Source organism: Streptomyces sp. NPDC048270, assembly GCF_040652335.1.
GTDB lineage: Bacteria > Actinomycetota > Actinomycetes > Streptomycetales > Streptomycetaceae > Streptomyces.
Window position 1 is genome coordinate 107,963 of sequence record NZ_JBEZLV010000007.1, and the last position, 115,343, is coordinate 223,305.

The 115,343-nt window shown below is 74.6% G+C and carries 80 protein-coding genes, 2 tRNA genes and 1 riboswitch (1 of these 83 cut by a window edge); of the genes, 27 read left to right on the forward strand and 55 right to left on the reverse strand.

What is annotated here, in order from left to right; translation table 11 throughout:
* Positions 1-265 precede the first annotated feature (265 nt).
* The 9 genes from AB0D66_RS09360 to AB0D66_RS09400 all read left to right on the forward strand — a co-directional run bounded on the left by AB0D66_RS09360 (position 266) and on the right by AB0D66_RS09400 (position 11,080).
* Positions 266-2,119, forward strand: coding sequence for a 4'-phosphopantetheinyl transferase superfamily protein (locus AB0D66_RS09360; protein WP_362299099.1), 1,854 nt, complete (start codon positions 266-268; stop codon positions 2,117-2,119).
* On the forward strand, positions 2,109-2,426 hold the full coding sequence (locus AB0D66_RS09365; RefSeq protein ID WP_362299102.1) for an acyl carrier protein: 318 nt from the start codon (positions 2,109-2,111) through the stop codon (positions 2,424-2,426). Before AB0D66_RS09360 ends, AB0D66_RS09365 begins: the two co-directional genes overlap by 11 nt.
* Positions 2,427-2,433: 7 nt before the next feature.
* Positions 2,434-3,288, forward strand: a complete 855-nt coding sequence (locus AB0D66_RS09370) for an alpha/beta hydrolase (protein ID WP_362299105.1) — start codon at positions 2,434-2,436, stop codon at positions 3,286-3,288.
* On the forward strand, positions 3,285-4,448 hold the full coding sequence (locus tag AB0D66_RS09375; RefSeq protein WP_362299108.1) for a nucleotide disphospho-sugar-binding domain-containing protein: 1,164 nt from the start codon (positions 3,285-3,287) through the stop codon (positions 4,446-4,448). Before AB0D66_RS09370 ends, AB0D66_RS09375 begins: the two co-directional genes overlap by 4 nt.
* Positions 4,445-6,328 (forward strand): class I SAM-dependent methyltransferase, encoded by a 1,884-nt coding sequence (locus AB0D66_RS09380; RefSeq protein WP_362299111.1) that lies wholly within the window; start codon positions 4,445-4,447, stop codon positions 6,326-6,328. Before AB0D66_RS09375 ends, AB0D66_RS09380 begins: the two co-directional genes overlap by 4 nt.
* A 344-nt stretch (positions 6,329-6,672) precedes the next feature.
* Positions 6,673-7,593, forward strand: a complete 921-nt coding sequence (locus AB0D66_RS09385; RefSeq protein WP_362299114.1) for a galactokinase — start codon at positions 6,673-6,675, stop codon at positions 7,591-7,593.
* A gap of 49 nt (positions 7,594-7,642) precedes the next feature.
* A complete protein-coding gene (locus AB0D66_RS09390; protein ID WP_362299117.1) occupies positions 7,643-8,878 on the forward strand; it encodes an alkaline phosphatase family protein in 1,236 nt (411 codons plus the stop codon).
* A gap of 20 nt (positions 8,879-8,898) precedes the next feature.
* Positions 8,899-10,146 carry an MFS transporter gene (locus AB0D66_RS09395; RefSeq protein ID WP_362299121.1) on the forward strand — a complete coding sequence of 416 codons (1,248 nt, stop codon included), beginning with the start codon at positions 8,899-8,901 and terminating at the stop codon, positions 10,144-10,146.
* Positions 10,147-10,156: 10 nt separating this feature from the next.
* Entirely contained in the window at positions 10,157-11,080 is a 924-nt protein-coding gene (locus AB0D66_RS09400; protein ID WP_362299124.1) for an SDR family oxidoreductase, read from the forward strand.
* Between the two features lie 42 nt (positions 11,081-11,122).
* Here the strand turns inward: AB0D66_RS09400 and AB0D66_RS09405 are convergent, their stop codons facing one another.
* Positions 11,123-11,890, reverse strand: a complete 768-nt coding sequence (locus tag AB0D66_RS09405; protein WP_362299127.1) for a TetR/AcrR family transcriptional regulator — start codon at positions 11,888-11,890, stop codon at positions 11,123-11,125.
* A 98-nt stretch (positions 11,891-11,988) separates the two neighbouring features.
* On the opposite strand from AB0D66_RS09405, the gene AB0D66_RS09410 reads away from it, so the two are divergent.
* Positions 11,989-14,250, forward strand: a complete 2,262-nt coding sequence (locus AB0D66_RS09410) for an excinuclease ABC subunit UvrA (protein WP_362299130.1) — start codon at positions 11,989-11,991, stop codon at positions 14,248-14,250.
* A 21-nt stretch (positions 14,251-14,271) separates the two neighbouring features.
* Here AB0D66_RS09410 and AB0D66_RS09415 read toward each other — a convergent pair whose 3' ends face one another.
* A complete protein-coding gene (locus tag AB0D66_RS09415; protein WP_362299133.1) occupies positions 14,272-15,312 on the reverse strand; it encodes an enoyl-CoA hydratase/isomerase family protein in 1,041 nt (346 codons plus the stop codon).
* A gap of 191 nt (positions 15,313-15,503) precedes the next feature.
* Here AB0D66_RS09415 and AB0D66_RS09420 point away from each other — a divergent pair, with 191 nt between their 5' ends.
* Positions 15,504-16,094 carry a hydrolase gene (locus AB0D66_RS09420; RefSeq protein WP_362299136.1) on the forward strand — a complete coding sequence of 197 codons (591 nt, stop codon included), beginning with the start codon at positions 15,504-15,506 and terminating at the stop codon, positions 16,092-16,094.
* Here AB0D66_RS09420 and AB0D66_RS09425 read toward each other — a convergent pair.
* The 3 genes from AB0D66_RS09425 to AB0D66_RS09435 all read right to left on the reverse strand — a co-directional run bounded on the left by AB0D66_RS09425 (position 16,072) and on the right by AB0D66_RS09435 (position 17,250).
* Entirely contained in the window at positions 16,072-16,527 is a 456-nt protein-coding gene (locus tag AB0D66_RS09425; protein WP_362299139.1) for an ATP-binding protein, read from the reverse strand. The genes AB0D66_RS09420 and AB0D66_RS09425 overlap by 23 nt on opposite strands.
* A gap of 79 nt (positions 16,528-16,606) precedes the next feature.
* Positions 16,607-16,978, reverse strand: coding sequence for an STAS domain-containing protein (locus AB0D66_RS09430; protein WP_362299142.1), 372 nt, complete (start codon positions 16,976-16,978; stop codon positions 16,607-16,609).
* 198 nt (positions 16,979-17,176) lie between these two features.
* Positions 17,177-17,250, reverse strand: a tRNA-Pro gene (locus tag AB0D66_RS09435).
* Between the two features lie 105 nt (positions 17,251-17,355).
* Here AB0D66_RS09435 and AB0D66_RS09440 point away from each other — a divergent pair.
* Positions 17,356-17,898 (forward strand): DUF309 domain-containing protein, encoded by a 543-nt coding sequence (locus AB0D66_RS09440; protein ID WP_362299144.1) that lies wholly within the window; start codon positions 17,356-17,358, stop codon positions 17,896-17,898.
* Here AB0D66_RS09440 and AB0D66_RS09445 read toward each other — a convergent pair.
* From AB0D66_RS09445 to AB0D66_RS09460, 4 genes are read right to left on the reverse strand one after another with little or no spacing between them, the layout of a single operon-like run.
* Positions 17,895-18,284, reverse strand: coding sequence for a VOC family protein (locus AB0D66_RS09445; protein WP_362299147.1), 390 nt, complete (start codon positions 18,282-18,284; stop codon positions 17,895-17,897). The genes AB0D66_RS09440 and AB0D66_RS09445 overlap by 4 nt on opposite strands.
* Before the next feature lie 4 nt (positions 18,285-18,288).
* Positions 18,289-18,927: an LUD domain-containing protein gene (locus tag AB0D66_RS09450; protein WP_362299149.1), complete on the reverse strand. Its 639-nt coding sequence runs from the start codon at positions 18,925-18,927 to the stop codon at positions 18,289-18,291.
* Positions 18,924-20,393 carry a lactate utilization protein B gene (locus AB0D66_RS09455; RefSeq protein WP_362299152.1) on the reverse strand — a complete coding sequence of 490 codons (1,470 nt, stop codon included), beginning with the start codon at positions 20,391-20,393 and terminating at the stop codon, positions 18,924-18,926. The genes AB0D66_RS09450 and AB0D66_RS09455 overlap by 4 nt, the downstream gene beginning before the upstream one ends.
* Positions 20,390-21,145, reverse strand: a complete 756-nt coding sequence (locus AB0D66_RS09460; protein WP_362299155.1) for a (Fe-S)-binding protein — start codon at positions 21,143-21,145, stop codon at positions 20,390-20,392. Before AB0D66_RS09460 ends, AB0D66_RS09455 begins: the two co-directional genes overlap by 4 nt.
* Before the next feature lie 18 nt (positions 21,146-21,163).
* Here AB0D66_RS09460 and cobF point away from each other — a divergent pair, with 18 nt between their 5' ends.
* Positions 21,164-21,916: a precorrin-6A synthase (deacetylating) gene (gene cobF, locus AB0D66_RS09465; protein ID WP_362299158.1), complete on the forward strand. Its 753-nt coding sequence runs from the start codon at positions 21,164-21,166 to the stop codon at positions 21,914-21,916.
* 75 nt (positions 21,917-21,991) lie between these two features.
* Here the strand turns inward: cobF and AB0D66_RS09470 are convergent, their stop codons facing one another.
* From AB0D66_RS09470 to AB0D66_RS09480, 3 genes are all read right to left on the reverse strand, one after another.
* A complete protein-coding gene (locus AB0D66_RS09470) occupies positions 21,992-23,137 on the reverse strand; it encodes an aminotransferase class V-fold PLP-dependent enzyme (RefSeq protein ID WP_362299161.1) in 1,146 nt (381 codons plus the stop codon).
* Between the two features lie 125 nt (positions 23,138-23,262).
* Positions 23,263-24,978 carry a glycoside hydrolase family 71 protein gene (locus AB0D66_RS09475; protein ID WP_362299164.1) on the reverse strand — a complete coding sequence of 572 codons (1,716 nt, stop codon included), beginning with the start codon at positions 24,976-24,978 and terminating at the stop codon, positions 23,263-23,265.
* A 131-nt stretch (positions 24,979-25,109) separates the two neighbouring features.
* Positions 25,110-26,525, reverse strand: coding sequence for a family 2B encapsulin nanocompartment shell protein (locus AB0D66_RS09480; RefSeq protein ID WP_362299167.1), 1,416 nt, complete (start codon positions 26,523-26,525; stop codon positions 25,110-25,112).
* Between the two features lie 271 nt (positions 26,526-26,796).
* Here AB0D66_RS09480 and AB0D66_RS09485 point away from each other — a divergent pair, with 271 nt between their 5' ends.
* Positions 26,797-28,044, forward strand: a complete 1,248-nt coding sequence (locus tag AB0D66_RS09485; protein ID WP_362299170.1) for a family 2 encapsulin nanocompartment cargo protein terpene cyclase — start codon at positions 26,797-26,799, stop codon at positions 28,042-28,044.
* 28 nt (positions 28,045-28,072) lie between these two features.
* Here AB0D66_RS09485 and AB0D66_RS09490 read toward each other — a convergent pair whose 3' ends face one another.
* A complete protein-coding gene (locus AB0D66_RS09490) occupies positions 28,073-29,371 on the reverse strand; it encodes a tetratricopeptide repeat protein (RefSeq protein ID WP_362299173.1) in 1,299 nt (432 codons plus the stop codon).
* A 255-nt stretch (positions 29,372-29,626) separates the two neighbouring features.
* Here AB0D66_RS09490 and AB0D66_RS09495 point away from each other — a divergent pair, with 255 nt between their 5' ends.
* The 4 genes from AB0D66_RS09495 (at position 29,627) to AB0D66_RS09510 (ending at position 35,190) form a co-directional block, all read left to right on the forward strand.
* On the forward strand, positions 29,627-30,733 hold the full coding sequence (locus AB0D66_RS09495; RefSeq protein ID WP_362299176.1) for a polyprenyl synthetase family protein: 1,107 nt from the start codon (positions 29,627-29,629) through the stop codon (positions 30,731-30,733).
* A 75-nt stretch (positions 30,734-30,808) separates the two neighbouring features.
* Positions 30,809-32,218, forward strand: a complete 1,410-nt coding sequence (locus AB0D66_RS09500) for a family 2B encapsulin nanocompartment shell protein (protein ID WP_362299179.1) — start codon at positions 30,809-30,811, stop codon at positions 32,216-32,218.
* A 65-nt stretch (positions 32,219-32,283) separates the two neighbouring features.
* Positions 32,284-34,596, forward strand: a complete 2,313-nt coding sequence (locus AB0D66_RS09505) for a germacradienol/geosmin synthase (RefSeq protein WP_362299182.1) — start codon at positions 32,284-32,286, stop codon at positions 34,594-34,596.
* Between the two features lie 135 nt (positions 34,597-34,731).
* Complete coding sequence (locus tag AB0D66_RS09510) at positions 34,732-35,190, forward strand: hypothetical protein (protein WP_362299185.1); 459 nt, start codon at positions 34,732-34,734, stop codon at positions 35,188-35,190.
* An 87-nt stretch (positions 35,191-35,277) separates the two neighbouring features.
* On the opposite strand, the gene AB0D66_RS09515 is transcribed toward AB0D66_RS09510, so the two are convergent.
* The 6 genes from AB0D66_RS09515 to AB0D66_RS09540 all read right to left on the reverse strand — a co-directional run bounded on the left by AB0D66_RS09515 (position 35,278) and on the right by AB0D66_RS09540 (position 41,859).
* Positions 35,278-37,497 carry an NADP-dependent isocitrate dehydrogenase gene (locus tag AB0D66_RS09515; RefSeq protein WP_362299188.1) on the reverse strand — a complete coding sequence of 740 codons (2,220 nt, stop codon included), beginning with the start codon at positions 37,495-37,497 and terminating at the stop codon, positions 35,278-35,280.
* Between the two features lie 212 nt (positions 37,498-37,709).
* A complete protein-coding gene (locus AB0D66_RS09520; RefSeq protein ID WP_362299191.1) occupies positions 37,710-38,063 on the reverse strand; it encodes a DUF805 domain-containing protein in 354 nt (117 codons plus the stop codon).
* Positions 38,064-38,370: 307 nt separating this feature from the next.
* Positions 38,371-39,213 carry a chitosanase gene (locus AB0D66_RS09525; RefSeq protein WP_362299194.1) on the reverse strand — a complete coding sequence of 281 codons (843 nt, stop codon included), beginning with the start codon at positions 39,211-39,213 and terminating at the stop codon, positions 38,371-38,373.
* 101 nt (positions 39,214-39,314) lie between these two features.
* Complete coding sequence (gene corA / locus AB0D66_RS09530) at positions 39,315-40,397, reverse strand: magnesium/cobalt transporter CorA (RefSeq protein ID WP_362299197.1); 1,083 nt, start codon at positions 40,395-40,397, stop codon at positions 39,315-39,317.
* Positions 40,398-40,514: 117 nt separating this feature from the next.
* The gene (locus AB0D66_RS09535; protein WP_362299200.1) at positions 40,515-40,907 is read right to left on the reverse strand and encodes a TOBE domain-containing protein; all 393 of its coding nucleotides are present in this window, start codon (positions 40,905-40,907) and stop codon (positions 40,515-40,517) included.
* 10 nt (positions 40,908-40,917) lie between these two features.
* The gene (locus AB0D66_RS09540) at positions 40,918-41,859 is read right to left on the reverse strand and encodes a LysR family transcriptional regulator ArgP (protein ID WP_362299331.1); all 942 of its coding nucleotides are present in this window, start codon (positions 41,857-41,859) and stop codon (positions 40,918-40,920) included.
* Positions 41,860-41,928: 69 nt separating this feature from the next.
* Here AB0D66_RS09540 and AB0D66_RS09545 point away from each other — a divergent pair, with 69 nt between their 5' ends.
* Together AB0D66_RS09545 and AB0D66_RS09550 are read left to right on the forward strand one after the other, a co-directional pair.
* Positions 41,929-42,552, forward strand: a complete 624-nt coding sequence (locus tag AB0D66_RS09545; RefSeq protein WP_362299203.1) for a LysE/ArgO family amino acid transporter — start codon at positions 41,929-41,931, stop codon at positions 42,550-42,552.
* Between the two features lie 64 nt (positions 42,553-42,616).
* Entirely contained in the window at positions 42,617-43,660 is a 1,044-nt protein-coding gene (locus AB0D66_RS09550; protein ID WP_362299206.1) for an NUDIX hydrolase, read from the forward strand.
* A 15-nt stretch (positions 43,661-43,675) separates the two neighbouring features.
* On the opposite strand, the gene AB0D66_RS09555 is transcribed toward AB0D66_RS09550, so the two are convergent.
* On the reverse strand, positions 43,676-45,496 hold the full coding sequence (locus AB0D66_RS09555) for an ABC transporter ATP-binding protein (RefSeq protein ID WP_362299209.1): 1,821 nt from the start codon (positions 45,494-45,496) through the stop codon (positions 43,676-43,678).
* Positions 45,497-45,766: 270 nt separating this feature from the next.
* Here AB0D66_RS09555 and AB0D66_RS09560 point away from each other — a divergent pair, with 270 nt between their 5' ends.
* Positions 45,767-46,300, forward strand: coding sequence for a hypothetical protein (locus AB0D66_RS09560; protein WP_362299212.1), 534 nt, complete (start codon positions 45,767-45,769; stop codon positions 46,298-46,300).
* A 92-nt stretch (positions 46,301-46,392) separates the two neighbouring features.
* Here the strand turns inward: AB0D66_RS09560 and AB0D66_RS09565 are convergent, their stop codons facing one another.
* A complete protein-coding gene (locus tag AB0D66_RS09565; RefSeq protein ID WP_362299215.1) occupies positions 46,393-46,971 on the reverse strand; it encodes a hypothetical protein in 579 nt (192 codons plus the stop codon).
* Between the two features lie 276 nt (positions 46,972-47,247).
* Positions 47,248-48,570 carry a cytochrome P450 gene (locus AB0D66_RS09570; RefSeq protein ID WP_362299218.1) on the reverse strand — a complete coding sequence of 441 codons (1,323 nt, stop codon included), beginning with the start codon at positions 48,568-48,570 and terminating at the stop codon, positions 47,248-47,250.
* A gap of 259 nt (positions 48,571-48,829) precedes the next feature.
* Between AB0D66_RS09570 and AB0D66_RS09575 the strand changes: the two genes are divergently transcribed.
* Positions 48,830-50,896: a phosphocholine-specific phospholipase C gene (locus AB0D66_RS09575; protein WP_362299221.1), complete on the forward strand. Its 2,067-nt coding sequence runs from the start codon at positions 48,830-48,832 to the stop codon at positions 50,894-50,896.
* Between the two features lie 88 nt (positions 50,897-50,984).
* Here AB0D66_RS09575 and AB0D66_RS09580 read toward each other — a convergent pair whose 3' ends face one another.
* Positions 50,985-52,022: a hypothetical protein gene (locus AB0D66_RS09580; protein WP_362299223.1), complete on the reverse strand. Its 1,038-nt coding sequence runs from the start codon at positions 52,020-52,022 to the stop codon at positions 50,985-50,987.
* Between the two features lie 284 nt (positions 52,023-52,306).
* Here AB0D66_RS09580 and AB0D66_RS09585 point away from each other — a divergent pair, with 284 nt between their 5' ends.
* Entirely contained in the window at positions 52,307-55,477 is a 3,171-nt protein-coding gene (locus AB0D66_RS09585; RefSeq protein ID WP_362299225.1) for a BTAD domain-containing putative transcriptional regulator, read from the forward strand.
* A gap of 68 nt (positions 55,478-55,545) precedes the next feature.
* Here the strand turns inward: AB0D66_RS09585 and AB0D66_RS09590 are convergent, their stop codons facing one another.
* The 16 genes from AB0D66_RS09590 to AB0D66_RS09665 all read right to left on the reverse strand — a co-directional run bounded on the left by AB0D66_RS09590 (position 55,546) and on the right by AB0D66_RS09665 (position 94,691).
* Complete coding sequence (locus AB0D66_RS09590) at positions 55,546-55,767, reverse strand: hypothetical protein (RefSeq protein WP_362299228.1); 222 nt, start codon at positions 55,765-55,767, stop codon at positions 55,546-55,548.
* 328 nt (positions 55,768-56,095) lie between these two features.
* Positions 56,096-56,908 (reverse strand): dimethylargininase, encoded by an 813-nt coding sequence (gene ddaH, locus AB0D66_RS09595; protein ID WP_362299230.1) that lies wholly within the window; start codon positions 56,906-56,908, stop codon positions 56,096-56,098.
* Positions 56,909-57,092: 184 nt separating this feature from the next.
* Entirely contained in the window at positions 57,093-58,397 is a 1,305-nt protein-coding gene (locus tag AB0D66_RS09600) for an MFS transporter (RefSeq protein ID WP_362299233.1), read from the reverse strand.
* Between the two features lie 6 nt (positions 58,398-58,403).
* Positions 58,404-71,891, reverse strand: a complete 13,488-nt coding sequence (locus AB0D66_RS09605) for an amino acid adenylation domain-containing protein (RefSeq protein WP_362299236.1) — start codon at positions 71,889-71,891, stop codon at positions 58,404-58,406.
* A 46-nt stretch (positions 71,892-71,937) separates the two neighbouring features.
* The gene (locus tag AB0D66_RS09610; RefSeq protein WP_362299334.1) at positions 71,938-72,936 is read right to left on the reverse strand and encodes a TauD/TfdA family dioxygenase; all 999 of its coding nucleotides are present in this window, start codon (positions 72,934-72,936) and stop codon (positions 71,938-71,940) included.
* Positions 72,937-72,944: 8 nt separating this feature from the next.
* Positions 72,945-73,157, reverse strand: a complete 213-nt coding sequence (locus tag AB0D66_RS09615; protein WP_362299238.1) for an MbtH family protein — start codon at positions 73,155-73,157, stop codon at positions 72,945-72,947.
* Between the two features lie 175 nt (positions 73,158-73,332).
* A complete protein-coding gene (locus tag AB0D66_RS09620) occupies positions 73,333-74,544 on the reverse strand; it encodes a cytochrome P450 (protein WP_362299240.1) in 1,212 nt (403 codons plus the stop codon).
* The gene (locus tag AB0D66_RS09625; RefSeq protein ID WP_362299243.1) at positions 74,544-75,419 is read right to left on the reverse strand and encodes a thioesterase domain-containing protein; all 876 of its coding nucleotides are present in this window, start codon (positions 75,417-75,419) and stop codon (positions 74,544-74,546) included. The genes AB0D66_RS09620 and AB0D66_RS09625 overlap by 1 nt, the downstream gene beginning before the upstream one ends.
* Positions 75,416-77,257: a non-ribosomal peptide synthetase gene (locus AB0D66_RS09630; RefSeq protein ID WP_362299245.1), complete on the reverse strand. Its 1,842-nt coding sequence runs from the start codon at positions 77,255-77,257 to the stop codon at positions 75,416-75,418. Before AB0D66_RS09630 ends, AB0D66_RS09625 begins: the two co-directional genes overlap by 4 nt.
* 1,887 nt (positions 77,258-79,144) lie before the next feature.
* Positions 79,145-83,827 (reverse strand): amino acid adenylation domain-containing protein, encoded by a 4,683-nt coding sequence (locus tag AB0D66_RS09635; protein ID WP_362299248.1) that lies wholly within the window; start codon positions 83,825-83,827, stop codon positions 79,145-79,147.
* Positions 83,828-83,883: 56 nt separating this feature from the next.
* On the reverse strand, positions 83,884-88,605 hold the full coding sequence (locus AB0D66_RS09640) for an amino acid adenylation domain-containing protein (protein ID WP_362299251.1): 4,722 nt from the start codon (positions 88,603-88,605) through the stop codon (positions 83,884-83,886).
* 212 nt (positions 88,606-88,817) lie between these two features.
* Entirely contained in the window at positions 88,818-90,092 is a 1,275-nt protein-coding gene (locus AB0D66_RS09645) for a glutamate synthase-related protein (protein WP_362299253.1), read from the reverse strand.
* Positions 90,089-91,090 carry an asparagine synthetase A gene (locus AB0D66_RS09650; protein ID WP_362299256.1) on the reverse strand — a complete coding sequence of 334 codons (1,002 nt, stop codon included), beginning with the start codon at positions 91,088-91,090 and terminating at the stop codon, positions 90,089-90,091. Before AB0D66_RS09650 ends, AB0D66_RS09645 begins: the two co-directional genes overlap by 4 nt.
* Positions 91,087-92,679, reverse strand: coding sequence for a methylaspartate mutase (locus AB0D66_RS09655; RefSeq protein WP_362299258.1), 1,593 nt, complete (start codon positions 92,677-92,679; stop codon positions 91,087-91,089). Before AB0D66_RS09655 ends, AB0D66_RS09650 begins: the two co-directional genes overlap by 4 nt.
* On the reverse strand, positions 92,676-93,227 hold the full coding sequence (locus AB0D66_RS09660) for a cobalamin B12-binding domain-containing protein (RefSeq protein WP_362299261.1): 552 nt from the start codon (positions 93,225-93,227) through the stop codon (positions 92,676-92,678). Before AB0D66_RS09660 ends, AB0D66_RS09655 begins: the two co-directional genes overlap by 4 nt.
* Positions 93,228-93,434: 207 nt before the next feature.
* Positions 93,435-94,691 carry a helix-turn-helix domain-containing protein gene (locus tag AB0D66_RS09665; RefSeq protein WP_362299264.1) on the reverse strand — a complete coding sequence of 419 codons (1,257 nt, stop codon included), beginning with the start codon at positions 94,689-94,691 and terminating at the stop codon, positions 93,435-93,437.
* 324 nt (positions 94,692-95,015) lie between these two features.
* Between AB0D66_RS09665 and AB0D66_RS09670 the strand changes: the two genes are divergently transcribed.
* Complete coding sequence (locus AB0D66_RS09670) at positions 95,016-96,551, forward strand: fused MFS/spermidine synthase (protein ID WP_362299267.1); 1,536 nt, start codon at positions 95,016-95,018, stop codon at positions 96,549-96,551.
* Between the two features lie 63 nt (positions 96,552-96,614).
* On the opposite strand, the gene AB0D66_RS09675 is transcribed toward AB0D66_RS09670, so the two are convergent.
* Positions 96,615-96,691: transfer RNA gene (locus AB0D66_RS09675), tRNA-Pro, on the reverse strand.
* Between the two features lie 147 nt (positions 96,692-96,838).
* On the opposite strand from AB0D66_RS09675, the gene AB0D66_RS09680 reads away from it, so the two are divergent.
* Together AB0D66_RS09680 and AB0D66_RS09685 are read left to right on the forward strand one after the other, a co-directional pair.
* A complete protein-coding gene (locus AB0D66_RS09680) occupies positions 96,839-97,540 on the forward strand; it encodes a transketolase (protein ID WP_362299270.1) in 702 nt (233 codons plus the stop codon).
* Positions 97,541-97,556: 16 nt separating this feature from the next.
* Positions 97,557-98,468: a transketolase C-terminal domain-containing protein gene (locus AB0D66_RS09685; RefSeq protein ID WP_362299272.1), complete on the forward strand. Its 912-nt coding sequence runs from the start codon at positions 97,557-97,559 to the stop codon at positions 98,466-98,468.
* Between the two features lie 241 nt (positions 98,469-98,709).
* Here AB0D66_RS09685 and AB0D66_RS09690 read toward each other — a convergent pair whose 3' ends face one another.
* The 9 genes from AB0D66_RS09690 to AB0D66_RS09730 all read right to left on the reverse strand — a co-directional run bounded on the left by AB0D66_RS09690 (position 98,710) and on the right by AB0D66_RS09730 (position 106,791).
* Complete coding sequence (locus AB0D66_RS09690) at positions 98,710-99,120, reverse strand: MmcQ/YjbR family DNA-binding protein (protein WP_362299275.1); 411 nt, start codon at positions 99,118-99,120, stop codon at positions 98,710-98,712.
* 63 nt (positions 99,121-99,183) lie between these two features.
* Positions 99,184-99,735, reverse strand: coding sequence for a GAF domain-containing protein (locus tag AB0D66_RS09695; RefSeq protein ID WP_362299278.1), 552 nt, complete (start codon positions 99,733-99,735; stop codon positions 99,184-99,186).
* Entirely contained in the window at positions 99,732-100,361 is a 630-nt protein-coding gene (locus AB0D66_RS09700; protein WP_362299281.1) for an ATP/GTP-binding protein, read from the reverse strand. The genes AB0D66_RS09695 and AB0D66_RS09700 overlap by 4 nt, the downstream gene beginning before the upstream one ends.
* Positions 100,339-100,752 (reverse strand): DUF742 domain-containing protein, encoded by a 414-nt coding sequence (locus tag AB0D66_RS09705; protein ID WP_362299283.1) that lies wholly within the window; start codon positions 100,750-100,752, stop codon positions 100,339-100,341. Before AB0D66_RS09705 ends, AB0D66_RS09700 begins: the two co-directional genes overlap by 23 nt.
* Complete coding sequence (locus tag AB0D66_RS09710) at positions 100,749-101,183, reverse strand: roadblock/LC7 domain-containing protein (protein ID WP_362299337.1); 435 nt, start codon at positions 101,181-101,183, stop codon at positions 100,749-100,751. The genes AB0D66_RS09705 and AB0D66_RS09710 overlap by 4 nt, the downstream gene beginning before the upstream one ends.
* A 35-nt stretch (positions 101,184-101,218) precedes the next feature.
* The gene (locus AB0D66_RS09715) at positions 101,219-103,282 is read right to left on the reverse strand and encodes an ATP-binding protein (RefSeq protein ID WP_362299286.1); all 2,064 of its coding nucleotides are present in this window, start codon (positions 103,280-103,282) and stop codon (positions 101,219-101,221) included.
* 279 nt (positions 103,283-103,561) lie between these two features.
* A complete protein-coding gene (locus tag AB0D66_RS09720; protein WP_362299289.1) occupies positions 103,562-104,770 on the reverse strand; it encodes an MBL fold metallo-hydrolase in 1,209 nt (402 codons plus the stop codon).
* Positions 104,771-104,882: 112 nt separating this feature from the next.
* Positions 104,883-105,668 (reverse strand): SGNH/GDSL hydrolase family protein, encoded by a 786-nt coding sequence (locus AB0D66_RS09725; RefSeq protein WP_362299291.1) that lies wholly within the window; start codon positions 105,666-105,668, stop codon positions 104,883-104,885.
* Between the two features lie 163 nt (positions 105,669-105,831).
* Positions 105,832-106,791, reverse strand: a complete 960-nt coding sequence (locus AB0D66_RS09730; protein ID WP_362299294.1) for a LysM peptidoglycan-binding domain-containing M23 family metallopeptidase — start codon at positions 106,789-106,791, stop codon at positions 105,832-105,834.
* A gap of 4 nt (positions 106,792-106,795) precedes the next feature.
* Positions 106,796-106,993: riboswitch (cyclic di-AMP (ydaO/yuaA leader) on the reverse strand.
* Between the two features lie 293 nt (positions 106,994-107,286).
* Here AB0D66_RS09730 and AB0D66_RS09735 point away from each other — a divergent pair.
* Positions 107,287-108,078: a tyrosine-protein phosphatase gene (locus tag AB0D66_RS09735; protein ID WP_362299296.1), complete on the forward strand. Its 792-nt coding sequence runs from the start codon at positions 107,287-107,289 to the stop codon at positions 108,076-108,078.
* Between the two features lie 33 nt (positions 108,079-108,111).
* On the opposite strand, the gene AB0D66_RS09740 is transcribed toward AB0D66_RS09735, so the two are convergent.
* The 6 genes from AB0D66_RS09740 to hpnE all read right to left on the reverse strand — a co-directional run.
* A complete protein-coding gene (locus tag AB0D66_RS09740; RefSeq protein ID WP_362299299.1) occupies positions 108,112-109,527 on the reverse strand; it encodes an aspartate aminotransferase family protein in 1,416 nt (471 codons plus the stop codon).
* Positions 109,524-110,564, reverse strand: coding sequence for an adenosyl-hopene transferase HpnH (hpnH, locus tag AB0D66_RS09745; RefSeq protein WP_362299302.1), 1,041 nt, complete (start codon positions 110,562-110,564; stop codon positions 109,524-109,526). Before hpnH ends, AB0D66_RS09740 begins: the two co-directional genes overlap by 4 nt.
* A gap of 5 nt (positions 110,565-110,569) precedes the next feature.
* Positions 110,570-111,232 (reverse strand): 1-hydroxy-2-methyl-2-butenyl 4-diphosphate reductase, encoded by a 663-nt coding sequence (locus AB0D66_RS09750; protein ID WP_362299305.1) that lies wholly within the window; start codon positions 111,230-111,232, stop codon positions 110,570-110,572.
* A complete protein-coding gene (shc, locus tag AB0D66_RS09755; protein ID WP_362299307.1) occupies positions 111,232-113,523 on the reverse strand; it encodes a squalene--hopene cyclase in 2,292 nt (763 codons plus the stop codon). The genes AB0D66_RS09750 and shc overlap by 1 nt, the downstream gene beginning before the upstream one ends.
* Positions 113,524-113,648: 125 nt before the next feature.
* Positions 113,649-114,812, reverse strand: coding sequence for a polyprenyl synthetase family protein (locus AB0D66_RS09760; RefSeq protein ID WP_362299309.1), 1,164 nt, complete (start codon positions 114,810-114,812; stop codon positions 113,649-113,651).
* Positions 114,809-115,343: the 3' portion of a hydroxysqualene dehydroxylase HpnE gene (hpnE, locus tag AB0D66_RS09765; protein WP_362299312.1), read on the reverse strand. It continues 845 nt past the right edge of the window; 535 of the gene's 1,380 nt are visible here — the last part of the coding sequence; its start codon lies beyond the right edge, outside the window — the gene reads right to left on this strand; the stop codon is at positions 114,809-114,811. Before hpnE ends, AB0D66_RS09760 begins: the two co-directional genes overlap by 4 nt.

A 115,343-nucleotide genomic window follows, 5' to 3' on the forward strand; every position in this document is an offset into this window, starting at 1 on the left:
GTACGTAGGCCCGGCAGACGCCGGGTCCAGCTCGGCGGAAACCGGAGCGGGCCCGGCAGACGCCGGGTCCAGCTCGGCTAGAGCCGGCAGGGGCCTGGCAGACGCCGGCTCCGGCACAGCGCAAGCCGGTTCCGGCACGGCGCAAGCCGGTTCCGGCACGGCCGCCGGGCGGCCGGGCCGTTCCCGGGCGGCCGCCGACCGCGAAGGCGGCACCGGCAGTGGGCCCGGCACCGGCATCGCCAGCGGGCCCGGCTCCGGGCGGAGCGTGCCGCTGGATCTCGGGTCTCCGCTGGTCCGGCTCGGCGAGGCGGCGCGGGCCGCCCTGGGCGGGCTGCTGGCGGCGGGGACGGCGCCGGCGGAGCCGCCCGCGCCCCGCCCGGTCCTGCTGTCCGCCCTGGACGCGGTGCTGGCCGACACCGGCGCGGCCGCCCGGAGCGTCACCGACGCCTGGTCGGCCGTACGGGCGGCGGAGATGGCGGACGCGCCGGCCTCGGCATCGGCCCCACGGCCGGCCCCGGCCCCCGCGCCGGATCCCGGTCGTGCCGGTTCGGGGCGGCCCGCCGGCACGGAACGCCTGCGGCTCTCCCTGGCCGCGCTGCCCTACGTACGGGACCACTGCGTGTACCTCCAGCCCGACGGCTGGCCCGAGGACTCCGACCGGTTCCCCGTCGTGCCCATGACCACCATGCTGGAGCTGGCCGCCGAGGCCGCGCTGCGGCACGCCCCGCCCGGCCTCCGCGTCGTCGGCTACGAGGACGTACGGGCGCTGCGCTGGCTCGCCGTGGAACCGGCCGTCGACGTCGAGGTCGCCGTCCGAGGCGACGGGCCCGGCCGGGCCCGCGTCACCCTGGGCGCGTACGCCTCGGTGGTCGTGCTGCTCGGCGAGCGGTACGGGCGGCCGCCCGCGCCCGACACCACACCGCTGCGCGATCCCCGGCCGGCCCCGGTCAGCGCCGAGGCCCTCTACCGCGACCGGTGGATGTTCCACGGCCCGCGCTTCGCCGCAGTGCACGAGGTGCGGACCGTCGCCTCGGACGGCATCGAAGGGGTCCTGCGGGCCCTCCCCGACCCCGGCGCCCTGCTCGACGCCGCCGGGCAGCTCTTCGGCCACTGGATGCAACTGCGGCTTCCGGTGGACCGGTTGGTGTTCCCCGCCACCGTGGACCGGATCCGCTTCTGCGGGCCCGCGCCCGCCCCGCAGGACCTGGTCGCCGCCACGGCCCGGATCCGCGAGGTGCGCGACACCACCGTGCGCGGCGACCTCGAACTGCGCCGCTCCGGCGGCGAGGTGTGGGCCCGGATCGAGGGGTGGACGTACCGCCGGTTCGGCGCCGACGAGCGGGTCTGGCCGATGAAGTTCACCCCGGAGGTGTGCGGCATCGGCGAGCCCCGGCCCGAGGGCTGGTGCCTGGCCCGGCGCCGCTGGACCGATCCCGCCTCCCAGGAGCTGGTGATGCGCCGCTACCTCGGCGCCGCCGAGCGCACGGCGTACGAGCGGCTGTCGCCGCGCGCCCGGGCGCCCTGGCTGCTGGGTCGGATCGCCGCCAAGGACGCGCTGCGGCAGCTGCTGTGGGACGGCGGGGCCGGACCGGTGTTCCCGGCGGAGGTGCCCATCGGCAACGACCCGGCCGGCCGGCCGCTCGCCGAAGGACCGCTCACCCGGGGCCTGCGGCTGTCGATCGCCCACAAGGACCGGATCGCGGTCGCCCTCGCCCACCCCGGCAGTGCGGTCGGCATCGACGTCGAGCAGGTGAGCGCCGACCCGGACGCGCTGGTCCGGATCGCCCTCGGACCGCAGGAGGTCCGGCTCGCCGAGCGGCTGGCCGCCTGTGAGGGCACCGGCCTGCCGGCCGCCCTGACCGCGGTGTGGTGTGCCAAGGAGGCCGCCGCCAAGGCCGAGGGCAGCGGGCTCGGCGGCCGCCCGCGGGACTGGCGGGTGTCCGAGGACCCGGACTCTGGCGCGCTGCTGGTGCGCTCCCCCGACGGGCACCCGTACCCGGTCCGCACCACCCTGCTCGCCACCGATCCGCTCGACCACGTCGTCGCCTGGACCGCTCACGGAGCGGCGGCGCCGTCCCCCGTCCCCTTCCACCTCACGGAGACCCGTCATGGCACCTGACATCCTCGCCGAGATCACCGCAATGCTCGTGGAGATCGTCGGCGACGAGTACCTGCTCGCCGAGGAGGTCACGATGAAGACGACGTTCAACGAGGACCTGGCGCTGGAGAGCGTCGAGTTCGTCGCCCTCGCCGAGCTGCTCCACCACCGCTACGGCGCCGAGGTGGACCTGATGGAGTTCCTGGCGGAGAAGGACATGGACGCCATCCTCGCCATGTCGGTGGGCGACCTCGTCACGCACATAGGCCGGATCACCCATGCCTCCCTCGCCCGCTCCGGGGCCTCCCCGGCCGGCTCCGCGGGCTGAGCCGGCCATGGCCTTCGTCCTCGCCAACTCGCTGCGCTTCCACGTCCAGCGGCTGCCGGCCACCGCGGAAGCCGCCCGCCCCGACCGGCCCGTGGTGGTCTTCCTGCACGGCCTGGCCGTCGACAACCTGTCCTCCTTCTACTGCCCGCTGGCGGTGCCGGTGGCCCGGGCCGGACACGAGGCGGTCCTGTACGACCTGCGCGGCCACGGCCGCACCGAGCGGCCGGCCGACGGCTACGACAGCCGAACCGCCGTACGGGACCTGTTCGAGCTGCTCGGCGCGCTGGGCCTCGGCGACCGGCCGGTCCACCTGGTCGGCAACAGCTACGGGGGCACGCTCGCCCTGCACGCGGCGCTGGCCCGGCCCGCCCTCGTCGCGGGGCTGACCCTGCTGGAGCCCCCGCTGAGCGGGGCCTGGGTGGAGAACATGGTGGACACCCTGTCGGCCGCCGCGCTCAGCCTGGAGGACAGTCCGGTCCCGGCCGAACTGCGCACCCTGCGGCTGCGCAAGGCCGCGAACCTCACCGCGATCGCCGACGAGCTGCTCAACCGCACCACCCTCATCGACGACATGGCGGCGGGCCGCACCTTCACCGCGGCCGACTACGCGCGGCTGCGCTGCCCCCTGCTGATCGTGTGCGGGGAGCACTCCGAACTGGTGCCGGGAGCACGGGAGCTGGCCCTGCACGCACCGGAAGGGGTCCTGCGGATCCTGCCGGGGCTGGGGCACGACGTGCTCAAGGAGACCAGCGGGGCGCTGCGGGAAGCCGTACTGGCCCATCTCGACGCGGCAGCGGGCCGGTCGGCGGCGCGGGCGGCACGGGAGACGCCCGGGACCCGGGTGGGAGCGCTGGTCCCATGAGGGTGCTGTTCACCGTTCCGCCGCTGGCGGGACACGTCAATCCGACGGTGGCCGTCGGGGCCGAACTGGCCGCCCGCGGCCACGAGATCGCCTGGGCCGGGCCCTCCGCGGTGCTGGCCCGGATGCTGCCCGCGCAGGCCCGGATCCTGCCGGCCGGGGAGGAGGCGGGCGGCGGCTACACCGCGCTGCACGCGCGCTGGCGCGACCTGCGCGGGGTCGCGGCGCTGCGGTTCCTGTGGGAGGAGGCGCTGGTGCCGCTCGCACGGGCGATGGTGCCGGGGGTGGCCGATGCCGTCCGCGCCTTCGAGCCGGACGTGCTGGTCGCCGACCAGCAGGCCCTGGCCGGACCGCTGGTGGCCGAGCGGCTCGGGATCCCGTGGGCCACCTCCGCCAGCACCTCCGCCGAACTCACCCGGCCCTTCGCGGACTTCCCGAAGGTCGGGGAGTGGGTTGCGGAGCGGATCCGCGGACTGGTCGCCGAGTTCGGCCCGGTGTCCCCCGGCTGGGATCCGCGCTTCTCCGACCGGCTCGTCCTGGTCTTCTCCACCCCCGAACTCGTCGGTCCGGAGCAGGAGTTCCCGCCGCACCACGCCTTCGTCGGACCGGCTTTCGGAGCCCGCCCGGCCGCTCCCGGATTCCCCTGGCAGCGGCTCGACCCGGCGCGCCGCCGGGTGCTGGTGTCGCTGGGCACCCTCAACCAGGAGGCCGGCGGCCGCTTCTACCGGGCGGTGCTCGGGGCCGCCGAACACCTCGCGGAGGACGTGCAGCTGGTGCTCGCGGCACCGGCCGCACTCATCGGTTCCGTGCCGGACCACCTGCTGTCGCAGGAGCGCGTTCCGCAGCTGGAGCTGCTGCCCCACCTGGACGCCGTGGTCTGCCACGGCGGCCACAACACCGTCTGCGAGGCCCTCGCGTTCGGGCTGCCGCTGGTGGTCGCGCCGATCCGCGACGACCAGCCGATCGTGGCCCGCCAGGTCGTGGACGCCGGGGCCGGGGTGCGGCTTCGGTTCGGCCGGACCCGCGCCGAGGAACTGCGCGACGCCCTCACGGCCGTGCTGGACGAGCCCGGCCCCCGCCGGTCCGCCCGGCGCATCCAGGCCTCATTCGCCGCGGCGGGCGGAGCCGCCGCCGCGGCCGACCGGTTGGAGAAGCTGCGATGACGCCACTCCCGATCCCCCGGGTCCCGTGGACCTCGGCGGTGCTGCTGGCCGCGCTCGGCGCCGGCACCGTCCGGGCCGGCCGCAGGCTGCGGGCGGTGCCGGTGCTGCCGGCCGCCCCGCCCGCGGCGACCGGCGTACCGCGGGCCGCCGGGTGGCGGCTGCTCACCGCCCGGGGGGTCGAGGCGGACGCGGCCACCTTCCTCTCCGCCTGCGCGCACGCCGAACGGGAGGGGCTGCGGGTCCTGGACCTGCTGCCGGCGGACCTGCCCGCCGAGCGGGCCCTGGGGCTGCTGCGATTGGTAAACCCCGCCCGCTACCAGGCGGACCGGCTCGGGGAGGGGCGCGGCGCCGGGTTCGCCGTGCTGGCCGCCGAGGAGGTCCTCGCGCGGGCCGGGGTGGATCCGGACGGGCCGCGGCCGGGGCCGGTGGAACTCCTCGCGCTCACCCGCCGCCTGAAGGAGTACGCGGCCGGCGCCACGGGCCTGGCGATCGCGCCCGCCCTGAGCTGCGGACCGCCGCCCGGGGCGACCGGTCCCGGGCGGGCCGCCGAACTGCGGGCGCAGGGGCTGCCGCCGGGGGCACTGGCCGCGGCCCAGCTCGCCGGGCTGGCGCTGCTGGCGGGCGTCGCCGTACGCCAGGGCCGGTGGGGGGCCGCCGCGGCCGGGCTGTACTGGCTCCAGCCGTACCTGGTCCTCGGCGGGCCGCGTTCCCCGCTGCGCCCGGCCGATCTGGCCCGGGCCACCGCCGCCCGGCCGGTACGGTCCCTCGGCGCGGCCGTGCGGACGGCCGCGGCGGCCCGCCGGGGCGGGGGCGGGGAGCCGGCGTCCGGCCCGGCCGCCGCCTACCGGGCCGCCGCCTACCGGGCCGACCTGGCCGAAGGGACGGACCGCTTCTTCGAGGCCCGCCGCCCGGACTGCCCGTGGTGCGGGAGCGGGCGGCTCGCCGTCCGGGTCCGGGTGCCGGACCTGCTCCAGGGCAAGCCCGGCCGGTTCACGCTGGAACGCTGCGAGGACTGCGGGCACGTCTTCCAGAACCCCCGGCTGAGCCCGGAGGGGCTGGAGTTCTACTACCGCGACTTCTACGACGGGCGGGGCGGCGAGGGCGCGGGCACGGTCTTCGGACGGCTCGGCCCCTCCTACCGGGCGCGCGCCGAGATGCTCCGCGGGCATGCGGGCGGGTCCGGCCCGGAGTCCTGGCTCGACGTGGGCACCGGACACGGGCACTTCTGCAACGCGGCGCGCGAGGTCTGGCCGGGGACCCGGTTCGACGGGCTGGACATGGGCGACGGGATCCTCGGGGCGGAGCGCCGCGGGTGGGTGGAGACCGGATACCAGGGCCAGTTCCCGGAGTTCGCCTCGAAGCTGGCGGGCCGGTACGGCGTGGTCAGCATGTACCACTACCTGGAGCACACCCGGGATCCGCAGGCGGAGCTGGACACGGCGGCCGCCGTCCTGGCCCCGGGCGGGTTCCTGACCATCGAGGTGCCCGACCCGGAGTCCCGCATGGCCGACCTGCTGGGCGGGGCATGGCTGCCGTGGTTCCAGCCGCAGCACCAGCACCTGGTTCCGGCCGCGAACCTGCGCGAGGCGCTGGCGGACCGGGGGTTCACCGTGCTGGTCGAGGAGCACGGGCCCGCCCACCAGGGCAACGACTTCTTCGGCGCGGTGGCCCTGACCGCCGCGCGGCTGGCCCCGGATCCGGACCGCCCGTGGGGCCCGCCGCCCACGCCCGGCGCCCGGGCCCGCGCGGGCCTCGTCCGCACGGCGGCACTGCCGTGCTTCGCGGGCGCGGCCGCACTCGACGCCCTGCGCTCGGCCGCCGCCCGCATCACGGACGGCGGAAACGCCTACCGTCTCCTGGCCCGCAAGGACACCCCGTGACCAAACCCACCACCCCCGCAACCCCTCCCCCGGCCGTGACACCCCCCGCCCCCGCCCGACCCGTCTTCGGGCAGCCCGCCGGGAGCCCCGGCCCCGCCGCGGTCACGGCCCGCACGAACACAACCGGCACCGCCCCGGCCCCGGCCCGCACGAGCGCAACCGGCACCACCGCAGCCTCGGCGGGCACAGGCGCAAGCAGCACCGCCGCAGCCGCCGCGGGCACAGGCGCAACCGGCACCGCCCCGACCCCGGCAGGCACGAACGCGACCGGCACCGGCGCAGACCGGTCGGGCACGAGCGCAACCGGCACCGCCCCGGGCCGGGCGGGCGCGGGCGCAGTCGGCATGGGCTCAGCCGGGTGGGGGGAGCGCGCCGGAGGGGACCTGGCTCGGCGGGCCACCGCCGATCCGCTCTTCCGGCTCGTCGCCTACGCGCTGGAGGCCGCGCACGGCCGGCCGCCCGCCGCCGTGTGGAGCGCGCCGTACGCCTTCCACCTCGGCTCCCCCGGGCTGGCCGCCGCGGCCGGCTGGCCGACCGCCGCCGCGGCGGCCCCGCGCACCGACGGCATGGTCCGGCTCAGCTCGCTCGGGCACCCGGCGGACAGCTGCGATCTGCCGCTGACCCTGTCGGGGCCGCTGCCCGCCGCCCCCGCCTGGGCGGTGCGGCCGTACACCGTGCTGCGGGCGCTGGCCCGGGCCGGCCTCGGCCGCGGCGGGACGGACCTGCACGTGCAGGGCTCGCTCACGGCGGCCGCCGGGCTGGCCACCGCGGAGCCGGCCGACTGCGCCGTGGCCCTGGCGGTGGCCGATGTGCACACGGACCCCGGTGAACTGCCGGACCGCGCGCACCTGGCCCGGCTGCTGGCCGCGGCGCTGCCGGACGGGGACGACACCCTGCGCCGCGCGGTGCTCTTCGCCCGGCAGGGCAAGGCCCTGCTGCTGGGCGCGGAGCCCCGGCGGCGGCAGCGGTACGTCCCCTTCGACCCGGCGTCTTCCGGTGCACGGCTGGTGCTGGTGGCCGTGCGCGGCGAGGCCGGGGACCGCCCGGCGGAGCTGGAGCGGGCCGTGGCCTGCGCCCGCCGGGCCGGAGCCCTGAGCGCCTGGCCTCCCGGGCAGGAGCCGGGGCGCAGCGCCCTGGTGCTGCTGCCCGGGGCGCGGCTGGCGGCCGTGCGCGCCGCGGTCGCGGAGGACTTCCGCGACCGGCGGCGGCCCGTGCCGCGCTTCTTGAACATCTCCGTCGCCGGCGCGGCCCGGCGCGAGGAATGACCATCCGGCCCGCTCGCACCACATCCGCTGAACCCAAGGAGGATCCGCCATGCCCATCCCCTCACCCAGGGCCGACGCGAGACGCCGGGCCCGGTGGTCCGCGCTCGTCGCCGGACTCGGCGCCCTCGGCCTGCTGGGCGCCTTCACCGTCGCCAACTCCCAGGCGGCGGAGACCGGTTCCACCGCCACCGCGGCGGCCGCGGCCGCGCTGCCCTCGTACGACCACGTGGTGGTCGTCGTGTACGAGAACAAGCAGTACGGGGAGATCATCGGCAGCTCGAACGCCCCGTACATCAACCAGTTGGCGAACGGCGGCGCCAGCCTGACCGGCATGAAGGCGCTGACCCACCCCAGCCAGCCCAACTACTTCAACCTCTTCTCCGGTGCCACGCAGGGCATCACGGGCGACGGCTGCTACGTCCCGCAGTCGATGACCGCGCCGAACCTCGGCCAGGAGCTGATCGCGGCCGGCAAGACCTTCGCGACGTACAACGAGGACCTGCCGAGCGAGGGGTCCACGGCCTGCACGAACGGCCAGTACGCGCAGAAGCACAACCCGTGGTTCGCCTTCAAGAACGTGCCGCTGAACACCGGCAAGACCTGGGCGCAGTTCCCGCAGAACAACTTCGCGGCGCTGCCGCACCTGTCGTTCGTGGTGCCGAACCAGTGCAACGACATGCACTCCTGCCCGGTCGCCACGGGCGACACCTGGACGAAGAACAACATCGACGCGTACGCCCAGTGGGCGAAGGCCAACAACAGCCTGCTGGTGCTGACCTGGGACGAGGACAACTACCTGGGGTCGAACCAGATCGCCACCGTCTTCTACGGCGCGCACGTGAAGACGGGCAGGTACGCGACCCCCTTCAACCACCACCACCTGCTGCGGACCTTCGAGGACCTCTTCGGTACGACGCACGCGGGCAACGCGGCCAACGTCCAGCCGATCAGCGAGGTGTTCGGCGGCTCGACGCCCACCCCCACTCCCACCCCCACCTCACCGACCCCCACCCCGACCGCGGGTGACCTGAAGCTCGCCGATCCGGGGCCGCAGACCTGCAAGTTCAACCAGTCCTGCACCATCCAGCTCAGCGCCACCGGCGGCAAGCCCCCCGTCCGCTACGCGGCCACCGGTCTGCCCTGGGGTCTGACCGTCGACCCCGGCACCGGCCGGATCAGCGGCAAGCCCTGGGCCAGCGGCACCCTCCAGATCACCGCCACGGCCACCGATTCCACGGGCGCGACCGTCACCGCCGGGTTCCCGCTCACCGTCAACTGGTTCTAGTCGCCTTCTGGGAGGCATCCGTGTACCTGTCGACCAGCCGGGCCGCGGACGCGGCCGGGAACACCCCGGTCCCGAGCGGCCCCCTGCGGGCCGTGCCCGGCACGGTGTTCGCGCTCGGCCTGGTCAGTCTGATCACGGATGTCTCGGCCGAGATGGTCACGGCCGTGCTGCCGCTGTACCTGGTCGCCGGGCTCGGCATGTCCCCGCTCGCCTTCGGCGCCCTGGACGGGCTCCACCAGGGCGCCACGGCGCTGCTGCGCCTGGCGGGCGGCCGGATCTCCGACCGCACGCACCGCCGCAAACTCGTGGCGGGCTTGGGCTACGCGCTCTCCGCCGGGTGCAAGGCGGCCCTGCTCGCGGTCACCACCCCCTGGTCGGTGGCGGCGGTGCTCGCCGCCGACCGGACCGGCAAGGGCCTGCGCACCGCCCCCCGCGACGCGCTGATCTCGCTGTCCTGCCCGCCGCAGGAGCAGGGCCGCGCCTTCGGGGTGCACCGCGCGCTGGACACGGCGGGCGCCCTGCTGGGGCCGCTGGCCGCCTTCGCCGTGCTGTGGGTGGTGGCGGACGGCTACGCGGCCGTGTTCACGGTCAGCTGCTGCTTCGCGGTGCTGGGGGTGGTGGTGCTGGTCCTGTTCGTACGGGAGGCCCCCGCGCCCGCCGCCGCCGCACGCACCCCGCTGCCCCCGGTGCGCACGCTCGTACGGATCCCGGGTCTGCGGCGGCTGTGCGCGACCGCCGCCGTGCTCGGCCTGTTCACCGTCGGCGACGCCTTCCTCTACCTGCTGCTCCAGCGCCGGCTCGAGCTGCCGGCGGCGTACTTCCCGCTGCTTCCCGTCGGTACGGCGGCGGTGTTCCTGCTGGCCGCGCTGCCCGCCGGGCGGGCCGCGGACCGGCTGGGCCGGCGCCGGGTGTTCCTGGGCGGGCACGTGCTGCTGCTCGGCGCCTGCCTGCTGCTGCTCGCTCCGGTGCCGGCGGGGCCGCTTCTCGTGCTCGGGGTCCTCGGGCTGCTCGGCCTGTTCTACGCGGCCACGGACGGGGTGCTGATGGCCGCGGCCGGGCCGCTGCTCCCGGCCGGGCTGCGCACCACGGGCCTCGCGGTGCTCCAGACGGCCCAGGCGCTGGCCCGGTTCGCCGGGTCCCTGCTGTTCGGCGCGGCCTGGACGCTGTGGGGGCCGGGCCCGGCCCTCGGCATGGCGGCCGGGGGGCTCGTCCTGTCGCTGGCGGCGCTCGCCGTGTTCGGCGGGCGGGAGCGGGGCGGGCCGTCGTAGGGTCGGGCCCATGGCTGAAGCACAGCGCACACTCGAAGGCAAGGTCGCCCTGGTGGCCGGGGCTACGCGGGGCGCGGGCCGGGGCACCGCGGTCCAGCTGGGCGCGCAGGGCGCGACCGTGTACGTGTCGGGGCGCAGCTCCCGCAGGGGACGCTCGGAGTACGACCGGCCGGAGACGATCGAGGAGACGGCCGAGCTGGTGACGGCGGCGGGCGGCCGCGGTGTCGCGGTGGTCGCCGACCACCTGGAGCGGGCCGAGGTCGAGGCCCTGGTGGGGCGGATCGACCGCGAGCAGGGGCGCCTGGACGTCCTGGTCAACGACATCTGGGGCGGGGAGCACCTCTTCGAGTGGGACAGCACGGTCTGGGAGCACGACCTGGACAAGGGCCTGCGGCTGCTGCGGCTCGCGGTCGAGACCCATGCCGTCACCAGCCACTTCGCGATGCCCCTGCTGCTGCGCCGGCCGGGCGGGCTGGTGGTGGAGATGACGGACGGCACCGCCGAGTACAACGCCGCCCACTACCGGGTGTCGTTCTTCTACGACATCGCCAAGTCCGCCGTGCTGCGGATGGCGTTCGCGCTGGGGCACGAGCTGGGGCCGCGCGGGGCCACGGCGGTGGCGCTGACCCCGGGGTGGCTGCGTTCGGAGATGATGCTCGACAACTTCGGTGTGGCCGAGGAGAACTGGCGGGACGCGCTGGACAAGGTCCCGCACTTCGCCATCTCCGAGACCCCCTCGTACGTGGGCCGGGCGGTCGCGGCGCTCGCCGCGGACCCGGAACGGGCGCGCTGGAACGGGCAGTCCCTGTCCAGCGGGCAGCTCGCCGGGGTGTACGGGTTCACGGATCTCGACGGCAGCCGTCCGGACTGCTGGCGGTACATGGTGGAGGTCCAGGACCCGGGCCGCCCGGCGGACACCACCGGCTACCGCTAGGGGGCGATGGCCGGGCGCCCCGCCGGACGCCGTTGCAGCGCCTCAGGACCCGGGCCTCGACTCGATGAGGCGGGCCAGTCCGTCCAGGACGCAGCGCAGGCCGAAGGCCCAGACCGTCTGCGGGTCATAGGCGCCGACCGCGCTGCCGACCCGGCCGGCGAGCGGGTAGCGCGCGGGGTCGAGGACCCGCTCCAGCAGGGGTGCGACGACCGACCACCACTCCTCGTCGCTCTGGCGGCTGTTGTGCTCGGCGGCGTCGGCGGCGGCCAGCGCCTCGGCGTGGACGAAGGCGAGGAGGTGGGTCAGGGCGGCGTCCATCTCGACGTCGGTGAGCCCGATGCCGTCGAAGGCCGCCAGTTCGTACTCGTACTTGGCGATCACGCCGGGGCCCAGCGGCGGGCGGACGGCGGACAGGTCCGCGATCCAGGGGTGGCGGGTGAGCAGGGCCCGGTTGTCCTCGGCGACGCGGGTCACCCGCGTCCGCCAGGGTTCCGGCGCGTCCGGCCGCGGCCGGGCGCGGTCCATGGTCCGGTAGGCGTCGTCCAGCATGAGGTCGAGCAGCTCGGCCTTCCCCGGCACGTACGTGTAGAGGGTCATCGGCGTCACTCCGAGGCGCTGGGCCAGCGCCCGCATGGTCACCGCGGTCAGGCCCTCCGCGTCGGCGAGGGCGATCGCGGCGTGGACCACGGCGTCCACGCTGAGTCCCTGCCGCGGACCGCGCCGCCCGGCGTGCGCCTCCTGGCCGGGCCCGCGCCACAGCAGCTCCAGCGTCCGGACGGGATCCCCCGTACCACTGCGGTCCCTCGCCATCCCGGCCCTCCCGCTCTCGGCAGAAAAATACACTACAGCGTATAGAGTACAGTGTATAAAATAAGCCGAGACACCATCACGCCACCGCGAGGAGTTCCGTGCACATCGCCGCCGACAGCCACCAGGTCATCCGGGTCCGCGGAGCGCGGGAGAACAACCTCGCCGACATCTCCCTGGACATCCCCAAGCGCCGGCTCACCGTGTTCACCGGCGTCTCCGGCTCCGGGAAGTCCTCCCTCGTGTTCGGCACCATCGCCGCCGAGTCCCAGCGCATGATCAACGAGACGTACACCGCCTTCATCCAGTCCTTCATGCCGAGCCTGGGCCGGCCGGACGTGGACGGGCTGCACAACCTGAGCGCGGCCATCGTCGTCGACCAGGAGCGCATGGGCGCGAACTCCCGCTCCACGGTCGGCACCGCCACCGACGCCTACACCATGCTGCGGATCGTCTTCTCGCGCCTCGGCGCCCCCCACATCGGCACGTCCACCGCCTTCAGCTTCAACACCCCGGACGGCATGTGCCAGCGGTGCGAGGGCATCGGCCAGGTCTCGGACATAGCCGTGGACCAGCTGGTCGACCGCGAGCTCTCCCTCAGGGAGGGCGCCATCACCGTGCCGGGCTTCGCCGTCGACTCCTGGTACTGGCAGGTCATGGCGAACTGCGGCTTCTACTCCCCCGACACCAAGCTGAAGGACTTCACCGAGCAGGAGTGGGCCGACTTCCTGCACAAGGAGCCGGTGAAGGTGAAGGTCGGGCCGAACAACTTCACCTACGAGGGCCTGATCACCAAGATCCAGCGGACGTACCTGGCCAAGGACCGCGAGTCCATGCAGCCCCACATCCGGTCCTTCGTGGACCGGGCCGTGGTCTTCGCCGACTGCCCCGACTGCGGCGGCACCCGGCTGTCCGCGGCCGCCCTCTCCTCGCGCGTCCACGGAGTGAACATCGCCGAGTGCTCGGCGATGCAGATCAGCGACCTGGCCGCGTTCGTCCGGCGGATCGACGACCCCGGGGTGGCTCCGCTGCTCGCGAGCCTGCGGGACCTGCTGGACTCCCTCGTCGAGATCGGCCTCGGCTACCTCAGCCTGGACCGCCAGTCGGCCACCCTCTCCGGCGGCGAGGCCCAGCGCGTGAAGATGGTCCGCCACCTCGGCTCCTCGCTCACCGACATCACGTACGTCTTCGACGAGCCGACCACCGGCCTGCACCCGCACGACATCCGCCGCATGAACGACCTGCTGCTGAGGCTGCGCGACAAGGGCAACACCGTGCTCGTCGTCGAGCACAAGCCCGAGGTCATCGCCATCGCGGACCACGTCGTGGACCTGGGCCCCGGGGCGGGCACGGCGGGCGGGCAGCTCTGCTACAGCGGGGACGTGGACGGGCTGCGCGCCTCCGGGACCCTGACCGGGCGCCACCTCGGGCACCGGGCGCGGCTGCGGGAGCGGGTGCGCACCCCGCGCGGCCACCTCTCGGTCAAGGGCGCCGACCTGCACAACCTGAAGGACGTCAGCGTGGAGGTGCCGCTGGGGGTGCTGGCCGTGGTGACCGGCGTGGCCGGCTCCGGGAAGAGTTCGCTGATCCACGGGTACCTCGCCGGGCGGGACGGGGTGGTGGTGGCCGACCAGTCGCCCATCCGCGGCTCGCGCCGGTCCAACCCGGCGACCTACACGGGGCTGCTGAACCCGGTCCGGACGGCGTTCGCCAAGGCCAACGGGGTCAAGGCGGCCCTCTTCAGCGCCAATTCGGAGGGCGCCTGCCCCAAGTGCAACGGCATCGGGCTGGTCTACACGGACCTCGCCATGATGGCCGGGGTGGCCTCGGTCTGCGAGGAGTGCGAGGGGCGCCGGTTCACCCCGGAGGTGCTCACGTACACCCTGCGCGGCAAGAACATCAGCGAGGTCCTCGACATGCCGGTGGCGGAGGCCTACGAGTTCTTCACCACCGGCCAGGCCCGGACGATCCTGGGCCGGCTCGCCGACGTGGGGCTGGGCTACCTGCGGCTCGGCCAGCCGCTCAACACCCTGTCGGGCGGCGAGCGGCAGCGGCTCAAGCTGGCCATCAACATGGCCGAGAAGTCCTCGACCTACATCCTCGACGAGCCGACGACCGGGCTGCACATGGCCGACGTGGACAAGCTCCTCGCCCTGCTGGACCGGCTCGTCGACCACGGGAACTCGGTGATCGTCATCGAGCACCACCAGGCGGTGATGGCGCACGCCGACTGGCTGATCGACATCGGCCCGGGCGGCGGCCACGCCGGCGGCGAGGTCGTCTTCGAGGGGACCCCGGCCGCCCTGGTGGCCGGAGCCGACACACTGACCGCGCGCCACCTGCGCGAGTACGTCGGCTCGTAGGCCGGGCCGGGCGGCCCGGGGTCACAGCACCAGGTCGCCGCCCGCGAGCGGTGCGAAGTGCCGCTCCACGTCCGCGCCGGTCACCTCCATCAAGGCGGGCGGGGACCAGCGCGGACGGCGGTCCTTGTCCACGACCTGGGCGCGGATGCCCTCCACCAGGTCGGGCGAGGCCAGGGCGTTGCACGAGACCCGGAACTCCTGGACGAGCGCCTCCTCCAGCGAGCCGAGGGCGGCGGCCCGGCGCAGCGCAGCGAGGGTGACCTTCAGTGCCGTCGGGGACTTGGCCAGGACGGTCTCGGCGGCTTCCTTGGCGGCCGGGTCCCCGTCGGCGAGCAGCCGCTCGACGATCTCCTCGACGGTGTCCGCTGCGTAGCAGCGGTCGATCCAGGGCCGCCGGGCGGCGAGTTCACCGGGCGGGGGCGCGGCCGTGTGGCGCGGCAGCACCTCGTGGACGGGGGCCGAGGCGAGGGCTGCGGCCAGCTCCGGCAGCCGAGCGGCGGGGACGAAGTGGTCGGCGAGGCCGCAGAGCAGGGCGTCGGCTGCGCCCACGGCCGCGCCGGTGAGGGCGAGATGGGTGCCGAGCCGGCCGGGCGCGCGGGCGAGCAGCCAGGTCCCGCCGACGTCGGGGACGAAGCCGATGCCGGTCTCGGGCATGGCGACGCGGGAGCGCTCGGTGACGATGCGGACGCCGCCGTGGGCCGAGACGCCGACCCCGCCGCCCATGACGATGCCGTCCATGAGGGCGACGTACGGCTTGGGGTAGCGGGCGATGCGGGCGTTGAGACGGTACTCGTCGCGCCAGAACTCAGCGGAGGCGGTGGTCCCGGCCTTGGCGTCGTCGTGGATGGCCCGGATGTCCCCGCCCGCGCACAGCCCGCGCTCCCCGGCGCCGCGCACGAGCACCTGCTGGACGGCGGGGTCCCGCTCCCAGGCCGCCAGGGCTGCGGCCATGCGCCGCACCATGGGGTGGGTGAGTGCGTTGAGGGACTTGGGGCGGTTGAGGGTGATCACCGCGGTCCGGCCCTCGACGTCGAACAGGACGGTGTCGTCTTCGGTCTTCACACCGGCCAGTATGGAACTCGGCCGCCGGGGCGGACCCGGCGGGTCGGGCCCGCTCCGGTCGGAGCCGGGGTCGGGGCAGACAGGGACGCCCTCGCTCCGCACGCGTGTTCCCATTCCGGGGAGGTCGGTGATCGGTAAGGTCGCCGTGCAGCGCCGGCACCATGTCCGCATTCCTCCCGAAGGAGCCCCTCATGGCCGATCCGACCGCCGACCCGACCCGCCTCGCCCTCGGGGAGGACACCGCCCTCGTCCTCATCGATTTGCAGACCGGCATCCTGGGCCTGCCCACGGCCAGGCCCTCCGACGGCATCCTGAAGCACGGGATCGCCCTCGCGGAGGCCTTCCGCGCCCGCCGGCTGCCCGTGGTCCTGGTCAAGGTCGCCTGGTCCCCCGACAGCGGCGACCTGCCCACGGCCAATGTGGACCGCCCGGGGCCGGCCGCCGCCCCGCCGCCCGCGTTCTCGGAGATCCCGGCCGAGCTCGCCGCGCTCGGGGACGTGGTCGTCACCAAGCGCCACTGGGGTGCCTTCACCGGCACCGAGCTGGACCTCCAGCTGCGCCGGCGGGGCATCCACCGCATCGTCCTGGCGGGGATCTCCACCAGCGCCGGGGTCGAGTCCACCGCCCGTACGGCCTGGGAGCTGAGCTACGACCTGGTGTTCGCGGAGGACGCGACCGCCGACCTGGACGCCGACTCGCACGCCCACACCTTCGGCAAGATCTTCCCGCGCATCGGCAGGGTCGCCACCACCGAGCAGATCATCGCGGCTCTGGATTCCTGACGCCGGCGGGCGCGGCCACCTCGAGCCACACGCACTTGCCGTGCGGCCCGGGCCTGGTGCCCCACCTGCGGGCCAGCCGGTCCATGATCAGCAGCCCGTGCCCGCCGGGCTGCCCGCGCCGCGTCCCCGGCCCCGCCCGCACCGGGACCGGCGGCGCCGGATTCCCGTCGGTCACCTCGATGCGCAGCCGCTCCGCGTCGCAGTCCAGCAGCAGCGCAGTCGGCCCGCCGCCGTGCAGACAGGCGTTGGCCACCACCTCGGAGACCAGCAGCAGCACGTCGTCGGCCGCGTCCCGCTCCTCCTGCGTCGCGGCCGGCAGCCAGTGCCACGCGGCCAGTGCGCGGCGCGCGAAGTCCCGGCTGCGCGTCACGACATCGGTGGCCCCGTCCAGTACCAGGTACCAGGTCCGGTCGGGTGACCCCCGCTGTTCCATGACGCTCCGACTCCTCGGTGTCGACGTGCAGTAGTCGTACTGACCTGTGGCCGGACCCGACCACCCGGGCGCGGTGGTACTAGGCCGGCGGGCCGTTCGTGCCGGTCATCGCCTGGGCCACATCGGCGTACACGGGGAAGATCCCGTCGGCGCCGGTGATGCGGAACATCCGGGCCACGGAGCCCTGCAGTCCGGCCAGCTCCACGCTGCCGCCGGCCTCCAGGGCCGAGAGCCTGCCGTGCAGCAGCACGTTCAGCCCGGTGGAGTCGCAGAACCCCAGGCCCGTCAGGTCCACCAGCAGCCGACCGCCGTGGGCGACCGCCGCGTCGAGGGCCTCCCGCAGGGGCTGGGCCGTGTCGTGGTCCAGCTCTCCCGCCAGCTCGATGACGACGGCTCCGTCCACATGCTGGACCGCGACGGTGAAGCGCTCGTTGTCCGCTCCCGGAACCATCCCATCACCCTTCCGTCCTGTCCTTGCACCTTCCCAGAAGCCGCGCGGATACGCCTCCGACGGTGACGGCGGCGAGGGCGGGCGGGCAGGCCGGGCGCGGGCTGCGGCGGGCGGGGCCCCCGGCCGTTGAACCGGAAACGACCGAGGGGCCGTTTCGGATTGCTCCGAAACGGCCCCTCGACCTGCGACTTCGAAAAGTCGGGACGACAGGATTTGAACCTGCGACCCCTTGACCCCCAGTCAAGTGCGCTACCAAGCTGCGCCACGTCCCGTTGTGCCTGCGACCTGGGGTTTCCCCCTTCTCGGCGGCACATGCAGAACATTACCCCACGCCGAGGGGTGTTCATGCACCGGTAATCGGCGACGGCGAAGATGAGGTGGTGAACGCAACGGACGAGGACCGCGACAGGGACAGGGCCAGGGACCGGGACGCCGAGGGGCGGGCGCGCAGTGCGCGGCCCCGGGACGGGCTGGGGCGGCCGCTGCCGTACGGGGCGGCCGGGGTCGAGCGGCAGCCCGAGGGAGTGGTCCGCACCCCCGCGCGGACGCTCGCGGAGGCGCAGCGGCTGCTGGACGCCGGGATGCCCTTCCACGCCCACGAGGTGTTCGAGGACGCCTGGAAGTCGGGGCCCGAGGAGGCGGCTCCGCTCTGGCGCGGCCTCGCGCAGCTCGCGGTGGGGCTGACGCACGCCGCACGCGGCAACGCGGTCGGCGGGGCGCGGCTGCTGCGCCGCGGGGCGGACGCCCTGGCCGGCCAGGAGGACTCCTACGGGATCGACGTGGCGGGGCTGGTCATGTGGGCCCGGGCGCTGGCCGGGCGGGTGGCGGCCGGGGAGCCCGTCGACGCGGCGGCCGAGGCTCCCGGGCTCGCCGGCCGCCCGGGAGCCCCCGGCGGGCCGACTGCGAAAGGGGCGTCCTAGGCGGGCTGCAGCAGGTCCCAGCGGTTTCCGTACAGGTCCTCGAAGACGGCGACGCAGCCGTACGCCTCGTGGCGGGGCTCCTCCAGGAAGCGGACGCCCTCGGCGGTCATCCGGGCGTGGTCGCGCGCGAAGTCGTCGGTGTGGAGGAAGAAGCCGACGCGGCCGCCGGTCTGGTCGCCGACGCGGGCGCGCTGGGCCTCGTCCTTGGCGCGGGCCAGCAGCAGGGCCGCCTCCTTGGCACCGGGCGGGCGGACCACGACCCACCGGGAGCGGTCGGGGCGGGCGGTGTCCTCGACGAGGTCGAAGCCGAGCGCGCGGGTGTAGAAGTCGATGGCCTCGTCGTAGTCGCGGACCACGAGGGCGGTGAGGGCGATGTGGGATGACATGCCCTCATTGTGCGCCGAGCAGGACCACCTCCAGGGTGCGGGGGCCGTGTACGCCCTCCACCCGGTCGAGTTCGATGTCGCTGGTGGCGGAGGGGCCGGAGATCCAGGTCAGGGGGCGTACCGGATCGAGGCGTTCGAGCGCCTGCGGTACGGAGTCCACCACCTGGTCCGGCACGCGGACCACGCAGATGTGGTGGTCCGGGATCAGGGTGATGCGGCGCCGGCCCTGGTCGGGCCCGCCGTCGAGGACGATCGTGCCGGTTTCGGCGACGGCCAGGGCGCAGCCGGTCACGACGCTGTCCACGCGGTCGAGTTCGGACGGGGTGGACGCGGCCCGGTCGGGGACCCGGACCGGGTCCGCCGCCGCCAGCCAGTGCGGGGGCAGGGCGGGCGGGACGAGGACCGTGCGGGAACCGCGCTCGGCGAGGAGCCGCATCAGCAGCAGCGGCAGTCCGTCCTCGTCGGTGCGGTGGACCTTCGCCCGGTACTCGGCGAGGTGGGCGGCGAGCAGGTCGGCGCTCTCGGCGGGCGTGCGCACGCCGTGGACGCGCAGGTAGTCGCGGGCGATCTCCGGATCCGGATCCGGCCCCCGCTCCCCCACGGCCCGCCGGACGCGGGCCAGGATGCGGTCCCTGCTGCTCATCGGGAGGCCTCCCGTTCCCGGGCCCACCAGTCGCGGAAGGACTCCGCGGGGACGGCGGGCAGTTCGCGGCTGTCGGTCCAGGCCCGCCCGGGCCCCGGCAGGCGGCGCGGGCGCAGCCGGCGGGCGCGGGCCAGCAGGCGCTCGCCCGCGCCGAGGGCCCCCGGACGGTCCAGCAGCAGCCGGGCGGCCCGCATGGCGGCCCGTTCCGCGGTGTGGCCGTGGGCCGGGCGGATCCGTACGCGGATGCCGTCGCGGGTCACGGGGCCGCCCTGGGCCACCCGTTCGCGCAGGTGGACGAGGACCTCGGGGATGTCGATGGCGACGGGGCAGACCTCGTAGCAGGCGCCGCACAGGGTGGAGGCAAAGGGCAGCGAGGCGTCGATCCCGCTTGCGGTGCCGCGCAGTTGGGGGCTGAGGATCGCGCCGATGGGGCCGGGGTAGACGGATCCGTAGGCGTGGCCGCCGGCGCGTTCGTAGACCGGGCACACGTTGAGGCAGGCGGAGCAGCGGATGCAGCGCAGGGCCTGGCGGCCCACTTCGTCGGCGAGGGTGTCGGTGCGTCCGTTGTCGAGCAGGACGAGGTGGAAGGCGGCCGGTCCGTCGCCGTCCGTGGTGCCCGTCCACATCGTCGTGTACGGGTTCATCCGCTCGGCCGTCGAGGAGCGGGGCAGCGTCTGGAGGAAGATCTCCAGGTCGCGGAAGGTGGGGACGACCTTCTCCACGCCGACGACGGAGATGAGCGTTTCGGGCAGGGTCAGGCACATCCGGCCGTTGCCCTCGGATTCCAGGACGACGAGGGTGCCGGTCTCGGCGACCATGAAGTTGGCGCCGGACACGGCGACTTTGGCCCGCAGGAACTTCTCGCGCAGGTGCAGGCGGGCCGCCTCGGCGAGTTCGCGCGGGTCGTCGCCGAGCGGTTCGGGGGCCGGCCGGCCCCAGCGGCCCATCTCGGTACGGAAGATGTCGCGGATCTCGGCGCGGTTGCGGTGGATCGCCGGGACCAGGATGTGCGAGGGCCGGTCGCGGCCGAGCTGGACGATCAGCTCGGCGAGGTCGGTCTCGTACGCGGCGATCCCGGCGGCCTCGAGCGCCTCGTTCAGCCCGATCTCCTGGGTGGCCATGGACTTGACCTTGACCACCTCCCGCTCGCCGGTGGCGAGCACCAGCTGCGTCACGATGCGGTTCGCCTCCCCGGCGTCGGCCGCCCAGTGGACCGTGCCGCCCGCGGCGGTCACGGCCTCCTCCAGCTGGAGGAGGTAGCGGTCGAGGTGGCGCAGGGTGTGGTCCTTGACCGCCTGGCCGACGGCGCGCAGCCGGTCCCAGTCCGCCAGTTCGGCGACCGCCCGGGCGCGCTTGTCGCGGATGGTGCGGGTGGCGTGGCGGAGGTTGGCCCGCAGCACGTCGTCCCGCACGGCCGCGCGGGCCGCCTCGGGGAACGCGGGCATGCCGAGGAACGTGCCGCTCATGACAGGGGTTCCTCCTCGGTGGCGGCCAGGATCTCGGCGAGGTGCAGGGTCCGCAGCGGGGACCGGGCCCGGCGCAGCAGGCCGTCGAGGTGGGCCAGGCAGGAGTTGTCGGCGCCGCACAGCACCTGCGCGCCGGTGGCGGCCGCGGCGGCGGTCTTGTCGGTGCCCATGGCGGCCGACACGTCCGGGTTCTTGACGGCGAAGGTGCCGCCGAAGCCGCAGCACTCCTCGGCGCCCGGCAGCTCGACCAGCTCCAGGCCCTTGACGGCCGCCAGCAGGCGGCGCGGCCGGTCGCCCAGCCCGAGACCGCGCAGGCCGTGGCAGGAGGGGTGGTAGGTGACGGTGTGCGGGAAGTACGCGCCGACGTCGATCACGCCGAGCACGTCGATGAGGAACTCGGTCAGCTCGTACACGCGCGGCGCCAGCTCCTGCGCGAGCGCGGCGAGCTCGCCGCCGCGCCCCTCCGCCGCCGCCCGCCGGCCGATGCGCGGGTAGTGCTCGCGGACCATCGCGGCGCAGGACCCGGAGGGGGTGACCACGTACGGGTGCCCGGCGAAGGCCTCGGCCGTGCGCCGCACGAGCGGTTCGGCCTCGTGCCGGTAGCCGGTGTTGTACTGCGGCTGCCCGCAGCAGGTCTGGGCCGCCGGGAAGTCCACGGTGACGCCGAGCCGCTCCAGGAGGCGTACGACGGCGATGCCCGTACGCGGGTAGAGCGCGTCGTTGACGCAGGTGACGAACAGGGCGGCTCGCATGACGGGCAGAATAGCGGCGTGAAGAAGTTCTCAGTGATCGGCATAGGCGCGGGCGACCCGGACCATCTGACCCTCCAGGCGGTCAGGGCGATCGGCGCGGCGGACGCATTCCTCATCCTGGAGAAGGGCGAGGAGAAGGCGGACCTGACCGGGCTGCGGCGGGCGATGCTCGACGAGCACGCCCGTCCCGGCCACCGGCTGGTGGAGGGCCGCGACCCGGACCGGGACCGCACCCCGGCCGACTACGCGCCGACGGTGGACGGCTGGCGCAGCGCGCGGGCCGAGATCTTCGAGCGGTTCATCGCGGAGGATCTGGCGGAGGGCGAGACCGGGGCGTTCCTGGTGTGGGGCGACCCCTCGCTGTACGACTCCACGCTCGCGATCCTCGACGAGGTGCAGGAGCGGGGCCGGGTGGCCTTCGAGCACGAGGTGGTCCCGGGCATCAGCAGTGTCTCGGCGCTGCTGGCCCGGCACCGGACCAACCTGAACCGGGTCGGGCGCCCCGTCCAGATCACCACCGGGCGCCGGCTGGCCGAGGGCTGGCCGGACGGCGTGGACGACGTGGTGGTGATGCTGGACGCGCGGCACGCCTTCACCGCACATCTGGACCAGGACCTGTTCATCTACTGGGGGGCCTACGTCGGCACCCCGGACGAGATCCTGGTCTCGGGGAAGCTGGCGGAGGTCGCCGGGCGGATCGAGGAGCTGCGCACCGAGGCCCGGGCCCGCAAGGGCTGGATCATGGACACGTACCTGCTCCGGCGCGACTGAGCCGCGTCACCGCCCACCGCGCCACGACTCACCGCGCCACCGCTCCCCGCGTCTCCGCGCCTCCGCGTCTTCGTGTCACCGTGCCAGGAAGGCGGGCAGGGCCGCGGCGAGGCGCTCGTACTCCTCGGGGCGGTTGTAGACCTGCCCGCAGACGCGCAGGCCCCCGCCGCCCGGCCGGGGCCAGACCAGGACCCGGATACGGAGCTTCGCCGCGAGTTCCTCGCGCAGGGCGGCGGCGGACTCCCGGGTCTCGGCGGTGCCGGGCGGCAGCAGCACGGACCGCATCGGGAGGCCCGGGGTGTGCGGGAGCGCGGTGAAGCCGGGGAGCCTGGCGAGCAGCTCCGCCCCGTAGGCGGCGAGCGCGCTGTTGTGGGCCCGCACCCGGGCGGCGCCCAGGCGTTCGAGCAGGTCGAGCCCCTCAGGGGCGGCGAGCCAGCCGGTGTAGTCGGCGGTGGCCCGGTATTCAACCGAGCGGGGAAAGCCCCGGTGGTCCTCCCACGAGGGCACCAGCGCCCTGACGCGGGCCCGGTGGGCGGGGGCCACGGCGAGCAGGGCGCTGCCGGACGGGGCGTAGCCCCACTTGTGCAGGTTCCCGAACCAGAAGTCGGCGCCGGCGGCGACCGGTCCGGCCAGCGTGCCGGGGGTGTGGGCGCCGTCGACGACGGTGGTGATCCCGCGCGCGGCGAGGTCCGCGAGGAGCCGGGGTCCCGCGACGAGGCGGGCGGTGGGCGAGCTGACGTGGTCGAGCAGGGCCACCTTGGTGCGGGGCGTGAGCGCCGCCAGCACGGCCTCGCGCACGGCGTCCTCGTCGGGCAGGTGCGGGTCCAGGGCGACCGTGGTGACGGGCGCGCGGCGGGCGGCCGCCGCGGTGACGGTGCCGTAGCCGTGGTCGGTGACCAGGATCTCGTCGCCCTCGGCGAGCGGGACGGCGTCGAGGGCGAGGTTGGCGCCCTCGGTGGCGTTGGAGATGAAGGCGATCCCCTCGGGGTCCGCGCCGAGGCGGGCCGCGATCCGGCTCCGGGCCCCGTCCAGCCGGCCCGCGACCCCGTTGAAGAAGGCGTCGGGGTCGGCGTGGGCCTCGGCGCGCAGCGCCTGCTGGGCTTCCTGGACGGGGACGGGCACCGCACCGTAGGAGCCGTGGTTGAGGTGGGCGACGCCCGGGTCCAGCCGGAAGAGGGCGTCGCCGCCGGGGAAGGCGGTCGGGGTGGCGGGCTCGGTCACGGTACCTCCGGGTGACGGGTTCGGCGGGGCTGCCGCTTGCGGATCATGCAAGGCGCGGCGCCCGGCCCGACAAGGCCAATCGCGACAGGGTGGCCTGCTCCCCCGCCGCGTTCGCCCTCTCCCCTCTACCGCCCGCTGGTCGCCGCGTAGTACTGGAGGTCCTGGACCTCCACCGTACGGTCCACCGCGTACGGCAGCCGCACCTGCGCGCCGGTCTTCCCGCCGCGGACCACCGCGGCCGAGGCGGTGCCCGGCTTCAGCGGCAGCAGCTCGGAGTGCACCCCCGCGGGGGCCTCGTGGGTGTCCTGCGCGGATCCGACGGCCGTACGGACGACCGCGGGGCCGGCGAGGAAGCTCAGCACCTCCACCGTGTCCCGGGGCGCGGCGGTGCCCTTGCGCGGGGCCATCAGCAGCGACTGGCCGCCCGTCGGGTCGGCGGACGCGAACTGGGTGCGGGCGGTGAGGTACAGCGTGTCCCGGACGATCTCCGGCCAGCTGCCCGTCTTGAAGCGGGTGAGGTAGTAGGACGTCAGGTCCAGGTAGGCGTATCCGTTGTGCAGGGAGGGCGCGAACTGGGTGCCCTCCGAGTAGTCGTTCCAGGTGGTGAGCTGGACCCAGTCGGCCCCGTCCTCGATGGCGTGCGTCCAGGTGGAGCGCAGGGTCGCGGTGTTGCCGGCCTCGTCGTAGACGCCCTGGTTGGGCCGCGCGTCCTGGATCGAGACGGGCTGCATCCAGACCTTGCCCATGCCGTGCGCCCGCCGGACGTCACGGGTGTTGCCCTCCTGGCCGACGTAACTGCGGCTGCCCCACTCGGAGAAGCCGTGGCTGATGGGGGCGAAGGCGTCGGCGTGGGCGGCGAAGTCGAGGAAGAGGGGGACGAACGCGGTCTGGACGCCGTGCTCGGAGCGCAGGACCTCCAGGACCCGGGTCCACCACGCGGCGCTCTTCTCCTCCGCCTTGAAGGGGGAGACGACGAGCCGGCCGTCGGGGAGGCGGTGGGCGGCCGGGGCGTCGCCGAGCCTGGCGATCGCCTCGGCGAGTACGGCCGGGTCGTCGGTCTTCAGCGAGGTCATGTCGGGCATCAGCATGATCTTGAAGGCGGGATCGACCGAACGGGCCGCCGCCATCAGGAGGTTGCAGCGGTCCCAGTTCCGGCCGGAGAAGGAGAGCATGTCGAGGGTGAACCCGTCGATGCCCGCCGCGCGGGCCGTGCGCACCTCCTGCTGGAGGTTGGCGTACTCCCAGTCGCCGGACTTCGGTTCGACGGGCAGCGGCCGGTCGCGCAGCAGTCCGCCGTATCTCCCGTGCTTGCCGCTCTCGCCGTCCGGGTTCAGGTAGTGGCGGGTGTAGTAGTCGCCGTCCGCGCGCGCGTTGTCGAGGGAGAGCGGGTAGGGGGTGAAGTAGTGGGCGAAGACCAGCTTCCGGCCCGCCGCGCCGGAGCGCAGGGCGGCGGGCTGCGGCAGGTCGAAGGGCAGGGCCCCGGGGCGCGCGGCCCCGGTGTCCGTCGCGCCCCCGGGGTTGCCCTGGGCGGCCGCGCCCTTGGTCGGTGCCGGGCTCCCGGCGGACGGCGCGGCGGCCGTGCCGGGGTCCGCGGGTGCGGGGGTGGCGCCGGTTCCGGCGGTCCACGGGGCGCCGATCCGGGGTGCCGTACCGGCTTGTGCGGAGGGGGTGTTGAAGGGGTCCCAGGCGATGCCGGCGGCCGCGCAGGCCCCGACGAGGAGGAAGGCGGCCATCAGCAGGGTCAGCAGCGGCCTGCGGCCGCGCCATCCCGTCCGGCGCCGGTGCGACACCGGCCGGTGCGCCCGCTCCGGCCGCCATCCTGTCCGCCGGTCCGCTCTCATCCTGGTCCCTCCCCGCCCGCGCCCCCGGTGCGGGGGCTGCACAGCAGTAGAGCCCATGACCGGCCTGCGGACAACCGGTCCCGGGATCGGGGCCGGTCGGGGGCCTGATCGGCAAGGCGCGCGGACGCCCGCTAGCCGCGGGTGGCGGCGATATCGGCGTTCTCGAGGATTCCGATGGCGTCGGGGACGAGGATCGCCGCCGAGTAGTAGGAGCTGACCAGGTAGGACATGACCGACTTCTGATCGATGCCCATGCAGCGGACGTTGAGGCCGGGTTCGATCTGCTCCGGGATCGCGGCCGGGCGCAGACCGATGACGCCTCCGTCCTCCTCGCCCGTGCGCAGGGCCAGGATCGAGCTGGTGTGGCCGCCGACGACGGGGATCTTTCCGCAGGGCAGCAGCGGGACGCCCCGCCACGAGGGCACCTGCCTGCCGTGGACCTCCACGGTGTCCAGGGCGAGGCCGCGCTTGTTGCACTCGCGGAAGAAGGCGGCGACGGCCTTGGGGTGCGCGAGGAAGAACTTCGTGCCGCGGCGCATGCTGAGCAGGTCGTCCATGTCGTCGGGGGTGGGCGGACCGGACCAGGTGCTGATGCGCTGCCCGTAGTCGGCGTTGTGCAGCAGGCCGAAGTCGCGGTTGTTGAGGAGCTCGGACTCCTGGCGTTCGCGCATCGCCTCGACCGTCAGGCGCAGTTGCTGCTCGAACTGGTTCATCGGGTCGTTGTAGAGGTCGGCGACGCGGGTGTGGATCTGCAGCACGGTCTGGGCGAGGCTCAGCTCGTACTCGCGCGGCCGCAGCTCGTAGTCGACGAAGGTCGCGGGCAGCCGCGCCTCGCCGGCGTGGCCCGAGGCGAGCTCGATGTCGGCCTCGCCGCGCCGGTTGACGGGCCGGCGCCCGTTCGCGACGTACTGCTCCAGGTGCGTGCGCAGGCCGGCCGCACGGCCGAGCACCTCCTGGAAGGAGCTCCAGCGCAGCACCATGACGGTCCCGGCGGTCGCGGCGCGTACCCCGTAGCCCCACCGCGGGTCGGTCTGGCCGAGCGCGTCGTCGCCGAGCTGGTCGCCGTCGGCCACCACGCCGAGGAGTTCGGCGCCGCCATACTTGCCCTCGGCCCTCTTCTCGAAGCGGCCGTGGGCGACGAGGAACACCTCGTCGACGGGGGCGTCCGCCTCCACGAGCACGTCGCCGCGGCGCAGGTCGCGCTTGACGAAGCGCAGGGCCAGCTCCTCCAGGACGGCGGCGTCCTCGTAGCCCTTGAGGGTGGGCAGCTCGGTGAGGGTGGGCGCGAGGACGCGCACGTCGTCCGCGCCGGCCTGGACGAAGGAGACCCGGCCGCGCCCCACGGCATGGGTGAGGCGGCGGTTGACGCGGTAGGTGCCGGCGCCGAGGTCCACCCAGGGCAGCATGCGCAGCAGCCAGCGGGAGCTGATGCCCTGCATCTGGGGGACGGACTTGGTGGTCGTCGCGAGATTGCGGGCGGCGGCGGTGCTCAGGCTCAGCTGCCGGTCGTCGGCGGGGGTCAGGGGTGGCTGCGCCTCTGCGGTCATGCGGGGTTCCTCCCTGCGTCGGTCGCGCGGAGCGGGCTGCACGCCCACGGTGGGGCGCCGGGTGACCGGTGCGGTAGCCGCACCGGTCCGGGCGTCTGTTGAAAATCCCGGCCGGTTGAAGCCCTGCACGCCTGTACGACCCGTGGCGGGGGTGCGGCGTGCGGGCTTTCAACACGGCCGGATCCTCAACAGGCCCAAGGCCCCTCGGGGGTACCGGAGCCGGGACGGGGCCGCGCTCCATGGCGGGGTGTGCCGACCCCCAGGAGGATCCATGGACCGCGCCCCCGCCCCCGCCCCCGCCCGGGTGGCCGCAGCCGATCCGGCGGAGGTCCTGCGCCGGCTGCTCGGCGGCCGCAGCGGACTGGGCACGTCACCGCCGCGCGCCGCGCCCGCGGCGGGCGCCCGCACGCGTGCCGATGCCGCCCCGGGCGCCCGCCCGCCCACCGGGCCCGCGGCCGGTCCGCCCGCGGCGGCCGGCACGCGCGGCGCCACGGCTCCCGGGACCGGCCCCGGGCCCGCACCCGCCGCCGGACCGGCCCCGGACAGTGCCACCGGCACCGGCACCGGCATCGTGATCCCTCCGCTGTACTGCCCCGACGCCGTTCGCGACGATCCGGCGCTGGCCGACGTCGTCAACGACCGGCTCGTGCTGTGGGCCGCCGAAACGGGGATCTACGCGGGCCGCCTGGACGCCCTGCGCTCCTGCCACTTCGGCCGGCTGATGATGCTCGCGCACCCGGACTGCGACGACCCGGACCGGCTGCTCGCGGCCGCCAAGTGCGCGCTGTGCGAATGGTCCGTAGACGACCACTGGGCGGATGCGGGCGAGGACGCCGATCCCGGGCTGCTCGGCCTGCGGACGGCGCTTGCGCAGGCCGTGGTGGACCCCGTGCGCCTGCCGGCCGGCTACGAGCGGCAGTTCGAGGAGCGGGTGGCGGCCGAGCCGGTGCTGCGCGCCTTCCGCTCCGGCCTGGAGCACCTCTCCGCGTTCGCCTCCCCGACGCAGGTGACCCGCCTGCGCCACCAGCTGGCCGTGATGTTCGTCGGGTACAACCACGAGGCCGAGTGGCGCAGGTCCGGCCGCCGGCCCCCGGTCTGGGAGTACCTGGTGCACCGGTACGAGAACGGCTTCTTCCCCTGCATGGTGCTGACCGATCCGGTCGGCGGCTACGAGGTGCCCGCGCCGGAGTTCGCGGACGTCCGGGTCCGGCGCACGTACATGTACGCGGGCGTCGCCACCTGCCTGCTCAACGACCTGTACTCGATGGGCCGGGAGGATCCCGGCGACGCCAACCTCCCCCGCCTGATCGCGGCCGAGGAGCACTGCTCCCTCCAGGAGGCGGTGAACCGCACGGCCGCCGTCCACGACGAGGTGGTGCGCACGGTCGAGGCGGAGTCGGCCGCGCTGGCCGCCCTCGGCTCACCCGCGCTGGGCCGCTTCCTGGAGGGGGTCTGGAACTGGATGGGCGGCGCGAAGGAGTGGCACGCCACGACCCCCCGCTACCACGGGCCTTCCTGAGGCGCGGGCCGGTGCCGGCCCGGTCACGTCACCGGGTGAGCGCGCAGGCGCGGGCCAGCAGGGCCCGCGCCGTGTGGTTGCCGCGGACCGGCTGGAGGCGGCCGCGCAGCCGGCGCACGGCGTCGTCCACGCGCGCGGAGTCCAGCTGAGGCACCGCGTCCAGCATCTCGTGCCACGAGGCGCAGGCCCGTTCCACATGGCCCTGGTTCAGGTGGAGTTCGGCGAGCCGGGCCAGGGTGACGGCTCGCGCCCGCCTCTCGCCCGGCGGCCTGCGGCGCAGTGAGGTGCCGAGTGCCGCGATCGCGCCCCGTACGTCCCCGAGTGCGGCCAGTGCCTCGGCCTGCTGATGGGCGAGCGCCGAGTGGTGGTAGTCGCCGATGGCCGTCCGCTGTCCGTCCGACCGCTCCAACAGCCGTTCCGCCTCGGCCAGATGGGCCACCGCGGCCCGCCGGTCTCCGCAGGCGGCCTCCGCGACGGCCAGCTGTCCGGTGACGAAGGCGGCCTGGAGGGAGGGCAGCCGCCCCGCCTCGCGTGCGGCCGCCTCCGCCAGCTCCCACGCCTGCCTGCGGTGGCCCAGGTGGTGGGCCTGCACGCTCATGGCGCGCAGGACGGGCGCCCAGCAGCCGGGATCGCCCGCCTCCTGGCCGAGCCGCAGCCCGGCCCGGTAGTACGCCTGGGCCACGCCCTGCTGGTTGCCGTCGAAGCACAGGAACCCGGCCGTGTAGGCGAGCCGCGCGGCGCAGCCCAGCAGCCGGTGCCGTACCGCGGGCGCGGCGCCCGCGCGCAGCCAGGGGGTCACGGTGGTGGCGAGGTAGCGGGTCAGGGCGGGCCGGGCCAGGCCACTGCCGAACATCATGTCGGCGCTCCGGAAGACCGGCAGGACGGCCTCGGCGGCCGCCACGTGGTCCGGCCCGATCCGCCCGGACGGCCGCCCGGGAGTCCCGGTGCCGTCCGGCGGCGGCCAGCCCGGGGGCCGCCAGGCCGAGGAGTAGACGGGGACCTCGCCCAGCAGGGCGAGGACGTCCGCGCCGTCCGGTCCGGCGTCGGGCCGGTCCGGGGCCCGGACCCCCGCGGGCCGGGCGAGCCCGGTCTCGGCCGGGCTGATCCGCCGCCCGGTGCGGCGGCTGAGCGCCTCGGCGGCGAGGGCGACGACGTGCGCGGGCGGGCGGGTGCCGGCCAGCCAGTGCGAGATCGAGGTCCGGTCGTAACGCAGGGTGAGGCCGGCCTCGGCCGCCACCCCGTTGACGGCGCGCGCGAAGTCCTGCCCGCTCCAGCGCGCATCGGTGAGGAGGGTGCGGAGTCGTCCGTTGGGTTCACGCTTGGCCATCAGAAACCGCCCAGCTCGTACACGTGTCCATCCATTCAACGCGGTCGGACATTCAACACGGTGGGGCGGGGACGGATGTACCGGGTGCGGCCGTCCTGCCCCTAACTAAGACGTGTGCGCCCGGCAGCACACGATCACACCGCGTGGCCGTGGCGTACGGGAGCACGGCAGATCACTCGGAGCGGGACGGTTCCTCACGGTCACTCCCGCACGCCGCCCCGCACTCGGCCCGCCGCGCAGGAGGTGCGCACCCCCATGACCCCGCACGTGAAGCCCGCCCGTTCCGCCGAGCCCGTGACACCCCTGACACCCCTGACGCCCCTGGGCGCCGAGCCCTGCGAGGACGTCCGTCACGCGCGGAACGCCCTCGCCGCCCCCGCCGCCCTCGGCCGCGGCCGGGCGGCCGTGGAGCCCCTGCTGCGCACGGCGGTGCGCTCGCTGCCCGGCGGCGTGCGGGCGGTGGCCGAGTACCACCTGGGCTGGCGCGACCCCACCGGCGCCCCGGCCGCCGCCCGGGCGGGCAAGGCGATACGCCCCGCCCTGGTGCTGGCCGCGGCGCGGGCGGTCGGCGGCCGCGAGGAGGACGCCCTCGGCGCGGCCGCGGCCGCCGAACTCGTGCACGACTTCACGCTGCTGCACGACGACGTCATCGACCGGGATGCCACGCGCCGCCACCGCCCCACGGCCTGGACCGTGTTCGGCAGCGCCCAGGCCATCGTCGCGGGCGACGCGATGGCCGCGCTCGCGGTCCGGCTGGTCGCCGACCGGACCGAGGCGGTGCTGCGGCTGTCGGACTGCGTGGCCGAGCTGTGCGAGGGCCAGTACCAGGACTGCTCCTTCGAGGCGCGCGCCACGGTGACCCTGGCCGAGGCGACGGCCATGGCGGAGGCCAAGACGGGTGCACTGCTGGGCGCCGCCTGCGCCCTCGGCGGGCTGTACGGGGGCGCGGCGCCGGAGGTCACGTCCGCCCTCGACTCCTTCGGCCGCGGCATCGGGACCGCCTTCCAGCTGATCGACGACCTGCTCGGCATCTGGGGCGACCCGGAGATCACCGGGAAGCCGGTGGGCGCCGACCTCGCCGCCCGCAAGAAGTCCCTGCCGGTGGTGGCGGCCCTGCTGTCGGGCACCGGCGCAGGCGACGAACTCGCCGTCCTGTACGCCGGGGGCGGCCCGCTCGGTGCAGCCGGGATCGCCCGTGCGACGGCTCTGGTCGAAGCCGCCGGCGGGCGGGACTGGGCGCGGCAGGAGGCCTCCGTACGGGCCGGGCGGGCGCTGGAGTGCCTGGCCCGGGCCGTCCCCGACCCGGCCGCGACCGCCGAGCTGGTGTCGCTGTGCGAGCTGATCACCCGAAGGGAGCACTGACCGGCAGGACGCGCCCGGCCCCGGGCCCGGGGTCCGCGCAGCTCCCAGGAAGACCGACCGAGAGGAAGGCCCGCCATGTCCGTCGACCCCAGCGCCGAAGTGGGCGCCGAGCACCTGACCGCCGCCGCCCGGCAGAGCCTGAGCACCGAGGCCGCCCGGAACCTGGCCACGACGACCAAGTCCGCGCCGCAGATGCAGGGGATCAGCTCGCGCTGGCTGCTGCGGATCCTGCCGTGGGTCCAGACGGGCGGCGGCACGTACCGGGTGAACCGGACGGTCAGCTACACCCTCGGCGACGGCCGCATCACCTTCGTGAAGACCGGCTCCGAACTGCGGGTCATCCCGGCCATGCTGCGCGAGCTCGGCATGCTCCGGAACTTCCCCGACGACCAGGTGGTCCGGGCCATCGCCGACCGGTTCGTCAAGGAGGAGTTCCGCAGGGGCGACGTCATCGTGCGGCGCGGCGAACCCGTCGACAAGATCTTCCTGATCGCCCATGGCCGCATCGAGCGGCTGAGCGTCGGCGCGTACGGGGACGAGGCCAGCCTGGGCGTGCTCAGCGACGGCGACCACTTCGGCCACCACCCGCTGCCCGACGCACGCTGGGAGTTCACCGCCCGGGCCCAGACCGACGTGGTGACGATGACCTTCAACCGCGGCGACTGGGACGCGGCCCTGAACGGCTCGGCCGCCCTGCGCCGGCACGCCGAGGCCTATCTGGAAGCCGAGCGCGTCGGGCGCCGGGGCAGCGACGCCGTGGACCTGTCCGCCGGGCACACCGGCGAGGTGATGCTGCCCGGCACGTACGTCGACTACGACCTCAGCCCGCGCGAGTACGAGCTGAGCGTCGCGCAGACGGTCCTGCGCGTGCACTCCCGGGTCGCCGACCTCTACAACCAGCCGATGAACCAGTCCGAGCAGCAACTGAGGCTGACCATCGAGGCGTTGAAGGAGCGCCAGGAGAGCGAGCTGGTCAACAACGCGGAGTTCGGGCTGCTGCACAACGCCGACTACGAGCAGCGGATCTACGCCCGCACCGGCCCGCCGACCCCCGACGACATGGACGAGCTGCTCAGCCGCCGGCGCGGGTCCCAGTACTTCCTGGCCCATCCGCGGACGATCGCCGCCTTCGGCCGGGAGTGCAGCAGGCGCGGCCTGTACCCGGACAGCGCGGACTTCCAGGGCCATCGGGTGCCGTCCTGGCGGGGGGTGCCGCTGCTGCCGTGCAACAAGATCCCGGTGACGCCGGAGCGGACCAGCTCGATCCTGGTCCTGCGCACCGGCGAGGACAACGACGGGGTCGTCGGGCTGCACCCGGTGGCGCTGCCGGACGAGTACCAGCCGGGCCTGTCCGTCCGTTTCATGAACATCAACGAGCAGGCGATCATCTCCTACCTGGTCACGGCCTACTACTCGGCGGCGATCCTCGTGCCCGACGCCGTCGGGGTGCTGGAGAACGTGGAGATCTCCCGATTCGACGACTGAGGTCCGGGGGCCGGGGGACCGGAACGAGGACTGACCGAGGATCGAGGACCGAGGGGGTCCAGGACATGACCGCTCCGCAGGAGAACGCCTCCCGGCAGCCCTTCGAGCTGCCCGAGTTCTACCTCCCGCATCCCGCCCGCCTCAACCCCCACCTGGAGGAGGCCCGTTCGCACACCCGCGCGTGGGCCGCGCAGCTGGGCATGCTGGAGGGCTCGGGCGTCTGGGGCCCGGCCGACCTGGAGGCGCACGACTACGCGCTGCTGTGCGCCTACACCCACCCCGAGTGCGACGGGCCCATGCTCTCGCTCGTCACCGACTGGTACGTGTGGGTGTTCTTCTTCGACGACTGGTTCCTGGAGCGGTTCAAGCGCTCCGGCGACCGGGCCGCCGGGCGGGAGGCGCTGGACCGGCTGGCGCCGTTCATGCCGGCCGACCCGCACGCGCCGATGCCCGAGCCGGCCAATCCGGTGGAGGCGGGCCTGGCCGACCTGTGGCGGCGTACGGTGCCGGGGCACTCGGCGGACTGGACCGCGCGCTTCACCCTCAGCACCCGCAACCTGCTCCACGAGTCGCTGTGGGAGCTCGACAACATCGGCATCGGCCGGGTGTCCAACCCGGTGGAGTACGTCGAACAGCGCCGCAAGGTGGGCGGTGCGCCCTGGTCGGCGGGGATCGTCGAGCACGCGGTGGGCATGGAGGTGCCCCCGGCCGTCTCCGGGGAGCGGGCGCTGCGCGTGCTGCGCGACTGCTTCGCCGACGCGGTGCACTTCCGCAACGACCTGTTCTCCTACGAGCGGGAGATCGGGAAGGAGGGCGAGCTCAGCAACGGGGTGCTGGTCCTGGAGCGGTTCTTCGGCTGCACCGCGCAGGAGGCCGCCGACCAGCTGAACCACATGATCACCTCGCGGCTCCAGCAGTTCGAGAGCACCTTCTTCACCGAACTGCCGGCGCTGTTCGCGGAGAAGGGCCTGGACCCGGCCGGGATCCTCGCCGTCCTCACCTACGCCCGCGGGCTCCAGGACTGGCAGTCCGGCGGCCACGAGTGGCACATGCGCTCCAGCCGGTACATGAACTCCCGCCCGGCCCGGAGCGGGTCGGGACGGCGGGACGGCGCGGGCCTGCCGGCCGCGGGGACGCCGGGATGGCTGCGCGGTCCGACCGGGCTCGGGACCACCGGCGCCAACATCAGGGCGCTGCTGGGCCTGACCGGCGGCGCGCGGCGGATCCGCCGGCACGGCAACGTCCCCCGCCGGGTGGGGCCTTCGGTGATCCCGGAGTTCTTCATGCCGTACCGCAACGTCCTCAACCCGCACCTGGCCGGCGCCCGGGAGCGGCTCATCGAGTGGGACCGCGCGATGGGGATCCTGGACGAGGGCGTCTGGTGGGAGGACAAGGCCCGCGGGTACGACTTCGCGCTGTGCTCGGCGGGCATCGACCCGCAGGCCCCGGCCGAGGCGCTGGACATCAGCGCGGGCTGGCTGAGCTGGGGGACGTACGCCGACGACGTCTACCCGCTGCTCTTCGGCACCGGGCGGGGTCCGGGTCTGGCCGCCGCCCGGGCGCAGACGGAGCGGCTGCGGGCCTGCATGCCGCTGGACCTGTCGGCGCCGCCGCCCCCGGCCAACGCCATGGAGCGCGGGCTGGCCGACCTGTGGCGGCGTACGGCCGCGCCGATGGGGCCGCCCGGCCGTGAGCTCTTCCGCACGGCCATGGACCGGGTGCTGGACAGCTGGCACTGGGAGCTGGAGAACCAGGCCGCCAACCGGGTGCCGGACCCGGTGGACTACCTGGAGATGCGCCGGGTGACGTTCGGTTCGCCGATGACGATCGCGCTGGCGCGGATGGCGCACCTGGACGCCGTCCCGCAGGAGGTGTACGCGAGTTCGGCGATGCAGTCGCTGGAGGCCGCCGCCTTCGACTATTCGGCGCTGATGAACGACGTGTTCTCCTACCAGAAGGAGGCGCAGTACGAGGGCGAGCTGCACAACTGCCTGATCGTAGTGGAGAACTTCTTCGACTGCGACTACCCGACGGCGCTGCGGATCGTGAACGACCTGATGACCGCGCGGATGAAGCAGTTCCAGCACGTGGTGGCCAACGAGCTCCCGGTCATGTACGCGGACTACGGGCTGGACGCGGCGGCCCGCGCCGCCCTGGACCGCAACGCCGAGGAGCTGACGCGGTGGATGGCGGCCATCCACGTGTGGCACGTCGCGACGAAGCGCTACCGGGAGGAGGACCTCGAGCGCCATCACGCGCACCGCCGGACCGCGGCGGCGGGTGCGCTCGTACCGGCGCCGCCGGGTGCGCTCGTACCGGACCCGCCCGGCTCCGGCCGCCGACTGCCCCCGGCTCCGCACCGGGCCGCGTGGGCCTGACCTACGCGGCGGAAGGTGCCTCCGCAGGAATACGCCGTTCCCCTGGTCTTACGGCGGGGGCGACGCATAATCGTCGTCATGCGGCTTGAAACAACCCTCTGGCCGCACTTGGTCACGCATGCAATGGGGGGCATCGTGCCGATGGGGGAATCCGGGGCGTCGGGCACGCTGCCCGCGACGTCCGTGGAGATGTCGCGGCTGCTGACGGCCGTCCGGCGGGGGCGCGTTCTGACCGTGACGGGCAGGTTCCGCGAGCCGCGGAGCCTGCTGGTCCGGGAGATCGCCCGGCGGCTCGCGTCCAATTTCTACGACGGGGTGGCGGTCGTCGGCCTGGACCGCGCGTCCGGCGTGCGGGATCTGACGGCAGCGCTGGGCCGGGTGCCGGGCACGCCCTTCCTGCCGTGCGGAACGGCAGGCGCCGTGTCCTGGCTCGCCGAGCGCGACATGCTGCTCGTCCTCGACGGCAGCGACCGGCTCACCCCGGCGGCCGTGGACTGGCTGCGGGACCTGCTCCGCCGCGCGCCGGGCCTGCGGCTGCTGGCCGCCGGCCGCCACCCGCTGGACTTCGAGGAGGAGCGGGTGCACCGGCTCTGACGGGGGCGGGCACCGTCCGGACACGGGTCCGCCCCGGCGGGCACGGGGCCGGCCGGGGCGGAGCGCGTCACGCGGGGGTCACGGGTGTCAGCCGAGGGTGGCCAGCGCCTCGTTGAGGGTCGCGGACGGACGCATGACCGCAGCGGCCTTGGCCGCGTCGGGCTGGTAGTAGCCGCCGATCTCGGCCGGGGAGCCCTGGACCGCGATCAGCTCGGCGACGATCTTCTGCTCGGACTCGGCCAGCGTCTTGGCCAGCGGGTCGAAGGCCGCCGCCAGCTTCGGGTCGTCGGTCTGGCGGGCCAGCTCCTGCGCCCAGTACAGGGCGAGGTAGAAGTGGCTGCCGCGGTTGTCGATGCCGCCCAGCTTGCGGCTCGGCGACTTGTCCTCGTTGAGGAAGCTGCCGGTCGCCCGGTCCAGGGTGTCGGCCAGCACCTGGGCGCGGGCGTTGCCGGTGGTGGTGGCGAGGTGCTCGAAGGAGACGGCCAGCGCGAGGAACTCGCCGAGCGAGTCCCAGCGCAGGTAGTTCTCCTTGACCAGCTGCTGCACGTGCTTCGGGGCGGAGCCGCCGGCGCCCGTCTCGAAGAGGCCGCCGCCGTTCATCAGCGGGACCACCGACAGCATCTTGGCGCTGGTGCCCAGCTCCAGGATCGGGAACAGGTCGGTCAGGTAGTCGCGCAGCACGTTGCCGGTCACCGAGATGGTGTCCTCGCCGCGGCGGATGCGCTCCAGGGAGAAGGCGGTGGCCTCGACCGGGGACAGGATCTTGATGTCCAGGCCCTCGGTGTCGTGGTCGGCCAGGTACGTCTTCACCTTGGCGATGAGCTGCGCGTCGTGCGCGCGGCCCTCGTCCAGCCAGAAGACGGCCGGGACGCCGGTGGCGCGGGCGCGGGTGACGGCGAGCTTGACCCAGTCCTGAATCGGCGCGTCCTTGGTCTGGCAGGCGCGGAAGATGTCACCGGCGGCGACCTCCTGCTCCAGGACCGTGTTGCCCGCGGCGTCGACGAGGCGGACGGTGCCCGCGGCGGCGATCTCGAAGGTCTTGTCGTGGCTGCCGTACTCCTCGGCCTTCTGGGCCATGAGGCCGACGTTCGGCACCGAGCCCATGGTGGACGGGTCGTAGGCGCCGTGCGCACGGCAGTCGTCGACGACGACCTGGTAGACGCCCGCGTAGCTGCTGTCCGGCAGGACCGCGAGGGTGTCGGCCTCGTTGCCGTCCGGGCCCCACATGTGGCCGGAGGTGCGGATCATGGCCGGCATCGAGGCGTCGACGATGACGTCGGACGGAACGTGCAGGTTGGTGATGCCCTTGTCCGAGTCGACCATCGCGAGGGCCGGGCCCTCGGCGATCTCGGCCTCGACGGAGGCCTTGATCGCGTCGCCCTCGGGCAGCGCGCCGAGGCCGTTCAGGATCGCGCCGAGGCCGTCGTTGGGCGACAGGCCGGCGGCCGCGAGGGTGGCGCCGTAGCGGGCGAAGGTCTTCGGGAGGAAGGCGCGGACCACGTGGCCGAAGACGATCGGGTCGGAGACCTTCATCATCGTGGCCTTGAGGTGCACGGAGAACAGGATGCCCTCGGCCTTGGCACGCTCGATCTGGTCGTTGAGGAAGGTGCGCAGCGCGTCGACGTGCAGGACGGACGCGTCCACGACCTCGCCGGCCAGGACCGGTACGGACTCGCGCAGGACGGTGGTGGCGCCGTCGGCGTCCACGTGCTCGATGCGCAGCGTGCCGGCCTCGGCGATCACCGCGGACTTCTCGGTGGACCGGAAGTCGTTCTCGCCCATGGTGGCGACGTTCGTCTTCGAGTCGGCGCTCCAGGCACCCATGCGGTGCGGGTGGGCCTTGGCGTAGTTCTTGACCGAGGCGGGGGCGCGGCGGTCGGAGTTGCCCTCGCGCAGGACCGGGTTGACGGCGCTGCCCTTGACCTTGTCGTAGCGCGCGCGGATCTCGCGCTCCTCGTCGGTCTTCGGGTCGTCCGGGTAGTCGGGGAGGGCGTAGCCCTGGCCCTGGAGCTCGGCGACCGCGGCCTTGAGCTGCGGGATCGAAGCCGAGATGTTGGGCAGCTTGATGATGTTGGCTTCGGGGGTCTTCGCCAGCTCGCCGAGCTCGGCGAGGGCGTCCGCGATCCGCTGGCTCTCCTCGAGGTGCTCGGGGAAGCTGGCGATGATCCGACCGGCCAGGGAGATGTCTCGGGTCTCGACATTCACACCGGCCGTCGACGCGTACGCCTGGATCACAGGCAGGAACGAATACGTCGCGAGGGCCGGGGCCTCGTCAGTGTGCGTGTAGATGATGGTCGAGTCAGTCACCGGATGCTCCGCTCCACAGTCTGCGTCTCTCGTCTGCAACATTGCTCGACATCAAGATATCTCGTGATCGGGCCGGTCTGGACAGCCCCCTGCCGCGAGCCTGGGGAGACACGGGTCACGCCGGCCCCGGGAACGGCGAAAGCGCCGCCGCGACTGTTTCCAGCCGGGGCGGCGCTCGGGCGGTCAGACCGCGAACAGGCCTGTACGGCAGATCAGGCGGCGAGGGCCTTGGGGTTCGGGCCGTACTGGTTCGGCGCCTGCTCACCCTCGGTGGCCAGGAGGACGATCATCCAGATGAAGCCGATGACCGGAATGATGCCGATGAGGATCCACCAGCCGGACTTGCCCGTGTCGTGCAGGCGGCGGATGGTGACGCCCAGGTTCGGCAGGAAGACGGCGAGAGCGTAGATCCCGTACAGCAGCGGGTAGGTCCCCAGCACGAAGTCGAGGACGATCAGGATGATCGCGGCAGCCGCGTTGAAGAGGAAGAACATCCAGTACTCCTGGCGGCGCGCGCGGCCGGAGAAGTCGGCGTACTTCTTCAGAACGTCGGTGTAGTGGTTCACGGGGTCCCCCCAGAGGACGGTGGTGCGGCCCGTCCTGCTGGAGCAAGCCGGGGCAGAACTTATGCCCCCCTTACAGCGGGGTCAAGCCAGTTCTCCAGGGCTCGAATTCGGCCACACAGCACGATATCCGGCACTGGTGGAGCGGTGACCGGGGTACGCGGCGGCGCCGTGTCCGCGCACGTCCGATACGTCCCCGCCGGGGGCCTGCTCCGCACCACCGAACCCACGTGGATCAGTGTCCACATCGTTACCGCACGGCGACCCGGCGGCCCGGACGGAACCGGGCGCGGGCCGGACCGCGTTCGCGTCAGCCGATGCGGAAGGAGTCCCCGTACACCTTCCAGTCCAAGGGGGTGTTGAGGTTCAGGTTGCCCTTCTTCAGGAACACCCGCTGCGCGGTGTCGACGCGGCTGGTGTCGCTGTGCGCCTCCTCCTGCTTCATCGCCCAGACGCGGGCGTCGAGGAAGGCGTTCAGCCAGGCGGTCTCGCTGCCGCCCTGGGACGGGGGCTTGGCCTTGGACAGCGCGCGCGCCCGGATGTTGCGGAAGCTGGTGGAGTCCGTGCCGTCGCCGTGCATGACGATGGCGTCGTAGTAGACGAACTGGCCGAGCGTGCCGACCTGGTCGGACTTGCCCTGCTTGACGGCCGGGTCGAAGTACACCCGGTCCCGCTCGCGGTCCTGGGCCTTCTTGAACTCGGTGTCCTGGGCCGCCTTCGCCCAGTCCCGGGTGAAGTTCGGGTCGAGGCCGGCGTGGGAGTCGGTGCCGTCGACCCGGCGCAGGGCGGGGAGGTACTTGGCGAGGACGTTGCCCGGCTTGACCTGGGTGTAGTACTCGACGAGGTCGAGCATGTCGCCGGTGCCGGAACAGAAGCCGATGATGCCGGCCGTGTAGCCGCGGCCGTCGTCTATGTCCTCGATGTACTTGTACTGCGCCTTCCAGTCCAGCGTGGAGTTCTCCGCGCTGGAGACGATCTTCATGGCGATCTCCTTCTTCGCCGGATCGTCGAGCCCGACGGCGGCGGCCGCCTGCGCCCTCGCCGTGGTGGCGCCGGTGTCGAGCGCGGTCGCCTGAGCCGTGACCGGTAAGGCGAGGAGCACGCTGCCGAGCAGGGCGCCGGTCACCAGTGTCTTGCGGTGGGGGGTGAACACAAGGCCTCCATGGGGGAGTTGAGGCTTCCCGGTTTCGTTAAGAAACTTTACTACCAGACTTCAGGGCATCTCAAGACCCGGGAACTCCCCCAACCACCCGCTCAGAGCCAGCCGTTGCGCCGGAAGCCGCGGTGGATGGCGAAGCAGGCGACCGCCATGACCCCGAGGACGAGCGGGTACCCGTACGTCCAGTGCAGCTCGGGCATGTGGTCGAAGTTCATGCCGTAGACCCCGCACACCATGGTCGGCACGGCGACGATGGCCGCCCACGCCGTGATCTTGCGCATGTCCTCGTTCTGCGCGACGGTCACCTGCGCCAGGTGCGCCTGGAGGATGGAGTCCAGCAGGTTGTCGTAGCCGCCGATCTGCTCGGTGGCCCGGGTCAGGTGGTCGGCCACGTCCCGGAAGTACGCGCGGAAGTCGGCCGGGATCACCGGTATCGGCTGGGTCGCCAGCTGCTCCAGCGGCCGGCCGAGCGGCGCCACCGCCCGCCGCAGCTCCAGGAGTTCCCGCTTGAGCTGGTAGATCCGGCCCGCGTCGCCGCGCCCGCCCGCCTCGCTGAACACCGCGGTCTCGACGGCGTCTATGTCGTTCTGCACCGCGTCCGTGACGGCGACGTAGTCGTCGACCACGTGGTCGACCATGGCGTGCAGCACGGCCGCCGGCCCCTGCGCCAGCTGCTCCGGGGAGGCCTCCAGCTCCTCGCGGACCGGGCCGAGCGTGCCGCGGCCGCCGTGCCGGATGGTGATGACGAAGTCCGCACCGGTGAAGGCCATCAGCTCGCCGGTCTCCACCACCTCGCTGGTCGCGGTCAGCTCCTCGTGCTCGACGTAGCGCACGGTCTTGAAGACGGAGAACAGCGTGTCGTCGTACCGCTCCACCTTGGGGCGCTGGTGCGCGTTCACGGCGTCCTCGACCGCGAGCGGGTGCAGGCCGAACAGCTCGGCGAGCCCGGCCAGCTCCGACTCCGCCGGCTCGTGCAGACCGATCCAGACGAACCCGCAGCCCGCCTTGCGGACCCGGCGCAGGGCTTCCTCGACCTCGGCGCAGCCCTCCTGGCGCACGCCGTCCCGGTACACCACGCAGTTGACCACGGCGCTGCCGAGCGGGGAGCGCGCCGGGTGGCTGAGGTCGACCGCGCGCCGGTAGCCGCGGCGCACGACCCGGCGGAAGGTGCTGAACATGGACAACGACGTGCTCCTCTTTCGGCGGATCAGCGGCCAGTGTGCCATCGCACCGGGCTGCCGTCGGCGCCCGCGAGCGCACCCGGGGACCGCCGGGCCCGGGGCGGGAGGCTCAGGTCAGGTCAGATCGACGAAGACGCTGGTCGACTTCACCCGGGCCGTGGCCCGCGCGCCCACCTCCAGGCCGAGCTCCTCCACGGCCTCCCGGGTGAGCAGCGACACGATCCGGTGCGGTCCGGCCTGGATCTCCACCTGCGCGTCGACCGCGCCCAGCCGCACCCCGGTGACGATCCCCGGGAAGGCGTTGCGCACCGAGGTGTACGGGACCTCCCCGCCCTCGCCGCCCTCCCGGGCGACGGCGACGCAGAACGCGGCGAGGTCCGGCCCGTCGACGATGCGCCGGGCGCCGTCCCGCCGGGTGGGGAACCGCTCCGCGTCCGCCCAGCGCCGCGCCGTGTCGACGCTCACGCCGAGCAGCCGCGCGGCCTGGCCGATGGTGTAGGACTCCATGCTCCGCAGCTTATGGCGTGCCCGCCGGCAGCCCTCGGAGCGCCTCCCCGGCCGCGTCCGCGACCAGCCGCGCCACCAGCGAGAGCGCGGGCGAGTCCAGCTTCCACTGCTGCCAGTACAGGGGCACGTCCATCGGCCGCCGGGGCGCGAGCAGCACCAGCTCGCCCGTGCGCACCAGCGGCCCCGCCTGCTGCTCGGGCACCATCCCCCATCCCAGCCCCGCGACCACGGCGTCCCGGAACCCCTCCGACGTCGGCACGTGGTGCCGCACCGGTCCGGCCGTCACCGCCCGCGAACCCGCCCGCGAACCCGGCCGCGCGCCCACCAGCGACCGGACGAAGGCGTCCTGGAGCTCGTCCTTGCGGTCGAAGACGATCGTCGGCGCCCGCCGCAGGTCCCCCTCCAGCTCCCCGGTCAGGTGCCGGGCCGCGAACCGCGGGCTCGCCACCGGCAGGTACCGCGCCAGTCCCAGCATCCGTACGCTGCACCCGGCCACCGGGTCCGGCGAGGAGGTCACCGCCGCCATCACCTGGCCCTCCCGCAGCAGCGCGGTCGTGTGCGACTCGTCCTCGCGGTGCAGCTCGACGCAGACCGGCGGGTCCTGCGGCACCCGGCCCAGCACCGGAAGGAACCAGGTCGCGAGCGAGTCCGCGTTCACCGCGATCGGCAGCCGCACCGGGCCCCTCCCCTCGGCCATCCCCAGCTCGGCCCGCGCGTCCCGCTCGAGCCGGGCCAGCTGCCGGGCGAACCGGACCACCACCTCCCCGGAGTCCGTCGCGCGCACCGGCTTCGTGCGCATCAGCAGCACCCGCCCGGTCCGCTGCTCCAGGGCCTTGACCCGCTGGCTGACCGCGGAGGGGGTCACGTGCAGGGCGGCGGCCGCCGCGTCGAAGGTCCCCTCGTCCACCACGGCCAGCAGCGTCCGTACCTGGTCCAGGGGCAGCTCGTCCATCATGAGCGCTAATGGTACGTAAAAATCTTTAGCTGTACTGAAGCACCTGCCGCTGCCTACGGTCGAGGCATGACACACGGCATCATCACGGCGGCCCTCGCCGGCTGCGGCACCGGACTCTCCCTCATCGTCGCCATCGGCGCACAGAACGCCTTCGTCCTGCGCCAGGGCGCACGCCGCCACGCGGTCCTCGCCGTCGTCGCCATCTGTGCCGTGTCGGACGCGCTGCTGATCGCCCTCGGCGTCGCCGGCGTCGGGGCCTTCGTCACCGCCTGGCCCGCCGCGCTGACCGTGGTCGGGCTGGCCGGGGGCGGTTTCCTGGTCTGCTACGGGATCCTGGCCGCCCGCCGGGTACTGCGGCCGGTGCCGGGCGCCGCGCTCGGCACGGAGGGGGCCGCCACCGGGTCGGGCCGCCGGGCGGTGCTGACCTGTCTGGCCATGACCTGGCTCAACCCGCACGTGTACCTGGACACCGTCCTGCTCCTCGGCTCCCTCGCGGCCGACCGGGGCGACCTGCGCTGGGCCTTCGGCATCGGAGCGGTCCTGGCCAGCCTGACCTGGTTCGGGACCCTGGGCTACGGCGCCCGGCTGCTGACCGGACTGCTGGCCCGGCCCGCCGCGTGGCGGGTGCTGGACGGCCTGGTCGCGGCGACCATGGTGACCATGGGCGGCATGCTGCTGGCCCGTGCCTGACCCGCCGCGCGGACCTGCCGCCCGGCTGACCGGCCGCCCGGCCGACCGACGACTGGAGCCCCCCGTGCCCGACCGCCCCTCCCCCGACGCGGTGCGGGCGTACTACGCCGCCCAGCCCGCCCCGCTCGTGGCCGCCACCGGGATCGTCCTGGACACGGAGGGGCGGGTCCTCGTCCTGACCACCTCGTACAAGGCGGACCTGGAACTGCCGGGCGGCACGGTGGAGGGCACCGAGACCCCGGAGGAGGGGCTCGCGCGCGAGCTCAAGGAGGAGCTGGACCTGAGCCTGCCGGTGGGCCGGCTGCTCACGGTCGACTCCCGGCCGCCGGGCGAACTCGGGCGCTCCCTCGTCGTGCACGTCCACCTCGTCGGCCCGCTGCGCCCGGAGGAAGCCGCCTCGATCTCCTTCGCGGACGGCGAGATCGTCGAGGCGCGCTGGCTTTCGCCGCAGGAGGCCGACGCGGCCCTGCCCGCCCGCCTCGCGGCCCGGCTGCGCGCCGCGCTGGCCGCCCTGCACACCGGCTCCCTGGCCCACCTGGTCGACGGAGTGCCCCAGCCGGGCTCCCCGGCGGGCCTCGACCCCGCCGACCGCACCGCCCTGGAGCACGCGGGCGCCTTCGACGCCGCCGGCCACCGCGCCAGCCGCCCCAAGGCCACCACCGCGGCGAGCGTGCTGTTCACCGACGCCGGCGGCGGGATCCTGCTGGTGCGTCCCGCGTACGGGAAGACCCGGCGCTGGCAGCTGCCCGGCGGCGGCATCGACAGCGACCTGGGCGAGACCCCGCGCGCCGCCGCCCGCCGGGAGGTCCGGGAGGAGATCGGCCTCGACCTCGCCCCCGGACGCCTGCTGGCCGTCGACTGGTGCCACAAGCCGGGCCGGCTGGCCCGGGTCCGCTTCCTCTACGACGGCGGCGTCCTCGACGCGCCCGCCCTCGCCCGCATCCGCCTGGACCCCTCGGAGCTCCTCGCGTGGCGCACGGCCGCCCCCGGGGAGCTCCGCGACCTGGTCAAACCGTCCCTGCGGCGCCGGGTCAAGGCCGCCCTCGGCGCCCGCGGCGCGGGTACGGGCCCCCTGGAACTCCACGCGGGCCGCCCGGCCGAGGAGTAGGGCCGCGGGGTGGCCTCAGTGCCGGTCGGCCCCTGCGGGGGTGTCGTCGAGGAAGCCGCCCGACTGGTGCTGCCACAGCTTCGCGTAGGCGCCCTCCGCGGCGAGCAGCTCCTGGTGGGAGCCCTGCTCGACGATCCGTCCGCGGTCGAGGACGACGAGGCGGTCCATGGTCGCGACCGTGCTCAGCCGGTGGGCCACCACGAGCGCCGTCCGGCCCTCCATGAGCCGCCACAGCGCGTCCTGGACGAGGATCTCGCTCTCGGAGTCCAGGGCGCTGGTCGCCTCGTCGAGCAGCAGGATCGGCGCGTCGCGCAGGATCGCCCGGGCGAGGGCGACCCGCTGACGCTGTCCGCCGGACAGTTTCACCCCGCGCTCGCCCACCATGGTGTCGAAGCCGTCCGCGAGCCCGTCGGCGAACTCGGTGACGTGCGCGGCCTCGGCCGCGCGGCGGATCTCCGCCTCGGTGGCGTCGGGCCGGGCGAAGGCGATGTTCTCCCGCAGGGTGCGGTGGAACATCGCGGGGTCCTGGGGCACGTAGGCGATCAGGCTGCGCAGGTCGGCCTGGCGCAGCTCGCTGATGTCCTGCCCGCCGATCAGGATCCGGCCGGCGTCGATGTCCGTCATCCTCAGCAGCAGCCGGGTGAGGGTGGTCTTGCCCCCGCCGGACCGGCCGACGAGACCGATCTTCGTCCCCCCGGCCACGGCCAGGTCGAGGCCCTCGAAGAGCGGGTTGCCGCCCCCGTGGGCGAACGTCACCTGTTCGAAGCGCACGTCGGCGGCGCGGGAGGACAGCGGCTGCGGGGCCGGCGGGTCGACCACGGTCGGCGGGTCCAGCAGCAGTTCGGTGAACTGCGCGGCCTCCGTCATCGAGCTCTCCAGGCGCCGGTAGATCTGGTTGAACTCGAACATGATCCGCGTCGCGGCGGCGTAGTAGGTGAAGGCGACGATGACCGCCTCCACGCCGTGCCCTCCCGCCCCGAGCCCGATGGCGAGCAGCAGGCCCAGCACGTTGGTCAGCACGGACATCGGCGCGACCAGTGTGTCGATGCGCAGGTTGCCGTAGTCCCAGGAGCGCAGCATGAGCCGCCGCGACTCCGCGACCCGCGACCGGTGCTCGGCGGCCTCGCGTTCCTCGGCGGCGAACGCCCGGACCGTGTCCATGTTCATCAGGCTGTCGGCGACGTGGCCCGACACCCGGGCGATCGCCTGCTCGCGCTGGGCGACGAGCACCTGGCGGCGCCGGATCAGGGGGGCGGCGCACAGCCCCGTGAACGTGATCATCGTCAGCAGGCCGGCCACGAGGAGCGGGTCGTACTGCCACAGCACCACCGAGGCGAAGACGAGCGGGACGAAGTTGCCCATGACCGAGAAGGTCAGCGTGTCGACGAACTCCTCGAACCGGGAGGCGAAGCTGAGGACCCGTTTGGTCAGGGACCCGGCGAAGTTGTCGTGGAAGAAGGCGGCGTCCTTGGCGTAGAGCTCCTCCATGCCGATCACGTACAGGTGCTCGATGCCGCGGGCGTCGAGGCGGTTCAGGCAGTGGTATCCGATGCGCCACAGCGTCTCCCCGAGGAGCAGGGAGCCGGCGAAGACCAGGACGTAGGGCAGCATCGAGCCGATACCGGCACGGTCGCCGCCGTCCCCCGCGATGCGGCCGACGAGTTTCGCGACGACCAGCGGGGCGATGTAGTTGATGCCGATGTTGCCCAGCGCCGGGAGCAGCATCGCGGGAGCGGCGACCTTCCGCAGCCGGGCCAGTTCCCGTCCGTAGTAGCGAAGTGCGAGGAGTACCGGACCCCTGCCCGGCGGACTGTCGTGCGATTCGGGCGTTCCCATCCCAACCCTGCCTTGTCGGACCAGAAGGACAAGGTCCGCAGTCTCCCGCGCGCCGGACCGGCCCGTCCAAGTGTTTTTCTGCGCACGGGAGTTGTGTGCTCATCGCATGATCGGCCGAGGTGTGGCCCCCGGAGGGGAACGAACGGGTGACGGAGCGGCGACGCGACCCTTCCGGCGAGGCCCAATGCACCCTCTCTGCGCACTTCTGGTGATCAAATGCCTACAGCAAGTGATCGAGTGCGTTCAGAGGCAGAGGTACGGAGGGTATTGATGCACAAGCTCCAGAAGGTCTTGATCGCCGTTGTCGCCGCGGGGAGTCTGACCGCCCTGGGCGCCGGAGGCGCTCACGCCGACGAAGCGAGCGGCCCCGGTGACCGGAGCCGGACGGCGCAGCCGCAGCTGAGCGGATCGGTCCGGCTGCCGGCCCTGCCGCACCTGCCCCAGCTCCCGCCGCTCCCCCGCCTGCCCCAGCTCCCGCCGGCTGCCGCCGCCGCCGCTGCCGCACAGCTGTCATCGCAGACCGCTTACGGGCCGTACGCGCCGTACGCCGCGTATGCGCCCTACGCGGGGTATGCCGTCGACGCTTCCGGGACGCCGAACACGCCCAACACTCCGAACACCCCGAACACCCCGAACGACCCCAACACCCCCAATACGCCGAACACCCCCAACACCCCCAACACCCCGGGGGGTGGCGCTACTCCCAATACCCCGAACACGCCCAACACCCCCAACACCCCCAACGGATCCAGCACCCCCAATACGCCGAACACCCCGAACACGCCCAACACCCCGAACTCCTAGGGCATCACGGCTCCTCCGGGGGCCGGCCGTTCCCACACGCGGCGGCGCCGCGCAGTGTCTCCACTGCGCGGCGCCGTCATGTCACCGGGGGATCAGCCCGGGGTGTTCGGGGTGTTGGGGGTGTTCGGGGTGTTGGCTCCGGCTCCTCCAGGGGTGTTGGGGGTGTTGGGCGTGTTGGGGGTGTTGGGGGTGTTGTTACCCCCACCTCCGGGAGTGTTGGGGGTGCTCGGGGTGTTGGGCGTGTTGTTGCCGCCACCACCCGGGGTGTTCGGGGTGTTCGGGGTGTTAGGCGTGTTGTTGCCGCCACCACCCGGGGTGTTAGGGGTGTTCGGGGTGTTAGGCGTGTTGTTGCCGCCACCACCCGGGGTGTTAGGGGTGTTCGGAGTGTTAGGCGTGTTGTTACCGCCACCACCCGGGGTGTTAGGGGTGTTCGGAGTGTTAGGCGTGTTGTTACCGCCACCCGGCGTGTTCGGGGTGTTCGGCGTATTCGGGGTGTTCTGCGTATGGCACTTCTTGCCCTTGCCCTTGCATCCCGTCAGCATCTGCGGCAGGTCGACAGCGGTCTGGGTCGTCTGCGGTGCCGGCGCGGCCAGCGCCGTGGTCGGCAGAGCGATACCGCCGGCCAGGGCCATGGAAGCTGCGGCCATCATGACCTTGCGGGAAACCTTCATCGTCTTCTCCATTCGGAAGTGCGGGGAGATCGGAATTTCACCCTCGCTGCGAGCTGCCAATTCCTTCTGCCTCACCTTGTCGGTGTCGACCGGTTGGCTTGCTTCAAATAAACCCGAATGGAGAACCGGGGTCACGACACTGGAACTCGTATCTTGACGGCGGTGGGCGATACGGGTAAAAGCCCGCCGCGGCACGGCCGGAGTCCCGTTTCTCAAGGGAATTCGGCACTTCCGCCACCTACGGCAGCGGCCGGTGACCCTGGGTGACGGCGACGCTCAGCCGCCCAGTACGGCCGGGGCCGGGCCGTCAGGGCGCACCGTGAGGCCGTAGGCGGCCCGGGCCGGGACCGACCGGAAGCGCGGGACGTGGACGGGCAGCAGGTGCTCGAGGAGGACGGCCGATTCCCGGAGGGCGAACCGCAGGCCCAGGCAGGCCCGGGCACCCATACCGAACGGGAAGTAGCTCCCCGGGTGGGCGGGACGGCGGCCCGGGACGGTGAAGCGCTCCGGATCGAACCGCTCGGGATCCGCCCACAGCCCGGGGTCCCGGTGCGTGAGGTAGGGGCAGACCAGCACGTCGGTGCCGGCCTCGATCCGGTACCCGGCGAGGACGTCGTCCTCGGTCGCGCAGCGCGGCAGGATCCACGCGGACGGATAGAGGCGCAGCGTCTCGTGGACGAGGGCCTGCACGGCCTGCCGGCGCCCGGGTGAGCCCTCGCCGCCCGCGGCCAGGGCCCGCTCCCGCGCCCCCGGGTCGCGGTCCAGCAGGAGGTGGAGCCAGGTCAGGGTGGAGGCGGTGGTCTCGTGCCCGGCGACGAGCAGGGTGACCAGTTCGTCGCGGATCAGCCGGTCGGTGTACTCCGGGCGCGTTCCGGCCGCCTCGACCAGGACGTGCAGCAGGCCCGGCCCGGCCGGTCCGGTCGCGCCGTCGCGGGCGGCGGCGATGGCGAGACCCGCCACGGCGTCGATCCTGGCCAGGTCGGCGGCGACGGAGCCGCGGGCCGCGGCGCCGTCGGCGGGCAGGCTGGGCAGCGCCGCGACCACGGCGGGTACGGCGGCCAGGTCGCGCGCGGTACCGGGGTCGAGGGGATGGCCGGTCAGGGACCGCCAGATGGTGTCCAGGGCGAAGCGGCGCATCTCGTCGCCGACGTCGAACACCTGCCCGTCGCGGGCGTACGAGGCCCAGCGGGCGGCGGTGGTCCGGGCGGCCTCGGCGATCCGCTGCTCGTAGCGGCGCATGCCCGGGCCGGTGAACTGGGACTGCAGCAGCCGCCGCTGCCGCTGCCAGGCCTCGCCCGTCGCGGCCAGGACCCCGTCGCCGATCAGCAGGCGGGCCCGGTGCGAGCGCTTCACGTACCGGCCGGGGTGGAGCGCGAGCACGTGCTGCACCGCCCCGGGGTCGGTGACCAGGACGGTCGGGCGCGGACCGAGCCGGAACGCGGCGACGCCGCCGAGCCGTTCGCGGGCCTGGGTGAACAGCTCGATGAGCTCCCCTCCCCCGGCCCGCCACCGCCCGACGAGGGCGGTTTCCAGCTCGGGGACCGGGCGGCCCGCCGGCGAGGGGCCCGGGAGGGAGCCGGGTCGGGCGTGGGCGGCCACGGGGGCTCCTGTTCGGCGGCTTCACCCGGCCGCGCACCGGCGCGGGCATCACGCACTGTAGGGGAGCGGGCGCGGTGTGCGACGCCCCGCCCCGCGGTGCGGCCGGTCACGGCGGTTCTTTGGCCGAACTCCTCCTGAATCCGGCTGCCGTTCGGCTGGTGTACCCGGAATGGTCACGTCAGGCTCCCCCTTCGGCCCCTCGGGCGCGTTGTCCTGGGGGCCGCTCCGACACCCTCAACCCGCAGAGGTCTATCCCGCCATGGCAGAACTCAACCGCCGCCGTTTCCTGCAGCTCGCCGGTGGCGCCACCGCCCTGACCATGCTCAACGAGAGCATCGCGCGCGCCGCCGCCATCCCCGCCCAGGGGACCACCGGCACCATCGCCGACGTCGAGCACATCGTCGTGCTGATGCAGGAGAACCGGTCCTTCGACCACTACTACGGCGCGCTGCGCGGCGTCCGCGGCTTCGGCGACCCGCGCCCGGTGACCCTGCCCAGCGGCAAGTCCGTCTGGCACCAGTCGGACGGCACGAAGGAGACGCTGCCGTTCCGGCCCCCGTCCGACGACCTCGGCATGGAGTTCCTGCAGGGCCTCAACCACGACTGGGCGGGCGGCCAGAGCGCCTTCAACAAGGGCAGGTACGACAACTGGGTGCCCGCCAAGACGCCCACCACCATGGCCTACCTGACGCGGGACGACATCCCCTTCCACTACGCCCTCGCCGACGCCTTCACCATCTGCGACGCGTACCACTGCTCGTTCATCGGATCCACCGACCCCAACCGCTACTACCTCTGGTCGGGCCACACCGGCAACGACGGCAAGGGCGGCGGCCCCGTCCTCGGCAACCAGGAGCTGGGCTACGGCTGGACCACCTACCCCGAGCGGCTGGAGGCGGCCGGGATCTCCTGGAAGGTCTACCAGGACATCGGCGACGGCCTCGACGCCGCCGGCCACTGGGGCTGGATCAACGACGCCTACCGCGGCAACTACGGGGACAACTCGCTCCTCTACTTCGACAACTACCGCAACGCCCAACCCGGCAACCCGCTCTTCGACAAGGCCCGCACCGGTACGGACGCCAAGGCCGGCGAGGGCTACTTCGACCGGCTGCGTGCCGACGTCGCCGCCGGCACACTGCCCCAGGTCTCCTGGATCGCCGCGCCCGAGGCCTTCAGCGAGCACTCCAACTGGCCGTCCAACTACGGAGCCTGGTACATCGCGCAGGTGCTGGACGCCCTGACCTCCAACCCGGACGTGTGGGCCCGTACGGCGCTGTTCATCACCTACGACGAGAACGACGGCTTCTTCGACCACGTCGTCCCGCCGTACGCCCCGGCGAGCGCCGGCCAGGGCCTGTCGACCACGCCCACCGCGCTGGACGTGTTCCCCGGCAAGGCGGGCTACACCGCCGGGCCGTACGGGCTGGGCCCGCGCGTGCCGATGCTCGTGGCCTCCCCGTGGAGCACCGGCGGCTACTCCTGCTCCGAGACCTTCGACCACACCTCCGTCATCCGCTTCATGGAGCAGCGGTTCGGGGTGCACGAGCCCAACATCTCGCCGTGGCGCCGCGCGGTCTGCGGCGACCTCACCTCCGCCTTCGACTTCGGCCGCAAGGACACCGGCGAGGTCCAGCTGCCCGACACCGCCGCCTGGGAGCCGCAGGACCGGGAGCGCCACCCCGACTTCAGGGCGCCCGCCCCGGCCGTCGGCTCCATGCCCCGCCAGGAGAAGGGCCTGCGGCCCACCCGTGCGCTGAAGTACGCCCCGTACGTGGACGGCACGGCGCTCACCGCCGAGGGCAGGTTCCGGCTGTCCTTCAGCGGCGGCCCGGACCTGGGCGCGCAGTTCTACGTCACCTCCGGCAACCGCAGCGACGCTCCCTGGACTTACACGACCGAGGCCGGCAAGTCGATCGCGGACACCTGGAACACCCAGTACTCGGCCGGGGTCACCGACCTGACCGTGCACGGCCCCAACGGCTTCCTGCGCGGCTTCCGCAACCCCGGCACCACGCCCGGCCCCGAGGTCACCGCCCGCCACAACGCGACCACCGGGAACCTGGACCTCACGCTGACCAACGCCGGCGGGTCGACCGCCACGCTGACCGTCACCAACTCCTACGGCGGGGGCCCCAAGCGCCTCACGGTGGCCAAGGGTGCCACCGTCACGCACAGCGTCTCGCTGAAGAACACCCGGCGCTGGTACGACGTGTCGGTCACCGCGTCCGGCGCCCCGGAGTTCCTGCGCCGCTTCGCGGGCAAGGTCGAGACGGGCGCGGCCGGCCTCTCGGACCCGGCGATCCTCACGGACCAGTCCTCCTGATCCGCATCCGGGGTTCCGGGGCGGGACGGGCCGCGGCCCGTCCCGCCCCGCGGTCTTGCTCCGCTTCCCCACCGCCCCTGCGGCCGCGTCAACAGAGGATGTCCCAGTGGTGGAGGGCCTGGAGGGCGGCGGTGCGCGTGGGGGAGGCGGGGGGCGCCGGGGCGAGGAGGTAGTCGGCGACGGGTGTGAGGAGGAGGGGGGTGTCGGAGGACGGGGTGAGGAAGCGCGCCTCGTCCCACGCGTGGCGGATGACCGTGCGGCGCAGGAGGGTGCCGCGGCGCGTGGCGGAGCGCCGTGCCCCGGTGGCGGCTTCGACGCGGCGGCGGTGCTCGGGACCGAGTGCGGGGGCGAGTTCGGCACGGACGGCGGCGAGGGGGCCGAGCGGGAGGTGGCCTGCGGCGTGGTCGAGGAGGGCGGCGGCCTCGGGGGCCAGGCGGTAGGCGGCGAGGACGGCGGCGGTCTCGGCGGGCTCGGCGAAGGGCTGGCTGGTGAGGACCGCGATGTCGAGGAGGGTGACCGGCCCGGGGGGCAGGGCGGGCCGGTGGAGACAGGACTCGGCGAGGGCGATCAGGCACTCGACGTGCTCGTCGGCGACCAGGTACGGCCGGACGGGCACGGCCGACCCGTCGCCGGGCAGGGCGGCGGTGGTGAGGTGGACCCGGTACCAGGGGTCGACGAGCGGGTCCTCGGCGGGCCAGTGGAGCGTGACGGCGGTGTGGTGGGGGCGCTCGCCGAGCAGGGAGACGTCGATGTGCTCCACCGGGTGGTCGGTGACCAGGCGGATGACGGCCTGCCACAGGGCCGCCTCGTCGGGGGCGACGAGGTCGAGGGCGTCCATCGGCCGCAGCAGGCCGGCCGGGTAGTAGCCGGCGAGCGGGAGGCCGCGGATGGCGCGGACGCCGGTGGAGCGGGCCAGGTCGGCGGCGAGGCGGGCGTAGTGGGCGACGCGGTCGCGGGCGCGGCGTAGTTCGGCACGGGCGGGCGCGCCCATCCGGACCCCGTCGCGGACCAGGGCGGAGAGCACCAGGTGGGGCAAGTGGCGGCCGGCCCGGGAGCGGTGGAGCAGTTCGGCCGGCCCGGCGGCCGGGTCGGCGTCGAGCAGCCGGTACAGCAGTGCGGTATTCACGGACGTCCGCCTCCGAATGTATGGTCAGGCCCGGCGCCACCGGCGGCCGAGGGGGCGGGAGGGCGGTGCCGGACCATCTCCGGCGTGCCCGCGGCACGGCGATTCTGTACGGCAGGGTTCAACACCTGATCACCACAGGCTCAACAGGCTCTCGACACCGGGTGCGACGCTGTGGTTAAAAAGGTGACACAAAATTTGACATGGGCGCCGAGCGGGGGCGGGCACTGTGTTCTGGGGGCTGGGGGCAGAACTTGGGCGATCTCCGTTTCTCGTTACTCGGTCTGATGCGGGCTCACCGGGGCGCTGCGGCGCTCAAGATCGGTAGTCCGCAGCAGCAGGCGATGCTGGCCGTACTCCTGCTCCGGCCGGGGCACTCGGCGAGCGCCACCGATCTCATCGCCGCGTTGTGGGGCGAGGAGCCGCCGGGCGCGGCGATGACCACGGTGCGCACCTACGCGTGGCGCTGGCGCAAGGTGCTGGACGCGGGGGGCAGGGGCGACGAGGGGGGCGAGGGGGACGCCGCCGGGTCCGAACGGCCCGCGTCGAGCGTGCTGGTGTCGATCGGGGACGGCTACCGGCTGGTCCTGCCGAAGCTCGCCGTGGACGCGGCGCAGGCGGAGGCACTGGCCGCCGAGGCGGAGCGGACGGCGCGGACCGATCCGCTGCGCGCCCGCGACCTGCTCAACCAGGCGTTGGAGCTGTGGCAGGGCGAACCGCTGGCCGGCGTCCCCGGACCGTTCGCGGAGCGGCACCGCCAGCGGCTGGAGGAACTGCGGCTGACCCTGCTGGAGGAACGGATCGGGCTGGACCTGACGCTCGGCCGCCACTCGCGCTGCATCCCCGAGCTGACCTCGCTCACCACGGAGCACCCGCTGCACGAGCGGGCGTACGGGCTGTTGATGCGGGCGCTGTACCAGGCCGGGCGGCAGGCGGACGCGCTGGCGGTGTACCGCGGGGTGAGGCAGTTGTTCCGCGCGGAGCTGGGCGTCGCGCCGGGCACGGAGCTGGAGCAGCTGCACCGCAGGATCCTGGAGGGCGACCAGGCCTTGGCCGCCCCGGCGGCGGTGCCGGGAGGCGGCGAGGGCACCGGCACGGGGGCGGCGCCCGCACGGGAGCCCGGCCGGGAGGCGGACGCGGACCGGGATGGCGCCGTCGCCGCCGACCGCGAGGACGGCGGCGGGTCCCTGGCGGTCGAAGGGGGTCGAAGAGCGGAGGGGGACGGGCGGGAGGCCGCCGCCCGGCAGGCCCCCGCTCCACCGCGGCCCGCCCAGCTGCCGCCGGACGCGGCCGACTTCACCGGGCGCACGGCGCCGGTCCGGGTCCTGGACGGGGCGCTCGGCACGCCCTCGGCGCAGGGGCTGGTGATCGCCACCGTGGTCGGCATGGGCGGAGTCGGCAAGACGGCGCTGGCCCTGCACGTGGCGCACCGCGTGCGGGAGGCCTACCCGGACGGCCAGCTGTACGTGGACCTGCGCGGCTCCGACCCGGTGCCGGCCGATCCGGAGGCGGTGCTGAGCGGCTTCCTGGTGGCGCTCGGGGTATCCGGCGACGCGGTGCCGGACGGGCTGGACGCCCGCTCGGCGCTGTTCCGGTCCGTCGTGGACGGCCGGCGGCTGCTGCTGGTGCTGGACAACGCCAAGGACGCGGCGCAGATCCGGCCGCTGCTCCCGGGGGCGGTCGGCTGCGCGGTCCTCACCACCGGGCGCACCCGGCCGGCCGGGCTGCCCGCCGCCGTCCAGGTCGACCTGGACGTGTTCCAGCCGTCCGAGGCGCTGGACCTGCTCGGCCGCACCATCGGCGCGGAGCGCCTGGACGCCGAACGGGAGGCGGCGCTGGAGCTGGTGGTGGCCTGCGGGTACCTGCCGCTGGCGGTCCGGATCGTGGCCGCCCGGCTCGCGGCCCGGCCGGGCTGGACGGTGGAGACGCTCAGCCGCCGGCTCCAGGTGGAACGGCGGCGGATCGACGAGCTGCGGATCGGCGACCTCGCGGTCGCGGCAGCCTTCGAACTGAGCTACCGCCAGCTGACCGCCGACCAGGCCCGGGCGTTCCGGCTGGTCGCCTCGGTGGACGGGCCGGACATCGGGCTGCCGGCCGCCGCCGCGCTGCTCGACCTCGACGAGTACGACGCCGAGGACCTGCTGGAGGCGCTGGTGGACGTGGCGATGGTGGAGTCGCCGTTCCCGGGGCGCTACCGGTACCACGACCTGCTGCGCGCGTTCGCCCGGCGGCGGCCGGCCCAGGCGGGCGGCCCCTCCCCGGCGGCCGGCGGTGCGGCGGAGAGCGGGGAGGCGCTGGCGGCCCGGGACCGGCTGCTGGACCACCTGCTGGCCACGGCCTGCGCCGCCTTCCAGCACGCGGTACCGGGCGATCCGGCGGCGGGCGCGCTGGGCCCGGCCCGCTCCCCCGGTGTGGCGCTGGCCGGCTGGGACGAGGCCAGGGAGTGGACGGCGGCGGAGCGTACGGGCGCGGTGGCGCTGGCAGCCCAGGTCGCCGCGGACGCGGGAGCGGGCGGGGCCGGCGGCGCGGGCCCCGCACAGGCCGTGCAGGGGACGGCGCTGCGGGCCGCGATCGATCTGCTGATCGCGCTCACCCCCTTCGTGCTCACCCCGCCGAGCCGGCAGCTCGCCGCCACCGCCGACGCGCTGGCGGAGGCCGCGGTGCGGCACGGTGACGTACGGGCGGCCGGGCGCGCGCACTTCCTGCGCGGGAACGTCGCCCTGGCGGCGACCCGGCTGGACGCGGCGGAGGCGGCGGCCCGCCGGGCGGTGGACGCGGCGCGGACCGCCGGCGACACGGTGATCCTGCGCCAGGCGCTCAACGACCTGGGCCTGATCTGCCAGTTCCTCAGCCGCTACGACGAGGCGGTGGACCACTACGACGAGGCGCTGCTGCTGGCCAACGAACTGGGGCACCGCTCCGGGGCGTTGGTGACCACCGTGAACGCCGCGCTGGCACGGGTGCGCAGCGGACGGGCCGAGGAGGCGGTGGCGATCTGCCACGAGGTGCTCGCCGAGCTGCGGACCCGGCAGGACGATCCCGGACGTGCGTACACCCTGTACGTCCTGGGGCTGGCGCTGCACGGGCTCGGGCGGCACGAGGAGGCGGTGACCTGGTTCAGGGAGTGCCTGACGGTGGCGACGGAAGCGGGCCTGCGGGACCGGGCCGCGCACGCGCGCTACCGGATGGCGGACAGTCTGCGCTCGCTCGGCCGGGCCGACGAGGCGCTGGATCACGCCGGGCTGGCGCTGGTGCTCTGCGAGGAGCTGGGGGCGGAGCGGGACCAGGCCCAGGCGCTGGTCGTACTGGGCCGCTCGTTGGCGGACCTCGGGCGCGGGGCCGAGGCGGGGGCGCGGTTGCGGCAGGCGTACGAGATCTTCTGCCGCCTGGGGCTCCCGGAGGCCGCCGATGTGGCCGTGCTGCTGGAGGAGCCGGCGCCGGCGCTGGTCGATCCCTGAGGGCGGGGGCTTGGGTGCGGCGGCCGTAGGGAAACGGTTCCTCCCGGCGTGCCGCCCGCCGGTGCGGCTCAGGAGCCGGTGCTGTTCCAGTCCTTGTCGTCGGTCGGGGTGGGGGACGGCGCCGGCACCGTGGCCTGGGTGTTGCCGACGGCACCGCCCTGCTCGGCGGGGCCGGTGCCGTCGGCCATCGCCGCACCGGCCGCGCCGAGCGCGATCAGCGAGCCGAGGGCGAAGCCCGCGACGGCCAGGCGGATCCGAGTGGCACCGAGGGTGTTCGCACGCTTCGCCATGACTGCTCCCGAGGACGTCTTCCCTGGTGGGAAGGGGTTTTTGGGGGACTTCCCGGAGTGCTCCGGGCTGATGGGATGAGCATGGCAAGGCACGTTCAACAGCCGATCGACGTGGGAGCACCGGCGTCGATCGGCTGCGTTGATCGGGGCGTTGACGGGCGTTGACAGGGGTTGACGCGGGTTGACCGGCGTGGACCGGCGCTGAATCGGCGCCCACGGCGTCGGAAGGAGGACGGCGGGCGGCGGACGGCGGACGGCGGACGGCGGACGGCGGACGGCGGACGGCGGACGGCGGGCGGCGGGCGGCGGGCGGCGGGCGGCGGGCGGCTCAGGCGGCCTCGCGGATCTCCAGCGTGCAGCACTTCACGCTGCCGCCGCCCTTGAACAGCTCGGAGAGGTCCACCCCGATCGGCCGGAAGCCGCGTTCGCGCAGCCGGGCCGCCACCCCGGTCGCCGCTTCCGGCAGCACCACGTTCAGCCCGTCGCTCATCAGGTTGAGACCGAACACCTCCGCGTCCGCCTCCTCCACCAGCACGGCGTCCGGGAAGAGCCGGCGCAGCACCGCCCGGCTGCCCGCCGAGAACGCGCCGGGGTAGTAGACGACCTGGTCGGCGTCGAGCACGCCGAGCGCGGTGTCGAGGTGGTAGAAGCGCGGGTCGACGAGGTCCAGGCCGACCACCGGGCGGCCGAGGAACTCCTGCGCCTCCGCGTGTCCGGCCAGGGCGCTGCGGAAGCCGCGGCCGGCGAGCAGGTGGCTGCCCGTCAGCAGCAGGTCGCCCTCGCCCTCGTTGACGTGGACGGGGTCGTGGGTGGTGAAGCCGTTGGCCCGGAACCACTCCAGGTAGGCGGGGCCCTCGGCGGCCCGCTCGGCGTTGCGGAAGCGGGCACCGAGCACCCTGCCGTCGACGACGGTGGCGCCGTTCGCCGCGTAGACCATGTCGGGCAGGCCGGGCAGCGGGTCGATCAGGTCCACGCGGTGTCCGAGGGACACGTACAGCTCGTACAGCCGCTGCCACTGGGCGACGGCGAGGTCGGTGTCGACCGGTTTGGCCGGATCCATCCAGGGGTTGATCGCGTAGCTGACCTCGAAGTGCGTCGGACGGCACATCAGGAGGCGGCGCGGGCGGGCGGTGCGGGTCATGGGAGGCTCCGGGAGGGCTGGGACTCAGGACTGAGTGGCCGAGGGACGAGTGGCTGAGACCGAGTGGCCGAGGGATGACCGGCCGAGGGATGAGTGGCCGCGGGGCGGGTGGCCGAGGGGCGGGTGGCCGCGGAGGTGAGCGGCAGAAGGGGGGCGGGGAGCGCCGGACGGCGGCCGAGGGCGGTCAGGACGCCGCGGGGCGCTCGGGGAAGCTCCGCAGGCCGCGCAGCGGGCTCGCCAGCAGGACCGCGCCTGCCGACAGCAGCACGCTCGCCATGATCCACAGGGTGGTACGGACACCGAGCACCTCGCCCAGCCAGCCGCCGAGCAGGGCCCCCACCGGGATGGCGCTGAAGTTGACGGTCGAGGCGCTGGCCCGGATCCGGCCGATCATCGCGGGCGGGCAGTACGCCTGGTAGAAGCTGCCGGCGATGACGTTCCCGGCGATCACGCCGCAGACCGCGACCGACCAGGCGACCGCGCTCACCGCCAGCGGCAGCCGCTCCCCGGCCATCGGCAGCAGGAGGATGAACGGCGCCCCCACCAGCTCGCAGAGCAGCAGCCCGCGCGCCGTCCCGAACCGGCGGGCGATCCGCCCGGCGAGCGCCGCCCCCGCCAGACCGCCGATCGACACCACCGCGAAGACCAGCCCGATGCCGCTGGGCGTCACGCCCACGGTCCGCACCAGGAAGACGGTCTGCACCGCCTGGATGCCGTTGAGGCCCAGGTTGCCGACGGCAGCGAAGCTCGCCAGCGTGCGCAGGTAGGGGTCGTGCGCCAGGAAGCGGACCCCCTCGCCGATCTCGCGCAGGATCCCGCGCCGTTCGGAGACCGGCGGCGGCTTCTCCTCGGCCCGGATGGACCCCACGCAGAGTGCCGCCACCAGATAGGTCACCGCGTCGGCGAGCAGGCCGCTGACCGCGCCGAACGCCTGGGAGAGCAGGCCGGCCAGGCCGGGGCCGGCGATCTCCGCGGCCGCGTCCCCGGAGCGCAGCTTGACGTTGGCCTCGAGCAGGTCGGGCTTGGCGACCAGTACGGGCAGCACGGCGCTGTTCGCGGTGGACAGGAACACCTTGACCGCGCCGGCCAGCAGCGCCACCACCACCAGCTGGGCCATGGTCAGCAGGCCCAGCCAGCCGGCCACCGGCACGCTGCCGAACAGCAGCAGCAGGAGCAGGTCGCAGACCAGCATCACCTTCAGCCGGGGCCAGCGGTCCACCCAGGCGCCGGCCAGCAGGCCGAGGAAGAGCCACGGCACCCAGGCGGAGGCGGTCAGCAGGCCGACCATGAACGGCGAGGCCTCCAGCGTGACGATGGCGACCAGGGCGAGGGCGACGTTGCCCACGGCGGTGCCGAGGCCGCTGGTCGTCTCACCGATCCAGAGCTTGCGGAAGTTGCCCTGCGCCCACAGGCCCCAGCGGCTCCTTCGCGGCGCGTCCTGCGTCGGGGGCGACGGCGGGAACGGCGGTTTGACGGAGGCTGTGGTCATGGCGGGTCACTCTCCAAGCTTCGTGGCGAGCACGGCGGCGATCCGTGCGACGGGCTCCGGCTGCGTCATGGCGCCGTGCGTGCAGGTGATGCGGTGCTCCTCGACGCGGCCGTCGACGTACGGGAGCCAGGCCGCCCCGTAGGGCCAGTCGGCGGGTTTGTCGAGGGTGGCGCCGAAGAAGACGGCGTCGCCCCGGTAGCGGTCCGGCACGTGTTCGGCCATCAGCTTGCGGTGCTGCTCGAACACGTCGGGCAGGACGCCCGCGGCCTCGCCGAGGAGCGCGGTGAGGTCGGCCTGGCCGCGTCCGTCGGCGGGGTCGTAGCCGAGTGAGGCGAGCAGTTCGGCGAGGGTGTCGACCGGGTCGTCGGCGGACGGGGGGCCGCCCGCGGCGTACCGGGCGGGGTCGGCGGGGAGCCCGTCGAGGAGGGCGAGGAGCGCCACTTCCCGGCCGGCGTCCTGCAGGGCGACGGCCATCGCCTGGGCGACCACCGCGCCGAAGGACCAGCCGAGCAGGTGGTACGGCCCCTCCGGCTGGACCGCGCGGATCTGCCGTACGTAGTCCTCGGCGATCTCGGTGACGCAGGACGGGGAGCCGCCGCGCAGACCGCGCGCCTGGAGGCCGTGGACCGGGCGGTCCGGCTCGAGGTGGCGCAGCAGCCCGGAGTAGACCCAGCTGATGCCCGCGGCGGGGTGGACGCAGAACAGCGGGGCGCGGGTGCCCCCGGCGCGCAGCGGGAGGAGGACGTCGAGTGCGCCGTGGGCGTCGTCGCCGGACGCGCCGGACCGGTCGGGGTCCAGGGCGAGGCGCCGGGCCAGGGCGGCCGCGGTGGGGGCTTCGAAGAGCGCCCGCATGCCGAGGTCGGCGCCGAGCGCGGTGCGGATCCGGCCGAGCAGTTTCATCGCGAGGAGGGAATGGCCGCCGAGGTCGAAGAAGCCGTCGTCGATGGAGACCGGCCCGGGGAGGCCGAGGACCTCGGCGAACAGGCCGCAGAGCAGCTCCTCGTGCGGTGTGCGCGGTGCGCGGCCGGTGGGCGAGGAGAGGAAGTCGGGCGCGGGGAGCGCCCGCCGGTCGACCTTGCCGCTGGCGGTCAGCGGCAGCGCGTCGAGCGGGACGAGGGCGGCCGGGAGCATGTAGCCGGGCAGCGACCGGGCGGCGAAGGCGCGCAGTTCGGCCCGGTCGAGCGGGCCGTCCGCCACGACGTGGGCGACCAGCCGGGGGCCGGAGGCGCCGTCCTCGTACACCGTCACGGTGGCGGCGTGGACCCGGGGGTGGCGGGTCAGCACGTGCTCGATCTCCCCCGGTTCGATGCGGAAGCCGCGGATCTTGACCTGGTGGTCGGTGCGGCCCAGGTAGGCGAGGTCGCCCTCCCGGGTGCGCCGGACCAGGTCGCCGGTGCGGTACATCCGCTCCCCCGGGGCGAACGGGTCGGCGACGAAGCGCTCGGCGGTCAGCCCCGGGCGGCCCAGGTAGCCGCGGGCCAGCCCGGCGCCGGCCAGGTACAGCTCGCCGGGGACGCCGGCGGGGACGGGGTTCAGGTGCTCGTCCAGGACGTAGCCGCGGGTGCCGAGGACGGTGCGGCCGAGGGCGGGGCGCCCGGTGGCGGCGAACGGCTGGGTGAGCGCGTCGACGGTGCACTCGGTGGGGCCGTAGAGGTTGTGGGCGGTGGTCGCGGGCGCCTCGCGCAGGCGGGTCCACAGGCCCTGGCCGACCGCCTCGCCGCCGAGCAGCACCACGCGCGGCGCGGGCTCGTCCAACAAGCCTTCTTCGAGGAGCTGTTCGGCGAAGGAAGGGGTGACCTCCAGGACACCGACGGCCTCGGTCCGCAGGTACCGGACCAGTGCGGCGGCGTCGCGGCGGACCTCGTCGCCGGCCAGGTGCAGTTCGTGGCCGGCCGCGAGCCAGAGCAGGCCGTCCCAGGAGGCGTCGAAGCAGAGCGAGGCGGTGAGGGCGACGCGCTGCCTGCCGTGCGGGCGCTCGGTGGCGCCGATGGGGCCGGTGGCGGAGCGGTGCGAGGCGAGCAGCGCGGCGATCGAACCGTGGCTCACCACCACGCCCTTGGGGCGGCCGGTGGATCCCGAGGTGTAGATCACGTAGGCGGCGTCGGAGGCGGTGGCGCGGGGCGCCGGGTTGGCTGTGGCGCTCCGGTCGGCTTCGTGGGGCCCGTACGCCTCATGAGCCGGGGACGCCGTCAGGAGGGGCAGTCCGGCGAGGAGTTCGGGCAGGGGCCAGCCGTCGCCGGTCACGGCCAGCGTCGGCGCGGCGTCGGCCAGCATGGCGGCGGTCCGGTCGGCCGGGTACTCGGCGTCCAGCGGGAGCGAGGCGGCTCCCGCCTTGAGGACGGCGAGCAGGGCGATCACGGTCTCCGCGGAGCGCGGCAGGGCCAGGGCCACCACCGTGTCCGGGCCGGCGCCCGCGGCCGTCAGGCGGTGGGCGAGGCGGTTGGCGCGGGTGTTGAGCTCGGCCCAGCTGAGCCGGGTGTCCCCGGCGACCAGGGCGGTCGCGTCCGGGGTGCGGGCCGCCTGGGCTTCGAAGGCGGCGGGCAGCAGCGGGACCTCCGCCGGCAACACGCTGCCGGTGTCGAGGAGTTCCGTGCGCTCGTCGGCGGAGAGGAGGTCGATCCGGCCGATGGGCCGGTCGGGGCGGGCCGCGACCGCCGTCAGCAGGCGGCCCAGCCGGACCGCGATGGACTGGACGGTCTCCCGGTCGAACAGGTCGGTGGCGAAGTCGATCGCGCACTCCAGGCCGGCGGGCGCGCCCTCGGCGTCGAAGGACTCGCCCAGGGCGACGGAGAGGTCGAACTTGGCCGCGTACCCGCCGACCGGTTCGACGGCCGCCGCCAGCCCGCCCAGGTCGAGGGGGGCTTCGCCGGGTCCGCCCGGCGAACCGGCGCCGGCCCCGCCCTGGAGCAGCAGCATCACCTGGAAGAGCGGGTGGCGGGCCAGCGAGCGGGCCGGGTTGAGCTCCTCGACCAGCCGCTCGAACGGCACGTCCTGGTGGGCGTGCGCGTCGAGCCCCGTCTCCCGGACGCGGCCCAGGAGTTCGGCGAAGGTCGGGTCGCCGGAGGTGTCGGTGCGCAGGACGAGGGTGTTGACGAAGAAGCCGACCAGGTCGTCCAGCGCCTCGTCCGAGCGGCCGGCGACCACCGAGCCGATCGGCACGTCGGTGCCGGCCCCGAGCCGGGTCAGCAGCGCGGCCAGCCCGGCCTGCAGGGTCATGAACATCGTGACCCGGTGCTCGCGCGACATGTCGACCAGGGCCCGGTGCAGTTCGGCGCCGAGCGGCAGGACGACGCGGTCGCCGCGGTGGCCGCTGTCCGCCCGCCGGGGGCGGTCCACGGGCAGTGACAGCTCCTCGGGGAGTCCCGCCAGGGTGTCGCGCCAGTAGGCGAGTTGGCCGGCGGCCAGGCTTTCCGGGTCGTCCTCGTCGCCGAGCAGCTCGCGCTGCCAGAGCGCGTAGTCCGCGTACTGGACGGGCAGGGGCTGCCAGTCGGGCGCCGATCCGGCCCGGCGGGCGGCGTAGGCGTCGGCCAGGTCGCGCAGCAGCGGGTCCATGGACCAGCCGTCGCCGGCGATGTGGTGCAGGACGAGCACGAGCAGGTGCTCGTCCGAGTCGAGCGGGAAGAGGTGCGCGCGTACGGGGAGTTCGGCGGCCAGGTCGAAGGGGGTCTCGGTGCACTCGGTCAGGGCGGCCGCCGGGTCGGCGGGCGGGGTGGTGCGGCGGTCGAAGGGCACCCGGGCCTCGGCGGCCGGGACGATCCGCTGCCGGGGCTCGCCGTCCTGCTCGGTGATCAGGGTGCGCAGGATCTCGTGCCGGGCGACCAGGTCGCCGAGGGCGAGTTCGAGCGCGGCCGGGTCGAGGGGGCCGGCGAGGCGCAGGGCGAGCGGGAGGTTGTAGAGGGGGCTGGGGCCTTCCATGCGGTCGATCAGCCAGAGCCGCTGCTGGGCGAAGGAGAGCGGAAGCCGCTCCGGGCGCTCGGCGGCGGTCAGGGCGAGCCGGCTCCCCGCGCCGTCCAGGCGCTGGGCCAGGCCGGCCACCGTGGGCGCCTCGAAGACGTCCCGGACGTCGATATCGGCGGCGAACACCGCACGGACCCGGCTGACCAGCCTCATGGCGAGCAGCGAGTGCCCGCCGAGGGCGAAGAAGTCGTCGTCGACGGAGAGGGGTCCCGGCACCCCGAGGACCTCGGAGAGGAGGCCGCAGAGCAGCTCCTCCCGCGCCGTGCGGGCGGCCCTGCCGCCGGCGAAGAGCCGGAAGTCGGGGGCGGGGAGGGCGCGCCGGTCGACTTTGCCGCTGCCGGTCAGCGGCAGCGCGTCGAGGGTGACGACCGCCGCCGGGACCATGTGGGCGGGCAGTGTCTGCGCCACGAACCTGCGCAGTTCCACGGAGAGTTCGGGGCTGGGTGCGGTGACCGCGCAGTGGGCGACCAGGCGGCGGTCCCCGTCCGGGCTCTCGTGCGGGGCGACCACGGCCTGGCGGACCGCCGGGTGCCGGGTCAGCAGGTGCTCGATCTCGCCGGGTTCGATCCGGAAACCGCGGATCTTGACCTGGTGGTCGGTCCGCCCCAGGTAGTCGATCCGGCCGTCGCGGCCGCGGCGGACCAGGTCGCCGGTGCGGTACATCCGCTCCCCCGGCGCGAACGGGTCGGCGACGAAGCGCTCGGCGGTCAGCGCCGGACGGCCCAGGTAGCCGCGGGCGAGGCTGTCGCCGGCGAGGTACAGCTCGCCGGGGACGCCCGCGGGGACGGGGTTCAGCTGCTCGTCCAGGACGTAGGCGCGCGTGCCGAGGACGGTGTGGCCCATGGTGGGGCGCTCCGAGTCGCCGTACGCCTGGAGCAGGGTGTCGACGGTGCATTCGGTGGGGCCGTAGAGGTTGTGGCCGGTGGTGGCCGGAGCCTCGCGCAGACGGGTCCACAGGGCCTGGCCGATCGGTTCGCCGCCCAGCAGCACCACGCGGGGTGCGGGCTGGTCCAGCAGGCCTTCGGCGATGAGCTGTTCGGCGTAGGTGGGGGTGAACTGGACGGCGTCGACAGCCGCCGCCCGCAGGTGCCGGACCAGGGCGGCGGGGTCGCGGCGCAGGTCCTCGCCGATCAGGTGCAGCTCATGGCCCGCGACCATCCACAGGAGGCTGTTCCAGGAGGCGTCGAAGCAGAGCGAGGCGGTCAGCGCGGCGCGCAGCCGGCCGTGCGTCCGGGTGGGCCCCGCGAAGGTCTCCGCCTGATGGGCGGCCAGCAGCCCGGCGATCGAACCGTGGCTCACCACGACGCCCTTGGGGCGGCCGGTGGAGCCGGAGGTGTAGATCACGTAGGCAGCGTTGGAGGGGTGGACGCGGACGGGAGGCGTGTCGGCGGGCCGGTCGGCCCAGGTCCGCTCGTCGGCGTCCAGGACGGCGAAGCCCTCCAGCACCTCGGGCAGCGGCCAGCCGGTGTGGGTGAGCACGGCCGCCGGGCGGGCGTCGGCCAGCATGTGGGCGGTGCGCTCGAGCGGGTATTCGGCGTCCAGCGGGAGGAAGGCCGCGCCGGCCTTGAGCACGGCGAGCTGGGAGACCACCGTGTCCACCGAGCGGCGCAGGGCGAGCGCGACCACGTCCTCGGGTCCGATGCCGGCGGCCCGCAGTCCGTGGGCGAGGCGGCTCGCGCGGGCGTCCAGCTCGGCGTAGGTGAGCCGGGCCTCCCCGAAGACCAGGGCGGTGTCGTCCGGCGTGGCCGCGGCCTGGGCCGCGAAGGCGTCCGGGACCAGGGGCAGTTCGGCGGGCAGCGGCCGGTGGCCGCCGAGGAGTCCGGCGCGCTCGCCCTCGGCCAGCAGGTCGGCGCTGCCGATCCGCCCCTCGGGCCGGGCCGTCATCGCCGTCAGCAGCCGGCCGAAGCGGGCGGCGAGGGACTCGACGGTCTCCCGGTCGAAGAGGTCGGTGGCGAAGTCGATCGCGCAGTCCAGTCCGGCGGGCTCGCCGTCCGGACCGAGGAACTCCTCCAGGGTCACGTTGAGGTCGAACTTGGCGACTCCGGTGTCCGCCGCCAGCGCCTCGGCGCGCAGGCCGGCCGGCTCCAGCTCGGCCCCGGAGTTGGACTGGAGCACCATCGCCACCTGGAAGAGCGGGTGGCGGGCCAGCGAGCGGGCCGGGTTGAGCTCCTCGACCAGCCGCTCGAACGGCACGTCCTGGTGGGCGTAGGCGCCGAGCCCGGTCTCCCGGACCCGGCCCAGGAGTTCGGCGAAGGTCGGGTCGCCGGAGGTGTCGGTGCGCAGGACGAGGGTGTTGACGAAGAAGCCGACCAGGTCGTCCAGCGCCTCGTCCGAGCGGCCGGCGACCACCGAGCCGATCGGCACGTCGGTGCCGGCCCCGAGCCGGGTCAGCAGCGCGGCCAGCCCGGCCTGGAAGGCCATGAACAGGGTGACCCGGTGCTCACGGCTCAACTCGACGAGCGCGGTGTGCAGTTCGGCGCCGATGGGCAGGGCGACCCGGTCGCCCCGGTGGTCGGCGCGGGCTCCGCGCGGCCGGTCGACGGGGAGCGTGAGCTCCTCGGGGAGTTCGGCCAGGGTGTCGCGCCAGTAGGCGAGCTGGCGGGAGACCAGGCTGTCGGGGTCGTCCTCGTCGCCGAGCAGCTCGCGCTGCCACAGGGCGTAGTCCGCGTACTGGACGGGCAGCGGCTGCCAGTCGGGCGCCGAGCCGCCCTCGCGGGCGGTGTAGGCGTCGGTGAGGTCGCGCAGCAGCGGGCCCATCGACCAGCCGTCGCCCACGATGTGGTGCAGCGCGAGGACCAGCACGTGCTCCTCGGGCGCCACCCGGAGCAGGGTGACCCGTACGGGCGGTTCCGCGGCCAGGTCGAAGGGGCGCCGGGCGGCCCGCTCGACCTCCTCGTCCACCGACTCCGGTGCGCAGTCGAGCGGTTCGACCGGGAGCGCGGCCTCGCCGGGGGCGAGGACCAGCTGGTGGGGCTCGCCGTCGTGCTCGGCGATGACGGTGCGCAGGATCTCGTGCCGGGCGACCAGGTCGCCGAGGGCGAGTTTCAGGGCGGCCGGGTCGAGCGGGCCCGTGAGGCGCAGCGCGAGCGGCATGTTGTAGAGGGCGCTCGGCCCCTCCATGCGGTCGATCAGCCACAGCCGCTGCTGGGCGGAGGAGAGCGGCAGGCGCTCGGGGCGCTGCCCGGCCGTCAGCGCGAGCCGGGCCGCGGAGCCGTCCAGGCGCTGGGCCAGGCCGGCCGCCGTCGGCGCCTCGAAGACGTCCCGGATGCCGAGTTCGGCGCCGAGCACCGCACGGACCCGGCTGAGCAGCCGGGTGGCGAGCAGCGAGTGCCCGCCCAGGGCGAAGAAGTCGTCGTCGACCGAGACCGGGCCGGTGACGCCGAGCACCTCGCCGACCAGGCCGCAGAGGATCTCCTCGCGCGCCGTCCGGGCCGCCCGTCCGCCGGTGGACACCGCGAAGTCGGGGGCGGGCAGTGCGGACCGGTCGAGCTTGCCGTTGACGCCCAGCGGCAGCGCTTCGAGCGTGGCGAAGGCGGCCGGGACCATGTAGTCCGGAAGGGCGGCGGCCGCGTGGGCGCGCAGCTCGGCCGGGTCGAGCGGGGTGCGCGCCACGACGTAGGCGGCGAGCCGGGTGCCGGCCCCGTCCGCGCCCTCCTGGTGGGGCAGCACCGCGGCCTGCAGGACGTCGGGGTGGGCGGCCAGGACGGTCTCGATCTCGCCGAGTTCGATCCGGAAGCCGCGCACCTTGACCTGGTGGTCGGTGCGGCCCAGGTACTCGACCCGGCCGTCCGGGCGGCGCCGGGCGAGGTCGCCGGTGCGGTACATCCGCTCCCCCGGGGCGAACGGGTCGGCGACGAAGCGCTCGGCGGTCAGCCCCGGGCGGCCCAGGTAGCCGCGGGCCAGCCCGGCGCCGCTCAGGTACAGCTCGCCGGGGACGCCGGGCGGGACGGGCCGCAGGCCGGCGTCCAGGACGTGCGCGCGGAGGTTGGGCAGCGGGCGGCCGATGAGCGGGCGGGGGTCCGCGGAGAGCCGGTGGTGCAGTGCGTCGACGGTGCACTCGGTGGGGCCGTACATGTTGAGCACGACGGTGTCGGGTGCGGCCGTGAGGCAGGCCCACAGGCTCTGGCCGAGGGCTTCTCCGCCGATCATCAGGAGGGCCGGCCGGCAGCGGTCGAGCAGGCCCTCCTCGACCAGCCGCTCGGCCTGGCCGGGGGTCACGTCCAGGACGTCGGCGCCGGACCGCTCGGCGTAGCGCACCATCGCGGCGGCGTCGCGGCGCAGGTCGTCGTCGAGCAGGTGGAGTTCGTTGCCGGCGACCATCCAGAGCAGCGCTTCCAGGGCCGTGTCGAAGGACAGCGAGGCGCTCTGGGCGAACGTGAACCTGCGCCCGGGGCGGGCCTGTCGGGCGGCGGGAATGGTTTCGCCGCGGTGGAAGGCGAGCAGGTTGGCGAACCCGCCGTGGCGGACCACGACGCCCTTGGGGCGGCCGGTGGAGCCGGAGGTGTAGATCACGTAGGCGGCGTTGGAGGGGTGGACGCGGACGGGAGGCGTGTCGGCGGGCCGGTCGGCCCAGGTCCGCTCGTCGGCGTCCAGGACGGCGAAGCCCTCCAGCACCTCGGGCAGCGGCCAGCCGGCAGCGGTGAGCACGGCCGCCGGGCGGGCGTCGGCCAGCATGTGGGCGATCCGGTCGCGGGGGTATTCGGCGTCCAGCGGGAGGAAGGCCGCGCCGGCCTTGAGCACGGCGAGGACCGCGACGATGGACTGCGCGGAGCGGGGCAGGGCGAGCGCGACCACGTCCTCCGGGCCGGCGCCGGCGGCGGTCAGGCCGTGCGCGAGGCGGCTCGCGCGGGCGTCCAGATCGGCGTAGGTGAGCCGGGTCTCCCCGAAGACCAGGGCGGTGTCGTCCGGGGTCGCGGCCACCTGGGCGGCGAAGGCCTCCGGGACGAGGAGGTCCCCGACGGGCCGGGCGGTGTCGTGCCACTCGGCCAGCGCGGACCGGCCGGCCTCGCCCAGGACGTCCAGCTCGGCGACCGGGCGGTGCGGGTCTTCGGCGACCTGGGCCAGCAGGCGCAGCAGGGCTTCGGCGAGCCGTTCGGCGGTGGTCCGCTCGAACAGCTCGGTGGCGAACTCCAGGCCGCCTTCGAGGCCGGCCGGGGCGCCGTCCGGGTGGTGGCGCTCGGAGAGGTTGAGGGTGAGGTCGAAGGCCGTGGTGGGCAGGCCGAGGGGCTCGTAGGCCGTGCGGGTCCCGGGGAACTCGGGCCCGCCGCCCGCGGTGTTGTCGAAGGCGATCATCACCTGGAAGAGCGGGTGCCGGGCCAGCGTGCGGGCCGGGTTGAGCTCCTCGACCAGCCGCTCGAAGGGCACCTCCTGGTGCGCGTAGGCGGCCAGGTCGGCGTCCCGGACCCGGGCCAGCAGCTCGGCGAAGGTGGGCCGGCCGGCGAGGTCGGTGCGCAGCACCAGGGTGCTGGCGAAGAAGCCGACCAGCTCGTCGAGGGCCGGGTCGAGGCGGCCGGCCAGCGGGGTGCCGATCGGCAGGTCGTCGCCGGCGCCGAAGCGGTGCAGCAGAGTGGCGTAGGCGGCCTGGAGCACCATGAAGAGGGTGGCTCCGCTCGCGGCGGCCAGCTCGGCGAGCCGCGCGTGCAGGTCCGCGTCCAGCTCCAGCGGGACGACGTCGCCCCGGTGGCCGGCGACCGGCGGGCGGGGCCGGTCCAGCGGCAGCTCGAGCTCGTCCGGCAGGCCGGCCAACGCCTGCCGCCAGTAGTCGAGTTGGCGGGAGAGCGGGGACTGCGGGTCGGTGTCCGCGCCCAGCGTCCGGTACTGCCACAGGGTGTAGTCGGCGTACTGCACCGGCAGCGGCTCCCACACCGGCGGCTCACCGCCGAGCCGGGCGGTGTAGGCCTCGGCGAGGTCGCGGAAGAGCGGCCGCAGCGACCAGCCGTCGCTGGCGATGTGGTGCATCACCAGGAGCAGTACGTGCTCCTCGGACGGCTCGGACGACTCGGATGACTCGGGCCCCTCGGGCGACTCGCGGCGCAGGTACGCGTGCAGGGGGACGTCGACGGCCAGGTCGAAGGTGTGGCCCACCAGCTCCCCCACCGGTCGGTCGGTGACGGTGAGCAGCGGGGCCGGGGGCTCGGGCAGCACCCGCTGGTACGGCACGCCGTCGTGCTCGCCGAAGACCGTACGGAGGCTCTCGTGGCGGGCGGCGACGTCGCCGAGCGCGCGTTCCAGGGCGGCCGCGTCCAGCGGCCCGGTGAGCCGCAGGGCGAGGGTGACGTTGTAGGTGGCGGCGGGGCCCTCCGCCTGGCCGAGGAACCACAGCCGGCGCTGCGCGAAGGAGACCGGCAGGCGTTCGGGCCGGGGTTCGGGGCGCAGGGCGGCCCGGGCCGGCTCGGTGGCGAGCCTGGCGGCGAGGTCGGCGACGGTGGGGGCCTGGAAGAGGTCGCCGATGGCGAGTTCGGCGCCGAGTTCGGTGCGCGCCCGGCCGACCAGGCGGGTGGCCAGCAGCGAGTGGCCGCCGAGTTCGAAGAAGTCGTCGTCGATGGTGATGTCGTCGATGCCGAGGATCTCGCCGAAGAGCGTGCACAGGGCCTGCTCGCGCTCGTCGCGCGGGGCGCGGCCGTCGGCGTCCGCGGCGCCCGTCTCGGGAGCGGGCAGCGCCCGCCGGTCCACCTTGCCGTTGGCGTTGAGCGGCAGGGCCGGCAGGACCACCACCGCGGAGGGGACCATGTAGCCGGGGAGCGTCTCGGCAGCGAACCGCCGCAGCTGCGCGCCGAGTTCGGGATCGTCCGCGAGGGCGGAGCCGTGCACCGAGCAGTAGCCGACCAGCCGGGTGTCGCCGGGCCGGTCCTCGCGGGGGATCACGATGACCTGGCGGACGGCCGGGTGGCCCGAGAGCACCGCCTCGATCTCGCCCGGCTCGATCCGGAAGCCGCGCAGCTTCACCTGGCCGTCGATCCTGCCGAGGAACTCGATCGCGCCGTCGGCCCGGCGGCGGACCAGGTCGCCGGTGCGGTACATCCGCTCGCCCGGCGCGTACGGGTCGGCGACGAAGCGCTCGGCGGTCAGCGCGGGCCGGTGCCAGTACCCGCGGGCCAGGCCGGCCCCCGCCACGTACAGCTCGCCGGGGACGCCGGGCGGGACGGGCTGCAGCCGGGCGTCGAGGACGTGGGCGCGCATGTTGTCGAGCGGGGCGCCGATCGGCGGCCGGGGCCCGGCCAGGTCGGCGGCGGCCAGCGGGTGGTGGGTGGCGAAGGTGGTGGCCTCGGTGGGCCCGTACACGTGGGCGAGCAGCAGGTCGGGGCAGTGGTCGAGGACCCGCCGCATGAGGGTGCCGGAGGCGGCCTCGCCGCCGGTGCAGACCGTCCGCAGGGCGCGGAAGGTCTCCGGGGCCTGCTCGGCGACCAGGTCGAACAGGGCCTTGGTGAGGAAGACCGCGGTGACCGCGTGCCGGGTGGTGACGGCGTGCAGGGCGGCGGCGTCCAGGCTGCCGGGCGGGGCGACGACCACCGTGCCGCCGGACAGCAGGGGCGTCCACAGCTCGTAGGTGGCAGCGTCGAAGGCGTGCGGGGAGTGCAGCAGGATCCGCCGGTGCCGGCCGTCCTGCCAGCGGCGGTCGGCGGCGAGGCCGACGACGTCGCGGTGGCGGACCGCGACGCCCTTGGGCGTGCCGGTGGAGCCGGAGGTGAACATCACGTAGGCGAGCGCGTCGGGGTGGACGGCGAGGCCGGGGTCGTGCGCCGGCGCGTCCGCCTCGTCGCCGGGCCGGACCACGACGGCGGTGTGCGGGAAGCCCGGGTCGGGCCGGTCGGTCAGCAGCACGGGGGCGGCGGTGTCCGCGAGCAGTTGGGCCATCCGCTCCGGCGGCAGGCTCGCGTGCATCGGGACGTAGCAGCCGCCGGCCTTGAGCACGGCCAGGGTGGCGACGACCAGGTCGACGGAGCGCTCCATCAGCAGGGCGACCGGGGACTCCGGGCCGACGCCGGACGCGATCAGGTGGTGGGCCAGCCGGTTGGCGCGGGCGTTGAGCTCGGCGTAGCCGACGGCGCCGCCGTCGTGGGCCAGGGCCGTCGCGTCCGGGGTGCGGGCGGCCTGCGCCTCGAACAGCTGGGGCAGCGAGCCGGACGGGACGGGGGCTGCGGTCGCGTTCCACTCGTCGCGCAGGCGGCCGCGCTCCTCGGGGGCGAGGATGTCGAGGGTGCCGATCGGCGCCCGCGGGTCGGCGGCCGCGGCGGCCAGCAGCCGGCCCAGGCGCTCGAACAGGGTGGTGACGGTGGCGCGGTCGTAGAGGTCGGCCGCGTACTCGACCGATCCCGTGAGGCCGTCGGGAGCGCCGTCGGGGGTGCGCCGCTCGGTGACGCCGATGTTGAGGTCGAATTTGGCGACCCGCAGGCCGAGCGGTTCGGGCGCCGACTCCATGCCTGGCAGGCCGAGTTCGCCCTCCTCGTGGTTCTGGAGCACGAGGAGGGTCTGGAACAGCGGGTGGCGGCCGAGGGCGCGGGCCGGGTTGACCTCCTCGACCAGCCGCTCGAACGGCACGTCCTGGTGGGCGAAGGCGTCGAGCTGGGACTCCCGGACCCGGCCGATGAGTTCGGCGAAGGTGGGATCTCCGGAGGTGTCGGTGCGCAGCACCAGGGTGTTGACGAAGAAGCCGACCAGGTCGTTCAGCGCCTCGTCGGAGCGGCCGGCCACGCCGGTGCCGAGCGGGATGTCGGTGCCTGCGCCGAGCCGGGTGAACAGTGCGGCGAGGCCGGCCTGCAGGACGGAGAACAGGGTGGCGCGGTGGCTGTGCGCCAGGCCGGTCAGCGCGGCGTGCAGTTCCGGCCCGTAGCCGAACGCCACGGCGTCGGCGGCCCCGGTCGGGGCGGGCGGGCGGGGGCGGTCCGCCGGCAGCTCCAGCTCCTCCGGCAGACCCGCCAGCAGCTCCCGCCAGTAGGCGAGCTGGCGGCTCATCAGGCTCTCGGGGTCGTCCTCCTCGCCGAGCACTTCGCGCTGCCAGAGCGCGTAGTCGGCGTACTGGACCGGCAGCGGCTCCCAGTCGGGGGCGTGACCGTCCAGGCGGGCGGTGTACGCCTCGGTGAGGTCGCGCAGCAGCGGGCCGAGCGACCAGCCGTCGCCGGCGATGTGGTGGAGCACGAGGAGCAGTACGTGCTCGGCGGCGGGCCCGGCGTGGGGTCGGGCGTGGGTGAGCGTGAAGACCGTGATCCGGAAGGGCGGTTCGGAGCTCAGGTCGAAGGCGTGGGCGGCGGCGCGGTCCCGCAGGGCGGGGTAGTCGTCCGGTGCGCAGTCCACCGTCTCGAAGGCGAACTCCGCCTCCGCCGACGGCAGGATCCGCTGCACCGGGACTCCCCCGGCCACCGGGAACACCGTGCGCAGGGCCTCGTGCCGGGCGACCACGTCCGCCGTCGCGGCGCGCAGCGCCGCGGTGTCGAGCGTGCCGCGCAGGCGCACCGCGAACGGCAGGTTGTAGAGCGCGGTCGGCCCTTCGATCTGGTCGATCAGCCAGAGACGCTGTTGTGCGTACGAAACCGGGATCACGGTGCTTCCTCTGCTCACGTCACGGCGTGGATGGTGTTCGGGTGCCTCAGGCGGGGACTGCGGTGGTCGGGTGCACCGTGGGCCGGCAGTCCGGCAGGTCGACGGGGCGGCCCATCGCGACGGCGATCTTCCGGTCGCCGCCGAACGGGTCGCGGCCGTGCGCGCAGAGCACGTTGTCGACCAGCATCACGTCGCCGGCCTGCCAGGGCTCGCGGACGGTGGCGGCGTCGTAGGCCGCGTTGAGGGCGTCCACGTCCTCCCGGGTGAGCGGCTCGCCGTCGCCGAAACCGGTGTTGAACGGCAGCCCGTCCGGGCCGAACTCCTCGACCATGGCCTCCCGGATGTCCGGGTCGAGCGACCACTCGTTCCAGAAGGCCAGGTGGTTGAACCAGACCTCCTCACCGGTGTGCGGGTGGTGGATGGTGGCCGAACGCAGCTGGCTCGTGCGCAGGTTGCCGTCCGGCTGCCACTCCCAGGCGATGCCGTTCTCCCGGCAGTACCGCTCCACGTCGGCGCGCTCCTCGGTCCCGAAGGCGGTGCGCCAGCCGAGCGAGAGGTAGTCCGAGTAGCTGCGGGTGAGCGTCCAGCCGGAGGACCGGCCCCGCTGCGCCAAGTGGTCGGGGAGCGCGGCGAGCACCTTGCGGACGTCGGCGGTCGGCGTGGCGCCGCCCCTCCCGGGCGCGGTGAGGCAGGCGAACAGCAACCGGCCGGGGAAGGTCAGGGTGTAGCTGTTCTCGTTGTGCATCCGGATCGACTGGGCCGGCGGCAGGTCGGTGGACGAGAAGACGCCGTTGCCGAAGTCGCTGCGCGGGGTGGCCTTCTCCCGGTACGGGGTGGGCTCGGGGATCAGCACGTCGCGGACGGCGGCGACGTCCGCGCTCCCCGCCACGGGCAGCCCGCGCAGGAAGATCGTGCCGTGCTCGTGCAGGGCGGCGGTCAGCGCGGCCTCGTTCTCCCGCAGCCACGCGCAGGCCTCGGCGAGGTCCGCGGTGGCCGGCACCCGGGCGAGGGCGGGGCGGCCCGGGTTCAGCTCCCAGGTCGGCATGGTGGCGCTCACCGCTGGTCGAGGGTGGCGAGCAGGCTCGCCGGGCGGATGTCGGTCCAGTTCGCCTCGATCCAGTCGAGGCACTCCTGGCGGCCGGCCTCGCCGTGGACGGTGGTCCAGCCGGCCGGCACGTCGATCCAGACCGGCCACAGCGAGTGCTGGTTCTCGTCGTTGACCAGGACCAGGTAGCCGGAGTTGTCGTCCTCGAAGGGGTTGCTCATGGTGGTCTCCGCAGGGTGAGAGGTGTGCTGGGGTGTGATTCGAAGGTAGGGGCGCCGGACGGGCGGCTGCGGCACAAGGTGCGGCAGGTGAGCGGCAGTTGCGGCGTGCGCCTCGGCGTCCGGCTGCCGCCGCCCCGACGCCTCGTCGCTTCGAAGCCGCGCCGGGGGCGGCCGGTCAGCGCGGGGTGAGGCGGACCGGGAAGTGGTCCAGGCCGAAGTTGATGATCGAGCGGTTGTAGCGGACCGGCCCGGTCGGCTCGATGAGGGCCGCCTTCTCCAGCGCGGCCGCGTACAGGGCGCTCAGCTCGGCCTTGGCCAGGGGGGCTCCGATGCAGTAGTGGGCGCCCAGGCCCAGCGCGAGGTGCTTGTTGGGCGAGCGGTCGAGCCGGATCTCCTCGGGCTGGTCGAAGGCCTCCGGATCCCGGTCGGCGGACCACACCCAGACCGCGACCCGGTCCCCGCGGCGGATCTGCCTGCCGCCGAGCTCGACGTCCCGGGTGGCGGTGCGCAGCGTGTGGAGGCCCACCGAGGTCCAGCGCAGGAGCTCGTCCACGGCGGAGTCCATGGAGACCTCGCCGCGCTGCAACTTCTGCCACAGGTCGGGGCGTTGGACCAGCGTGTGCAGGCCCATGGCCGCCGTGTGGCGGACGGTCTGGACACCGCCGACCACGATGTTGTCCAGGTTGAGCACCACGTCCTCGATCGGCAGCAGCCGCCCGCCGACCTTGTAGGTGGCCATCATGGAGATCAGGTCGTCGCGCGGGTCGGAGCGGCGCAGCATGACCTGGTGCAGCAGGTAGGGGATCAGCTGCTGGTGCCCGGCCCGGCGCTCCTCCGGCGTGCTGCCGAGGAAGGCCGCGTCGCAGACCCGGACCACCATGTCGCGGTCCTTCTCGGGCACGTCCAGCAGGTCGCACATGACGGCGAGCGGCAGTGCGGAGACCACGTCGACCAGGTCCGCCTCGCCCTGCTCGACGGCCCGGTCGAAGAGCTCGCCGGCCCGTTCGACGATCGAGCGGGCGGCGCCGCGCACCCCGCCCTTCGAGAAGAACGGGTTGGCGGGTGCGCGCAGGTCGCGGTGGCGGGGCGGGTCGGTGAGGGCCATCATCCGGCCCGAGCCGACCGGTACCTTGCCCTCCCCGGAGCCGAGCAGCGAGCCGGACTCCGAGCTGAACACGGCCGCGTTGCGCAGCACGTCCGCCGACTCCCGGTAGGTGAGCACCGACCAGACGGGGCCGTCGTCGACGGTGTCGGTGAGGTGGACGGGAGCCTCGCGGCGCATCTCGGCGATCAGGGCCGGGGTGTCGGGCCGGGCCCACAGGTCGGGGTCGGTGAGGTCGACGGTGCCGGCGGCGGTGGCGGTGGCGGTGGCGGTGCTGGTCAGCATCACTGCTCCCTGGGGGTGTGGTGGGACGGGACGGGTGCCTGACGGCCCGACAGGAGCGCGGTCAGGAGGTCGGCCGGGCCGGGTCGGTCGACGGTGGCGAGGAGGTGTCCGCCGGGGACGACGCCGTGGCCGAACGCTCCCCGGGTGTGGGCGGCCCAGCCCGTGAGGCCGGCGGTGGCGAGCATCGGGTCGTCGGCGCCGGCCAGGGCGTGGATCGCGGAACCGATCGGCGCGTGCGGGCGGTGGCGGTACGTGGCGCTGACGGCGAGGTCGGTGCGGATGGCCCCGAGGGCCAGTTCGGCCAGGCCCGGATCGGATCCGACCACCTCCTCCAGACCGGTCAGCCTGAGGAGTTCGGGCGCGTCCAGGTCCCTGGACGTACGCCCGGCCCACTCGGCGGGGCTGGGCGCGCCGGCCACGACCACCAGCTCGGGGCGGCGGTCGGCGGGCAGCGCACGGGCCACCTCGTAGGCGAGCAGGGCGCCGAGGCTCTGTCCGTAGAACGCGAACCTGCCGCCGGCGCCGCCGGTCAGGTGCGGGGTCAGCGCCTCGGCGACGGCGGCCGTCAAGGCGTCGAAGTCCGGGGGCATCGGATGCCGGCCGCGGCCGCCCCGGGCGGGCGGGCGCACCGACCAGACCTCGGCGACGGGCGCCAGCGCGCGGGCCAGCGGGGTGTAGGCGGGGGCGTCGCCGCCGGCGTGCGGGAAGCAGAACAGCCTTACGGGGCGCTGGGGTTGGGGAGCGGGGACGAGGAGCCAGTCGCCCTCGATCCGGGGACGGGCGGTGCGCGGGGCGGGTGCGGGTGCGGGTGCGCTGGGCGCGGTGGTCACGGCGGTCCGGGCAGTCAGGGCGGTCACGGTGGTCACGGTGGTCATCGGACGGCCTCCCGACGGGGGGTGAGGGCGGGGCGTACGGCGGCCGGACCGGCCGCGGCGGCGCGCCGGACGGCGGCGGTGAAGCCGGCCAGGTCATCGGCGTCCAGCAGGTCGCGGAGCTGGAGCTCGACGTTGAGCTTGCGGCGCAGCAGGTGGACGACGCGCAGGGCGGCGAGCGAGTGGCCGCCGAGGCCGAGGAAGCTGTCGGTCGGCTCGACGTCGGGCACGCCGAGCACGGTGCGCCAGACCTCCGCGACCTGCTCGTCCACCCCGCCCCGCGCGTCCGTTCCGGAGGCCGCGTCCGGTCCGGCGGCCCGCGCCGCCGCCGGGGCGGGCAGGGCACGGTGGTCGACCTTGCCGTTGGGGGTGAGCGGCAGCGCGTCCAGCACGGTCACCGTGGACGGCACCAGGTGGGCGGGCAGGGTGCGGCGCAGCTCGGCCAGCAGGTCGGCGGGGCGGACGGCGGCGCCGGTGACGTAGCCGGCCAGCCGGTGGTCCCCGGGGGCGGCCTCGTGGACGGTGACCGCGGCCGCGCCCACCCCGGGCAGGGCGCCCAGCGCGTGCTCCACCTCGCCCAATTCGATGCGGAAGCCGCGCAGTTTGACCTGGCGGTCGACCCGGCCCACGTACTCCAGCAGGCCTTCGGCGGAGCGGCGGGCCTGGTCGCCGGTGCGGTACATCCGGGCGCCGGGCTCCGGTGCGAACGGGTCCGCGACGAACCGGCCCGCGGTCAGGCCCGGGTGGCCCGGGTAGCCGTGCGCCAGGCCGGGCCCGGCCAGGTACAGCTCGCCGACCGCGCCGGCTGCCGTCACGGGGGCGAGCCGGCCGTCGAGCAGGTGGACGCGGACGCCGGGCAGCGGCTCGCCCAGGTGCGGGCCGGGGCCGGTGACCGGGGTGGTGATCGCGTCGACGGTGCACTCGGTGGGCCCGTACAGGTTGAGCGCGTCGATACCGGCGTCGGCCAGTTCGCGCCAGGTCCGGGCGGGCACCGGTTCGCCGCCCATGAACAGCCGCGGGACGCGGGCGCCGGCGAGCGGCTCGCGGAGCAGCTGCCAGTGCGAGGGGGTCAGGTCCAGGTCGGTGACGCCGTGTTCGGCGAGCAGCCGGACGAGGAGGGCCGGTTCGGCTCGCCGGGCGTCGTCGATCACCACCAGGGTGTCGCCCCGGCAGATCCGGATCCACTGCTGGACGGAGGCGTCGAAGGAGACGCTGGCGTTCCAGGCCACGACGCCCGGCTCGGGACGGTAGGCGCCGCTGAGTTCGAGGGCGGCGGCGAGGTCGGCGACCGCGCCGTGCGGGACCTCCACGCCCTTGGGGCGGCCGGTGGAGCCGGAGGTGTAGATGACGTAGGCGGAGTCGAGCGGGTGCGGGGTGAACCCGGCCGCCGGCCCGCCGGTGTCCGGTTCCGGGGCGTCGGCGTCCGGGCGGACCACCGCGACCCCGGCGGGTACGGGCGGGGCGGCGTCGGTGCTGACCACGGCCGCGAGGCGGGCGTCGGCGGCCATGAAGGCGATCCGCTCGGCCGGGTAGGCCGGGTCGAGAGGGACGTACGCGGCGCCGGCCCGCCAGGTCGCGAGCAGCGCGACCGGCAGGTCGCAGGTGCGGGCGAGGTGGACGCCGACCCGGTCCCCCCGCCGGACCCCTTGCGCCCGCAGGGCGCGGGCCAGGGCGGCGGTACGCCGTTCCAGCGCGGCGAAGTCCAGGCTCCCGTCGACGGCGTGCACCGCGGCCCGCCCGGGCTGACCGGCGACGACCTCCGCCAGACGGGCCAGCAGGCCGGGGGCGGCGGCGGGAGGCGGGGTGGTGGTGACGGTGGCCGGCTCGGCGAAGGTGGTCATGCGGGCTCCTCGATGTTCGGATGCTGGAATGGATGGATGTATGGCTGCATGGATCACGCTGTACGTCGTCACGGTCCCCACCGGACCCACGGCCCGACCGCCGGCCGGCCGACGGCGGGGGACCTCCGATTCGGACCCGCCCCCGGAACGGGCCGACCCGCGCCCGGCAGCAACCGACCTGCGGTACGGGCCCGGCCCCCGGAACGGACCGACCCACACCCCGGCGGCAACCGGCCTGCGGTGCAGGCCCCGCCCCCGGAACGAGCCGACCCGCACCCCGGCGGCAACCGACCTGCGGTACAGCCCCGGCCCCGGACGGGCGCGGCTCACACCGCCCCGGCCATGAACGCCCCTCCCCCCGGCACGGCCAACTGCTGACGGGTCCGGCACCCGGACCGGCCCGGCGCCACAGGCCCCAGGCGGGCGGCCTGCCGCATCGGCACCACGCCCCGCCCGAGCCGGCCCGGACCCTTTCGGGGCCGTCGGCACGCCGCCCCAGTCGGGCTCCCGCACCCCGAACCACTGCGCCCGGCAGCCGAGTTCGGCGCCGACCCCGATGTCGGCGGGGTCGGCCGGCGGCGGGTGCCTCAGCACCCCGGCCGAAGCCGATCCGGCCTCCGTCGGGGCACCGACGGGACGTTGCCCCGGTGAGAGCCCAGTGGCACGCGGCCCCAGCACGGGCCCCGCGCCCCCGGCCCGGAGGTTCGGCCAGCGCCTGACGGGACGCTGAGCTCGGACGGTCCGGCGCCACCCGCCCCGGGCAGGCGGCCTGCCGCATCGGCACCACACCCCGCCCGAGCCGGCCCAGCCCCCTTCGAGGCCGCCGGTGCGCCGCCCCCATCGGGCTCCGCACCCGCAACCAGCCGGTCAGCGGCCGAGTTCGGCGCCGACCCCCGCCATCGGCGGGGCGGCGACGGCGGGAGCACAGCCCCCAGCCCAAGCCGGTCCGGCCCCCCTTGGGGCGCCGACGGGACGTTTGCCGCGGTGCGAGCCCAGCGGCACGGGCCCCGCACCCCCAGGCCGTTAGACCAACGCCCGACGGGACGCGGAGCTCGAACGGTCCGGCGCCACCCCGACCCAGGCAGGCGGCCTACCGCATCGGCACCGCACCCGGACCCGAGCCGGCCCGGCCCCCTCGGGGGCCGACGGTGCATCACCCGAGGCCGGGCGCTGCCCCGGTGCGAGTCCGGCGCCAGGTGGCCCAGGATGGCCCCGCACCACCAGCCCGCCGTGCGACAAACGGCCGACAGGGCAGACGCCAGGCCCGGCCGGCCCGGCCCCTCTCGGGGCCGCCGCCGGTGCGCCGCCCGAGCCCGGGCGTTGCCCGGTGCGAGTCCGGCGCCAAGTGGCCCCAGGGCGGCCCCGCACCCCCAGCCCGCCGTTCGGCGAACGGCCGACAGGGCGGTCGCCCGGCCCCGGCCGGGCCGGGCCGGGCCGGGCCGGGCCGCCGTCCCCGAAGGGCTCCGCACCCCGAACCAGACCGGCCAGCGGCCAAGTTCGGGCTCCGCCCGCCCCAGGCGGCGCAGCCTGCGGCGGGTGGCTCCGGTCCCCGGGTGGAGGCGGGCCGGCGCTGCGGTTGCCCATGCCCGGGCGGATCCGCCCGGGCATGAGCCCGGTCCGTCCGTCCGCCGTCGGCAGCACGGCGGGCGGACGGGCCGGCCGACGGTGCGCGGGGCCGGGTCGGCGGCGGGTGCCGACGTGCCGGGCTCCGCGGCCGGGTGCGGCGGGCGTACGGCTCCGTACACGGACCACGCGGCCGGGCGCGACAGGCGTACGGCTCCGGCACACGGCCCGCGCCGCGCCGGGTGCGGCGGGCGTACGGCTCCGTACACGGCCCGCGCGGCCGAGCGGCGGGCCGCCGGGGCACCCGCCCGGGCGGGGGCGGCGTCAGGTGTCGGCCGACAGGCGGGCCAGTGCTGTCGCGTAGGCGTCGATGAACTCCTCCGCCGCGGCGTCGTCCACCAGCGCGCGCTGGTGGTCCACGGCGAGCAGCACGCGCTGCGACACCGGGTCCTGGATCAGCGAGGCGCCGAACGCGAAGCTGTTGGGCTCGTGCCTCAGGGTCGGCTCGCAGCCGATCCGGCCGTCCTCGATCCGGGCCGCGCTGAGCCGGCCCAGCGCGTGGAACCTCAGGTAGCCGAACTGGCTGTCGAGCGCGGTGTCGGCCATCATCCGGGCCAGCCGGGCGAACGGCACCCGCCGGTGCGGCATCATGTCCAGCTCCTCGCGGTGCACGTGCCGCACCAGCGCGGCCAGGTCGTCCGCGTCCGGCTCGGCGACCAGCGGGACGGTGTTGAGGAACAGTCCGTACACCTCGGTACCGCCGAGCCGTTCCAGCCGGCCGTTCATCGCCAGCCCCGTGGTGACCCGGCGGCGCCCGGTGATCCGGGCGAGGGCGTGCAGGTGGGCGGCGAGCGCGACCGACTTGACCGGGACGGCGAGCGCGTCCGCGACCGCCCGCAGCTGCCCGGGGGCGTCGGGCAGGACCCGCTCCACCGTGCGCGGCAGCTCGTGCACGTCCTCGCTGCCGGGCCACAGCTGGCCGGTGGCCCCGTCGAGCCGCCGCTGCCAGTACGCCAGGGACTCCTGGTCGGCGGCGGCCGCCCGTTCCACCGCGACGAAGTCGCGGAAGGCGGTGCGCGGTGGCGGGGTGGGCGCGGAGGCCGGGTCGGCGGCGATCGCGGTGTGCCGTTCGAGGATCTCGGTGAGCAGCGAGGTGAAGCTCCAGCCGTCGAGGATGGCGTGGTGCTCGGAGATGGTGAGCTGGAAGGCGTCGTCGGCCAGCCGCTGGACGGTGATCCGGAACAGCGGCGGCTCGGCGAGGTCGAAGGGCCGGTCCCGGTGGTGCTCGAAGACGGTACGGATCCTGTCGTCCCGTGCCGGCTCCGGCACCCCGCGCAGGTCCGCGAACTCGACCGGCACGGGCAGCGATCCGTACACCAGCTGGAGCGGTTCGCCGTAGCCGGAGAGGTCGAGGCCGGTGCGCAGCACGGCGTGCCGGGCCATCGCCTCCTCGACCGAGCGGCGCAGGGCGCTCTCGTCGAGGTCTCCGGTGATCCGGTAGGAGTTGACGTTGTGGTAGCTGTCGGTGCCTCCGGCGACCTCCATGTGGAAGACCATGGAGAGCTGCATCGAGACCATCGGGTAGGCGTCGACGATCCCGGCCGGCAGGTCGGCCCAGTCCTCCTCGTCGATCAGCGCGAACGGCCGGTCCGCGGCCGGATCGGCGGCCACCGGGCGCGCCAGCGGCAGGAGTTCGGCGACGGTGGGGGCGTTGAAGACGTCCCGCAGGGTGACCTGCCAGCCCCGGTCGTGCAGGGCGCCGGCCAGCTGGACGGCGCGGATGGAGTCCCCGCCGAGGTGGAAGAAGTCGTCGTGGACCCCGATCCCGCCGACCCCGAGGACGTCCGTCCAGACGCCGGCGAACAGCTCCTCCTCCGGTGTGCGCGGCTCGACGTGCCGGCCGGCGGCCTGGGTGGGCGCGACCCGGTCGGGGGCGGGCAGCGCGGCCCGGTCGACCTTGCCGTTGACGGTGAGCGGCAGCGCGTCCAGCACGGTGAAGCCGGCGGGGATCATGTACTCGGGCAGTGAGCGGGCGAGGAAGGCGCGCAGGTCCCCGGGTTCTGCCGGGGAGCACCCGGTGACGTACGCGGCGAGCCGGTCCTCGTGGACGGTGACCGCGCAGGCGTCGATCCCGGGGTGCGCGGCGACGGCGTTCTCGATCTCGCCGAGCTCGATCCGGAAGCCGCGCAGCTTCACCTGGAAGTCCGCCCGGCCGACGTACTCCATCCCGCCGTCCGGCAGCCGTCTGGCGACGTCGCCGGTCCGGTAGAGCCGGGCGCCCGGCGGTCCGTACGGGTCGGCGACGAAGCGGCCGGCGGTGAGGCCGGGGCGGCCCCAGTAGCCGTGGGCGAGGCTGCCGCCGCCGATGTACAGCTCGCCGGGGACGCCGGGGGCGCAGGGCCGCAGCCAGTCGTCGAGGACGAGCGCGGTGAGGTGCGGCATGGGTTCGCCGACCAGGCTGCGTTCGAAGCCCGCGCCGCCCTCGGCGACGTCGTGGAGGGTGACGTGGACGGTGGTCTCGGTGATGCCGTAGAGGTTGCACAGCCGGGCGGGCGGCAGCGGATCGAGTTCGTGCCAGCGCTGGACCACGCCCGGGTCGAGCGCCTCGCCGCCGAGCATGATCCACCGCAGGGCGGGCAGGGCTCTCGGACGGCGGCGCAGGGCCGGTTCGAGCTGCCGCAGCGCCGAGGGGGTCAGGCAGAGGTGGGTGACCCCTTCCTCCTCGAGCAGGCCGGCGAACTCCTCGGGCGCGCGGCTGGTGAGGTGGGGTACGACGACCAGGCGGGCGCCGTGCAGCAGGGCGCCCCAGAGCTCCCAGACGGTCCAGTCGAAGGCGTAGCTGTGGAACAGCGTCCAGACCGTGTCCGGCCCGAATCCGAAGTGGTTCCGGCCGGAGTCGAGGAGGCGGCTGACGTGCTCGTGGGCCACGGCGACACCCTTGGGGCGGCCGGTGGAGCCGGAGGTGAAGATGAGGTAGGCGAGGTCACCGGGGCGGCCGGCGGCGGGGGGCCGGACGGCCGGGTGGGCGGCGATCTCCTCGGCCCGGGCGTCGAGGTCGAGGGTCTGCCAGGGGCCCTCGGGGGCGCGGTCGGGCCGGTCGGTGAGGACCACGGTGACGGAGGTGTCGCCGAAGACCAGGGCCGCCCGGTCGGCCGGGGCCGCGAGGTCGACCGGTACGTAGGCGGCGCCGGTCTTGAGCACGGCCAGGATCGCGACCGGCACGGCGGCGGTGCGCTCCAGCAGCAGCCCGACCCGGTGGCCCGGCCGCACCCCTCGGGCGAGCAGGGCGTGGGCCAGCCGGTTGGCACGGCGGTCGAGTTCGGCGTAGCCGAGGGTGCCGTCGCGGTCGCTCACGGCGGGCCGGTCGCCGTACGCGTCGGCGGCCCGCTCGAAGAGGTGGTGCAGGCAGTGGCCGGGGTCGAGCCGGGCCGGGCGGTGCGAGGGGCCGGCGGAGGTGAGCCGGAGCACGGTGGCGTCCGGGTCGGCGAGGGCGGCGTCCAGCAGGTCGGCGTAGTCGGCCGCGAGGCGGCGCACGGTGTCGGCGTCGAAGAGGTCGCTGCTGTACTCGGCCTCGCCGCGCAGTTCGCCGCCGTCGGCGCCCTCGAAGACGGACCAGGTGAGGTCGAACTTGCTGGTGCCGTTGGAGCGGACGGTGCGCTCGGCGGTGGCGGCGCCGAGCGCCGGCGGCGTGCGGTCCTCGCCGTGGGCGCCGAACACCACCTGGACCAGCGGCGGGTGCTGGGGGGTGCGGTCGGCGGCGAGCAGGTCGACCAGCTGGTCGAAGGGGACGTCGAGGTAGCCGAAGGCGTCGAAGGCACGGTCCTGGAGGTCGGCGAGCAGCGCGCGGAAGGTGGCACCGGGGTCGAGTATGACGCGCAGGGGCAGCAGGTTGACGAAGTAGCCGATCAGGTCCGCGACTTCGGGCCGGTTGCGGGTGGTGACCGGGGTGCCGACGAGCAGGTCGTCCGCGCCGGTCCAGCGGCCCATCAGCAGGGCGAAGGCCGCCAGTTGGACGGTGAACGGGGTGACGCCCTCCTGCTCGGCGAGCTCCCGGACCCGGGCCGCGGCGCCGGGGGCCAGGCCGAACGGCTCGGTGGCTCCGCGCTGGCTGCGCTCGGCCGGCCGCGGCCGGTCGCCGGGCAGCTCCAGCAGGGTGGGGGCGCCGTCGAGGGCCCGCTTCCAGTGGGCGAGGTGCTCCTCGTACGAGGTGTGCTGCTCCTCCTGCGCCCAGTCGGCGTACTGGGTGGTGAGCTCCGGCAGGACCGGTGCCCGGTGCTCGGCCGACGCGTTGTAGAACTCGGCCAGTTCGCGGTCGAACAGCTCCGCCGACCAGCCGTCCCAGATGATGTGGTGGACCACGAAGAGGAGCGTCGTGCGGTCGTCGGCGAGCCGGAACGCCTCGGCGCGCAGCAGCGGGCCCGCGGTCAGGTCGAAGGGTTCGGCGGACCGTTCCGCGATCAGCTCCTCGGCGCGGCCGCCGCGTCGGGGTTCGGGGAGCTCGCGGAGGTCGGTGACGGCGAGCGGCACGGCCAGGGTGCGGTGGACGTACTGGCGCGGGCCGCCCGGGTACAGGGCGAAGGTGGTGCGCAGCGTCTCGTGCCGGGCGACCACGCCGTCGAGGGCCTGCTGGAGCAGCGTGAGGTCGAGCGGGCCGGTGACGTCGTACGTCCAGGGCGTGGTGTAGGTGGCGGCCTGCGGGTTCCACCGGTCGAGGAACCAGAGGCCGCGCTGGAGGCCCGGGACGGGCGCGGTACGGACCAGCCCGTCGGGCAGGCCGGGGGCCAGGGCGGCGGCCGGGTCGGCGGCCAGGTCGGCGGTCAGGCCGGCCGGCAGGAAGGCGGTCGGATCAGCAGGCACCTCCGCGGTCAGGCCGGCCGGCAGGAAGGCGGTCGGAGCACCCGACGGGGTGGCGGTCGGAGCACCCGACGGGGTGGCGGTCGGAGCACCCGGCGGGGTGGCGGTCGGAGCACCCGACGGGGTGGCGGGCAGGTCGGCGGACGGGCTCACGGCCTCGTTCCCTTCGGTCGGGGATGGGCTGGCGGGCGGGCGGTCCGGGTGTCGCGTCATCGCGGGGCCAGCCGTTCGGCGATGGCTCCGACCGTCCGGCCGCGGAAGACCGCCTGCGGCGGGACCTTGGTGCCGGTCTGCTGGGAGAGCCGCATGGCGACGCGGACGGCGGCCAGCGAGTTGCCGCCGATCCGGAAGAAGTCGGCGTCCGGACCGAGGCCGTCGGCCAGCCCCAGGACGGCGCGGACGGCGTCGGCCACCAGCCGCTGCTCCGGGGTCAGCGGGTCGGCCGCGGCGGCCTTCGGGCGCTCGGCCGGGGCGGGCAGGGCACGGCGGTCGACCTTGCCGTTCTGGTTGAGCGGGAGCGCGTCCAGCACGTCGAGCGTGGCGGGCACCATGTGCTCGGGCAGCAGCGCGGCCAGGTGGTCGAGGAGTGCGTCGGGGCCGGGTACCGGGGCTCCGGAGGCGGTGGGGACGAGGGTGGCGTACGCGGCGAGCCGGCGGTCGCCCGGGGCGGGTTCGTGGACGGTGACGGCGGCCTCCCGCACGGACGGGTGGCGGGTGAGCGCGTCCTCGATCTCCCCGGGCTCGACCCGGAAGCCGCGGATCTTCACCTGGTCGTCGATCCGGCCGGTGATCTCCAGGATCCCCTCCGCCGTCCGGTGGCCGAGGTCGCCGGTGCGGTAGAGCCGCTCGCCGGGCGCCCCGAACGGGGAGGCGACGAACCGCTCTGCGGTCAGCCCGGGCCGGCCGACGTATCCGAGGGCCAGGCCGCCGCCGGCGGCGTACAGCTCACCGGTGGCGCCGTCCGGGACCGGGCGCAGCCGCTCGTCGAGTACGTGGACCGCCTTGCCGTGCAGTGCGCGGCCGATGGGGATGGAGGCGCCGGCCGCGTCCTCGGGGGTGGCGCGGTGGCAGGTGGTGAGTCCGAGGCTCTCGACGGGCCCGTAGCCGTTGGCGACGACGAGGTCCGGGTACTGGTCGAGCGCCTTGCCGACATGGGTGACGGAGGCCCGCTCACCGGCGGTGAAGGCCACCTTGAGGTCGTCGTAGGTCTCCGGGAACTCCTCCAGCAGGAAGTTGAACAGGCTTGCGGAGAGTTGGAGTTGGGTGACCGCATGGCGGCGGGTGAGCGCGGCGACGGCCTGCGGGTCGGGACGCTGGCCGGGCTGGAGCACGCACACCCCGCCGAAGGCCAGTGCGCCGTACAGCTCCAGGGCGAAGGCGTCCCAGGAGACCGGGGAGCACTGGAGCCAGACCTCGTCGGGCCCGAAGCGGGCGTAGTCCTGGCCGAGGTAGGTGGTGGTGAGGGCGCGGTGCGGGACGGCGACGCCCTTGGGCCGGCCGGTGGATCCGGAGGTGAACATTACGCAGGCGAGGTCGGTTGCCGTGACCGGCAGACCCGGATCGTGTCCGGGACGGTCCGCGACGGCGGCGGCCGAGGCGTCCAGGTCGAGGTGGCGGGCGACCGGGAACGGCGGGGTGGCGTCGCGGTGGGTGACCAGCAGGGCGGCGCCGCAGTCGGCGGCCGCGCCGGACAGCCGCTCGGCCGGGAAGTCCGGGTCGAGCAGGGTGTAGGCGGCGCCGGCCTTCAGCGCGGCGAGCAGGGCGGTCACCAGATCGGGTCCGCGCTCGACCAGGACGGCGACTGTGTCGCCGCGGCCGATGCCCAGAGCGCCGAGGTGGTGGGCGAGCCGGTTGGCCCGCTCGTTCAGCGTGCCGTAGTCCACCCGGTCCTCGCCGCAGACCAGGGCGAGGGCGTGCGGGTCCCGGGCGGCCCGGTCCTCGAACAGGGCGTGCACCGGCGCCTCGACGGCGGCCGCGAGGGTGCCCAGCCAGGCCTCGCACAGCTCGGCCATGGTGGCGGGGTCGAACAGGTCGGAGTCGTACTCGAAGCGGCCGGTGAAGTCGGTGCCGCGGTCGTCGACGGAGATCGACAGGTCGAAGCGGGAGACCGGGTTGGAGTGCAGCTCGCGGGTGACCTCGGTACCGCCGATGTTCAGCGGGCGGCTGTCCAGCGGGTGCAGCTCCAGGAGCACCTGGCAGAGCGGGTTGCGGTCCTCGGCGCGGTCGTCGGGGCGCTCCTCCATGACGGCGCCCGCGATGGCGTCGAACGGCGCCTCCTGGTGCCGGTAGCCGTCGATGGCCACCTCCCGGACGTGCCGGACCAGATCGCGGAAGTCCATGGTCTCGTCGAACCGGACGCGCAGCGGCAGGAGGTTGACGAAGTACCCGATCAGGGCGTCGAGTTCGGCTCGGCCGCGCACGCTCACCGGCGACCCGATCACCAGGTCGCGCCGGCCGGTGCGCCGGTGCAGGGTGAGCGCGAGTCCGGCGAGCAGCACCATGAACGGGGTCGCGTCCTCACTGCGGGCCACCGCCCGGACGGCCTCGGCGACCGGGCGGGGCATCGCGAACCGGTGGAAAGCGCCGCGGAAGGCCTGGAGTTCGGGGCGGGGGTGGTCGGTGGGCAGTGGGGGTTCGGTGGGTGCGTCGCGCAGGTGCTCGCGCCAGTGGGCGAGTTGCCGCTCGGCCGTGTCGTCCTGGCTCTGCCAGGTGCTGTAGTCGGCGTACTGGACGGCGAGTTCGGGCAGGGCGGCGGGGCGGCCGGCGGCCAGGGCCTCGTAGAGGGCGGCCAGTTCGGTCTCCAGGACCGGCAGTGATCCTTCGTCCCAGACGATGTGGTGGCAGAGCAGCAGCAGGGTGGACGTGCCGCCGGTGCGGTAGAGGTGGGCGCGGACCAGCGGGCCGGCCTCCAGGTCGAAAGGCGCCAGCGCGGCCTCGGCGAGCAGGCCGTCCACGGCTTCCGCGGTGGTCTCCAGGACGGAGAACGGCAGCTCGACGGAGGGGTGCACCACCTGCCGGGGGCCCTCCTCGCCCAGCTCGAAGGTGGTGCGCAGCGCTTCGTGCCGCTCGACCACGCCGGCCAGGGCCCGCCGCAGGAGCTCCGGGTCGACGGGTCCGGCGAAGCGGAACACCCAGGGCACGATGTAGGTCGGTGCTCCCGGGTTCCACTGGTCCAGGAACCAGAGCCCGCGCTGGAAGTTCGCGAGCGGCGCCCGGGTGGCACCGGTCCGGTTCAGGGCCGGGCGCTCGCCGGAATCCGAGGCGGCGGTGACCGCGGCGGCGAACTCGGCGAGGGTGGGCGCGTCGAAGATGGTGTACGGGGAGATCATGCCGAACACGTCGTAGACCCGGCCGACCACGCGTACGGCGGTGAGCGAATCCCCGCCCAGGTGGAAGAAGTTGTCGTCGGCGCCGACTTCGGGAACCCCGAGGACGTCCGCCCATACGGCGGCGATCAGCTGCTCGGCGGGGGTGCGGGGCGGGCGCCGGCCGGAGCCCGGTGCCTCGGGCGCGGCCTGGGGCTCGGGGAGCGCCGCCCGGTCCACCTTGCCTCCGGCGGTGAGCGGGAAGGCTTCCAGCGGGGTGACGGTCGCCGGGACCATGTGCTCGGGGAGCCGCTCGGCCAGGTAGGCGCGCAGCCGCGCGGGGTCGGGGGCGGTGCCGGTCGCGTAGGCGGCCAGTCGGCCCTCGTGCGCGACCACGACCGCTCCCGCGACGTCGGGGTGGCCGGCGAGGACCAGCTCGATCTCACCGGGTTCGACCCGGAAGCCGCGGATCTTCACCTGGTGGTCCGCGCGGCCGACGAACTCCAGGGGGGCGTCCGTACCGGACCTGCGGACGATGTCCCCGGTGCGGTACATCCGGGCGCCCGGCTCCGCCGCGAAGGGGTCCGCGACGAACCGGCCGGCCGTGAGGCCCGGGCGGCCGTGGTAGCCGGAGGCCAGCAGCCGCCCGCCGAGGTACAGCTCCCCGGACGCCCCGGGCGGTACCGGCCGCAGCCGGTCGTCCAGCACGTACGCGCGGCGCTCGCCGAGCGGGCGGCCGATGGGGACCGTGTCGCCCTGCGCCGCCTCCGGGCCCGCCGGCCCGTGGACGGTGGCGGTGACGACGGTCTCGGTCGGCCCGTAGGCGTTCAGCAGCGGCACGCCGGTGGCGGCGCACCAGCGGGCCGCCGCGTCCGGGTGCAGCCGGTCGCTGCCGGAGATCATCAGGCGCAGGGCGCGCGGCGGTCGGGCGTCCTCGCGCAGCGCGGCCACCACCTCCTGGAAGTAGCCGGCGGCGAGGTTGGCCACGGTGACGCCCTCGGTGTCCAGCAAGGCCAGCAGGGCTGCCGGGGCGAGGAGCCCCTCCTCGGGAACGACGATGCAGGCGCCGGCCGAGAGGGCGGTGAGCACCTGCTCGACGGCCACGTCCACGGTCGGGCGGGCGAAGTGCAGCACCACGTCGTCCTCGGTGAGGCCGAAGCACTCGACGGCGGCGGCCAGGTGGCCGGCCAGCGCGGTGAGCGGGACGTGCACGCCCTTGGGGCGGCCGGTGGTGCCGGAGGTGTAGACGAGGTAGCCCGCGGCGGACTCGCGGCCGCGCCGGTCCGGCTCCGGCGCGCCCGCCAGTGCGGCGGGGCCGTCGGCCTCCACCAGCTCACCGTCGGTATAGGCGAGCGTGGCGCCGGCGTCCTCACGGATCCAGCGGTTGCGCTCATCGGGCGCCTCCCGGTCCAGCGGCAGGTAGGTGGCGCCGGCGCGCAGGGCGGCGAGCAGGCCGACGACGTGGTCGACCCGGTCCCGGCCGGCGACGGCCACCGTCCGCCCGGGGCCGATCCGGGCGGCGAGGGCGCCGCTCAGTTCGTCCAGCTCCCGGTAGGCCACGGTCCGGGCGCCGAGCCGTAGGGCCGGGCGGTCCGGGAACCGGCGTGCGACGGATATGAAAGGCACATCTCGAGATTCCATCATCCAACCCCGATGAATTAACGACGCTGCGGGTAGTGGTCTCGACGATAGGGCGGCGCCGCAGGGCCGATCGGCAGAATGCGGGGAAGACCGACGGCAGTTTCAACTGCCGGTTGAGCAGCCGTGTTACCCAAAAGGGAGCAGCCCGCCGGGGCGCACGCGGGCGCCTCGGCGGGCTGGGGTGAACGGCTTTTCGGTTATCCGGCGGCGAGAATTCCAGGGAAATCCTGCGACCATACGTCGTCCCGGTCCAGCGCGGCCGGCGCGTATTTTCCGAGCGCACTGACCAGAAGCCGGATTTCCAGCGCGAGGCATTCGGCGAACCGGATCAGCCCGCCCTGCGGGTCCTCGGCCGCGGCGAGCAGCGCCGCCCGGCCCAGACCCACCGCCCGGGCGCCGAGCGCGAGGCTCTTCACCGCCCGGCCGCCCTCCCAGACCCGTCCGGACACCAGCAGGCAGGGCGGGGGGCCGGCGAGCGCCAGCCTGCGCAGGCACTCCGCCAGCGGCAGGCCGACCTGGGTCGGGAAGGCCCCGGGCGCCCAGCCGGTGCCGCCCTCGGCGCCGTCCACGGTGACGGCGTCCGCTCCCGCCTCGGCGGCCACCCGGGCGGCCTCGGCCACGTCCCGGCCGGGGTGCAGCTTCACCCAGACCCGGGCCCGGGGGAAGTTGTTGCGCATCAGCCGGATCTGCTGGCGCAGGATCTCCGCCGTGAAGGTGCCGGGCGTACTGGAGCGCAGCACCCGGCCGTCGCCGAAGACCTCGTCGAGCCCGTACCGGTTGCCGAGCCGGCCGGCCGCCTCGGCGTCCAGCACGGTCATCCCGCCGAGGCCCGGCTTGGCCCCCTGGCCGAGCTTCAACTCGAAGGCCAGCCGCCCCGATTCGAGCAGGGGCAGGGCGGCAGGGTCGCTGTAGACGAGGTTCCACACCTCGGCGTCGGCGTCCTCGGTGGACTGCTGGACGGCGACCCCGCCCTGCCCGTCCGGCAGTTCACCGGCGTAGGCGCGGAGGCGGCCGAGCAGTGCCCGGTCCGCCGCCTCGCCGAGCCGCCCGTATCCGTTCACCGGGACGACGTTCTCGCCGATCACCATGGGGAGGCCCAGTGCGCCCGCCTGCCGGCTGAGCGCGAGGCCGAGATCGCCGCCGGCCGCCCGGGTGGAGCCGAGCGCGGACACGTACACCGGCAGCGTCGAGTGGAATCCACCGATGGAGGTGCCCAGTTCGACGTCCCGGTAATCCGGCTCACGACCGAGGTCGATCAGCCGGGCGAGCCGCTGCGGCATGAAGACCGGCGGAACGATCCGCAGCGCGTCGAGCGGGTCCCGCCCGCCGTCCGGGTCCCGGCCGTCCCCGTGCTCCGCACCGAACAGGACCCGGCCGTACTCGCCGGGCGGGGGGAAGGCCGCCGCCGCCCCGGCCCGGGCGCGGCGGCGGACCTCCTCCTCGGGGAAACCGGGCGCCGAGAGGTCGCTCACGGCGACACCACTCCCGCCACCTTCGGGAAGGCCGCGGCCTGCCAGACCGCGTCCAGCCCCGCGACATAGCGGGTGAGCCGCTCGACACCGATGCCGAATCCGGCGCTGCCGGGGACGCCTTCACGGACCAGGTCCAGGTACCAGCGGTACTTCTGCGGGTTCTCGCCGGTCTCCCGGATCCGGGTGACGATCTCCGCGTAGTCGTTGGTGCGCTGGCTGCCGCTGCACAGCTCGCCGTAGCCCTCGGCCGCGATCAGGTCGAAGTTGCGGAGCAGGCCGGGCTGTTCGGGGTCCTCCCGGTCGTAGAAGCCGCGCGAGCCCTTCGGGTAGTCGGTGACGAAGAACGGCCGGTCGCGCTGGGCGGAGAGCAACGCCTCGCCCTCCCAGTCGAGTTCGGCGTCGGGGCTCTGCGGGTGCCCGAGCCCCTGGAGTTCGGCGACCGCCTCGGCGTGCCGCATCCGGCCGAAGGAGCCCTTCAGCAGCTCGGTGAACGCGGCGGGGTCCCGGCCGAGTCCGGCGAAGTCCTTGGGCAGCTCGCGGACCGCGCTGTCGACCATGTGCACCACCAGGTCCTCGACCAGCCGGACCGCGTCGTCCCGGCTCGCCCCCGCCACCTCCACGTCGAGCTGGTGGAACTCGGCGAGGTGGCGGTTGGTGCCGGCGGTCTCCAGCGGCTCCAGCCGGACGTTGGGGGCGATGCAGAAGATCTTGTCGAAGGCCAGCAGCGAGGCCTGCTTGTAGAGGATGGCGCTCGTCATCAGCTTGTACCGGTGACCGTAGAAGTCGACGTCGACCTGCTTGGAACCGCGCGAGCCGGGGTCGGTGACCGGCCCGATGATCGGCGGGAGCAGCTCGGTGAAGCCCTGCCCCCGCAGGAACTCCCGGGCGGCGGACAGGAGCTGGTGCTGGATCCGCAGCGCGCTGCGCGTGGTCGGGGCGGTCAGGTGGCGGCCGGGGTCCGGGATCGGTGCGAAGGCCGTGGGCCCGTCGGTGGTCATGATGGGGTGCGTCCCAACTCTCGTCGTGGCGTGGGCGTCGTGCGGGGCGGCAGGGGTGTAAGGGGCGGTACGGAAGGGCAGGGCGGCACGGACGCGCCGGGCGCTACGGAGCCGCGAGGCGCTACGGACGCGTCGGGCGCTACGGAGGCGCGAGGCGCTGCGGACGCGCCCGGCGCTGCGGACGCGCCGCGTGCTGCGGACGCGCCGCGCGCTACGGACGTGCGGGGTGTGCCGGGGCCGGCTGCGACGGCCGGTCGCGCCTCGGCGCGGGCGTCGTAGGTCCGCTGGACCTGGGAGAGCGCCGAGATCAGCCCGGCCGAGCCCAGGATCGGCGGCCTCGGGCCCGCTTCCGCCAGGCCGGCGATCGGCATCGACCCGACGCTCGACCAGAGCAGCCGGCCGTCGGGCGCGAGCGAGGTGCGGGCCCGGCCGGCGTTGTCGGGGTGCAGGCAGTAGGGGACGTCCAGATAGCCGGCGGCGAAGGCCCGGACCAGCGCTCGGCCGATGTCGGTGTCCAGCTCCAGCACGGCGCCGATCAGCGCCCGCGCCTCCGCCTCGATGCCGGTGTCCTGGACCCGCGCACCGGGGACGGCGGCCTGCCCCCGGCCGGCGCGCTCCTCGGCGGCGGCGGCCGCGGCCGTCTCCAGCGCCCGTACGTTCTCGCCCACGGTCGGGATCCGGTGCGCCTCGGCGGTGGTCTTGACGATCAGCCGGGCCGCACCGGCCCGCACCGCCAGCCGGGCCGCGTCCTCCAACAGCAGCCGTGCCCCGCCGGGCGAGCGCGGGAAGACGCCCATGTAGGCGTAGAGGACGATGTGGTGGTCGGTGTCCGGCAGCAGTTCGCCGGCCAGCCGCCCGAGCACGGCGAGCGCCTCCTCGTCCTGGCGCGGATCGGCCTGCTGCGCGTAGCTGAGCGAGAGGGAGCGCAGCCCGTGCTGCCGGAAGAACAGCGCCTCCAGCACGCTGACCGCGACCAGCAGGCTCGGCGGGCAGAGCTGCCCCATCAGACAGCCGCCGAACGTCTCCAGGTGCGGCTCCGCACCGAACTCGGCCGCGCTGACCAGCAGTTCGCAGCTCCGCTGCCAGTTGGCGACCGCCTCGCGCAGCGGCGTCCGGCTGTACGGCAGGCAGTACGAGACCGGACCGCCCTCGGTGGCGTCCAGGCCGAGCGCCAGCAGCGCGCGGACGATGTGCTCCGGCAGCGCCGAACCGTGCCGGACCTGCACCGGGAAGCGCGCGCCCGCGACGCCCCGCAGCACCGCGCGGGTGGTGTCCGCGGGGTGGGTGGCGATCGGGTAGCCGTTCAGGCCGACCCCCTCGGCGAGGGCGCGCCGGGCGGCCGCGTAGTCGCCGGTGCGGGTGTAGCTGTCGAGGGTGATGGTGCCGACGGTGACGGCGTCCGCGTCCCGGGTGGCGAGCAGGCCGTCGCGCATCCGCAGCGGGTCGGCCATGCCCATCCTGGGCTGGACCACCAGGTCACCCGCCGCCCGGGCACGGGCGACGAAGGCGCCGAAGCCGGACGCGGGGGCGGCCGGGGCCTCCGGGCGGGCGCTGAGGGCGTCGCCCGCGCCGCCGCCGGAGGCCGTCACAGCAGCACCCCCGACCCGGCGGGCAGCGCCTTGGGGCCGGCCGGCGACGCCTGGGGAGCGGCGGACAGCGCTTGGGGGCCGGCAGGCAGCGTCCGGGGTCCGCCGGATAGTGAGCCGATGAAGGAGTGGAAGTCCAGTACGGAGCCGCCCTCTTCGAAGACCCCGTCGAATCCCGCCGTCATCAGCTCCCGCTGCCTGGCGGGGGTGCCGGAGCCCGCGATCCCGAGCTTCCCGCCGATCACCGTCGGCGTGCGGCCCAGTTCCGGGCAGGCCCGCAACGCCGCGATCACCCGCAGCCCGTCGTGGAAACCGTGCCCGTTGACACTGCTCAGGACGATGAGGTCCGGCTCGATCCGGCGGCACTCGGCGACCAGCAGCTCGTCCGGGACGCACGCGCCCAGGTTGGTGACCCGGTGGCCGAGCTCCTCCAGCAGCAGCTGGAGGAAGACCAGGTTCCAGGTGTGCGAGTCCGAGGCCATGGTCGTCACGACGACGTCCAGACCGGTCGGCTCGGCCTTTCCGTGCTGCTCCACGGCATGCTGCTCCACGGCGCAAACCCTCTGTGTCGGTAGGTGGTGGGGAGACCCGGGAAGTGGCGGGCCTCCGGTCCCCGGGGCGCCAGGGCCAACCGGGTGTCCGGGTGTCCGGCTCGCCCGGACCGTGGACAGAACGCTAGGGAGGATCAGGACGCCGGACCGGCAGCTCGCCCGGCAGGAACCGGGCAGTATCGGTCCAGGCCGGTGCTTCGGACGGGCTCAGCTCGCGGCGGCCAGCGCCGGATACGCACCGGCCCCGAACAGGCGCCGGCACAGGTTCAGCACGGTGAACCGGACGCCGTCGCGGGCCGGGACGCTGCGGATCAGCCCGCTCGCCAGCAGCTCGTGCACCGCCGCCAGGCACTCCTGCGGCGGTCTGCCGCTCAGTTCGACGGCGTCCTCCCCCGACCAGTCCCCCGGTCTGGCCGCCAGCCGCTCCAGCAGGTCCCGCTGTCCGAGCGTCAGCCGGTCCAGCGCGGCCCCCAGCGCCGCGCCCACGTCCGCTCCGCCGCCGAACCCGGCCGGCGGCGGCGCCAGATGGAACGGCCCGTCCGCCAGCCGCGCCACCAGCTGGCGCGGGGACAGCACCGTCGACCAGCCGGCCACGAGCTCCAGCGCCCCGGGCAGGCCGTCCAACTGGCGGCAGAGCGCGGCTATGGCGGGCGCCTCCTCGGACTCCAGGCGGTAGCCGGGGCGCAGCCGGCGCAGGTGCGAGAGCAGCAGCCGGACGGCGCCCACCTCGGCGAGCGCCACCGGATCGTGGTCGAGTTCCGGACCGGGGGTGGGCAGCGGGGCGAGCGGGATCACCTGGCCGCCGGACAGCGGCTGCGGGACCCGGGCGGTGATCAGTACGCGCAGGCCGGGGCAGCGCTGGAACAGCTCGTCCAGCAGGGCCGTGTCCACGCCGGCGTCGGCGCCGTCCAGGACCAGCAGGGTGGGCCGCTCCCCGATCGCCCGGGCGAGGTCCGCACGGCGTTCGAGGCCGGCCGCCGGCAGCCGGCCGCAGTCGATCCAGCGCACCGACCACCGGGAGGCGAGGTACAGCCGGCGCGCGACCTCCAGGACCAGCCGGGTCTTGCCGGCCCCGCCCAGTCCGGCCACCGTGACCAGCCGGTCGCCGTGCACGGCGAGGGCGTCGGTCAGCACCTCGGCCTCCAGCTCCCGGCCGACGATGGCGCCCCGGGCGACCGGCGGGGAGGTCGGCTCGTCGCTCGGTTCCTCGACGAGGGCCTGCCGGCGCGCGGCCGCCTCGAAGTCCGAGCGGCTGCGGCCCTCCAGCCGCAGCGCGTCGGCCAGCAGCCGGACCGTCTCCTGCCGGGGGCGCTGCACCCGCCCGCTCTCCATGTCACGGATCGCCCGGACGCTGAGGGTCGCGTGATCGGCGAGCACCTGCTGGGTCAGCCCGACCCGTTCACGCCGGACCCTGAGCAGCTCTCCGAAGCCCGCCGTCGAGTGCAGCAACTGAACACCGTGCATGCCCGTCCACCTTCCGTGGGTTGGCCAACTACCGGGGACCGGGGGCCCGGGCGGCCGTACGGCACGCCGAAGGCGGCGGCTACCGGTGGTGACCGTCGAGCCGTTGTTCCCCTTGGCGCAGATGGTCCACGGCACGGCTCTACGGCCGATCAACAGCCGATCACCACACGTTCACGCACTCTCCACACACCCCGCCGGCGATCCGCCGGACCACGCGGACCCCGTCGGGCGGACGCCGTGCTCCGCACCACCCGGCGGCCATGTCCGGGGAGGAATGCGGACTTTCGGCATGCGGGCGATCCGTGGCGTGCAAGGATGTGGCCCGTGACCGGATCGTCCTCCTCGCCCGTCGCCGAGGGCACGCCTCACGGCCACGGCCTGGGCCCCCGTACCGCTGCCGTGCTCGTGTTCGGTTCGTCGGCCGCGGTCCTGGTGGTGGAGATCGTCGCTCTGCGGCTGCTGGCTCCCTACCTGGGCCTCACCCTCGAGACCAGCACCATGGTGATCGGCATCGCCCTCACCGCGATCGCCTTCGGCTCCTGGCTGGGCGGGCGCATCGCCGACCAGGTCGATCCGCGGCGGCTCATCGGCCCCTCGCTCGGGGTGTCGGGAGCGGTGGTGGCGCTGACCCCCGCCGTACTGCGCACCACCGCGGAGTGGGCGCCGGCCGTGCTCCTGCTGATCGCGTCCCTGACCATCCTCGTGCCGGGCGCGCTGCTCTCCGCGGTGACGCCGATCGTGACCAAGCTGCGTCTCACCAGCCTCGCCGAGACCGGAACGGTCGTCGGCCGGCTGTCCGGCGTCGGGACCGTCGGCGCCATCGTCGGCACGGTCCTCACCGGCTTCGTCCTCATCGCGCGGCTGCCGGTCAGCGGCATCCTGATCGGCCTCGGAACTCTGCTGGTGGTCGGCTCGGCGCTGGCCGAGTGGCGAACGCGCGGGTGGAGGAGCGCCCCCGCCCTCGCACTCGTGGTCGTGGCCGGCGGCCTCGCCACCACGGTCGCGCCCGGTGGCTGCGACACGGAGACCAGGTACCACTGCGCCCGGGTCGTGGCGGACCCCGAGCGGGGCAGCGGCCGCACCCTCGTCCTGGACGGCGTGCGGCACTCCTACGTGGACATCGAGGACCCGACCGTCCTCACCTTCGCGTACGTGCGCGCCCTCGCGTCGGTGGTCGATGCCGCGTTCCCCGAGGGTGAGCCGCTGGCCGCCCATCACCTGGGCGGCGGCGGGCTCACCTTCCCCCGCTACCTCGCGGCCACTCGGCCCGGGACGCGCAGCCTCGTGTCCGAGATCGACAGCGGGGTCGTGGACATCGACCGCGACCGCCTGGGCCTGGGACCGGCAGGGGGTATCGACGTACGGGTGGAGGACGGCAGGCTCGGCCTGCGGCGGTTGGGCGCCGGCAGCCGTGACCTCGTCGTCGGCGACGCTTTCGGGGGCGTCAGCGTGCCATGGCACCTCACCACGGTGGAGGCGATGGCTGACGTACGGCGGGTGCTCGACGACGACGGCCTGTACGTTGCCAACCTCATCGATCACGGCGGCATGGCCTTCGCACGTGCCGAAGTGGCCACCATCCGCCGCACCTTCGAGCACGTCGCCGTCGTCGGCGAACCCTCGAACATCGGCCTCGTCCCGGCCTCCGCCCCCGAGGGCGGCAATCTGGTGGTGCTCGCCTCCGACCGGCCGGTCGACCTCCGCGCGACCCAGGCAGCCCTGGACGCCCGGCAGACCGGCTGGAAGATCGCCACCGGCGAAGACCTCGCGTCCTGGGTCGGCGGTGCCCGAGTGCTCACCGACGACCACGCTCCCGTCGACCAGCTCCTCCAGGCCCACGGCCCACGGAGCAGCCGGTAGCCGAACGCACGAAAGGCCGCCCTCTCACGTATGAGAGAACGACCTCCGACCTGCGTTTCCGCATGGTCGGGACGACAGGATTTGAACCTGCGACCCCTTGACCCCCAGTCAAGTGCGCTACCAAGCTGCGCCACGTCCCGATGCCCGTTGACCTGGGGTTTCCCCTGGTTGAACGCGCAGGAGAACAATACCGCACTTCGCGGGGTGGTCGCGCGCACCTTTCCGGTCAGCGGTCCGGAGCCGGGTGTTCTTGACCTCAACCAGGCTTGAGGCTGCATGATCCACTCATGACGCAGGCAACCGCGGACAGGGACTTCCGCTATGAGGATCTGGGCCGGCTGATCGGCCTCATGACCGGGGCCGAGAAGCACGGGCCCGCCGCCACCTCCACGCTCGACGTGCTGTGGGTGCTCTACGACCGGGTGCTGCGGGTGACGCCCGGGACCGCCGGGGATCCCGGGCGGGACCGGTTCCTGCTGTCCAAGGGGCACGGGCCGATGGCGTACTACGCCGTCCTCGCCGCGAAGGGGTTCTTCCCCGTCGACTGGCTTCCCGCTTTCGGGTCGTACGACTCGCCCCTCGGGCACCACCCCGACCGCACCCTGATACCCGGTGTGGAGATCGGCAGCGGGTCGCTCGGGCACGGGCTGCCGCTCGCCGTCGGCAGCGCGCTCGGGCTGCGCGCCCAGGGGCTGGCCGAGCCGGCGGTGTGGGTGCTGATCGGGGACGCCGAGCTGGACGAGGGCAGCAACCACGAGGCGCTCGCCTACGCGGGCTCCGCCGGGCTCGAGCGGCTGCACACCGTGGTGATCGACAACGACTCCGCCACCCACGGCTGGCCCGGTGGGATCGCGGCCCGTTTCGAGGCCGCCGGCTGGTCCGCGGCCACCGTGGACGGGCGGGACCACGCCGCGCTGCACGCCGCCTTCACCGCACCGCATCCCGGACGGCCGCACGTCGTGGTCGCCCGGGTCGAGAAGAAGCAGTAGGGGAGCCGAGACGTACATGGACACCATGCGGGAACGATTCATCTCCGTCACCTCGCGCCTGCTCGACGAGGATCCGCGGCTGGCCCTGGTGCTCGCCGAGATCACCATGGACGGGTTCCTGCCCGCCCAGCGCCGCCATCCGGACCGGGTGGTCAACGTCGGGATCCGGGAGCAGCTGCTGGTCGGCGTGGGCGGCGGCCTGGCCCTCACCGGCATGCGGCCGATCGTGCACACCTTCGCCAGCTTCCTCGTGGAGCGGCCGTTCGAGCAGGTCAAGCTGGACTTCGGACACCAGGGCACGGGCGGCGTGCTGGTCAGCGCGAGCGCCAGCTACGACTGGCCGTCCGGCGGGTTCACGCACATGGCACCGGGCGACGTGGCACTGCTGGACACCCTGGACGGCTGGACCGTCCACGTGCCCGGGCACCGCGACGAGGCGGAGGCGCTGCTGCGGCACGCCTACGCCGCCGGGGACGACAGGGTCTACGTCCGGCTCTCGCAGCAGTCGAACGCGGCGCCGCGACCGGTGGCGGGCCTGGGGTTCCAGACCGTACGGGAGGGACGCGCGGGCGTGGTCCTCGCCGTCGGGCCGCTGCTCGACAACGTCCTGGCGGCGGCCGAGGGCCTGGACCTCACCGTGCTGTACGCCCCCACCGTGCGCCCCTTCGACGACGCGACGCTGCGCGAGGCCGTCCGGAGCGCCGCGAACGCCGACGTGGTCCTGGTCGAGCCCTACCTGGCCGGGACCTCCACGGCCGCCGCGAACGACGCCCTGGCCGAAACGCCCCACCGGGTGCTGGGCCTGGGTGTGGGCCGCGCCGAGCTGCGCCGCTACGGCACGATCGACGAGCACACCGCGGCCCACGGCCTGGACCCGCGGTCGCTGCGCGCGCGCCTCACCGGCTTCCTGCACCCGGCCGTGCGCTAGTGCTGGGACCGCAAAGGTTCACCGGGTCGCGACGCCCGGCACGGCACCTCGCTGCGTTGTCGGACCGCGCACGTACGTCCAGTACGAGCCGTGGCCCTCCGCCTTGCGATGCACCGCACCGGACGCCGCGCCCCGGCAAACCTTTCCGGCCACAGCACTAGGGGGAACGCGGGGCCGTGCGCCGGCGGCCCCGCCTCCCCCGCCGTGGGCACGGCGGCGCGGCCCCCGGGCCGCCGCGTGCTCAGCCCGCGTCGCCCTCGCCGCCGCAGTGGCCCGCGTCGCCGGATGCGCCCGCGCGGCCGTCCGCCAGCTCCGGATGGGCCGCGGCCAGCCGCTTCGGGGCGGCCTGGAGCCAGGAGTCGATCAGGATCGCGCGCAGCTCCGCCGCGTCCTCCACCGCCTCCAGCCGGACCCGGAGCCAGGCGTAGTTGTCGTCGTGGCCCTCCCGCACGAAGAACTTCTGCGGCTCCGCCGCGATCAGCCCGGCCCGTTGCTCCTTGGGGCACTTGACCCCGATCGAGGCGTCGTCATCGGCCAGCGCGGCGAAGACCTTCCCGCCCACCCGGAAGGTGGGCATGCCCCAGGCCGGCTTCTCGCTGCTGTCCGGAAGCGACAGCGCGATCGTGCGGACGTCCTGCGCGGTGGTACCCATGCGACGACCGTAGACCCCGCCCCTGACATCCGCCGCGCCGCCCGAGCGCACTGCCGCCCCCGGCTACGCCGTCTGCCGCCGGTCCTCCCGGGCGTGCAGGAGCTCCACCAGCTCCGCCGCCAGCGACTTCACCGTGGCGAGGCCCTCCGTCCCCCACCTGCGCGGCACCACGTCCACCGCGCACACCGTGCCCAGCACGAATCCCCGCCGGTCCGTCAGCGGCGCGCCCGCGTACGAGCGCACGCCGCTCTCGTCCACCACCGCGTTGCCCGCGAAGCGCGCGAAGTCCCGTACGTCCTCGAGCACCAGTGCCCGGCGCCGCACCACCACGTGCGGGCAGTAGCCGTGGTCGCGGGCCAGCACCCGCGCCGGGTAGTCGCTCGCCGGGGCCTCGGCGGCGTGGTGCAGCCCGGCGAAGAACTGCCGTTCCTCCCCGATGAAGTTGACCCCCGCGTAGGGCGCGGCGAGCACGTTCGCGACGCGCCGGGCGAACGCGTCCAGTTCGGCGTCCACCCGCTCGCCCAGGCCCAGTTCCCGCAGCCGCAGGACGCGCGCGGGCGCCTCCCGGTCCACGGGTGTGAGCAGCAGGTGTCCGGTCGATTCGTAGTACGTCATGACGGTTCCCCCGACTCCGAAGACGAATTGCTGGATGCGGCCCCCGTGGCCGTGCACAGGAGATGGCGGACGAGGGCGGCCAGCGTCCCCGTCCCGGAGCTGGTCAGGCGCGCGTCGCACCGAACGACGGGCACCTCGGGCCCCAGCCCCACCGCTTCGCGGACCTCGTCGGGCCCGTAGCGGTGACCGCCGTCGAACTCGTTGACGGCGACGATGAAGCCGATGCCGCGCCGCTCGAAGAAGTCCACGGCGGGGAAGCAGTCGGCGAGGCGGCGGGTGTCGGCGAGCACCACCGCCCCGAGCGCGCCGGCGCACAGCTCCTCCCAGAGGAACCAGAAGCGGTGCTGCCCGGGCGTACCGAAGAGGTAGAGCACGTGCCGCCGGTCGAGCGTGATCCGGCCGAAGTCCAGCGCGACGGTGGTCGTGGTCTTGGCCTCGACCCCGTCGAGCGGGTCCGCGGTCTCGCCGAGGCCGCTCAGCAGTTCCTCCGTGCTCAGCGGCTCGATCTCGCTCACCGCGCCCACGAAGGTGGTCTTGCCCGCCCCGAAACCGCCCGCGACCAGGATCTTCAGCGTCGCGGGAGCGGCCTCGGGGGCGGGCGCGTCACAAGCGTTTGTGGAGGCCATCGAGCACCGCCCGGAGCAGGGACCGGTCATCGGCGGCGAAGGATCCGCCGCCGGGGAAACGCGGGGCCTGTGCCATGACGGCCCCGTGTTCCATCAGATCGGACAGGAGCACCTTCACCACCACCGCGGGCAGCCGCAGCTGCCCGGCGACCTCGGCGACCGTGACCGCCGCGGCGCCCGCGCACAGCCGGAGGGCGAGCATGTGCTCCGCCCCCAGCGGTACGCGCGGCCGCACTCCGGTCGCGGTCACCAGGGACAGGAGGTCGAGCGCGACACCCGGCCGGGTCCGCCCGCCGCTGGCGGTGTACGGGCGCATCACCCGGCCCGCCGAGTCGTCGAGCCAGGGCGTGTCCCGTCCCTTCGTGCGAACGCCCGTCGCGCGGCCCCTCATCGCTCCGGGTCCGCGACGGGCCGCCGCGGCGGCGCCGCCAGATACGGCCGTACGCTCTTGACGAGCATGGCCATCTCGTAGCCGAGCACCCCGGCGTCGGCCTCGCGGTCGGCGAGGACCGCCAGGCAGGTGCCGGAGCCGGCGGCCGAGACGAAGACGAGCGCGGTGTCGAGTTCGACGACGACCTGGCGGACCTCCGCGCCGTCCGCGAAGCGGGATCCGGCGCTGCGCCCCAGCGAGTACAGCCCGGACGCGAGCGCCGCCAGGTGGTCGGCGCTGTCCGCGTCCAGGCCGTGCACGCAGGTCACGAGGCCGTCGGCGGTCAGCAGCACGGCGCTGCGGGTGTACGGCACGCGCTGCACCAGGCCGCTGAGCAGCCAGTCGAGGTCCGAGAGCCGGCTGCCGGTCTTCGTCGCCACTTCGCCGCCCATGGGGGTGCGCTCCTTGCTGGGGTGAGGGGTCGGGGTCATGCCTGGTTCTCCGACTGCGCGAGGCCGAAGCCCCGTTGGAAGGCGGCCATCAGGCCGGGGTCGTGTACGGGTGGCTCGGGGTCCGGGGCCCGCCGCGGGGCGGGCGCCTCGCGCAGCTGCGGCGCGAGGTGCTGCTGCGCCCGCCGCCGGGGCAGGGCGGGCCGGTCCCCTGCCGCGGGGCCGGGCCGCACCACGGCCTCGACCGCTGCCGAAGCCCGGGCGGCCGCCACGGGCTCGGCCCACCCCGGAGCCGGGGCAGCCTCCTGCACCACGTCCTCGACCGCTGCCGAAGCCCGGGCGGCCGGTACCGGCTCGGTCCACGTCTCGGGCAGGGCCGGGTCGGTCTGTACGTCGGCCGGGGCCGCGGGCGCGGGGGCCGGCTCGGCCCAGGTCTCGGGCGGGGCGGGTACGGGCCCGCCTTCGGCCCCGGCCTGCTCGCCGGCCCCGGCCGGGGCCGCGGTGGCGGGCCCCGGCACGGGCGGACCCGCCGTCGACACCGCGGCCCCTCCCCCGGCCCGGGGCGCGGGCACGGCCCGGTTCGCGGGCCACGGCCCGGCCTCCGCCACGGCCCCGACCCCGTTCGCGGGCGCGGGCACGCCCCCGTTCGCGGGCCACGGCCCGGCCTCCGCCACGGCTCCGTTCGCCGGCACCGCACCGTTCGCCGGCGCGGGCGCGGGGCCGGAGCCGGTCCCCGCCGGGGCGGCCGGGGCGGGGCCCGTCGGCCAGGCGTCCGGCACCGGGGCGGCCGGCTCCGGGCGGGGCCGGGTCACGCGTACGGGTTCCAGCGGCGGCGGGAGCGGCGCGGCCTGGCCCGTCCCCCACGAGGTGGCACGGGAGCCCCCGGCGTCGGCGGCGCCCGGCGCCTCCGCGCCCAGCAGCTCCTGGGGCAGCACCAGGACGGCGAGCACCCCGCCGTAGATGTTGGACTTGAGCTCCACGGCGATCCCGTGCCGGCGGGCCAGCGCCGACACGACGAACAGCCCGATCCGCCCGTCCGCGAGCAGGTGCCGGACGCTGATCTGGTCGGGGTCGCCGAGCAGCGCGTTCATCCGGTGCTGTTCCTCCGCCGGCATGCCGAGCCCGCGGTCCTCCACCTCGACCGCGATCCCGGCGGTGACCCGTTCGGCGCGCAGCACCACGTCCGTGTCGGGCGCGGAGAACACCGTGGCGTTCTCCACCAGTTCGGCCAGCAGGTGCACCACGTCGGCGACGGCGTGCCCGCGCACGCTGCCGCCCGCCGGGGGCACGACCTTGACCCGGGTGTACTGCTCGACCTCGGCGACCGAGGAGCGCAGCACCTCGCTCAGGTCGATGGGCCGGGTCCACTGGCGCCGGGAGGCGGCCCCGCCGAGCACCGCGAGGTTCTCGGCGTGGCGGCGGATCCGGGTGGCGAGGTGGTCGACGTGGAAGAGCTCCTTGAGCAGGTCCGGGTCCTCGACCGTGTCCTCCAGCTCGTCGAGCAGCGAGATCTCGCGGTGGACGAGGGACTGCAGGCGGCGCGCGAGGTTGACGAAGACCTCGACCTTCCGGTCGCTGTCGGACGGCGTGGCCGGCCCGGCCAGCCGTACGAGGGTCGCGTGGGCCTGTTCGCGGGCCCCGCGCAGCTCCTGGGCGAGGAGCCAGAACTCGTCCACCCCCGCCGGGTCGGGGCCCGCCGGGGCCCCGGTCGGGCCGCCGCGCACCGGGCGGCCGGGCGCCTCGCCGCGCTCCAGCCGGTCGGCGGCGCCGCGCAGCTCCTGGCGGCCGCGCACGCTGGAGCGGCGCAGCGCCTCGCACCGGTCCCGTACGGCCTTGGCGCCGCGCTGCGCGCCGAGCAGGGCCGCGGCGAGGGCTCCGGCCACGAGCAGGGCGCAGCCGGTGAGCACCGGCCAGAGCCGGGGGTCCCGGTCGCCGGCTCCGCCGCCGAGCTGGAGGGTGAAGATGACCGCGGCCGCGCCGCTGAGCGCGGCGGCGAGCGTGGGCAGGACGGCGGCGCGGACCAGCTGGGGGCGTATCTGCCGGCCCGGACCGGTGACGGCGTGTCTCGACGGGGCGTGGCGGGCGGCGCGGAGTCCGGACATCGGCGTCCTCGGTACGTGGGGCCCGGCCCCCAGCGTTCCCGGGGCCCGGTGTTGATCACCGGATACCCACGCTAGACCGCACCGTCCCGCCCCGGGCGGCCAGTTGGGGAAGTTCGCGGGGGTGCTTCCCGCTCCCGGTGGAGCGCTCGTACAGCCGCCCGAATCCCCCGGGTCGCCTTCCGCCGGGGACCGGCGCGGACCGCGCGCCCCCGGAGCCCGGGGGCGCCACCCCTGCCGCGGCCCCTCGGCCGGGTCCGCCCCGTGCCGTGCGGCGGTCCGTCAGGACCCGACGGCCTCGGGCTCCTCGCGGATCACGCCCGTCGCCCGGCCCGCGGTGACCGCGGCCACGGCGACTTCGGGTGCGGCGTGGCCGCCGGCCACGAAGGGCCGCCACCACGGCTTCGCGGGGGCGTCCGCCGCCCCCGGTTCGAAGGGCTGCCCCGGGATCGGCAGGGCGATCGCGGCTCCGGCCCCCTGCGCCGCGGCGAGGGTTCCCTCGCCCGGCTCGTCCCACGGGTGGGGGGCCAGGTTGAAGGTGCCCCAGTGGATCGGCAGCATCGTGCCGTGCGGGGCGCCGCCCTGGAGGTCGAGGTGGGCGCGCATGCCCTCCTCGGGCGTCATGTGGATGTCGGGCCAGTATTCCGAGTAGGCGCCGATCTGGATCATCGTGGCGTCGAAGGGCCCGTGCTCGGCGCCGATCTCCTCGAAGCCGGGGAAGTAGCCGGTGTCCCCGCTGTGGTAGATCCGGTGCTCGTCCCCCGCGACCACCCAGGACGCCCACAGGGTGTGCTGCTGGTTGCGCAGCCCGCGGCCGCAGAAGTGCCGGGCGGGGGTCGCGGTGAGCGAGAGCCCGTTGACCTTGGTGCTCTCGTTCCAGTCCAGCTCGCGCAGCCGGTCGGCCGGCACGCCCCAGCGCTCGAGGTGCGCGCCGACGCCGAGCGGCACGGCGAAGACCGTGTCCGTACCGGCCAGCTCCTTGATCGTCGGCAGGTCGAGGTGGTCGTAGTGGTCGTGGGAGATCACCACGACGTCGACCGCGCCCAGCGAGGCCAGCGGCACGGGCACGGGGTGCAGCCGCTTGGGGCCGGCGAAGGGGAAGGGGGAGCACCGCTCGCCCCACACCGGGTCGAACAGCACGCGCCGCCCGTCGATCTCCGCGAGCACGCTGGAGTGTCCCATCCAGGTGATCCGCAGTCCGCTCGCGGGCGGCTTCGCCAGCTCCGCGAGGGTCGTCGGGTACACGGGGACCGGCGCGCCGGGGGTGCGCCGGATCCGCTGTTCGCGGTGGAAGTAGATCTTCGCGAACTCCGCCATCGACCCCGAGGGCCTGGTCCGGGCCCCGAGCGGGTTCTGGAAGACGCCGTCGGCGAAGTTCGGCGAACGGTGGATCCGCTCCAGCCGGGCGCCGGACGGGTCCGCGCCGAAGGCTTCGGGGCGCAGGGCGCGCAGCCGCGGGCGCAGGGGACGCGGGGGACGGGAGCCGGTCAAGGCGCCTCCTGGGGGGATGGGGTCGGGACGGTCGTCGGTCTACGACCATCCCAACGCACACATACCCCGAAGGATTCCGCTTACGGCCCCCGTACCCCGTCTGCGGCTCTCCCTACAGGGGCAGCAGGTCCGGGCGCTTCGCCTCGACGTGGTCCCCGGAGGACTCGCCGCGCAGCCGCCGCCCGATCCAGGGCGCCAGGTGCTCGCGGGCCCACTGGATGTTGTCGCGGGTCACGTCCACCGAGCCGCGCGGCCGCTGCGGCGGCCACGGCTGGTCGGGGTCGGCGGGCACCTCGAGTCCGAGCACCTGTGCGGCGCGCAGCGCCACCCGCGTGTGGCCCTCGGGCGACAGGTGCAGCCGGTCGGTGTCCCAGGCGCGCCGGTCCTGGACGGACTTCAGCGACCAGAGGTCGAGGACCGGGCAGTCGTAGCGGTCGGCGATGGCGCGCACGTGCGCGCTGTACGTCGCCACCTTGCCCCGCAGGTGCCTGAGGACCGGCACGCCCCGGGTGTCGAAGCCGGTGGTGATCATGACCAGGCCGACGGCCCCGGTGAGGTCGGCGACGGCGGCCTCGAACCGCTCCGCCACGTCGTCGGGGTCGCTGCCGGGCCGGATGATGTCGTTGCCGCCGGCGCAGAAGGTCACGAGGTCGGGCGCCAGGGCCTTGGCCCGCGGCACCTGCTCGGCCACGATCTGGTCGAGGAGCCGGCCGCGCACGGCCAGGTTCGCGTACCGGAAGTCGTGCTCGTCGCGCCGGTCGGCCAGGAGCACGGCGAGCCGGTCCGCCCAGCCGAGATGAGAACCCCCGGGTCCCGGGTCCCCCACGCCCTCGGTGAAGCTGTCCCCGATCGCCGCGTACGAGCCGATGGTCTTGAGTGTCGTCGTCGTCGCTGCCACGGAACGACATCCTTCACCCGCGCACACGACCTACGCCAACGTAAGCAGGGGTTGACGGACCGTGATCTATACCACGCGGAGGATAAGGAATAAGTACACGCCAGGCCGGGACCCCCCTCGGGCCCCGGCCTGGCGTGTGTGGGCGCTCCGGCGGCGGCTGCCGTCAGAGGGTGACGCCCTTCGAGCGGAGGTAGCTCACCGGGCTGACGTCGGAGCCGTAGGACGGGCCCGTGCGGATTTCGAAGTGGAGGTGCGGGCCGGTCGAGTTGCCGGTGGAGCCGGAGAGGCCGATGCGCTGGCCGGCGGTGACGCTCTGGCCCGCCGAGACGGACAGCGAGGAGAGGTGGCCGTACTGGGAGTACTTGCCGTCCGCGTGCTTGATGATCACCTCGTTGCCGTACGATCCGGCCCAGCCGGCCGAGACCACGGTGCCCGCTCCGACGGCCTTGACGGTGGTGCCCGCGCTCGCGATGAAGTCGACGCCGGTGTGGTAGCCCGAGGACCACATGGCACCCGAGGCCCGGTACTGGGTGGAGATGCCGCCGCTCACCGGGGCCACGAATCCGGCGCCGCTGGGCGCCTTCGCCTCGGTGGAACCGCCGCCGCTCTGCGCCTTCTGCTTCGGCTGCGGGGCCGGCGCGGGGGCGGCCTGCTCGGAGGATCCCTTGCCGGCGGACGGAGCGCCGGTCGAGGACCGCTCGGCGGGAGCCGGGGCCGGAGCCGCTTCGGCCGGGGCCGCCGCCTTCGCACCGAGGGTCAGCTTCAGGCCCGGGTGGATCAGGGAGGGGTCGGTGCCGACGGCCTCGCGGTTGTCGGCGTACAGCTTCTCCCAACCGCCGGAGAGGTGGCGCTCCGCGGCGATCTTGGAGAGGTAGTCGCCGGGCACGACCGTGTAGACGGTCGGGGCGGCCTCGACGGCGGCGGGTGCGCTCTGGAGCGCGACCGGGAGCTGCGGGGCGGCGGCGGGGGCCGTGGCCGGCGCGGCGGCCGGGGCGGGAGCCGCGGTGGCGCCGGCGGCTCCCATCAGGGGCAGCGCGAGGGCCGCGCCACCGGTGCCGGCGACGGCGAGACCGCGGGAAAGGGAACGGGACTTGGGACGACGGTGCTTACCCTTTGCAGGCATGGCGAATTCCTCTCCGTCGCCTGCGAGGTGAGCTGTCGGGTTCGGACTGGAGATGTCCGGCCGTACATGAACGGAGCATGTACGGCTTCACCCCTAGCCGTTCCGGAGGAAAGATCCGGGACGGCGGCTTACCTGGTTCCCCCGCTCCTGCCGCGCGCGTGAATAGTCGGGTGCGGTTTCCGGGAGGCGGCAGGATTAGGCGGTCCACCCGGATCGATCGCGAAGGTAATCGAGTGCGGCCGCACGGAACAAGCCATGAATTCCCCGAAGGAATCACCGGGGTGTGGGATCGGCGGAATTACCGTCACCCTCTGTCCATTCCGCACCGTCAACAACCCTCCCGGCCGGGCCATTCGGCTTTCGCGATCAGGCACTCACGGTCACCGTATGATCTGGCTCACGGGGACGTGCGCGATCTCGCCGCCGGGTATGGCAAGTTGGAGCCAACCAGCTCAATACGGACAAGATGTCCCACGACGAAGCGGAGGAGTTCCTTTGACCCAGCAGATACAGGAGCCGGAGCTGTCCGGAGTGCGCAATTTCCGCGATGTGGGCGGATTGCCGACTTCTGACGGCCGACGGGTCGGTACGGGACGACTGTTCCGAAGCGGACATCTCGCACATGCCACCGATACCGATGCGGAGTTCCTCGCCTCCCTCGGGCTCCACACCATCTTCGACTTCCGCAACGACGCCGACCACGCCCTGGAGGGGCCCGACGTCGCGCTGCCCGGCGTGCGGAACGTCAACATCCCGCTCTCGGATCCGGCCGACGGCCGGGAGTTCTGGACGATGGTCCGCGAGGGCGCCCTCGACGAACTCCGCGCGGTCCTGGGCGAGGGCAAGGCCGCGGCCCGGATGGCGCAGTCGTACCGCACGATCATCCGCCACCGCACGGCGGAGCACAGCCGGGTGGTGCACGCCCTCGCCGAGGACAGCGTCCCCGCCCTGCTGCACTGCGCGGCCGGGAAGGACCGGGCGGGCCTGTCGGTCGCCGTCGTCCTGCTCGCGCTCGGCGTCGAGCGCGAGGCGATCGTCGCGGACTACCTGGAGTCGAACGCCCCGCACCGCCGCTACCGGGTGCGCCGCAGCGGCGGCTCGCAGGAGGCCCGCTCCCCCGAGGTGATGGAGCTCCTGGCCCCGCTCTTCGACGCCCGCGCCGAGTACCTGACCGCGGCCTTCGACACCATCGACGAGCAGTGGGGCGGACGCGAGGCCTACCTCTCCGAGGGCCTCGGGCTCACACCCGAGACCCTCGGCCGGCTCCGCGAACGGCTGCTGGACTGACGCCCGCCCCGCCGCCCCTGCCGGAGCAGGCCGTCACCGGTTGCCGACGGCCTGCTTCACCAGGGTCCTGCCGAACTCCCACATCAGCCCCGACCCGCCGTGCGCCTCGTCCATGACCTCGCGGAAGGCGCCGACGAACCGGTCGACGTCCCGCTCGTCCACGATCAGCGGCGGGATCAGCTTGATCACTTCCAGGTGGTCCCCGGACACCTGGGTGAGGATCCGGTGCTTCTGCAGCAGCGGCACCACGACCATCTGCGCGAAGAGCCCCTTGCGGGCCGCCTGGAGCATCGCCCACCGGCTGCGCAGCCCCAGCGAGGACGGCCGGCCGAACTCGATGCCGATCATCAGCCCGCGCCCGCGCACCTCGTGCAGCATCTCGTACTCGTCCACCAGGGCCGCGAGCCGCCCGCGCAGCAAATCGCCCATGGCCCGGGCGCCCGCCACGACCTCCTCGTCCTCCATGACCGACAGCACCGCCAGTCCGGCCGCCATCGCCTGGGCGTTGGAGCCGAAGCTCGCCGAGTGCACGAGGACCCGGTCCATGGACGAGTAGACCTTCTGGAAGATCCAGTCCTTGCCCAGGGTCGCGCCGACCGGCACGTAGCCGCCCGAGAGCGCCTTGGCCACGCACACCAGATCGGGTTCCACGCCCGGCTCGTGCTGGTACGCGTAGAAGTCGCCGGTCCGGCCGAGCCCGGTCTGCACCTCGTCCGCGATCAGCAGCGCCTTGTGGCGGCGCAGCAGTTCCTGCGCGGCGGGCAGGAAACCGGGCGGAGCGGCGAGGACCCCCTTGCCCTGGATCGGCTCGACGACGAAGGCGGCCACGTCGCCCTTGCGCAGCTCCCGCTCCAGGGCGCCCAGATCTCCCAGAGCGATCTTCGTGTCGGGCAGCAGCGGCGCGAAGCCGTCCCGGAAGCCGCCCTCCCCGTTCACCGAGAGCGAGCCGGTGGTGAGGCCGTGGAAGGCGTGGTCGCAGTAGAGGACCCTGGGCCGCCCGGTGGCGTACCGGGCGAACTTCAGGGCCGTCTCCACCGCCTCGGTGCCGCTGTTGCCGAAGAAGACCCGGTCCAGGTGCGGGCTGTACGAGAGCAGCTTCTCGGCCAGCAGCCCGGGCAGCGGCTGGCAGTCGAAGCGGGTGAGGTCGGCGAGCTGGGCGTCGAGGACGTCGTGCAGGGCGCGGCGGACCACCGGGTGGTGCCGGCCCAGGCCCATCACCCCGAACCCGGCCAGCATGTCGAGGTAGTCGTTGCCCTCGGCGTCCCAGAAGTGGGCGCCCTCGGCCCGCTCGTAGACCTTGTCGAAGCCGATGGTGTGCAGCATCCGGGGCAGCTGGTGGTTGAGGTGGCGGGCGTGCAGCTCGTAGCGCTCGCCACCGCGCTCGGCCAGCAGGGCTCCGAGGTCGAAGCCCCCGGCCCGGACCCCCTCCGCGCGCGGCTCCGCGGTCACGCCGGCCCCCGTGAGGGTTCCCGGTTCCCGCCGATCGTCTCCCGGGCCGCGCGCAGGGACTCCTTGAGGGAGCCCATGGTGGCGAGGACGGCGGTGGGCTCGTATCCGCAGTGCGCCATGCAGTTCGCGCAGCGGGGGTCCTTGCCGCGGCCGTACTTGCTCCAGTCGGTGTCGTTGATCAGCTCCCGGTACGTCGGCACGTATCCGTCGCTCATCAGGTAGCAGGGGCGCTGCCAGCCGAAGAGGGAGTAATTCGGAATGGCCCAGGCCGTGCAGGGGAAATCGGCCTTTCCTTCCAGGAAGTCCAGGAAGAGCGGGGAGTGATTGAGCCGCCAGCGCCTGCGGTTGCCGCCCGCGAAGGCCTTCCTGAAGAGTTCGCGGGTCTGTTCGACACCCAGGAAGTGCTCCTGGTCAGGGGCCTTCTCGTAGGCGTAGGCGGGCGAGATCATCATCTCGTCGACCTGGAGGTCGTCATTGAGGTAGTTGAGCACCTCGATGATCGTCTGCGGGGTGTCCGTGTTGAAGAAGGTGGAGTTGGTGGTCACCCGGAAACCGCGCCTCTTCGCCTCCTTGATGGCCGCGACCGCCTCGTCGAAGACGCCCTCCTTGGCCACCGACTCGTCGTGCCGTTCGCGCAGTCCGTCGATGTGCACGGCGAAGGCGAAATACGGGGACGGGGTGAACTTCTCGATCTTCTTGCGCAGGAGCATCGCGTTGGTGCAGAGGAATACATACTTCCGCTTGGCGACCAACTGGCGGACGATCTCGTGGATCTGCGGGTGCATCAAGGGCTCGCCGCCCGCGATGGACACCATGGGCGCGCCCGACTCCAGTACGGCGCCGACCGCCTGGGCGACCGGCATGCGCTGCTTGAGCACCCCGGCCGGGTGCTGGATCTTTCCGCACCCCTCGCAGGCCAGGTTGCAGGCGTACAGCGGTTCCAGCTCGACGATCAGCGGGAACTTCTCACGCTTGCGGAGCTTCTGTTCGAGCAGATACGTCCCGACCCTGATGGTCTGGCGCAGCGGCATGGCCATCTGGCTCACCTCCTGGGGAGCAGCAAAGAACGGTGCCAGTCATAAAACGCGGGCAGTACGGCACGCAGTACGCGGAAGGCCGATATTCCACCGCGGACCGTGCCGATACGGACGAGCTCATGCTCCGGAGCGTCCACGATCACCCGGACGGCCGCAACCGGGCGTCCTCCCTCCGGCGGGCGGGCGCCGCCCCGGGTGGCGGCCCACAGGGTGGCCGCGGACTCCATGTCGACCGCGATGGCGCCGGTGGCGCGCAGCTGCGCACGCTCCTGGCCGCGGACGACGTGGTCGGATCCGGTCAGTGCGCCGGTGTGCACGGTCCGGCCGGGCGCCACCCGGGCCAGTGCCTCGGCGAGCAGGGCGGGCCCGGTACAGGCGACCACCCCCTCCGGGTCCCGGGTCTCCACCGCGACGACCAGGTCGCCGGGGTGCATGCCGGGGACCAGCCCGGCGCAGAACCCGGTCGCGAGGACGGCGGCCCGCTCCATCCCCGGCCGCTCCAGCGCCCGGCCGACGGACCGCCCGGCGGCGCGCGGGCCCATGCCGGTCCGCAGCAGCGCGTGGCCCCCGCGGCCCGCGCTGCGCAGCGCCGCCTGCTCGATGCGCAGCGCGCAGGCCACCAGCAGCGGGCCGGCCTCGGCGGACCCGTCCCCCCGGGCCGCGGGCATCAGGAGCCCCCGGCGGCCGCGAACGGTTCCCCGTACAGGTAGCGGCCGAGCGCGGTGAGCGGGAACACCTGCCGGTACAGGTGGTAGTTGATGGAGAAGTCCCACGGGAAGCCGGTGCCCGTGAAGTGGGGCTCGTCCCAGGAGCCGTCCTCCCGCTGGGTCGCCACCAGGTGGGCGATGCCCCGCTCGACGGCCTTGCCCTCCCGCTCGCCCGCCGACAGCAGGGCCATCAGCGCCCACGCCGTCTGCGAGGGGGTGGAGGCGCCCTTCCCGGCCCACGACCGGTCCTTGTAGGAGCGCTGGTCCTCGCCCCACCCGCCGTCCTCGTTCTGTACGGATTCCAGCCAGCGCACGGCCCGCCGGATCGCGGGATGCGCCGGGGCGATGCCGGCCGCGGTGAGGGCGGGCACCACCGACCCGGTGCCGTAGACGTAGTTGGTGCCCCAGCGGCCGAACCAGGCGCCGTCGGGCTCCTGTTCGGCGAGCAGCCAGGCGATGCCGCGCCGGGTCCGGGCGTCACCCGCCCTGCCCTCGAAGGCGAGCATCTCCACCACGTGGGCGGTGACATCGGCCGAGGGCGGGTCGATGACCTCGCCGAAGTCGCAGAAGGGCAGCCGGTTCGGGAAGGGGCTGGTGTTGTCGGCGTCGAAGGCCCCCCACGCGCCGTTCTTCGACTGCATGCCGAGGTTCCAGGACACCCCGCGGGCGATCGCCGCCTCGACCCGGGCCGGGTCGGGGTGCCGGACGCGGCGCAGCGCGAGGACGACCTCGGCGGTGTCGTCGATGTCGGGGTAGGTGTCGTTGTGGAACTCGAACGCCCAGCCGCCGGGGGCGAGCCCGGGCCGGCGTACCGCCCAGTCCCCGGTGCGCGCGATCTCCTCGCCGAGCATCCAGTCGGCGGCCTTGACCAGTGCCGGGTGGTCGGGGCGCAGACCCGCGTCGGCCAGGGCGATCACGGCGAGGCAGGTGTCCCAGACCGGGGACTGGCAGGCCTCGATCATCCGGGCCCCGTCCTCGCGCCACACCGCGAACCGGTCCAGGGATTCCAGTCCGGCCCGCATCACCGGGTGGCCGAGGTCGTAGCCGAGCAGGTGCAGGGCGATGACCGAGTACACGGCGGGCGGCTGGATGCCGCCCCAGCAGCCGTCGTTCTCCTGGCGCTCGACGATCCAGCGGGCGGCGGCGGACAGGGCCGCCTTGCGCAGCCGGCGCGGGGCGAACCGCCGGTAGACGTGCAGCGCCCTGTCCATCCGCTGGAAGGCGCCGTCCCAACTGGTCAGCGGAGCCAGGCGCTTGGCGGGGTTCGGCACCCGCGCGTCGGTGTGCAGCTCGTCGAGGGCGAAGGGGGCCGGGCGGACGGGGCGCAGCGCGGAGACGACCGTGAGGGGGACGATGGTCTGGCGGGCCCAGCAGCCGAAGTCGTAGATGTTCAGCGGCACCCAGGGCGGCAGGAACACCAGCTCGGGCGGGAGTTCGGGCAGGTGCTCCCAGCTCCACCAGCCGAACAGGGCCAGCCAGATGCGGGTGAAGACCCGGGCGGACGCGATCCCGCCGTGGGCCCGGATCCAGGCCGAGGCGCGGGCCATGTGCGGGGCGTCCGGCGCGTCTCCGGCCAGGCGCAGGGCCACGTACGCCTCGATGGTGGCGGAGAGTTCGGGCGGTCCGCCGTGGAAGGTGGCCCAGGTGCCGTCGTCCCGCTGCTCGCCGCGGATGAAGAGGGCGGCGGCCCGGGTGGTGGCCTCGTCCCGGATCCCGAGGAACTGGCGCAGCAGCAGGTCCTCGGCGTCCATGGTCACGTTGGTCTCGAGGTCGCCCTTCCACCACCCCTCGGCGTCCTGCCGCGCCAGCAGGTGCCGGGTCGCCCGCGCGGCGGCCTCGTGGACCTCCGGCCGCCGGTTGCCGTCCGGCGGTTCGGGCAGGTCCGCGGTCGCGGTACGCGCCCCGCCCCGGCCGCCCTCCGGCGCGGGCGGGGCCGTCACGCCGTGTCCGGTGGACGGGGCCGGAGGGGGGGGCGATGCCGGTCCGACCGCGGGGCGGAAGGCGCCGGTGCCTTCCGCCCCGCGCAGACCAGGTGGGCGGTACTCGGCCTGCGGCCCGGGCGGACCGGCCTGCCGGCCCCCGCCCGCTCCGCCGGGCACGCCCCCCGAGCCGTACGGGGCGGCTTGTCCGGGGTCCGAACGGCCCGGGCCCGGGCCGCCCAGGGGCTCCGGGGGGCGGGGCGGCGGGGCGCCCGCGGTGGTGTCGCTGCCCGCGCCGGCGCCCTCGGCGCTGCCGTCGGTCGTCGCTGTCATGGCTTCCCCTTCGTGCAGTCTGTCCTCTGCTGTGCTGGGGTGTGCCGTCGACCGGCGCGCGCCCTCAGTCGGGGGCGGCGGCGCCGGCCGGCGACTCGCGCGTCATATCCGCTTCCGGGCGGCGTTCACCTCTTGCGCACGACGACGAAGTCGGCCAGGGCCACCAGCTGGTCGCGCACCCGCTGCGGCATGTCGACGTCGTCCAGGGCCCGGATCGCCACCGCGTGCTGGCGGCGTGCCTCGTCGGCGGTCCACGTGCGTCCGCCGGCCGCCTCGATCAGCGCAGCGCGGGCCGCGAACTCCTCCTCCGAGAAGTTCTCGAAGTCATTGCTCTTGGCGTCGGCGGCGAGCAGCTGGGCCAGTTCCTCGGCGGCGGGGCCGTCGGCCGCGAGGGCGGCGACCACCGGCAGGGACTTCTTGCGCTGGCGCAGGTCGCTCCAGGTCTGCTTGCCGGTGGCATCGGGGTCGCCCCAGATGCCGAGCAGGTCGTCCACGGCCTGGAAGGCGAGGCCCAGGTGGTAGCCGTACTCCTCGAGCTTGTCGGCCGTGCGGTCGTCCGCGCCGCCGAGGACGGCGCCGATGGAGACGGAGCAGGCGAGCAGCGCGCCCGTCTTGTTGCCCTCCATCTCCAGGCACTCCTCGACGCTGACGCGCTCGCGGTGCTCGTAGGAGATGTCCTGGGCCTGGCCGTCGATGAGCTTGCGGCTGGCGGTGGTCAGCCGGCGCGCCGCACGGCCCGCTTCGACGGTGCCGAGCTCCAGCAGCACCTCGTTGGCGAGGGCGAAGAGCGCGTCGCCGACCAGGATCGCCAGGGCCGGGCCGTGCACCTTCCAGACCGTGTCGCGGTGGCGGCGCTGCTCGTCGCCGTCCATCAGGTCGTCGTGCAGCAGCGAGAAGTTGTGCACGAGCTCGACGGCCACGGCGCCGGGGACGCCGACCTCGGCCGCGGCGCCCGCGGCCTCGGCGGAGAGCAGGGCGAGGGCGGGCCGGACGGCCTTGCCGCCGTCGCCGTCCGCGGGGTTGCCCTGGGCGTCGATCCAGCCGAAGTGGTAGGCGGCGACGGTGTCCATGGGCGCGGCGAGCCGTTCCACGGCGGCGCGGAGCGCGGGCGTCGACAGCGTGCGGCCCCGTTCCAGGAGGGCGATCGTGTCGGCCTTCTCCACTCCCCCGCCGGCTGCGCCCACGCTGGCATCCGTGTTCTCGACAGCCGGATTCCCCGGGTTCACTGGCTCTCCTCTGGTTCCTGTACGTGCTGTGCCGGTGCTGCTGGTGGTGCTGGTGCTCGTCATGCCGCCTCCTGCAGAGGGTGTTCGCGGGGGCGGCCGAGTACGGCGAGCGCGGCGTGAGCCGCGCTCAGTCCGCTCCGGACGGCGCTCTCCATGGTCGCGGGCCAACCGGTGGCAGTCCACGCACCGGCCAGATACAGCCCCGGCGTGTCGGTCCGCGCGCCGGGGCGCAGCCGTCCGACGCCGGGTGTGGGGGCGAAGGTGGCCGTCCGCTCCCGGGTGACGAAGAAGTCCCGTACCTTGGCGCCGCGAGCGGCGGGCAGCAGCCGCTCCAGCTCGGGCAGGTACTTGGCCCGCAGGACGGACACCGGCTCGTCGATGTCGTCCTGCGCCACGGACTGGGACAGGGCCAGGTACTGGCCGCCGTCGGGGAGCCCGGAGGAGTCGGTGCGGTCGAAGACCCACTGCACCGGTGAGCCGAGCGCCGCGAAGAAGGGCTGCTTGAGGACCTTGCGGTCGTACACGACGTGGACGTTGAGGATCGGCGCGGTGCCGATGTCGAGCAGCTTGTCGGGGTCGGCGAGCGCGCCGGCC

Excerpts from the sequence above, each read along its gene's own strand:
- AB0D66_RS09590 (WP_362299228.1), bottom strand. The coding sequence starts at position 55,767 with ATGGCGAAGCGTGCGAACACCCTCGGTGCCACTCGGATCCGCCTGGCC.
- AB0D66_RS09460 (WP_362299155.1), bottom strand. The coding sequence starts at position 21,145 with ATGCGAGCCGCCCTGTTCGTCACCTGCGTCAACGACGCGCTCTACCCG.
- AB0D66_RS09430 (WP_362299142.1), bottom strand. The coding sequence starts at position 16,978 with ATGGTTCCGGGAGCGGACAACGAGCGCTTCACCGTCGCGGTCCAGCAT.
- AB0D66_RS09685 (WP_362299272.1), top strand. The coding sequence starts at position 97,557 with ATGGACACCATGCGGGAACGATTCATCTCCGTCACCTCGCGCCTGCTC.
- AB0D66_RS09620 (WP_362299240.1), bottom strand. The coding sequence starts at position 74,544 with ATGCTGACCAGCACCGCCACCGCCACCGCCACCGCCGCCGGCACCGTC.
- AB0D66_RS09575 (WP_362299221.1), top strand. The coding sequence starts at position 48,830 with ATGGCAGAACTCAACCGCCGCCGTTTCCTGCAGCTCGCCGGTGGCGCC.
- AB0D66_RS09630 (WP_362299245.1), bottom strand. The coding sequence starts at position 77,257 with ATGACCACCTTCGCCGAGCCGGCCACCGTCACCACCACCCCGCCTCCC.
- corA (WP_362299197.1), bottom strand. The coding sequence starts at position 40,397 with ATGTTCAGCACCTTCCGCCGGGTCGTGCGCCGCGGCTACCGGCGCGCG.
- AB0D66_RS09495 (WP_362299176.1), top strand. The coding sequence starts at position 29,627 with ATGACCCCGCACGTGAAGCCCGCCCGTTCCGCCGAGCCCGTGACACCC.
- AB0D66_RS09545 (WP_362299203.1), top strand. The coding sequence starts at position 41,929 with ATGACACACGGCATCATCACGGCGGCCCTCGCCGGCTGCGGCACCGGA.
- AB0D66_RS09760 (WP_362299309.1), bottom strand. The coding sequence starts at position 114,812 with ATGACGAGCACCAGCACCACCAGCAGCACCGGCACAGCACGTACAGGA.
- AB0D66_RS09600 (WP_362299233.1), bottom strand. The coding sequence starts at position 58,397 with ATGACCACAGCCTCCGTCAAACCGCCGTTCCCGCCGTCGCCCCCGACG.
- AB0D66_RS09385 (WP_362299114.1), top strand. The coding sequence starts at position 6,673 with ATGGGCTCAGCCGGGTGGGGGGAGCGCGCCGGAGGGGACCTGGCTCGG.
- AB0D66_RS09715 (WP_362299286.1), bottom strand. The coding sequence starts at position 103,282 with ATGTCCGGACTCCGCGCCGCCCGCCACGCCCCGTCGAGACACGCCGTC.
- AB0D66_RS09615 (WP_362299238.1), bottom strand. The coding sequence starts at position 73,157 with ATGAGCAACCCCTTCGAGGACGACAACTCCGGCTACCTGGTCCTGGTC.
- AB0D66_RS09450 (WP_362299149.1), bottom strand. The coding sequence starts at position 18,927 with ATGAGCAGCAGGGACCGCATCCTGGCCCGCGTCCGGCGGGCCGTGGGG.
- AB0D66_RS09625 (WP_362299243.1), bottom strand. The coding sequence starts at position 75,419 with ATGACCACCGTGACCACCGTGACCGCCCTGACTGCCCGGACCGCCGTG.
- AB0D66_RS09730 (WP_362299294.1), bottom strand. The coding sequence starts at position 106,791 with ATGCCTGCAAAGGGTAAGCACCGTCGTCCCAAGTCCCGTTCCCTTTCC.
- AB0D66_RS09420 (WP_362299136.1), top strand. The coding sequence starts at position 15,504 with ATGGCCGATCCGACCGCCGACCCGACCCGCCTCGCCCTCGGGGAGGAC.
- AB0D66_RS09585 (WP_362299225.1), top strand. The coding sequence starts at position 52,307 with ATGCGGGCTCACCGGGGCGCTGCGGCGCTCAAGATCGGTAGTCCGCAG.
- AB0D66_RS09680 (WP_362299270.1), top strand. The coding sequence starts at position 96,839 with ATGACGCAGGCAACCGCGGACAGGGACTTCCGCTATGAGGATCTGGGC.
- ddaH (WP_362299230.1), bottom strand. The coding sequence starts at position 56,908 with ATGACCCGCACCGCCCGCCCGCGCCGCCTCCTGATGTGCCGTCCGACG.
- AB0D66_RS09750 (WP_362299305.1), bottom strand. The coding sequence starts at position 111,232 with ATGCCCGCGGCCCGGGGGGACGGGTCCGCCGAGGCCGGCCCGCTGCTG.
- AB0D66_RS09505 (WP_362299182.1), top strand. The coding sequence starts at position 32,284 with ATGACCGCTCCGCAGGAGAACGCCTCCCGGCAGCCCTTCGAGCTGCCC.
- AB0D66_RS09610 (WP_362299334.1), bottom strand. The coding sequence starts at position 72,936 with ATGCCGACCTGGGAGCTGAACCCGGGCCGCCCCGCCCTCGCCCGGGTG.
- AB0D66_RS09690 (WP_362299275.1), bottom strand. The coding sequence starts at position 99,120 with ATGGGTACCACCGCGCAGGACGTCCGCACGATCGCGCTGTCGCTTCCG.
- AB0D66_RS09705 (WP_362299283.1), bottom strand. The coding sequence starts at position 100,752 with ATGAGGGGCCGCGCGACGGGCGTTCGCACGAAGGGACGGGACACGCCC.
- AB0D66_RS09480 (WP_362299167.1), bottom strand. The coding sequence starts at position 26,525 with ATGACCGCAGAGGCGCAGCCACCCCTGACCCCCGCCGACGACCGGCAG.
- AB0D66_RS09375 (WP_362299108.1), top strand. The coding sequence starts at position 3,285 with ATGAGGGTGCTGTTCACCGTTCCGCCGCTGGCGGGACACGTCAATCCG.
- AB0D66_RS09555 (WP_362299209.1), bottom strand. The coding sequence starts at position 45,496 with ATGGGAACGCCCGAATCGCACGACAGTCCGCCGGGCAGGGGTCCGGTA.
- shc (WP_362299307.1), bottom strand. The coding sequence starts at position 113,523 with ATGACAGCGACGACCGACGGCAGCGCCGAGGGCGCCGGCGCGGGCAGC.
- AB0D66_RS09390 (WP_362299117.1), top strand. The coding sequence starts at position 7,643 with ATGCCCATCCCCTCACCCAGGGCCGACGCGAGACGCCGGGCCCGGTGG.
- AB0D66_RS09535 (WP_362299200.1), bottom strand. The coding sequence starts at position 40,907 with ATGGAGTCCTACACCATCGGCCAGGCCGCGCGGCTGCTCGGCGTGAGC.
- AB0D66_RS09665 (WP_362299264.1), bottom strand. The coding sequence starts at position 94,691 with ATGCACGGTGTTCAGTTGCTGCACTCGACGGCGGGCTTCGGAGAGCTG.
- AB0D66_RS09475 (WP_362299164.1), bottom strand. The coding sequence starts at position 24,978 with ATGAGAGCGGACCGGCGGACAGGATGGCGGCCGGAGCGGGCGCACCGG.
- AB0D66_RS09400 (WP_362299124.1), top strand. The coding sequence starts at position 10,157 with ATGGCTGAAGCACAGCGCACACTCGAAGGCAAGGTCGCCCTGGTGGCC.
- AB0D66_RS09425 (WP_362299139.1), bottom strand. The coding sequence starts at position 16,527 with ATGGAACAGCGGGGGTCACCCGACCGGACCTGGTACCTGGTACTGGAC.
- hpnH (WP_362299302.1), bottom strand. The coding sequence starts at position 110,564 with ATGGCCATGCCGCTGCGCCAGACCATCAGGGTCGGGACGTATCTGCTC.
- AB0D66_RS09710 (WP_362299337.1), bottom strand. The coding sequence starts at position 101,183 with ATGGGCGGCGAAGTGGCGACGAAGACCGGCAGCCGGCTCTCGGACCTC.
- AB0D66_RS09490 (WP_362299173.1), bottom strand. The coding sequence starts at position 29,371 with ATGGCCAAGCGTGAACCCAACGGACGACTCCGCACCCTCCTCACCGAT.
- AB0D66_RS09565 (WP_362299215.1), bottom strand. The coding sequence starts at position 46,971 with ATGAAGGTTTCCCGCAAGGTCATGATGGCCGCAGCTTCCATGGCCCTG.
- AB0D66_RS09560 (WP_362299212.1), top strand. The coding sequence starts at position 45,767 with ATGCACAAGCTCCAGAAGGTCTTGATCGCCGTTGTCGCCGCGGGGAGT.
- AB0D66_RS09540 (WP_362299331.1), bottom strand. The coding sequence starts at position 41,859 with ATGGACGAGCTGCCCCTGGACCAGGTACGGACGCTGCTGGCCGTGGTG.
- AB0D66_RS09700 (WP_362299281.1), bottom strand. The coding sequence starts at position 100,361 with ATGGCCTCCACAAACGCTTGTGACGCGCCCGCCCCCGAGGCCGCTCCC.
- AB0D66_RS09365 (WP_362299102.1), top strand. The coding sequence starts at position 2,109 with ATGGCACCTGACATCCTCGCCGAGATCACCGCAATGCTCGTGGAGATC.
- AB0D66_RS09695 (WP_362299278.1), bottom strand. The coding sequence starts at position 99,735 with ATGACGTACTACGAATCGACCGGACACCTGCTGCTCACACCCGTGGAC.
- AB0D66_RS09650 (WP_362299256.1), bottom strand. The coding sequence starts at position 91,090 with ATGACCACCGACGGGCCCACGGCCTTCGCACCGATCCCGGACCCCGGC.
- AB0D66_RS09455 (WP_362299152.1), bottom strand. The coding sequence starts at position 20,393 with ATGAGCGGCACGTTCCTCGGCATGCCCGCGTTCCCCGAGGCGGCCCGC.
- AB0D66_RS09485 (WP_362299170.1), top strand. The coding sequence starts at position 26,797 with ATGGACCGCGCCCCCGCCCCCGCCCCCGCCCGGGTGGCCGCAGCCGAT.
- AB0D66_RS09380 (WP_362299111.1), top strand. The coding sequence starts at position 4,445 with ATGACGCCACTCCCGATCCCCCGGGTCCCGTGGACCTCGGCGGTGCTG.
- AB0D66_RS09370 (WP_362299105.1), top strand. The coding sequence starts at position 2,434 with ATGGCCTTCGTCCTCGCCAACTCGCTGCGCTTCCACGTCCAGCGGCTG.
- AB0D66_RS09500 (WP_362299179.1), top strand. The coding sequence starts at position 30,809 with ATGTCCGTCGACCCCAGCGCCGAAGTGGGCGCCGAGCACCTGACCGCC.
- AB0D66_RS09405 (WP_362299127.1), bottom strand. The coding sequence starts at position 11,890 with ATGGCGAGGGACCGCAGTGGTACGGGGGATCCCGTCCGGACGCTGGAG.
- AB0D66_RS09445 (WP_362299147.1), bottom strand. The coding sequence starts at position 18,284 with ATGTCATCCCACATCGCCCTCACCGCCCTCGTGGTCCGCGACTACGAC.